Origin of the sequence: Massilioclostridium coli (assembly GCF_900095865.1) — a bacterium.
GTDB classification, from domain to species: domain Bacteria; phylum Bacillota; class Clostridia; order Oscillospirales; family Ruminococcaceae; genus Massilioclostridium; species Massilioclostridium facile.
Window position 1 is genome coordinate 230,685 of sequence record NZ_FMIZ01000005.1, and the last position, 115,343, is coordinate 346,027.

Consider the following 115,343-nt stretch of genomic DNA (forward strand, 5'->3'; position numbering starts at 1 on the left):
TGGAATACCGTAAACTCACCAAGCTGAATTCCACCTATGTGGCTGGTTTGTTGAAGGTAACAGGAGCGGACCACCGGGTCCACTCGGTGTTCAAACAGACTGAAACCAGGACAGGCAGAATCAGTTCTACCGAACCAAACATGCAGAATATTCCAATCCGCACCGAACTGGGACGGGAAATGAGGCGTTTTTTTACAGCCAAAGAAGGCTATGTGTTGTTGGATGCGGACTACTCTCAGATTGAATTGCGCGTGCTTGCCCATATTGCCAATGACCAGAAGATGATTGAAGGATTCCTCCACAATGCGGATATCCATACTATGACAGCGGCCCAGGTATTCCACTTGCCACCTGAAATGGTAACATCAGAAATGCGCCGCCGTGCTAAAGCAATTAACTTTGGCATTGTTTATGGGATTGGGGCATTTTCTTTGTCTCAGGATATCCATGTTTCAGTGGCAGAAGCCAGAGAGTATATCAACAGTTATTTAAATACCTATCCAGGGGTAAAACAATATATGGAACAGATTGTGGAGCAATCCGCAAAAACAGGGAACGTAACTACTATGTTTGGACGTGTCCGGGAGTTGCCAGAGATTCAATCTTCTAATAAAAATATCCGCGCTTTTGGGGAACGTGTCGCATTGAATACACCAATTCAGGGCACGGCCGCTGATATTATTAAAATTGCAATGGTACGTGTTTATGAGAGCTTAAAACAGGAAAAACTAGACGCCCGGCTGATTTTACAGGTACACGATGAGTTGTTGATTGAATCCAGTATTCAGGATGCTCCACGGGCGAAAGAAATCTTAAAACAGCAGATGGAACAGGCAGTATCCCTTTCCGTACCAATGAAAGTGGATGTAGCGGAGGGAAAAACCTGGTATGATGCGAAAGATTAAACAGAAGGAGAACCAAGAATGAAAGAATTGATTGTAGTATGTACAGGAAATACCTGCCGGAGCCCAATGGGGGCTGCTATTTTACAACGCCATATTGAGGATTTGGGAAAACAGGAGGAATACCGTGCAGAAAGTGGAGGGCTGAGCGCCGAAAAAGGGGAACCAGCAGCACAAAATGCCATCCTTGCTATGAAGGAAATTGGAATTGATATTTCCGAGCATCAAGCACAAAATGTCAAGGCGCAACAATTGGAGGATGCGGAAAAAATTTATGTAATGACCACAAGCCATCGGGATTTTTTAATTAATGCTTTACCAAATATAGAAGATAAAATCAAAGTAATTGGTGTTTCTGATCCATTCGGACAGGATATAGACGCTTACCGATATTGCCGCGATTATATGATTTCTTATTTTGATGGAGAACAGCTATGATTGTGCCAATGGAGCAGCGGCATGTTCAGCAGGTGCACCAGATTGAGGTGGAATGTTTTTCTGATCCATGGAGCTTAAAAGCATTTGAGGAAGAATTGAAAAATCCTCAGGCAATTACTTTGGTGGCAGAATCTTCTGATAAAGCAGTCATGGGGTTTGTCAATGTCCGCTATTTGTTTGGAGAATGTTTCATCAACAATGTAGCAGTATCTGCCCCATATCGGAACCAGGGGATAGCTAGCCAGCTATTACAAGGGCTGGAACAGGAAATTATTTCCCAGGAAGGGGAATTGATTACACTGGAAGTGCGGAAATCCAATCTTCCGGCAATTCGCTGTTACCAAAAACATGGCTATCAGCTTGTTGGGGAACGAAAAAATTTTTATGAAAATCCCCAAGAAAATGCACTGCTAATGACAAAATTTCTGACAGCACCAAAGGAACGGAGGACAATATGAGAATTTTAGCAATTGAAAGTTCGTGCGATGAAACAGCGGCAGCTGTTGTGGAGGATGGAAAAAAGGTAATTTCCTCTGTAGTATCCACCCAAATAGAAGAACATCGTTTGTATGGCGGGGTTGTTCCAGAAATCGCTTCTAGAAGGCATTGTGAAAACATCTGCGCAGTAGTAGAGCAGACACTGGAACAGGCGGATATGACGATTCACCAGGTAGATGGAATTGCAGTTACCTATGCACCTGGGTTAATTGGTGCTTTGTTAGTAGGTGTAAACTACGCAAAGGGGTTGGCTTTGGCTGCAAACAAGCCGTTAATCCCAACCCATCATCTTCGCTCCCATATTGCGGCCAATTACTTAGCCCATCCCGATTTAAAGCCACCTTTTTTGTGTTTGGTGGTATCCGGTGGGCATACCCATTTGATTGAAGTCAAAGATTATACGGATTTTCATATTATTGGTAGAACAAGGGATGATGCGGCAGGAGAAGCTTATGACAAAGCAGCCCGTTCTTTAGGATTCCCTTATCCTGGGGGAGTCTTTATGGATAAGGCAGCGCAACAGGGAAATCCATCTACCTATCATTTGCCAAAGCCAAAAGTGGAAGGTTCTCCTTATGATTTCAGCTTTTCCGGTTTGAAAACAGCGGTGATCAATACCATCCACAATGCTAACCAAAAAGGGGAAACCATCCAAAAAAATGATATGGCAGCGGCATTCCAGCAAACCGTTTGTGATATTTTAGCGGATAAAACGATGAAAGCTGCTAAAGAATTTGGTTATACCGATATTGTAATAGCGGGGGGCGTATCCGCAAATTCCGGTATCCGGGCGAGATTTGAACAGGAGTGCAGGCAGAGGGGCTATCGGCTGTTTATCCCACCATTGTCCTTATGTGGGGATAACGCTGCCATGGTAGGGGCTCAGGCTTACCACGAATACCAGGCGGGGCATCTTGCGGGGATGGATTTAAACGCTATTGCTTCCTTAGCAATTGATATCTCCTATGGGGAAATGAAATCGTCCAGGTAAATCCAGAACTATTTTAGAAAGAAAACGATAAAAAAGTTTGATGGATTTATCTCAACGTTTTCCAGAAAATCACAACAATTGATAATTAAAAATATCCTTTCTGTTCAATGAAAGCTTCTGTCATTGAACAAAAAGGATATTTTTATTATAGCTTTACAAAGGGTAATATGTTACTTCAATTTACATACGAATTCCTTTTTAAGTAATTTGGCTTAAAATAAAAAAACTATCGGCTGTTGAAATGAATAGTATCATTTTATTTATGTATATTAACAGCGTAATACAATAAAGAAATAAAAGCGTGTAGCGTTATGAGAAAGTACAGATTTATGATCGTTTTCTAGCAGATCGTTTATTGTGAATAGATCAACAAATTATGTATATGCAAGTATACCACTTGAAAAGTAGAATTGCTGTTAAAGGGATAATAGTTATAGATCTTACTTATCCATACGAATCGTGTTTCCATAAGGACCAATATCTTTAAAAATCCTTTTTTGTTTATTGTGATATCTCTGTATTTAGATATAGAAAATTATCTAAAATAGACCATAAAGAAAGAGCTGTAACGTTTGTACAGCTCTTTTTATGTATCATATTTGATTATTTAATAATATTAATTTTTCCGATTAAAGGAATTCGGAATACCTGGCCTTTGGCAGCTTTTACAATACCGATAATAATACATACCAATACTAAGATACTAACTGCCCAACTCAAAAGTCCGATAATGGTGATGAAAATAGGAAGGATGCGGTATAGGCTATAATCCCATGTATTATAAAGAACGCTGCTTAGAATACCAGTAATAATACCTAAAATAAGGTTAATTCCACCGCCAAAGATCAAGAGCAATAAGCCCTGGTTTGATGTTTGGCGTCCCAATTGGTTCCCTTTTTCGGCAACTAGTGGCAACCAGAATAAAATTGGAATGTAAGCCAGAGCACTTACTACATTGCTTTGTTTTGCTGGTTGGGGCTGGCCATAACCATATGGTGGAACCTGTTGATATCCTTGCTGATAGCCCTGTTGAGGAGGAACCTGCTGTTGTCCTTGCTGGTAACCTTGTTGAGGAGGAACCTGCTGATATCCTTGCTGGTAACCCTGTTGGGGAGGAACCTGCTGATATCCTTGCTGATAGCCTTGTTGAGGAGGAATCTGCTGGTATCCTTGCTGGTTAGGGATTGGTTGTTCTGATTGAGGAATATTTTCTTGTGGGATTTCCTGTTGTACATTTGCTTGAACTTGCTGTTGTTCAGGAATCTGTGACGGAATTTGTTCTTGATATCCCTGTTCTTGGGAAGCCGGCTGTGGTATTTCCGCTGCTTTTACCGCAGTACCACAGATAGGACAATATAATGCAGTATCAGAAATTTCATTTTTACAGTTATTACATACCATGACAATAACCACCTTTCTTATGTGATAAATCAAAAAAATGATACTAAATTAAGTATATATGATAATTTTTATTTTGTCTACAATATTTTTGAAAAATCACTATAAAAGAAACAATAATTACACAAATAAATTGTATTGATTTATCCATTATGAAAAATTTTTTACATAAAAAAGGACTATTAAAATAGTTTATTCTATTTTTATGGATGTAAAAATAAAATTATTCCGGTTTTTCTTCCAATGCTAATTCCACTTCACCCAAGTGTTTTAATTCAAAGCCGTTTTGCTTAAATTCTTCATAATCAAAAGCTTCCAACTCATCATAAGCAAGTTTATGGAAATCATAAAAATTATGCCACCATTCATATCCGTCTCCTAAATTGTGGCTCAGAAATGCTTCTGCAATTTCAATACCCATTTGTGGAGCAACATAAAACGCACCCATTGCAAGAACGTTGCAGTTATTGCCGGTAATGCAACGCAGAGCAGCAGGGACACTTTCCACTACTGCCGCGTGGACATGAGGGCATTTGCTTGCCGCAATATGGATTCCCATTCCAGTTCCGCAGAAAAGTAAAGCCCGCTCAAATTCGCCTTCAGAGATTTTAGCGCCTACTTTTAGACCGATGCGATGGAACATTTCTGGGCTTTCTTCATCAGCGGATTGTACGCCAATATCGGTAACTGTCCATCCTTTTTTCTTTAAATGTTCTACAACCGCTTCTTTTAATGGAAAACCAGCAAAATCAGCTCCTACTAATATTTGTTTATCTTTGATTGTTTTCATAAAAATTTCCCTTTCTTTATCTAAAATTAATATATGATTTAGTGTTTAATTGCAATATAGCATAAATAAAATACAGTGTCAATGCAATGAAAAGGTTTTCATGATTTATAACAGATTCTTTTTTTCATTTAAGGCAGTTTGACGAAATTTTGTTATTGATATATCATTAAATTATATTTTAATGGATAGCATAGTTTATTACTTCAAAAAAGTTTTTTCTAGTTTATTTGAATAAGAGTTATATTTTGAAGTATTTTCCTACAAAGTGAAAAAACAGGTTGCGAATTCGCAACCTGTTTTTTTATTCTCTGTATCTTTTATCCAGAAAAATTATTTATTGTTTAATGCAGCCTGTGCAGCAGCCAGTCTAGCGATTGGCACACGGAATGGAGAACAGGATACATAGTTCAGGCCAACTTTATGGCAGAACTCGATTGTAGATGGGTCACCACCGTGTTCACCACAGATACCCAGTTTAATGTCTGGACGGGTAGCTCTACCCAGTTCAGCAGCCATTTTAACCAGTTTGCCTACGCCAACCTGATCCAATTTAGCGAATGGATCGGATTCGTAGATTTTCTTGTCGTAGTATGCGCCCAAGAATTTACCAGCGTCGTCACGGCTGAAGCCGAATGTCATCTGGGTTAAGTCGTTAGTACCGAAGCTGAAGAATTCTGCTTCTTTTGCGATTTCGTCAGCTGTCAGAGCAGCACGAGGAATTTCGATCATAGTACCAACTTTGTAGGTCAGTTCTGCGCCAGCAGCAGCGATTACTTCATCAGCTGTTTTAGTAACTACGGATTTAACGTAAGCCAATTCTTTTACTTCGCCTACCAGTGGGATCATGATTTCAGGAACAATGTTCCAGTCAGCATGTCTTGCGTTTACAGCCAAAGCAGCTTGAATAACAGCTTTTGTCTGCATAGCAGCGATTTCTGGGTAAGTTACAGCCAGACGGCATCCACGGTGACCCATCATTGGGTTAAATTCGTGTAAGCCAGAGATAACAGCTTTGATATCAGCAACTGTTTTACCCATTTCTTTTGCCAGTTCAGCAATATCGTCTTCTTCAGTTGGAACGAATTCGTGCAGTGGTGGGTCCAGGAAACGGATAGTTACTGGGCAGCCTTCCATTGCTTCGTACAGTGCTTCAAAGTCACCCTGTTGCATTGGCAGCAATTTAGCCAGAGCAGCTTCTCTTTGTTCCACTGTATCGGAAACGATCATTTCTCTCATTGCTTTGATTCTGTCGGAATCGAAGAACATGTGCTCTGTACGGCACAAACCAATACCTTCAGCACCAAAGGAACGAGCTTGTTTTGCGTCACGAGGAGTATCAGCGTTTGTTCTGATGTTCAGGGTTCTGAATTCATCAGCCCATTTCATGATTCTATCGAAGTTACCAGAGATGGAAGCTTCTACAGTTGGGATTGCTTCGCCGTAGATATTACCGGTAGAACCATCCAAGGAGATGTAGTCACCTTCGTGGAATGTTTTGCCACCCAGAGTGAATACTTTTTCTGCTTCGTTGATTTTGATATCGCCACAACCGGATACACAGCATCTACCCATACCACGAGCAACTACAGCAGCGTGGGAGGTCATACCGCCACGAACAGTCAGGATACCCTGAGCGTAGTTCATACCTTCGATATCTTCTGGGGATGTTTCCAGACGAACCAGGATAACTTTTTCGCCTTTTTGTGTGGTCCATTCTGTAGCATCGTCAGCTGTAAATACAACTTTACCGCAAGCAGCACCAGGAGAAGCTGGCAGAGCGCTACCAACAGGAGTAGCAGCTTTTAAAGCTTTGGTATCAAATGTTGGGTGCAGCAGAGCATCCAGAGATCTTGGTTCGATCATAGCTACTGCTTCTTCAGGAGTTCTCATGCCTTCGTCAACCAGGTCGCAAGCAATCTGCAGTGCAGCAGCTGGAGTACGTTTACCATTTCTGGTTTGCAGCATGAAGAGTTTGCCTTCTTCAATGGTGAATTCCATATCCTGCATATCTCTGTAGTGTTTTTCCAGAGTATCTACGATGTTGCAGAACTGTTCATATACAGCAGGGTTGGTTTCTTTCAGGTGAGAAATTGGTTGAGGAGTACGAACACCAGCAACAACGTCCTCACCTTGTGCGTTCATCAGGTATTCACCATACAGGCCTTTTTCACCAGTGGATGGGTTACGGGAGAACGCAACACCAGTACCGGAAGTATCGCCCATGTTACCAAATACCATCATCTGAACGTTAACAGCAGTACCCCAGTCGGAAGGGATATCGTTCATTCTTCTGTAGTAGATAGCACGAGGGTTGTCCCAAGAACGGAATACAGCTTTTACTGCGCCCATCAGCTGTTCAGCTGGGTCTGTTGGGAAATCAACACCCAATTTTGCTTTGTATTCTGCTTTAAATTGGTTTGCCAATTCTTTCAGGTCGTCAGCGTCTAATTCGGTATCCAGAGTAACGCCTTTTTTCTCTTTCATTTCGTCGATTAATTCTTCGAAATATTTTTTACCAACTTCCATTACAACGTCGGAGTACATTTGGATGAAACGACGGTAGGAGTCGTAAGCAAAACGAGGGTTGCCGGTTTTTTTCGCAAAACCTTCTACCACTTCGTCATTTAAGCCCAAGTTCAGGATAGTATCCATCATACCAGGCATGGAAGCTCTCGCACCGGAACGAACAGAAACCAACAGTGGGTTTTCTGGGTCGCCGAATTTTTTACCGGAGATTTCTTCCATTTTTTTCATGTGGTCAAAGATCTGTGCTTTGATATCATCATTGATTTCCTGGCCATCTTTGTAGTATTGGGTACAAGCTTCTGTAGTTACTGTGAAGCCTTGAGGAACTGGCATGCCCAGATTTGTCATTTCAGCCAGGTTTGCGCCTTTACCGCCCAGCAGTTCACGCATGTTTCCGTTACCTTCAGAGAAAAGGTATACAAATTTGTAGCTCACTGAGATCTACCTCCATAAAATAATAAGATAAAAGTCTTGGCACCCGCCTGCCGCTGTTTGGCAGTAGTTCCATCCGCACAGGGCGATTGGGTACGGGCTTTATGAATAACCGAATTTTATGCAAGGAAAAAACGCCAACAAGATCCTCCTTGTCCGCATTTTCCTTAGAATCATCCGATTATACTACACTAATAATTAAAAATAATTAGTGTTGACTGCCTTTATTATACCAGATAGGTAGACGAATTGCTACCATAATAAAGAAAAATTTTTTCATTTTATTTAATTTTAACCGAGGTGACAAACTTCAGTTTCCACTTATTGAAATATTTATATAAAATGATTAATTTTAAGTGGAAAAATAGCGTTTTTTGCATGAATCAAAGTGAAAAATACAGAAATTTTGGTATTTTGTCATGGAACTGTATTGTTGTGTTTTTGTAAAACTATGTTATAATAAAATTGAGATAAATTCGGTTAAAAAAACTTACCATTACAACACAAGGCAGATGAAATAAAAAACTGCCTCTGCGTTTATATTGATTGAAAAAACAAAATAGAATATGGAGTGATTCTTTTTGGAACAAAACAGCGCGATTATTTTAGCGGCTGGCGCTGGAAAACGGATGAAATCCAGCAAACCAAAAGTCCTGTGTGAAGTACTGCTAAAACCCATGTTGGGATGGGTTTTAACTTCCTGTGAGCAGGCAGGGATCCCACATGTTTGTGTCGTTACCGGACATGGAAGGGAACAGGTAGAAGCGTATTTGGATGGCAAATATGAGACAGCTGTTCAACAGGAACAGAAAGGCACAGGTCATGCTGTGCTATGTGCGGAAACGTTTTTGAAACAGCACCTGGATGGTGATGTTGTTGTATTGTGTGGGGACGCCCCGTTTATGGATGGACAAACCATCCAGCGGGCACATGAGTACCATCAACAGCAGGGGAACGCGGTTACAGTGATTTCCGCAAATTTGGAACAGCCCTTTGGCTATGGACGTATTATCCGGGACAATGGACAAGTGACTGGAATTGTAGAGCAAAAAGATGCAACTGAGGAACAAAAACAGATCACGGAAGTCAATTCAGGTACATACTGGTTTAAGGCGGCAGACCTGTTACAGGTTTTAACAGAGATCAAACCAAATAACGCCCAAGGGGAATATTATTTGACCGATGCGGTGGAATTATTATTACAGCAAGGGAAAAAAGCTGGTGCCTATCAGGCAGAGGATGCTAATGTTATTTTAGGGGCGAATGACCGCAAAACGCTCTATCGTTTGAACACGATTGCCAGGGAAAAGATTTTAGAACAGCATATGGAAAATGGTGTGGAATTTGTTTGTACGGATGGAGTTGTCATTGGACCTGACGTTGTCATTGGGATGGAAACCCAGATCCTACCGGGAACCATTTTAAAAGGGAAAACTACCATCGGCACACAATGTGTGATTGGTCCAAACAGCCTTGTAAAAGATACCACTGTTGGTGACCGTTGTGTATTAAATGCTACCCAGGCTTATGATAGTATCATCCATGAAGATGTTACCATTGGTCCATTTGTGCAGATCCGTCCAAACTGTGAAATCCATCACAAAGCCCATATTGGCGATTTTGTGGAAGTGAAAAACTCCACGATTGGCGCGGGAACCGCTGTTGCCCATTTAACCTATGTTGGGGATAGCGATGTAGGAAGCAATGTCAATTTTGGTTGTGGTGTAGTAACAGTAAATTACGATGGCGTGAACAAGCACCGCACCACGATTGAAGACGATGCGTTTATTGGATGTAATACCAACTTAGTAGCTCCGGTAAGAGTGGGAAAAGGCGCTTATACAGCCGCAGGGTCAACGATTACCAAAGATGTACCGGATGGTGCTTTGGGGATTGAACGCGCTCAGCAGACAATCAAAGAAGGTTTTGCAACACGTAAACTAAAAGGCCGTAAGAAAAAAGCATAGCTTACGGGGATAGTATTGTTTTTATTTACAATTATTTGGAACAAACCCTTGATAACAAGGGGAAAATAATAAACAGGGAACCAAAGGAGAATGTTTCTATGAGTTTACATGGTAAGGATATTAAAATTTTTGCTGGAAATGGCAGCAAGCATGTGGCAGCCCACATTGCCAAAGAACTTGGCCTTCCAGTAGGGGACGCAGAAGTTTCTACCTTTAGCGATGGAGAGATTTCTGTATCAATCAAAGAATCCGTTAGGGGTTCTGACTGTTTCGTGGTACAGTCTACCTGCCAGCCAGTTAACACCCATATTATGGAGCTGTTGATTATGATTGACGCGTTAAAACGCGCTTCTGCAGGTAGAATTACAGCAGTAATTCCGTATTTTGGGTATGCTCGCCAAGATAGAAAAGCAAAGGCACGTGATCCAATTTCCGCTAAACTAGTAGCTGATTTGATTTCCACTGCCGGTGCTGACCGTATTTTAACAATGGATTTACATGCTCCTCAAATTCAAGGTTTCTTTGATATTCCTGTGGATCACCTGTTGGGCGTTCCAATTTTAGCGCCTTATTTTGAAAAAAGATTTGAGTCCTGTAAAGATGATTTGATGGTGGTTTCTCCAGATTTAGGTTCTGTTACCCGTGCTCGCAACTTTGCAGCCCGTGTGGACGCTCCTCTTGCTATTGTGGATAAACGCCGTCAGAGAGCAAATGTATGTGAAGTAATGAACATCATTGGTAATGTACAGGGAAAAAAGGTTGTTATTGTTGACGATATGATTGATACTGCTGGTACTTTGTGCAATGCAGCCAAAGCAATTATTGATGTTGGTGGTGCTACTGAAGTATATGCTTGCGCTACCCATGGCGTTTTGTCCGGTCCAGCGATTGAACGCTTGGAAAACAGTGTTATTAAAGAGTTAGTTATCTTGGATACCATTGAACAGCCAAAAGAAAAAATGATGGACAAATTAACTATTTTGCCAGTGGCTCCTGTTTTTGCGGAAGCTATTGAAAGAATTTATGAGGATAAACCAGTATCCCCATTGTTTGGTTAATTTGAATACGAGATATCGAAATATTTGTATAGAGGGTGGTTGTAACAACTACCCTCTTTGCTGTCATTTTTCTAAACTACCGTTTCAGGAGGACAAATTATGGCAAATATTTTTGAATTGTTTGATAAAATAAAAACGGGAGGGTCTCATTCCTCCGGTGCGGTGGAATACCTAATTGTAGGATTGGGAAACCCGGGAGAACGTTATGCCCACACAAGGCATAATGTAGGATTTATGGCGGTTGATACGATCGCCAAGCAGTTTGGAGTGGAAATCAAACGCTCCAAATTTAAGGGACTTACTACTACTTGTACGATTTCTGGAAAACAGTGCCTGCTGTTAAAGCCTACTACTTTTATGAATTTGAGTGGGGAATCGGTGGAGGCAGCTGCCAGCTATTACAATATCCCTATGGAACATGTGCTGGTATTATTTGATGATATTTCACTGGAACCTTCCCGTTTGCGTATCCGTAGGAAAGGTAGCCATGGTGGACACAATGGGATCCGCAATATTATTGATATGACTGGGGAAGAAGATTTTCCTAGAATCAAAATTGGAGTGGGGAAAAAACCAAATCCCAACTATGATTTGGCAGATTGGGTATTAAGCAGTTTTACATCCAAAGAGATGGAAGAAATTTCCGAGGCAATCCAAAAATCGGTAAAAGCAACCGAGCTGATTGTAGCCGGAGAAATTGATAAAGCGATGAATTTATATAATAGTTGAGAATAGAATAAAAGTAAGAAAAATTTCTGGTAATGATAAAGCAGAAGGTGGGAATGAATATGGGCGTTTTTCAAAATTTGATTCAAACAGTACCACAATTTAATCAGATACAACAGCATATTATACGAAAAACACTGCCTATTTTGGTGGTAGGGCTTTCTTCTGTACATAAAGCAAATTTGATCCAGGCTATTGCACAGCAGGAATCCCCCATATTGGTATTGACTGATGATGACCAGTCCGCCCGTAGGCTCAGTGAAGATTTTAACCAAATGTGTGGGCAGGAATGTTCTGCTGTATATCCTTATCGAGATTTTATTTTGCGTCCCATTGAGACAGTATCACGGGAATATGAATACCTCCGCTTAAATGTATTATCTCGCTTAGCAAAAGGAGAATTAAAGGCAGTATTTGCAGGTATCAATGCCGCTATGCAGTATACCATTCCAAAAGATCGGTTGCTGCAAGCAACAGTATCCTTCCATCCAGGGGATCAAATTTCCTTAGATGCTGTTGTACACAAGCTGATTGCAGCTGGATATACCAGGCGCCCTCAGGTAGATGGTACTGCCCAATTTTCTGTCCGTGGCGGTATTGTAGATTTTTTTCCTACGGGAAATTTAGAGCCTGTCCGCATTGAGTTCTGGGGGGATGAAATTGACACGATCAGTAATTTTGACCTGGACAGCCAAAGAAGGACAGAAAACTTGCAACAGGTAGAGATTACACCAGCTACTGAAATACTGTTTGAAACGGAACAGGAATTTGAGGAAAGACTTAAGCAGCTTATCGATGGTTTGGAAGAGTCTCCACAAATGGAGAAGGTACGTCTGCATCTATCGGAAGAACTAAAGCGGCTGGAAGGTAATTTGGATTTGAATGATAAAGACAAATATTTGCCGTTGGCTTACCAAAAACCAGGAACCTTGTTGGATTATTTTTCTAAACAATTAATTTTTGTCAGTGAGTGGTCAGATATCAAAGAATCAGCCCGGGCATTTGAAATTCAAATGCAGGAAGATTTTAAAATATTATTGGAAGATGGGATGATTTGTAATGGTATCCATCAGTTCCATCGTCCATTTGCTTCTGTTTCCCAGTGGATTACGGAAGGAAATAGTGTCTTTTTAGATACTTTTGCCCATTCTCATCACGATTTACAGCTCAAACAACTGGTTTCTATCAATGCAATGCAAAATTCCGGATGGAGTGGAGAGATTAAACTGCTTTGTGATGACTTGGCAGAATACAAACTGCAAAAATACACCGTAGTTGTCATGGCTGGAACACAAAAATTTGCGGATGTTTTAGCGCATGATTTAGAAAAAGAGGGATATCTTGCGGTTCCTGCCACAGTGGATACCCAATTAGAGGATGGCGGTTTCTATGTTATGGCGGGAAGTTTGTCTGCCGGGTTTGAATACCCTGATGGTCGGGTTGCCCTAGTTACTCATGCCAAAACGCAACCTTTGAGTACCAGGAAAAAGGTGAAAAAACGCAAAGGGGAAGAAATTAAAAGCTTATCCGATATCAGCATAGGAGACTACGTCGTTCATGCGTCCCATGGGATAGGAGTATTTGATGGAATTACCAATTTAAATTTACAGGGGATTTCCAAAGATTATATCAAGATTAAATATGCGGGAAGCGATGCTTTATATGTACCGGTAACCCAGTTGGATATGGTTTCTAAATACATTGGTCCCCGTGACAATGGAAGAGTACGGCTAAATAAATTGAATAATGACGAGTGGCATAAAACCAGAAGTCGTGTAAAAAAAGCTGTGGCAGAGATGGCGGATGAACTAATACGCCTATATGCAGAACGGGCAAAAACCAAAGGCTACGCTTTCTCTAAGGACAATGAATGGCAGAGGGAGTTTGAAGAACATTTCGAATATGAAGAAACCGAAGATCAGCTGCAATGTATTGCGGAAATCAAAGAAGATATGGAAAGTGAACGTCCTATGGATCGTCTGCTTTGTGGAGATGTGGGGTTTGGAAAAACAGAAGTGGCATTGCGGGCAGCGTTTAAATGCATTTTAGACGGAAAACAATGTGCTATTTTGTGCCCAACTACCATTTTAGCCTGGCAGCACTACCAAACTGCCTTAGCGAGAGTTGGAAATTTTCCGGTCAATATTGAATTGCTCTCCCGTTTCCGTTCCCCAAAACAGCAAAAGGAAATCATCAAAAAATTAAAAAGTGGCGAAATTGATTTTGTAATTGGAACCCACCGCTTAGTACAACAAGATATTGAATTTAAAGACCTGGGTTTGGCAATTATTGATGAAGAACAGCGGTTTGGAGTAGCGCACAAAGAACGATTTAAAGAGATGTTCCGTGGAGTAGATGTATTGACCCTATCCGCCACCCCGATACCCCGTACTTTAAATATGGCGATGTCCGGTATTCGGGATATGTCGGTGATTGAACAACCACCACAAGACCGTCACCCAATTCAAACCTATGTAATGGAGCACGACAATGGAGTGCTAGTGGATGCGATTAAACGGGAACTGAGAAGGGATGGACAGGTTTATTATATTCACAACCGGGTAGAATCCATCCAAAGTTGTGCGGCTCAATTGCAGCAATATTTGCCAGACGCAAGGATTGGCGTTGCCCATGGAAAGATGAACGAGCTACAGCTCTCAAAAATTTGGAAGCAGTTGATGGATCATGAGCTGGATATTCTTGTTTGTACTACATTGATTGAAACTGGAGTGGACGTCCCCAACTGTAATACCTTGATTATTGAAGATGCTGACCATTTAGGGCTTTCCCAGCTTTACCAGTTGCGAGGAAGGGTGGGACGTTCCAAACGCCGTGCCTTTGCTTATTTTACCTTCCGCCGTGGAAAAGTGTTGACAGAAGTGGCGAACAAACGGCTTTCTGCTATACGGGAGTTTACCAAGTTTGGTTCCGGGTTCCGGATTGCATTACGGGATTTAGAAATCCGTGGGGCAGGGAGTATCCTTGGAGAACGTCAGCATGGGCATATGGAAGCAGTAGGATATGACCTCTATTTGAAAATGCTTTCGGATGCTGTTAGCGAAAAACAAGGGGTCGCTCCTCCCGCAAGGGTAGAAGAATGTCTGATTGATGTTCCAATTGCTGCCCATATTCCAGAGCAATATATTGAGAACCTTTCCCAGAGGCTAGATGTTTACCGTAAGATTGCAGCGGTAGGGACTCAGGAAGAAAGTATGGAGTTAATGGATGAATTAATTGACCGTTTTGGGGAACCTCCAAAATCGGTACAAGGATTGTTGGATATTGCTATTTTGCGTGCGTCAGCTGCTAGGTTGGGATTTGTAGAAATCAGTCAGAGCAATACCAATATGCTATTTTATCCAAAGCAATTGAATATGGAGGTCGCCTCCTATTTGGTTGGAAAGCTAAAAGGCAGAGTTTTGGTAAACGCCGGGAAACGTCCATATCTCTCGGTCCGTATGAATGGAAAAAAGCCATTGGAAGTGATTCAGGAAGTATTGGAGATTTCAAATTTTTCAGAAAACACTTTGTAAACGTCTGATAAAATACTGGACTTTTTTGTCTATATATTGTATAATATCCTATAGTTTGTCTGTGATGAATCAAACTTCTGTTTGATGAAGTAATAAATATGGGGAAAAACGGGCAATACAATACGAAAATTCCATATTGGAGGAAAAATAAAATGTCTTTAGTAAAGAAATTTGCAGCTTTTGCCGTAGCTGCTGTGTTAGCTGTATCCGCAACAGGGTGTAACGGCAGCCCTGAATGGGTGATGAAAACCGATAATTATTCTTTGGGGTCTGGGTCCTATCTTGATATTGTAATGACTTCCATTACAAACGCTACCAACCAGATAGATATGAAATCCACAGAAGATTTGTTTGATCAAAAAATAGGGGATCAGTCTATAAGTGATTGGGTTCTTGATGATGTTGAAAAACAGGCTAAAATTTATATGGCGGTAAATCAGAAATTTGAAGAAGAGGGCTTGGAATTATCTGAGGAAGAGTTGTCAACTTTGGACGCTCAAATCGCCTCTTACTATCCACAGTACCAAACTTATTATGCGTATGATTTAAAAGGGATCAGTGAGGATTCTTTCCGCGAAGTGATGTTGCTGGCATCCAAACAAAGTAAACTGTTCCAGAACATTTATGGGGAAGGCGGTACACAGGAAGTTTCCAATGAGGAAATGAAACAATATTATTCTGAGCACGCTGCAAAATATAAAGCAATCCCATTGCAAAAAGACAGCGGCGATGATGAGACCGCTGAAAAGAATAACCAGGATCTGATGGAAAAAGCAGAGGGATATCTGGAACGCATCAACAATGGTGAAAGTATTGACGATGTGTATGCGGAACACCAAACTAGCATGAATAACCAAAATACAACTTTGGCTTTCTCCTATATGTATGATACTGATGAGGTATTAACAGAATTACGGGATGCTGTATTTGGTGCGGAAATCGGCGGTCCTGCTATATTGTTGGATTTGGAATCGAGTATCTATATCATTCAACGTTCCGACCATATGGCGGATGAAGCGGAAGTAACTTCTGCAAATACCTCCACCATCAACCGTATGAAATTACCAGAGTTTGAAGAAGAAATGCTGAAATATGCAGATGAAAACTGCGATATTCAAGTAAATAACAGCATGATTAAAAAATATACACCTAAAAAAGTATATAACAAAGGTATGGAAGCATAATTCCATAAGAATGTAATAAAAAGGCTTATACTACAGCAAGTGGTATAAGCCTTTTTGTTTGCTTTGATTAAAATAAAATCTGGTTTTATCGAAATAAAAATAGTTTTTTTAACGATGTCATATCAGAAATAAAATGTTGTTATTTTTATAACGGGATTGCACATCATGCCTTCTAATAAATTATAGAAAGAGAAAAACACAACAATTACATATTAGCGATTTGCTCCTTAAAAATGTAGTATCTATCGTAATTTTATTTTATGCGATTGTAATAGTTTATTTAAACAAAATTTTAAAAATAAACTTTTTGGTTTGCATGTAGAGTACAATAATGGTGAAAAAGAAAAAAGAATTTTTAGAAATAAAAGTATTTATTGGACAAGATACATAATATAAAGTTTTTTAAAACGAATAAAAATAGGCGAAAAGTAAATAAATTTAAATAGAGGAAAAATTTGGTTAAAATGCCAATAGGATTGCTTTTCCATTTATAACATGTTAAAATAAATGTAGGATTTTGTTTTATTTATGTGTACGTTGATAGAACATACTGGAATCAATAAAGTTATGATCTTCGGGAAAATAAAACATAAATTCTCTGAAAATGACACAGCATATTAATTTTGATTCCAGCTATTGAAACCAGCATATAAAAACATCTTTTCATCAGATTTAATATACTTAATCGTTCTTAATAAAGAATATCAAAAAATCCACAAAAAACAGATTTTTAACCCTATTTTCTGTAGAACGATTAAGTATGCTTTAATTTGGTGGATAAAACAAAACAAGCCAATGCTTACTGAGCAAAATCATTCGTTTAAACGGTTTAAAGAAAAGGAAAAACAATCAAGTTGGAGGAAAACTATGGAGAATCAAACAACTATTTTACATCGCATCCTAGATAACATCGAACAAGTGATTGTAGGGAAACGGGAATCCGTAGAGATGGTTTTAATGGCATTATTATGCGATAGCCATGTTTTAATTGAGGATATTCCTGGTGTAGGTAAAACCAGCCTTGCTCGGGCTTTAGCAAAGTCAATCGATTGTAGTTTCCATCGTATCCAGTTTACACCTGATATTTTACCATCTGATATTACAGGTTTTTCTATTTATAACCAGCAGTCTGGTCAATTCGAATACCGAGATGGAGCGGTAATGAGCAATATTGTGTTAGCGGATGAAATTAACCGTACATCGCCAAAAACCCAGTCCAGTTTATTGGAAGTAATGGCGGAACGCCAGGTTACTGTAGATGGGACAACGAGGGAATTACCTCAGCCTTTTATGGTAATTGCTACACAGAACCCCATCGAATATTTGGGGACATTCCCTTTGCCAGAAGCGCAATTGGATCGGTTTTTTATTAGAATTAAATTGGGGTATCCTTCTTTGGTACAAGAATGTGAGATGTTGGCAAATTTTTATGAAAAAAATCCATTAGATGACCTAACCCCTGTTGTAACAGCAGAACAACTGATAAAAATTCAGGAAGAGGTAAAACAGGTTCATATCAATGATAATATGATTGGATATATTGTTCATTTAGTGAGTCAGACCAGAAGGCAGGAAGATGTTTTGTTGGGTGCAAGCCCAAGAAGTTCTATTGCGTTAATGAGAGCCTCCCAAGCATGGGCGTACTATAATAACAGGGATTATGTGATACCGGATGATGTACAAAAAATGGCCCCTTATGTGTTATGCCATCGTATCCGGTTAAAACAGGAAGCCAAAAGTAGAAAAATCAGTGTAGAAATGATTTTGCAGGAATTAATCAAAAAGACAGCAGTACCAAGGAGTTAATATGTTAAAAAATCGGATTGCATATGGTATTTTATTATGTTTTACCATTGGGTTAGCTGTTTGTATTCCTGGTAAGGCAACGGTTTCTTTTGTTGTTTTGCTGTTGGCATTATTGCTGTTTTCTTTTTTGCAAGGTTATTTTACATTTCGTCGGCTAGAAATACAGCAATCCTTATCACAGGATTCCTTGCAAAAAAGGCAGCGTATTACTTATCAAATTACAATATTTTGTAAAAATAGTTTTTGCCCCTTGTTAAAATTAGATTTTTCCTCTGACACAAAAGTATTGGGGGATTTACAAGAAAGCTATTGCAGCGCAAAACATAAACAGCAATTGAACTACCTTTTAACTGGAAAATACCGCGGTAGATATCAGGTTGGATTAGAATCCATTACATTTTATGACTTCCTCGGCATCTTTTTTTGGAAAAAACAGATCGGGGAGCTGTTGACCTGTAAGGTGTTTCCAAAATTGACTTCTCTACAAGAGTTACAAATTCCTGTTGGAACTTCTACCAGCCATAAGTTGGATTTATTTACCCAAGTTGACTATACTTCCATTGCGGAATTAAAACAGTACCAGCCACAGGATCATATGAAGGATATCCACTGGAAAGCATCCGCAAAACGGAACGAATTGCTGGTAAAACATTATGAGCATTTTAATCAGGAAAAAACAACGGTATTGTTTGATCTTACCCCTATGGAATATATAGAGGATACCCGTTTGGAATTGGAAGATCGGATGGTTTCGGTGGGGCTCTCGCTATTACATTATTTAAGTAAAGATACGAGTGTACCAGTGCAATTAGTATATGCTGATGATCAGATCCGTTCCTGTGGAGAAGAACGTTCTGTAGTAGATTTATTGGAATTAGCGGCGTTTCTTCCTTTCATATCTCAAATCGAAATTGTACCACTCTTAAAAACCATGCAGCAGCGGGAAAATAATGGAACTGTTTTAATTGTCACCAATGCTTTAGACGAACCCTTAGTGGATTATATTTTTGAACAGCAGGTAGAGGAAAAAACATTTGGTGTTTTTTATTGTTCTGTTTATAGCGACCCAAATTATGAATCCAAAGAAAAATGGAAGGAATTATTGGTTCAACGTGCCATCCCTTGTTTTGAAATCAAACATGGGCGGGGAATTCGCTCCCAATTAGAACAGGTAACAGAATACGGGAGGGAATCCATACAATGACAAAAATAAAATTGCAGGATCAACTTTTTTATCTTATCCTCAGCACAATTTATTGTTGGTCAGTTGGATGCGCAGTATCCAGCTTTGCGTTATTGCCGGCATCTTCTCTTCAGCTATTCGAAATTAGTTTTGTGGTTAGTTTCATAGGACTTGCTTCATTGTGGAACCTTTATACCAAGCTGATTGGTGGCGGTATTGTAATTATTTTGCTGCTTTTCTTTCCAATTGGAAAGCTGGTAATAAGTTGTTTTTCTGGACTAATATTTGGACAGGCATTACAAAATGATCAAATGTGGATGTTAACATTTGTTATTATGATTGTTTTGTCGCTATTTACAATCCTTAGTTTAAAACATAAACTAAACTTTTATCTTCTTACGATTTTGGGCATTGTGTTATACCTGATAGCGGTTACTCAGGGGAATATCAATACTGTTGCTTTATTTGGCTTTTTATTTGTGATAACCGTTTTATTAATCAGCAACAATTTTGTAAAAAAACATGGTTCTAAGGATGGATTTGGGTCTTACGTTTTGCATGGTGCTCCTGTTGCGGTTATAGCGGTGATATGCACTGTATTGATTGTTACCCCATTTTCGGATTTATTGGGAAATGCCCGAGGATTGTTTGAGTATGAAAGTATCCGTGATTGGATTGACCAAGAAATTTTGGGGGGATTTTCCGAACAAATCCCATTTGAGGAACAAGAGGAAAATTTGTTGGGCAGCTTTCCTAGTGAGGAGCAGCCGCTATTAAAAGTAGCAACAGAACAAGAATATATGGATCTATATGGCGGTATTTCAGATGTGTATACTGGACATAGCTGGCAAAAATCGAACATACAGCAAGGTGAGTTTGAAAAAGATGATCAAACAGTGGATATCGCTTCGTTAAAAAGTATCCAGGCTTCGGATTTTAATACGGATAGCATCCATGCTGACACGATCAAAATTCAATATTTATTGGAAAGTGACCGGCTTTTTGTTCCCAGACTATCTGGAACTTTTGATCAGGTTGGACGTCGGGATATTTACGAAAATCAGATGGGCGAGTTTTTACTCAGTTCTCCATTAAAGCGCAATGATACGATGGCGGTAACCTATTACCAGGAGCATTTACAGGAGATGTATGGAAGGAGGAATCTTTCTTCCGCATTGGACCGCTATCAGATCGAGCAAATTACGGTAAATCAGGTGTTTAATCATCAGGACTTAACTCATTATGACAGTTGGAACCAAGAAAACCTAAATGGTTATGAAGCGTCTATCCAGCAACAATATACCCAACTATCCTCCAGTGTAACAAAGCGTACTATGGATTTAGCAAAACAGATTACTAGTGGTATTAAACAAGATTCGGAAAAAGCAGAGGCAATTTGTGATTATTTGATTGAACATTATACTTATACATTGCACCCCAGCGACCCCGAAGAAGGGCAGGATTTTGTGGACCATTTTTTATTTGAGGAAAAGCAGGGTTACAGCAACTCTTTTGCTTCTGCAATGGTGATCTTATCCCGTAGTGTTGGTTTACCCGCTCGATATGTAACTGGGTATCATATGCCAGTGGCATCTTCGGAAGAAGAACATATTATTCGGTTGCGCAACTATCATTCTTGGGCAGAAGTCTACCTGCCTGGATATGGTTGGTGTAAATTTGAGGCAACGCCTCCTTACGCTTATCAGGAAGCGATTGCATCCGAAAAACCAAATATTACAATAACATCGGATGGTGGGGAAGAGATGGAATCCCATTTGGCTGATTTAGGTTTAAGCATTGCCCAAACTCAGCCAGTGGAATCGGAAAAATCAACAATTCCAATCTGGCAAGATGGTGTTGCTCCGTCTGACACACCGGCTGGAAATCAGGATCAGCAACAACAGCAATCTACTACGCAGAATCAAAATAATACAAGTGCATTGGTACCATTGCCAATTTGGATTTTTATTGGTATGATAATATTGATTGTACTGTTATTGCTGGTTCGTTACCGAATACGGATTTCCAAAGAGCAAAAGGCTGTTCAAGGTACACCAGAACAACTGGCGCAATTTAGTTTTACCTGTTTGGTTCGTTTAGGAAAATATATTGGTGTGGAAATACAGCAAGACGAAACACCAGTTTCCTTTACCAGGCGTTTGGCTGCCAAATACCCTACATTAGCAAAGGAGCTATGCCAGGCAGGGCAGTTGTATTCCCAATGTATTTACAGTAAAACAAAGACAACTGAAGAAGATGCTAGAAAGTTGTATAACAGCTATCATCTTTTCGAAACCAGGATTCGTTTGGAACAAAAACGGTTTGGATTCTTTTGGAATAAATATATCGCTCATCGTATTTAACAGGTTCAAACAATAACATATAAAAAGGCACAGGAAACAGCTATGCTTCCTGTGCCTTCATTTATTGATACAAGATGATTAATCAGCCAAATACGCCTTTACCATAGATTGCAGCAGTTCATCCCTGTCGATTTTTCGAATAAGGCTGCGGGCGTTATTATATGTGGTGATGTAAGTTGGGTCTTCAGATAAAATATAGCCTACAATTTGATTGGCAGGGTTATATCCTTTTTCTTTTAACGCATCGTATACGGTGGTTAAAATCTGTTTCATTTCCAACTCTTTATCATCATGTACAGAAAAAGTTACTGTTTTATCAAGCATATTGTACACCCTCCTATCAAATCTTTTCATGCTTCTTATTATACTTCATTTGAATGGAATACACAAGTTTTTTTGTAAAAAAGTTTCCAAAAATTTTTAAAAAGAGGGTTTCCTTTGTTTAAACTGATAAATCGACTAATTTCCCGTCTGCAATTTTTAAAGTGCGTTGCGCTTGGTTGGCAATTGTTGGGTCATGTGTAATCAATAAAATGGTTTTTCCTTCGTTGTGAAGGATTTGTAAAATTTCCATAATATCATTACCAGATTTACTATCCAGGTTACCAGTGGGCTCATCCGCCAATATAATAGGTGGGGAAGAAGCGATTGCCCTTGCGATAGCAACCCGTTGCTGCTGTCCTCCAGATAATTGATTTGGTCGGTGGTGCATACGGGTGTTCAGACCCACCTGATGTAGTGCAGAAGCAGCTAACAATTTGCGACGGTGTTTTGGTATATTTTGATATTTTAAGGGGAGCTCTACATTTTCTAAGGCGGTGAGGTTAGGAATCAGGTAAAAGCTTTGGAACACAAAACCTATTTTTTCATTGCGGATTTTACTTAACCTATTTTGAGTAAAGCAGGCGACATCTTCCCCATCTAGGAAGTATTTACCCGAATTTAAGGTGTCCAAACAACCTAGTATATTCATTAATGTGGATTTTCCCGAACCAGAACATCCAATAATGGATACAAATTCACCTTTCTGGATGCCAAAAGAGATATGGTCCATAGCGCAGATCGTTTCTTCACCCATTGGATATATTTTGGTAGCTTCCTGTAATTCAATTAGCATAGCGTCCTCCTTGCATTCATATTTTATAGTATGCAAAAATCAAAGCAAAAATATGTATCCATCTAAGCCAATTTTTATAGCTCATAATTTAGAAAAAATTCATATTAATAACATAGTTGTTTTTAAAAATTCATGATCTATTTACGCAATGATTACAGCTTACTTACAAACTGTTACAATAGGCGATTTTACTGGACTTTTTGAAAAAAATACTGGACTTTTCCTGGCCATTTTGATATACTTGATAAGGTTATAAAATATTTATAATTACGACAAAAATAAAAGGATAATAATACCATTGAATTTTCATTTTGATATAGAAAACAGCGCTTAATATCATTAGATTATAGAGTGGACATAATGGCGAGAATCAAACATAAATTTCGTTAAAATAGACAAAAAAATTTTGGAATAAACCAACTGGAAATAAAAATAGTGTTTCTGAGCAAACTAAAATTATAGAATAAAGATTTGGATTGGTGTAATTGGAACGATACACTCAGGAACAGATCAAGGCGGAGGCGTATAAGCTTGGAAAAATTTGTGATAAACGGTGGAAAACCCTTAACTGGAGAAGTAGAAATTAGCGGAGCAAAAAATGCGGCTGTTGCAATTATCCCTGCAACACTGTTGGCGGAAGGCCCATGTATTCTGGAAAACCTTCCTAATATTAGTGATGTTACCATTGGCTTTAATATTTTACGCGCAATGGGAGCCAAAATTCGTACCATCAACAACAATACATTTGAAATTGATACTACCTATGTGACAGAGCCGGTGGTTCCATATGAAATGGCAAAATATATGCGTGCTTCCTATTATTTTTTGGGAGCATTGCTTGCACGATTTAACCGTGCTAGTGTTGCCATGCCTGGAGGCTGTAATTTTGGTGTGCGCCCGATTGATCAGCACTTAAAAGGATTTAATGCGCTAGGAGCGGATTATACCATTGATCATGGTATGATTGACGTAAAAGCGGAGCAAGGGCTTTTGGGAACCCAAATTTATTTTGACGTGGTTTCTGTTGGAGCTACGATTAATGTCTTATTGGCTGCTGTAAAAGCAAAAGGGTTGACCATCATTGAGAACGCCGCCAAAGAACCACATATTGTGGATTTAGCAAATTTTTTAAACTCTATGGGTGCCGATATTATGGGCGCAGGTACTGATGTTATCAAAGTGCGTGGAGTGGAAAAGTTAAATAGCACTACCTATGGCATTATTCCTGACCAGATTGAGGCTGGAACCTATATGGTGATGGCTGCCGCAACCAAAGGGAATGTTTTAATTAAAAACGTAATTCCAAAACATTTGGAATCCATTACTTCCAAACTAGTTAAAATGGGAGTTACTGTTGAGGAATATGATGACAGTATCCGTGTGATTTCTCATGGGAATTTACAGCGTACCAGTGTAAAAACCCAACCACATCCAGGTTTTCCAACCGATATGCAGCCGCAAATTACTACTTTGCTGGCAATGGCAGAGGGTACTAGTATTGTAACCGAAGGTGTATGGGATAATCGTTTCCAATATGTGGATGAATTACGCCGTATGGGTGCGAATATTTCAGTAGATGGAAAAGTAGCTGTGATTGAAGGCTGCGGGGCATTGCACGCAGCTCCTGTAAAAGCAACCGACCTACGCGCCGGTGCTGCTATGGTAATTGCGGCGCTTTCTGCAGAAGGAACAACTGAGATTGAAAATATTCATCACATTGAACGGGGATATGGTGATATCGTCGAAAAATTGCAGCATTTAGGTGCTGATATCAAAAAGGTCATTATTCCAGATGGTGCGGAATTGAAGCAAGCACTGTAATTAATATGATACAACAAGTAACAATAACAGGCCGGTTGATTCCCGACCTGTTGTTTTTTCGGAAGTACAGCAGGGGGCAGCGATGAAATTTTATTCTCTTTGTAGTTCCAGCAAAGGAAATTGTACCTATTTAGGGGATGGAAACCACGGTATTTTAATTGACGCTGGTTTTGGTATTCGTAATTATACCAACTCCATGCGGTTGGCCGGGTTAAATCCGGATGGTATACAAGCTATTTTTATTACCCATGAACACAGTGACCATATCAGCGGTTTGCGGAAACTGACGGAAAAATATCAGGTACCTGTTTATGGCTCTAAAGGTACGCTGATCGAATTATTAAAAAAAGAAGTGGTTTCCCCCACAACAAAGCTATATGAAATCAACCACAGAGCAGTCCAGATTGGTGATTGGGAGATTCGGGCGTACCATACTTCCCATGATAGCGCGGAAAGCTTAGGGTATACGGTGTCCAACCAGCAAAAAAAGGTTGCTTTATGTACTGACCTAGGATATGTATCAGAAGAGGTACAACAACAATTACAGGGCAGTGATTTTGTGTTGCTGGAATCCAATTATGATGTACATATGCTGTTTACCGGCGGTTACCCACCCTTTTTAAAAGAACGAATTTTTTCAAAAAAGGGGCACCTTTCCAATGAGGATTGTGCAGAACAATTAAAATGGCTGATTCAACAAGGGACAAGCCGGTTTTTATTAGGGCATTTGAGCAAGGAAAATAATCTTCCTCAAATTGCATTAGAGCATTCCGTTTCCTATTTACAGCAAAACCAGATGATGATTGAACAGGATTATCAGTTGGAAGTGGCGCCAGAACGAAATCCTGGCAAGGTGATTGAAGTATGATGAACGTACAGATTTTATGTGTTGGGAAATTAAAAGAGCAGTATTTGAGGGATGCTTGCGCGGAATACAGCAAACGGTTGGGGGCGTTTTGTAAATTATCGATTGTGGAAATCAATGAATGCAAAATAAGTAATAATCCCAATCAGGCAGAGATTGAGCGGGTTATTGAAACAGAAGGTGTTTCTATTTTAAATAAAATCCCAGCCCAGAGTTATGTAATCCCTATGTGCATTGAAGGGAAACAGATGAGTTCGGAGCAGCTGTCTCAAAAATTTGAGCAGGTTGCGTTAAATGGGATTAGTTCGATTACATTTATTATTGGCGGATCCTATGGGCTTTCTAATGAGATAAAACAACGGGCTGATTATCGCCTTTCTATGTCTTGTATGACTTTTCCGCATCAGCTGGCACGTGTGATGTTGCTGGAACAAATATATCGTGCGTTTTCGATTTCTGCAAATACAAAATATCATAAATAATAACAGTACCCAGTTGTAAAACTTTTTACAACTGGGTTTTTCTATGAACAATACACAAATAATAATTTATAATAGATTTATTTTTCTGGAAGGATAATAGCATATTTTTAAAGAGATGGAATATTTCGTTTTACTCATTTTATTATCATAAATACAAAAAATGAATGTGCTATACAGCGAAAAATTTTATTCGCAATCCTCTTGTTTTTTTGTAGTAAAAGGTATATACTGATTTTAGACACCCCCTAGGGGGGTAGAGGAGGGTGCAAATGAAACAACAAGCTACAATACAAATTACAGGAATGACCTGTGCCAATTGTTCTTCGTTTATCGAAAAACGTTTAAATAAAACAGAAGGAATTCTGTCTGCTACTGTGAATTTAGCCACGGAAAAGGCAACAATAGAGTTTGATACTGATAGGATCTCGTTACAGCAGATTCATGAATTCATCAGTAAAATCGGTTATGGTACTATACAGCCCCAGTCTCATAAAGTCACTTTGATGATTACTGGAATGACTTGCGCAAATTGTTCTGCTTTTGTGGAACGAACATTAAATAAAATGCCGGAAGTCATACAGGCGAATGTGAATCTAGCTACAGAAAAAGCCGCCGTCACTTTTGAGGATAGCATTACTACAGATGATTTGATTGCGGCAGTGGAAAAAGCGGGATATGGTGCGTCTGTTTGGGAAGAAACCAAAATAGACCAGCAGCAGGATAACAAACAAAAAGAGTTAAAACATGCCAGAAACCAATTGATCCTTTCGATCATTTTAACAGCGCCATTGATTTTGGGGATGGTGTTGAATGCTGTTGGGATTGCCAATTCGTTCACCGCTTTTTTGCATAACGAGTGGACCCAGTTAATTTTGGCAACACCAGTGCAATTCTATATAGGTGCCCGTTTTTATAAAAGCGCGTTCAAAGCGTTGCGCAGTGGAACCGCTAACATGGACGTATTAGTTGCGTTAGGGACATCTTCCGCCTACATCTTGAGTATTGTCAATGGATTTTTCTTAAATGCTGGCCAGCATGTGGCACACGGCCATATGAAACCAATTTATTTTGAATCCTCTGCCACTATTATTACATTGATTTTATTGGGGAAATTCTTGGAGGCCAACGCAAAGGGAAAAACTTCCGAAGCTATCAAAAAATTAATGGGGCTACAGGCAAAAACAGCCCGTATTTTAAAAGATGGTCAGGAAGTGGAAATCTCTATTGAACGGGTAAAAGTAGGGGACCATATTGTCATCCGTCCAGGAGAAAAGATTCCTGTGGATGGTAAGATATTAGAAGGTAGTTCTTCCATTGATGAGTCCATGTTGACAGGGGAAAGTTTACCAGTAGAAAAACATACTGGAGATTCTGTGATCGGTGCTACCGTGAACCATGCGGGCAGTTTTGTAATGGAAGCAGAGAAAATCGGAAAAGACACCGCATTATCCCAAATTATCCGTTTGGTAGAAGATGCCCAGGGACATAAAGCGCCAATCCAAAAGATTGCGGACAAAGTGGCTGGCGTCTTTGTTCCCGCCATTATTGGAATTGCTATCCTCACGTTTAATCTTTGGAGTATTATCACAGGGGATATCCAAAAAGCGATTATCAACGCTGTATCCGTCCTTGTAATAGCTTGCCCGTGTGCGCTGGGGCTGGCAACACCTACTGCTATTATGGTGGGGACAGGAAAAGGGGCAGAAAATGGTATCTTAATCAAAGGTGGGGAACACCTACAAACTGCTGGAACCATCAATGCGATTGTACTGGATAAAACAGGCACTATTACAGAAGGAAAGCCTGATGTAACTGATATCCATCCATTTGATATGGAACAGCAGGAATTATTGCGCATTACCGCTGCGGCAGAACGAAATTCCGAGCATCCACTGGGGCAGGCGATTTATCAATACGGTATGCAAAACCTTCCAAACATTCCAAAACCGGAACAATTCCAATCCATTACAGGCCAAGGAATTTCTGCGGAAATTGAGGGCCATACTGTACTGGTTGGAAACCGTAGATTAATGGAACAGCATCAGATTGATTTCTCTATGGCAGAACAACCGGTGGACCAATATGAACAACAGGGTAAGACAGCGATGTTTACTGCAATGGATGGTAAGTTGATTGGTGTTGTTGCGGTTGCGGATACGGTAAAACCAAGTTCCGCACAGGCGATCCAACAGCTTAAGGACATGGGATTGGAAATCTATATGATTACGGGGGACAATCAAAAAACCGCTAACGCCATTGCGCAACAAGTGGGGATTACCAATGTGTTAGCTGAGGTTTTACCGGAACATAAGGCTTCCCAGGTGGAACAGATTCAAAAATCTGGTAAGATTGTGGCTATGGTTGGGGATGGCATTAACGATGCTCCAGCTTTAGTAACAGCCGATTTGGGGATTGCCATCGGTACGGGAACAGACATAGCGATTGAGGCGTCGGATATCACCTTAATCCGTGGGGATTTGAATTCTATCCCACAAGCAATCCGTTTGTCTAGAAAAACAATGCGCAAAATCCGCCAAAATCTATTCTGGGCGTTTATCTATAATTCCATTGGGGTCCCATTTGCAGCATTCGGCTTTTTAAGTCCAATTATCGCAGGGGCTGCTATGGCATTCAGTTCCGTATCGGTTGTTTTAAATTCCCTCAGTTTAAAGCGTTATCACCCAGAAAAACATTCATAGAATTACTGATAATGTGCCAACAGGTAATTTATGTACACTGATGATAGAAAACCACAACAATATGGCTATGCCTTTAAGCCTTATTGCTGTGGTTATTATTTAGATGGTGGAGGTTTACTTTTATTTGTAAAATCATAATAGAAGTTTCATTATCTATAGCGAGCCTCAATAGTAGCTGTGAAAGTAAATGATGATTTACTGCTCCAATAAGGAGATAGATCTTTTTTCAGTGCTATGTTATAATTATCATAAGAATAAATGAAACATTTTTGGAGGATCTTATGACGGAAAAAGAAAAAATGTTGACAGGGCAAGTATATGATTGCAGTGATTCTGAATTATTAACTCAATGGCACAAAGCCAAGAATTTAATAAGGGATTACAATCAAACAGATTCTGAGAACTTACAAGAAAAAGAATGTATTCTAAATGAATTGTTGGGAGGAAGGGGAAAAAATTTATGGATTACCCCACCTTTTTATGTTGATTATGGAAACAATATTTATCTTGGAAACAACTGTGAAATAAATATGAACTGTACCTTTTTAGATGATAATAAGATTACGATTGGAGATAATGCCTTAATCGCACCCAATGTCCAAATATATACTGCTTTTCATCCAACAAATGCAGCTGATAGATTTGGCGAACTCAACGAGGATAATTCGTTCCAATTTTGCAAAACTCAAACTGCTCCAGTAACCATCGGCGATAATGTATGGATTGGTGGAGGGGCAATTATTTTGCCAGGTGTTACAATAGGAGACAATGTAGTAATTGGAGCAGGAAGCGTTGTGACTAAAGATATTCCAAGTAATACAATAGCCTATGGAAACCCTTGTAGAATCATAAGAAAAAACAGATAATTCTTGATTTGGACAAAAGATGAACTGTTTATAGAACTTCATATTAATTTTATTTTCTAATTGAAATCTTAGGGCGGTAAGTAGTAAATCATAAGAACAAGCGTTATTCCATTTATCTTTTCTGTATTAAATTTAAGAGAATCACTCTTATTATTGATAGAATCTTATGTTATGAAAAAATAGCAGGCACAAAAATGCCTGCTATTTTGCTTTACAATAACAATATTCATTACAAATTAGTTTGCTAGTTCAATTTGGTGGAATAAAGTATTTGATAAAGTCCGTTTCATGATTTTAATATTAGACAAAAATTAGGATTTATCACCCGGTTTAAAGATCAATGCAATTAAAAAGGCAAACAGGATGGCGGCGGTTACCCCTGTTGCACAAGCAGTGAATCCGCCACACAGTGCACCCATCAACCCACTTTTCGCGACAGCTTCCTGAACGCCGGTGGATAAAAGGTATCCAAACCCTGTTAAAGGGACCAATGCCCCCGCACCAGCGAATTGGACAATTGGTTCATAAATCCCCAGAGCTCCTAATATAACGCCGGTAACTACAAAGGTAACTAAAATTCGAGCAGGGGTAAGTTTCGTGTAATCAATTAAAATTTGCCCAATAACACAAATTCCACCGCCTACCAAAAACGCTTTTATACAATCCAATAACATCTATTCTCTCTCCTTTCCTTTATGGCTGGAAAGATGGACAAGGTGGGCAATTCCTGGAATGCTTTCCCCTTGTTGGTTGGTAACGGTGGACATCAGAGCTCCCGTTGCAACAAATAGAATATCTTGCAATCTGCCCAGCTGCAATTCTTTTAAAAAATGGGAACACAATACAGCGGCACTGCATCCACAGCCGGAGCCCCCTGCATGAACATCCTGGGTCTTTTGGTCGTATAGTAAAAGGCCACAATCCTTGTGCCGTTGTGAGATATCAATCTTGTCCAACTGTAAGAGTTGTACTAACAGGGTAGAACCCACCTGACCTAAATCACCTGTTACGATCAGGTCGTATTGTTCTGGGGTTGTTTTCGTATCCTCCAAATAGCGTTTAATGGTATCCGCTGCTGCTGGTGCCATCGCAGCCCCCATATTGTTAATATCAGTGACCTCCAAGTCAACAATGGTTCCTATGCAGACATGTTTGACGTAAGGTGGTTTATCTGATTTCCCCACTATTACAGCACCGGAAGCTGTGGCAGTCCATTGTGCTGTTGGAGGACGTTGCCCACCATATTCCAGTGGATAACGGAACTGGCGTTCCGCTGAACAAAAATGAGAAGAGGTAACAGCCAAAGCGTGATCGACAAGGTTAGTATCCACCGAAAGGCTTGCCAATGCCAAACTTTCCGCCATGGTAGAACAAGCTCCATACAATCCTACAAAGGGAATTTTTAAATCCCGTATTCCGTAGTTGGAACCCACACATTGGTTCAACAAATCCCCAGCGAAAACAAGCTGTATTTGGTCTGGGATCAATCCACTTTTTTGGATTGCGAGAGTAGCAGCTTCTTTTTGCATTTTACTTTCGGCTTTTTCAAATGTTTTTTCCCCGAACAAGCCGTCTTGAAATATCATGTCAAATTTATTTCCAAAAGGGCCTTCGCCTTCTTTTTTACCTGCAACTGCGGCAAATCCAGCTATGCTTGGGAGATGGTCCAGTTGAAAGGTACTTCTTCCAATCCTCATAAATGTTCCCCCTTAAAATAATTGAATGATATATAGAATTACGCCATAAATTGCGGAGGCAACTGTTCCATATACAATTACAGGCCCAGCAATGACAAACATTTTTGCGCCTAATCCTAATACATAACCTTCTGCTTTGAATTCCAATGCTGGGGAAACAATTGCGTTGGCAAATCCGGTGATTGGAACAATGGTGCCAGCGCCTGCAACTTTGGCGATATTGTCAAACACCTTTAGCCCTGTTAGGATTGCGGTAATGCCAATAAAGGTAACCGAAACACAAGCAGCGGCTTCGGGTTTTCCCAATCCTGCAGCGATATACAGCTGGCGGAGTGCTTCCCCAATCCCACAAATTAAGCCGCCAATGAAAAACGCCATTGGAATATTTTTGGCGGAAGGTGATTTGGGGGAGGATTGTTCTACCATTTGGCTGTACTCAGTAGGAGTTAATTTCATGTAAGACCATCCCTTTCCATACGATTGTTTCAAATTTTAGTTCCAAATTATTTTTATTATTAGCAAATCCTTCCGTTTTATACAGGACGAGACTTTTCGAATATTTTTTGACAGTTGAAAATTGATTTCTTGCAAGTAATGAAAAATGGTTTATAAAATAATGTTATATCTTTGTGTAATATACAGAATTTTCTTTTTTGGGTTGAAAAAAACAGATGGGAACCTTGAGAAATTGCAGTGATTTACTTGCATTGTAGTGAGCGGTTTGTTATAATAAAAACTGTTGTGGATTTATATCCATGGTTCGTAAATAAGAGTTAATATTAATTTTGAAGTTAAAGTGAGGTATGGACTTATGCCTGCAAAAATTGTAGTCGGCGTTCAATGGGGCGACGAAGGTAAAGGTAAAATCATTGACATTTTGGCTTCCCGCGCAGATGTTGTTGTGCGCTCACAGGGCGGTAACAACGCTGGTCATACAGTGGAAAGCAACGGAGAGACCTATAAGTTGCATCTGGTACCATCCGGCATCTTATACCCCAACACCACCTGTCTGATTGGTTGTGGCGTAGTAATCGACCCACAAGATATTTTAAGGGAGATTGACGGTTTAATTCAACGGGGGATTGATTGCAACAACTTAAAAATCGACCCACGTGCCCACGTGATTATGCCATGGCACCGTAAATTGGACGGATTAAGTGAGGCTGCCTTGGGCGGCAAGCAGATTGGTACTACAGGCCGTGGGATTGGTCCATGCTATATGGATAAAGCGGAACGCAGTGGGATTCGTATGTACGACCTGGTACATGAATCTATTTTCCGTGAAAAAGCTGCTGCTGTTGGTGCGTTAAAAAATAAAATTATCACCCAGATTTATGGTGGAGAGGCATTGGACGTTGATGCTATTATTGAAGAATATGTAGGATATGCGAAACGTCTGGCTCCATATTTAGCGGATGTATCTGTGTTGACTTATGAAGCTGTAAAACAGGACAAAGAAATTCTGTTTGAAGGGGCTCAAGGAACCTTGTTGGACTTGGATGTTGGAACCTATCCATATGTTACTTCTTCCCATCCATTGTCTGCTGGATGCTGTATTGGCTCCGGTGTTGGCCCAACGGTAATTGATGAAGTAATTGGGGTTGCAAAAGCATATACCACTCGTGTAGGGGCTGGCCCATTCCCAACCGAGTTATTCGATGAAATGGGCGATATGATCCGTAACCGTGGCAACGAGTTCGGCACAACCACTGGACGTCCAAGAAGAACTGGATGGTTTGATGCAGTGATCCTCCGTCATGCGGTACGTGCCAATGGGTTAACCGCTTTGGCAATCAATAAATTTGATACTTTAAGTGGGATTGAAACCTTAAAAGTATGTGTTGCTTATAAAAAACCGGATGGCACTATTTTTACAGAATACCCATGTGATATTCAAGAATTAGAAGATTGCACACCGGTTTATGAGGAAGTACCTGGTTTTTCCGGAGACCTTTCCAAGTGTAAAACATATGATGAACTACCACAGGAATGTAAGGATTATATTGCTTATCTGGAAAAAGTGTGTGGATGCCCAATTAAAATGGTTGGTGTAGGCCCTTCCAGAGACCAGAACTTAGAGAGATAACCATTTGAAGGAACGGTCGTTTCCCAATCTAATTGGGAAACGGCTTTTTTGTTTGTTTTTGAAAACCTCAAATTTTATCAGAGATTTGAAAAAATCTTGATAAAGTTTTTAAGAAAAAGCGGTTTTTACGGAACAAAACCAATGTAAGTATATGGTCTATTTCAAAGCTAGTTTATTGTTTTTTTGGAATAATAAGTGTATAAAGTCTGAAAGTCATTTATTAATCTATTGTGAAATAAATGGATAGCTTAACTTGAACAAGATAAAACTTATTAGGAGTAGGCAAAATACTTTTGCGGTAATTTTTACAAAGCGTTTTCAAAATTATCGTTTTTATTATTGGCAATACTGTTGAATAATATGGTATTTTTAAAAATTATGTATAGGAGCGGTTCTGTTTCAATCTATTTATAACTTTTTGTTTTTTAGTTAATTTTATTACTATAAGTAGAAAAATACATCAAAAATTATAGTATCGTTGATCTTATTACGAAAAGCAGATTTGTTCTGTTTTTGGATACTAGGATTCAATAAGAAGTTTGATGTATCTGTCGTCGTTTCAAAGAGCAAAGAATATTTGAATTGGATTATTTTTTGATATCCTCTTGCATTCCAGTGAAAAATATAGTTTAATGGATAGAGAAGACGACATTTGGGGGAAATAAAATGAGTACGTTAAATATTGTGTTGGTGGAACCACAGATTCCACAAAATACAGGGAATATTGCCCGTACCTGCGCAGCTACTGGCGCACGGCTCCATCTGGTAAAACCATTGGGCTTTGCAATTGATGACAAAAAGCTCAAACGAGCTGGATTGGACTATTGGCAATACCTTGACATTACCTATTATGAAAACCTGGCGGAATTTTTAGAGAAAAATGCGGATGGAAATTTCTTTTTCTTTACAACAAAGGGCCAGCATATTTATTCGGATGCGGAATATCCGGATAACTCCTATTTGATTTTTGGTCGGGAGGATGCGGGGCTTCCAGAGGATTTACTCTACCATCATCCAGAAGATTGTGTTCGGATGCCGATGCTAGGAATGATCCGCAGTTTAAATTTATCCAATACCGTTGCAATCGCTACCTATGAAGTATTGCGCCAATGGGGATTTCCAAAATTAAAGACCACTGGCGAGCTGACAAAATACACCTGGAATTAATTTTTATGGAGGTAAACTATGGCTAAAATTAAAATTATGACGGATTCCGCTTGTGATATTCCAAAAGAGAAAGAGCACGAACTAAATATCCGTATATTGAATTTTCCCATTACTATTGAGGAAAAAGGATACCGGGAACGGGAAGATTTTGAAACCCAAGAGTTTTATGAAGTTCTAGAAAGTTGTACGAAAATCCCTACCCATGCGCAGATTACACCAATTGAATTTGAAGAAGCTTACCAAAAATACTATGACGAAGGTTATACAGATCTAATTTATATTTCCATCAATAGTAATGGTTCTGCTACGTATCAGAATTCGATTATGGCAAAAAATACTTTTTTTGAGGAACATCCAGAGGCAAAAGATTCTTTTCAAATTCATATTGTGGATTCTACTACCTATTCCATGGTGTATGGATATGCGGTTATAGAAGCAGCAGAAAAAGCGAAAAAAGGTGCTCCAGTAAACGAGATTATTGCGTTTGTAGAAGACTGGGTTCATTCTGCCCATGTTTATTTTGCCACCTATGATTTGAAATTTGCGAAAAAATCTGGACGTGTTAGTGCTGTAGCAGCCTTTGTTGGGGAGTTAATGGGGCTAAAACCAATTTTAACGTTTGACCATGGCAAATCCAAAGTATTGGGTAAAGTACGTGGGGAAAAAGCAGTAATTCCAGATTTAATCAAACGTGCTAAAGCAGAGATGACCCCAAACACTCCATATTATATTTTGTCCGGGGATAAGCCGGAAAAGACAGAAGAACTGGTGAAAGAATGTAAAAAAGCACTGGGTGGGGAGCCGCAAGGCGTTTACCCAATTGGGGCTGTTATCTCGATTAATGCTGGGCCTCAGGTAGTAGCGGTTGTTGTAAAGGGCAGCCAAAATTCCAACTAAAATACTGTTTTTTTCGGAATTATAGTGAAACTGGATAACCTAATGGGAAAAAGGCGGAAATTTCCCGGAAACCACTTGAAAAAACTGCCTTAATTGGATATAATATAAATTAGTTTGTTATTCTGTTAACATTCTTCCTAAACGGAAGAACAAATATTTTTGATTTTCTAAGATTGAAAGGATGGCTAATATGACTTCTTTAAACAAAAAGACTGTTGATGACATCAATGTCGCAGGTAAAAGAGTTCTTGTTCGCTGCGACTTTAACGTACCACTGAAAGATGGTGTGATCACTGACGAAAATAGAATCGTTGCTGCTCTGCCAACTATTAAAAAATTAATTGCAGATGGCGGTAAAGTAATCCTTTGCTCCCATATGGGCAAACCAAAAGGCGAACCAAAACCAGAATTATCCCTGGCTCCTGTAGCAAAAAGATTGTCAGAACACTTGGGCAAAGAAGTAGTATTTGCTGCTGATGATAATGTTGTAGGTGAAAACGCAAAAGCTGCTGTTGCTGCTATGAAAGACGGCGACGTAGTATTGCTGCAAAACACTAGATATCGCAAAGAAGAAACCAAAAATGGTGAAGAGTTCAGCAAAGAACTGGCTAGCTTGGCAGATGTATTTGTAAACGACGCTTTTGGTACCGCACACAGAGCACATTGTTCCACTGTTGGCGTAACTGATTATGTAAAAGAAACCGCTGTTGGTTATCTGATTGGGAAAGAACTGCAGTACCTGGGCAATGCTGTCAATGATCCAGCAAGACCATTCGTTACCATTTTGGGTGGCGCAAAAGTTGCAGATAAATTGAATGTTATTGAAAATCTGTTGAACAAAGCAGATACTTTGATTATCGGCGGCGGTATGGCATATACTTTCCTGGCTGCAAAAGGCTATGGTACAGGTACTTCCCTGTTGGATGAAGAAAAAATCGACTACTGTAAAAATATGCTGGCAAAAGCAGAAGAAAAAGGTGTTCAAATTTTACTGCCAATCGACTGCACCATTGCTGATGAATTCCCAAATCCAATTGATGCTGAAATTCCAGTAGAAGTTGTTGCAGCGGATGCAATTCCTGCTGATAAAATGAGCCTGGATATCGGTCCAAAAACAGCGGAACTGTTTGCAGAAGCTGTAAAATCTGCAAAAACAGTTGTTTGGAACGGACCAATGGGCGTATTTGAAAACCCAATCCTGGCAAAAGGTACGATCGCGGTTGCAAAAGCAATGGCTGAAACCGATGCGGTAACAGTAATCGGTGGTGGTGACTCCGCAGCAGCAGTAAACACCCTGGGCTTTGGTGATAAAATGACCCATATCTCCACTGGTGGCGGTGCTTCCCTGGAATTCCTGGAAGGAAAAGAACTGCCAGGTATCGCAGCAATCCAAGATAAATAATTAATTGCTGCTTTTACGATACAGTAAATACAACGGCGGAGGCGAGACCCTTTCGCCTTACGCCGTTTTTAACCTATAGGAATAAAATTTTTTGACTGAATTTATGGAGGTTCTATCATGAACAAAACATTACGTCAAGCAATTATTGCTGGCAACTGGAAAATGAACAAAAATCGTGCAGAAGCAAAAGAATTAATTGAAGCAATGAAACCATTGGTTGCAGATGCTAACTGTGGCGTTGTAATCTGTGTTCCTTTCACCAACCTGGAAACCGCAATGGAACTGACCAAAGGTACCAACATCAAAGTTGGCGCTGAAAACGTTCACTTTGAAAAATCCGGCGCTTTTACTGGTGAAATTTCCGCTGATATGCTGACCGAAATGGGCGTTGAATACGTTGTAATCGGTCACAGCGAAAGAAGACAATATTTTGGTGAAACAGACCATACTGTAAACCTGAGAACAAAAGCTGCTGTTGAAGCTGGCCTGAAACCAATCGTTTGCGTTGGTGAAATGCTGGAAGACAGAGAAAACGGCATTACAGCTGAACTGGTTGCTATGCAGGTAAAACTGGCTCTAAAAGACATCACAAAAGAACAACTGAAAAACATTGTAATCGCTTACGAACCAGTATGGGCAATCGGTACAGGAAAAACTGCTACTGCTGACCAGGCTGCTGAAGTTTGTGGCTTAATCCGTGAAACAGTTGCTAGCATCTACGATAAAGAAGCTGCTGATGCTATGACTATCCAATACGGTGGTTCTATGAATCCAAAAAATGCTGCTGAGCTGTTGGGCAAAGAAGACATTGATGGCGGTTTGATTGGTGGCGCTTCCCTGAAAGCTCCAGATTTTGCTGCTATCGTAGAAGCTGCTACAAAAGGTTAATTCTATCGTATAGTTGACAATGAAAGAGACCGCTTATCATCTTTACATGATAAGCGGTTTTCACTCTCAAACACAATTGGAATAACACAGATGAAAGGAAGTAATGAGTTATGGCAAAAAAACCTTTAGCCTTGATTATTATGGACGGTTTTGGTGATAACCCATCCGATTACGGCAATGCGATTAAATCTGCAAAAAAACCAAATTTAGACCATTATTTAAACGAGTGCCCTCGTGTTGATATTGGTGCATCCGGTATGCTCGTTGGCCTGCCAGATGGTCAGATGGGGAACTCTGAAGTTGGCCACACCAACATTGGCGCTGGACGGATTGTATACCAGGAATTAACCAGAATTACAAAATCCATTCAGGATGGAGAGTTCTTCCAGAACGAGGCTTTAAACAAAGCAATTGAAAATTGTAAAGAAAATAATTCCTCCCTGCATTTGATGGGCTTGTTGTCCGATGGTGGCGTCCACAGCCACAACACCCATCTGTATGGTTTACTGGAACTGGCAAAAAAAGCTGGTTTGGAACAAGTATATGTTCATTGCTTTATGGATGGACGTGACGTTCCACCTTCTTCTGGGATTGATTATGTAGCTGAACTACAAAACAAACTGGACGAAATCGGAGTTGGCAAAATTGCTACAGTAATGGGTAGATATTATGCCATGGACCGTGATAACCGTTGGGACCGTGTGGAAAAAGCCTATGCTGCAATGGTTTACGGAGAAGGAGAAAAAGCAGAATCCGGAACACAGGCAATGGAAAACTCCTATGCGGCTGATACTACGGATGAATTTGTTCTGCCAACGGTATGTGCTGAAAATGCAACAGTAAAGGAACACGACAGTATTGTATTCTTTAACTTCCGCCCTGACCGTGCCCGTGAAATCACTAGAACTTTTGTAGATCCAGATTTCAGCGGTTTTGAACGCAAAAAGGGAATGGTTCCAGTACACTTTGTTTGCTTTACTCAATATGATGCAACTATGCCAAATGTAGATGTTGCATTTAAGCCACAGTCTTTGGTAAATACCTTTGGGGAATATATCAGTAAAAAGGGCTTGACCCAGCTGAGAATTGCGGAAACCGAAAAATACGCCCATGTAACTTTCTTCTTTAACGGTGGCGTTGAGAAAGAATTTGAAAACGAAGACAGGGCATTGATTAAGTCCCCAGCAGTTGCAACTTATGATATGAAACCAGAAATGAGTGCCTATGAGGTAACAGATGAAGTGGTAAAACGCATTGAATCTGACAAATATGATGTTATCATTTTAAACTATGCGAACTGTGATATGGTAGGGCACACTGGTGTATTTGACGCTGCAAAAGCAGCTGTAGAAGCAGTGGACACCTGTGTTGGCAGAACCGTTTCTGCTATCTTGGAAAAAGGCGGCGTTGCTTTGATCACTGCTGACCATGGAAATGCTGACAAAATGTATGAAGAAGATGGCTCTCCATTTACTGCTCACACCACATTCCCAGTTCCATTTGCGGTAGTAGGCATGGATTGTGAACTGCGTGAAGGCGGTAAACTGGCAGATATTGCCCCAACTATGCTGGAAATCCTTGGTTTGTCTCAACCAGCTGAAATGGATGGGCAAAGCTTAATTAAACATTAATTGCGAACAAGTCGTTGTGACAATCATCCCCCTCTTAGATCTAAGAGGGGGCATTTTTTATGGAGTCTTTCGATGTGGAAAAAACTTCTAGTTTTATTGGAAAGAAAGAGTAGCGCAACAATGGTGGGCTTTATGCGAGACGAAAAGTGGAAGGTAATGCCAAAAATAGCTAATGAATTAGAAGCGTTTATGGGTAAGCAGTGCGTTTGATGCTAATATAATTTTTTAGTACCTTATATAGGGGTTAACCTAGTAATAGACTATTTTAGAGGCGGTAAAAGCCACCAGCTGAATTGGGCAGTTGACTTGATTTTTACGATAGACAGGATCAATATTAAAATAGTACTAATTATTCGAAATAATCAGTAAAATAAAGAATAAATATTGGGATTTAGTGATTAAAAACTTTCGTTTTTAATATGGATTTATTTTACAAAAGGGTTACAAACAAAAAATATGGTTGAAATTTACCTAAAAAAAAGATATGATATATAATGTGTCGAAATAAATTTTTTATTTTAACTTCTAAATTTTGTATTATTTATACAATATAATTCTAAATTAAGAGGTGCCTGTTTATGAACTTTAGCATTGAATCAATCAAAAAGCATAAGGTTCCTGTTATAATAACAGGAATTGTGATTGTTTTATTGATTGTGGGGATTATCATAGGTGTTGTATTATACAAACAACATTTGGATAAAATTTTACCTACAAATGCCAGTCTACATGGAATTTCTTTAAGTAAATTAAACCATGAGGAACTGGAAGATGTATTACAAAACGAGATTAATCCAAAATTAGAGGAACAGAAAATACAGCTTACTTTTCAAGATAAGACAGCTGAGATTTCATTAAAAGATTGTGGTTTTTCCTATCAAGCAGACCAGGTATTTGCTGAGGCAAAAGAATACGATTTTAAAGAAAACCCAGATGGTTTTACTCCAGATATCCATTATAATGATGAAACCTTAACCCAGCTTATTACAGAATTTAAAGATAGTTCCGCTGTAGCAGTAACTCCTTATTCCTATGAACGAAAAGGAAACCAATTAGTGGTTCGTGCAGGTGCAGCAGGTTCTTCTATTGAGGTGGAGAAAGAAAAAGAAAAAATTATAACCCAAGTGAAACAGTTTGTATTTGATCCCGTTGTTGCAGAAGGCATAGCTGTTACAGATGATACTATTGCAATTAATTTAGACCAAATCCATCAAGAAGTCTGTAAAGAAGCAAAAGATGCTACTAGCAATGTAAACAGCTCTGGTAAAATGATTTATAACCAGGAGGAAGAAGGAGTATCTTTCAATCTAGATACTGCAAAACAGATTGTAACGGACCCTTCTTCTGGGGAGTACACAATTGATTTAACTATTACTGCGCCAAAGGTAACGGTAGAACAGTTAAAACAGCAGCATGATAATGCAGCATGTCCAGATTTATTACAAAGCTATACTACTAATTTTACGGCAACAGATAAAAATCGAAACTTTAATATTGCCAAAGCGGCAGCCACTTTAAATGGGGCAGTAGTAGCTCCTGGAGAAGTATTTTCTTTTAACGGCAGGGTTGGATATACGGATAAAGCTCATGGCTATAAACCAGCTGGAGTATATACACCAAATGGTTTAGAGGATGGCTATGGTGGTGGCGTTTGCCAAGTATCTACAACAACTTATGTAGCGGCAGTACTGGCTAATATGGATATTACCCGCCGAAGCAATCACAGCTATACAGTAGGATATGTTCCTTTGGGGTGGGATGCTGCTGTCAGCGATGGTGGACAGGATTTCTGTTTTAAAAATACCCGTGACCAATCCATCAAAATTGTAGCAACTACTACCAATACATCAATTACCGTTTCTATTTATGGGACAAAATCGGATAAAGATAATTATAAAGTAGAGATGACCAAAAACGGAAAGATTACAAGCACTACCCCATTTGGTACAAAGTACAAAGACAGGGCGGATATGCCATCTACCTATCAAAAAACCATTAGTAACGGAAAAAATGGCTGTACGGTAGAAGTAACCAAAACGGTTACCTATAATGGGGCTGTTGTTTCTACCTCTGTCATTAAAAGTACTTATAAACCAATGGATAAAGTAATAGAACGTGGAACAGGGGCAACGGAACCCGCACAAACAACTCCTACTCCAACCCCATCAGCACCACCAGCAGAATCTACTCCACCACCAGAAACCTCATCGACCCCACAAGATGTGCAGTAAAAATGAAAGGAGAATCAGTTATGCAACCAAATTCATGGAATCAGCCGCCATATCCTCCACAGGGGCAAAATAATAATTATCCATATGGGTTTCAACCAAATGGCATGCCTCCACAAATTCCACCAGTAAAACCAGCCCCTTCTCCAGAATTTTTAGAGAAAAAAGCGTTGCAAAGCTTTACTATGGGGATTTTATCCTCTTTAGGGCTGTTCTTTCCCATTTTAGCGTTTGTGTTTGGCGCGATTGGGATTTATTCTTCTGTATATGGGATGAAATCCAACCGTAAATTGATGGCACAGATTAGTTTGGTCATTTGTATTGTATTTATAGTGCTGGCTTTTTGCTCAATTATTGTAAATGTCATGTCGTTATTCCAGGATACAGGTTCGGTGTCTTGGCCGGATGGTTCTCTATAATAGACGTATACGAAAATACCCGATTGGGCTTAACAGCTCAATCGGGTATTTTATCATTGATTAGGGAAACCAGCGGCCATACCGGTGGAGGTGCTCCGTAAAAAAGCTTTCGCTTCAAGTATCGAGCGAAGCGAGCTACTAACAAGCAATCTAGCAAGTTCATACAAGCTCGGAAAGAAGCATAAGTGCCTGTTTACGGGTGGCGGAGCAGTGAAAGAATGTTCAGTGCGTCTTTAGATGCCCGCCAGTAAAATGCCCTTCTAGGGCTTAATCAAGCCTTCGGCTTAGACGGAGGTCATGACTTTCAGCAAGATAAAGCAAAGAAGTGGAGAGAGCTATTAGCTGAAACATGACAGGTATAAACAGGTAAAAATAAAATTTACAATAAGTTTTACTGACAATGCAGGAACTGATGACTCTGTGAGAGATTATCCAGTAGAATGGAAAGTTCTATTTATATGAAAGGTAGATCATAAAATCCCCACATAGGAAAATACCATGTGGGGTAGACTAAACTTTTGATAAGAGGTTATAAAGCGATTTTCATACTGATATCAAATGCTCTCACAGAATGGGTTAAAGCACCTAAAGAGATGATATCCACCCCTGTTTGGGCAACTTCAGCAATGTTTTCCAGAGTAATATTACCGGATGCCTCTAATTTTGCCCTGCCAGCGGTGATTTCAACCGCTTTCGCCATATCAGCAGGGGACATGTTATCCAACATAATGACATCTGCTCCACAGTTCAAGGCTTCTTCCAATTCTTCAAAATTACGGGTTTCCACCTCGATTTTTACCATATGGCCAATTTTTTCGCGCAATGCTTTTACTGCGTTTGTCATAGAGCCATAGGCATCAATATGATTATCTTTTAACATAGCCCCATCGGAAAGATTAAAACGATGGTTTAACCCTCCTCCTACGGTTACAGCGTATTTTTGTAGAGCACGCAGCCCGGGCAGAGTTTTACGAGTGTCTGCGATGGTACAGTTGGTACCTTTGGTAAGCTGAACGCATTTATTAGTCATTGTAGCAATACCGGACATGTGTTGGATCAGATTTAAAGAAGTACGTTCCCCTTTTAAAAGGGTTTTTGTTTTTCCGGTTAAGGTAAGGATGATATCGCCTTTTTCTACAGCATCCCCATCTTTTTTAAAGATTTCGTATTGAATGGAATCATCCAGTAATTGATAAACCCGGACAGCAATATCTACACCAGCCACAACGCCGGTATCCTTCGCAACATATTTGGCGGTTGTTACAGCATCATCACTGATTAGATAATCGGTTGTAACATCTACATAGTTGATGTCCTCTGTAATTGCCCGCTTGATAATATCGTCAATATAAAATTGTGGTAAAGACATAGATTAATCCTCCTACATAATTTCTTTTAAAATAATATAAGCACAGGTAGCTAGAGATTTTGCCTCAATATAATCCGGTGTTACCTTAAACTGCCCGTGTTCCAACATAAATTTAATATCATTGATGCGAATGAAGCCTTCCTCTGCTAACTTTCGATTTGGCAGGACAAAATGCGCCTTTTGCATGATAGAACGGATTTCAGTACGGGTCCCTTTTGGAATATCCGCTGTATAAACATCTGGCTGGAATGGATACGGCTGTATTTTGTCCTGTGTTTGTTTCGAGAGCTGGTTGATATGGAGTGCGGAACGCCGGCCAAATACAATCCCTTCCAATAAGGAGTTGCTTGCCAAACGGTTTCTGCCATGAACCCCTGTGTGGGAACACTCTCCAACAGCAAACAATCCAGGAATGGTGGATTCTGAATTTAAATCCACCTGAATCCCTCCCATCAGATAATGTTGGCAAGGATAGATCGGGACAGGCTCCCTGGTTAAGTCATATTCCGATTGTAGTAAATTGTGGTAGATCATTGGAAAGCGGGTTTTAATGAATTCTGGATCCTTATGGGAAACATCCAGATAAAAATGCTTGCTTCCCGTTGCTTTCTGCTCTTGCATAATAGCCTGGGATACTACATCACGGGGTGCTAATTCCAAACGTTCATCATATTTGTGCATAAAACGTTCCATATGGCAGTTCCGCAAGTAAGCTCCATTTCCTCGGACAGCCTCGCTAATTAAAAAACATTCCCGTTGTTGGGCGTTGTAAAAAGCGGTTGGATGGAATTGAATATAACTTAAATGCTGGATTTTTGCTCCCAACTGGTATGCCATAGCAATACCATCCCCAGTAGCAATCGCGGAATTTGTGGTATACTGATAGATACGCCCAATTCCCCCAGTTGCCAACACACAGTATGGAGCAGATACAAAGTGGTGTTGCTCATGCTGTAAAATATCCAAACTAAAGCCGCCAGGAACTTTTTTTAGGTTGCACATCTGAGCATATTCCATAACGGTCACATTTTTGCGGCGTTTTACGGCAATAATTAATTTATCCACAATTTCTTTGCCTGTGGAATCTTTATAATGCAGGATACGGTGTTTACTGTGTCCACCCTCTAGGGTTAAATCAATTTTTCCATCCGATGTGCGGTCAAAATCGACTCCCAAATCGAGGAGTTCATCCGCTACCATTTTACTCTCTTTGGAAAGAATTGTAACAGCCTCTAAGTTGTTTTCATATCGGCCGGCGATCATCGTATCCTTAATATGTTCTTCACAGCTATCGTGTTCGGTATCATATACCGCTACCATTCCGCCTTGTGCTAAAGAGGAGTTACACAGGGTCATTTCCCGTTTGCATAACAACAATACATTAAGGTCTTTGTTTAGGTGGAGTGCGGTACTTAACCCAGCTACGCCACTACCTACAATAATTACGTCATATAGTTTCACAAAAGTCACCTGAACTTTTTGTTCTAATTTCTCTATCTTCAAGCGAAAATAGAGATTACAATTTTCATTACAAGGCGTGTTTACCAAGCAAATTAGCCGGGAACAAATAGACTAATGGTAATTCCATAAAATAATTTGTTCCTGTTTACAAATCAATTATATCATATTGCAATAGAAAATGCTATAATAGATTCTACAGCCTGAAATTGAAATCGGAGGGATGTTATGTACGATAATACAACCGAAATTACGAAAGCGTTATTGATTGGTGTTGACACTGGAATATTTGATATAGAGCAATCCTTGTTGGAATTAGAGGAACTGGCTAAGACTGCTGAGGCAGAAGTAGTGGGTATTTTTACGCAGCGCAGGGAAAGCTATGATAGCGCAACTTGTATTGGAGCGGGAAGGTTGGAAGAAATAGCAGAATTTTGTAAAGAAAACCAAGTAGACCTGATTATATTTGACGATGAGTTGACTGCTACGCAAATCAGGAATATTGAAAATGCAACAAACGTCCGGGTAATTGACCGCACAACATTAATTTTGGATATCTTCGCCCAACGTGCCAGGTCAAAAGAAGGACAGCTACAGGTAGAATTGGCGCAACAGCGGTATCGTTTGCCCCGTTTAGCGGGTATGGGGATTGCGTTGTCCCGTTTGGGGGCTGGGATTGGAACCCGTGGCCCTGGGGAAACCAAATTGGAAAGTGATAAACGCCATATCAGACGAAGGATCGCTTTTTTGGAAAAAGAGCTGGAACAGTTGGAAAAACGCCGTGCCATGATGCGCAGCCGCCGGAAAAAAGACAATGTTACTACGGTTGCCATTGTAGGATATACCAATGTTGGAAAATCTACTTTGTTGAACGCGCTGACGAATGCTGGTGTTTTAGCGGAAAATAAACTCTTTGCTACTCTTGACCCTACAGCGAGGGCACTGGAATTACCCGATGGAAAAACTGTGTTACTGGTGGATACTGTTGGGTTGATACGGCGTTTGCCCCACCATCTAATCGAAGCCTTTCAATCCACTTTGGAAGAAGCGGCAAATGCGGATTTAATCCTACATGTATGTGATGTTTCCAGTGATGAAGCTGCGGAACAGATTCAGGTTACCCAACAGCTTTTAGATGAACTGGGATGCAGTAATATTCCGGTTTTAACTGTGTTGAACAAATGTGATAAAATTGCCCATCAGCCTTATTTTGCGGAAAAAGATTGCGTGATGATCAGCGCGAAAACCGGCTTTGGGTTTGACCATCTGCTAAATCGGATTGCCCAGAGTTTGGAAGAGACATCTCACCGGATGAAATTATTAATTCCTTATTCTGACACTAGTTTTATCGCCAAAATCCGAGCTACTGGCAAAGTGTTTTCAGAGGAATATAATGAACAGGGAACGTTGGTTGACGCTTTGGTAGACCGAAGCCTTTATGAAGCCGCAAAAAGTTATTTACTGGAGGAGACAGAATGAAAAAAGTTGACATCTATACGGATGGAGCATGTAGTGGAAATCCTGGTGCTGGCGGATGGGGAGCCATTTTACGGTATGGCGCTCATGAAAAGGAACTGTCTGGTGGAGAGGCACAAACTACGAATAACCGGATGGAACTGACCGCTGTTATTCAAGCATTGTCTTTGTTAAAGGAACCTTGCCAGGTGGTAGTACACAGTGATTCCAAATATATTATTGATGCGATCCAGCAGGGCTGGGCGATAAAATGGAAGGCAAACGGATGGATGAGAAATAAAAAAGAAAAAGCATTAAATCCGGATTTATGGCAACAATTATTACAGTTATTGGAGATTCACCAGGTGGAATTTCATTGGATAAAAGGGCACGCTGGACATCCAGAAAATGAACGTTGCGACCGGATGGCTGTAGCAGAATCTCAGAGATATCGGCAATAAATTGTGTAAAACTACTGAAAAGAAAGCTCTGAATTTAGGCTAACTGTTATAAATAGAAGAATTTTCAAACACTCTTGAAATTCATACTAAAATGGTATACAATAAAAATACACCAATAATATACAGATTGATTTTATGTATTTTTTCGATAAAAATTTCCTGAGATAGAAAGGAATATGAAAAATGAACCGTTTTGTTTATGTAGATAATTCTGCTACTACCCAGGTTTCTGATTCGGTTTTTCAAGCCATGTTGCCTTGGCTGAAGGATAACTATGGAAATCCAAGCAGTATCTATTCCATTGCCCACGAAGCAAAATTTGCGATTGATAAAGCAAGGGAACAGGTAGCCAACGCTTTGGGTGCTGATCCAATGGAAATTTATTTTACTTCCTGTGGTTCAGAATCTGACAACTGGGCGATTAAGTCCGCTGCCAGATTGGGCGCGGCAAAAGGGAAAAAACACATTATTACCACTAATTTCGAGCACCATGCGGTGCTGCATACCTGCCAGACATTAGAAAAGCAGGGATTTGAAGTAACCTACTTGCCGGTAAATGAGGAAGGATTGGTTTCAGCGCAACAGGTGGCGGATGCGATTCGGGAAGATACCATTTTAGTTACCATCATGTATGCGAACAATGAAATTGGCACCATCCAGCCAATTGCGGAAATCGGAAAGGTGTGCCACGAAAAAGGTGTTTGGTTCCACACAGATGCCGTGCAGGCAGTGGGAAACGTAGCGATTGATGTAAAAGAACAAAAGATAGATATGCTTTCATTGTCTGGACACAAGATCCATGCTCCGAAAGGGGTTGGCGCCCTGTATGTAAGGAAGGGGATTGCCTTACCAAACTATTTAGATGGTGGCGGTCAGGAACGTGGAAAGCGTGCTGGTACAGAAAACGTCGCTTTTATTGTAGCGTTGGGACAGGCGATTACCGATGCCGTAAAGGATATTCCAGCGAAACAAAAATATGTTTCTAACTTACGAGACCAGTTGGCAAAAGGGATTGTAGAAGCAATCCCAAAAGTACGCATTAATGGTTCAATGGAACACCGGCTATGTGGTAATTTAAATGTTTCCTTTGAAGGCATTGAAGGGGAATCCATTTTATTAATGTTAGATTTTAACGGGATTTGCGCTTCTTCTGGTTCCGCATGTACTTCCGGTTCTTTGGACCCATCCCATGTGCTTTTGGCAATTGGGTTGCCTCATGAGATCGCACATGGTTCTTTACGGTTGTCCTTAGCGGAAACCAATACCCAGGAAGATGTAGATTATATTTTGGAAAAATTGCCGCAGATTATCCAGCGGTTACGGGATATGTCCCCAGTATGGAATGGTTGATAAAGGAGGAATTTAGCTATGGCTATGGAATATTCAGCAAAAGTAATGGATCACTTTACAAACCCACGTAACGTTGGCGAAATTGAGGACGCGAACGGTATTGGAGAAGTGGGAAACGCTAAATGTGGCGATATTATGAAAATGTATTTGAAAGTAAAAGATAATATCATTGAGGACGTTAAATTTAAAACATTTGGCTGTGGCTCCGCAATTGCCACTTCCTCAATTGCCACAGAGATGATTAAAGGCAAACCGATCTCAGAAGCGCTGAAATTGACCAACCAAGCTGTTGTGGAAGCATTGGATGGGCTGCCAGCAGTAAAAATCCACTGCTCTGTTTTAGCGGAACAGGCAATTAAAGCAGCTATTGCAGATTATTACAAACGTCAGGGAATTGATCCAAAACCTATTGTTGGGGATATCCCAGAAGATTGTGAAGCTTGCCATGCTCACTAATAAAATAAAAACAAAAGGATGTTGCTTATTTTGCAACATCCTTTTTTACGATATTACTTTCTCAAGGCAAACTATCCGGTTATAATGGATATCTTTGCTATAAGGGTTCCATGAGAAAAATGAACTTTAGAAAGGCATAACCAATCGAAAAAGCGACGGTATAGTCCATCTAGGAAATTATTTCATCAATCTATAAGCTGGATTATATGTTGTAGTGTGATTGATACCATATTTCTTGAAGAGCTAAGCTAGTGTTTTTCCTTTTTAAAGGCTCTATAACCAATTCATAGTATTTTACATAAAACTTTTTCTTATAAGTATCAGGTGACCCTATTCATAGCAAATTTTTCATGGAAACATAGTTGAGCTATGGTTTAAGTGAAATGTTATATACTAGCTAGAACTTGCGTACATTAAGTATTTTGTTTGATTGGCTAAGGCCAAAAACAGCACTGGAAATGTGAATAGTTCCAGTGCTATTTTTTATGTTCATCAGATGGAATGATTCTAAAATAAATTTAGTATAAAAACATCTATCGCCTTAGTCGTTTGGCTTTTGATAAAATTTTCCAGAAATTTGGTCGGTGCGGATGACGTTGATAAAGGCTTGAGGGTCAATTTTATGGATTTGTTTCGTGATTTCTTTTACCTGGTCACTGGAGATAACGGAATATAACATAGTTCGTTCTTCTCCGTTATACAATCCAACACCATGGAATAAGGTAGCACCATGGTGAGTAATTTCCTTAATTTCTTGATAAATTTCCTCTGTTTTATGGGAAATAATAAATAGCGTTGTTCTTTTATAGCGAAAGTTTAAAATACGCACCACTTGGGTAGAAGCAAATTGGAAGATAATCGAATATAGTGCAGCGTTCCAACCAAATAAAAGGCCTGCAATAATTAACATTGCCGCATTCCCCAGAAAGATATAATTCCAGGCATCAATATTTAATCGTTCGGATAAAGCTACAGCGATAAAATCACTTCCTCCACTGGTAGCACGTCCCATCAAACATAAACCAATGGCGAATCCATTAATTAACCCACCAAAGATACAGATTAAAAGGATATCGTTTGTAATATAAATAGTCGGTATGCAGTCGGTCAAAATACTGGTTAACACAATCATAACACAAGAATAAACAGTAAATTTTTTGCCAATTGCTTTAAAACTGATGATTGCTGGAATTGCGTTCAATAAAAAGTTAATAACAGAGAATGGTAAGGAAATATGAAAAAATGACTTTCCAATCCGTTGAATCAATAATGTTAGCCCATTAAAACCTCCTGGAAATAAACCACCAGCATCTACAAAGCTTTTGATATTGATTGCCATAATTACAGAAGCAAATACAATTAAAATAATCCGCTTTATTTCATCCAAAAAATCTATTTTATATTTTTTTGTATGCATAAACATCCTCCTTTTCTGCCTTTCCATTTATCTATAGTATACCATAAACCCTTACAGAAGACGATAGAAAACTAGCTCTTCCTAAATAGATTTTTAGATTGTCATAGTTTTGAAAGATTTATGAAAGGAAATTGACGGTTCATATTAACACATTAAAGCAGAAAATCCAGTATACTAAAATTAGCTAAAAAAGGAGGAAATAATATGGAAAAAACAAATCATCCAAAAATCATTTTAATTGCAGCCTCTATTTTTTGTACGCTTGCTTTTATAGTGCTAACTTCTGTTTCGATTTATTCTGATACAAATAAAAACCTTTTAGTAGGAGAGATCGTCTCTCAAGCTAATATATATCAAGGGGAATTGGTTTTGTTACGAGATTTTGGGGATTCAGGCAAAAATAATTTTCGAAACCAACAAGTAATCCAACAAATCAATGATATTTTATAAAGAGCCAATACGCCATTTAACAGATAAAAAATAATGCTTGGTTAAAAATTGAAATAAAACAATTTGTGGATATGGTTTATTTCATATGATATATTTTGCGTGTTAATCTAGGTTGGTATTTCTATTAAGAAAAACTGGTATATACTACAACATAATATTAATTCAAATGGAATAAGATTGAGAGGAAGGGAAAACAATGGCAAAAATTTGGAAAGTAGGGATTATAGCTTTCATAGCAGTAATCATTTTATGGGGTTCTGGTGTCATTCCAAGGGGGATTGCACAAATCGCAGCACAGCAATATGTCTCTAATTTATACAAAGGATTAACATATGATTCTTTGGATTATTCAAAAGAGAAAGGGCAGTATGAGGTTACCTTTAAAAAGGACAGTGCAGGTTATACTTTTTATTTGGAGGATGGGCTATTTCCAACTAAAGTGACATACGATCCTTTTCAGGGGACAATATAAAATGGTTGGTTCTATAGTAATCCAATTGTTGGGAATATAGAATGAGAACACGTCTATTCGGAGAATGATTTACATATCATTGTTAAAAGCAAAAGGAATGGTTTTAGAGAACCATTCCTTTTTTGTATGAAAATTTTATATGGGATGTTTAGGCATATTTTTTACAGGTAGTTTCTTATACTATATTGAAACGGGGTGAAAAACCATGCAAAAACAAACAGAAAAGCGGCAGGATTTTTTAATTAATGCTTTTTATTATTTGGTGGTTGGCGGAATTGTTTTTATTCTATTCCGATATTTGTTGCCCTATTTAATGCCATTTATCATTGGATTTTCCATTGCTTTTTTACTCAAACCGGTTTCCCATTGGATAGCGGACCATTCCATGTTAAGCCGTAGGGTTGCTGGAGTAGTGGTTCTAATTATCGTTTATGGGATAATCAGTGTTTTATTGTGGTTGCTTGGAGCAAAGCTATTTCATTCGTTGCAGGAATTTTTTGCCCACAGCACAGAATATTTTGAAGAATACATTCTTCCTTTGTTAAAGAGGTTTGGAATTGTTACAGTAGATGCCGTAGCTACTATTTCAACCGACCTTGCATCGGGGACAGAGAGCTTAGTACAAGGGGTTATTTCTAGTATCCAAGCCGGAATCAACGAATTATCTGGCAAAGCAATCTCTAGTTTGGCGGATATTGGAAGCAAAATACCTGAATTTGGATTTAGCTTTGGCTTTTGTTTGATGTCCTCCTTTTTTATTTTAATGGATTATCATAAAGTAACATCTTTTTTTGTCAAACAAGTTCCGCAACGCTGGCGTCCCGTCTTATTTGAAATGAAAAGGCATTGTTCTGAAACATTAGGTTGCTATTTTCGGGCTTACTTGATTTTAATGCTGGTTACTTTTATAGAATTATCCATTGGATTTTGGGTGATTGGTGTACACAACCCTATTATTGTAGCAGGATTAGTTGCTTTATTGGATGCCCTGCCATTGATAGGAACAGGAGGGATTTTGATTCCTTGGATTTTAATAGAGTTTATAAAGGGAGATTACTTTCTTGTCATTGGATTAACGATTGTATATGCGATTGTAACATTAGTAAGAAATTTAATGGAGCCTAAAGTGTTGGGAAAACAGTTAGGAATAAACCCATTACTGACTTTAGTGGCAATTTATATTGGATGCAAAACAATGGGCGTTATTGGGATGATTGTATTTCCTATGTTATTGCGAGTAATCATCAATTTACATCAATCTGGAAGCTTACATTTTTGGAACGATTAAAAACTTTGTTAAAACAATATAAAATACAAGCAAATATTTCATGCTTATTGATGTTATATCCAAAAAAATAATTGTTTTTCTGGTGATTTAGCCATATTGACTTTATTACTGATTCATTATACAATTAATTACAGAAAATGCAGCGATGCTATTTTTTAAATGATTGATGATGGCAAAAAAGACGAAGGCAAAATTGTCTTCGCCTTTTTTGTGCCTGTATTAGGTAGGTGACGTTTTCGTGAACAAAATAAAATTGAAAAAAGATTGTATTCTAAAACGGCTGTTAATGGTGGCTATGAGCGTATTTTTTATGAGCCTTGGCATCACCTTATTGCAGCAATCCAACTTTGGGAACGACCCTTACAGTTGTTTAGGGTTTGGGGTAAGTGGAACGACAGGGATTCCATTTGGTATTATTTTTATGTCAATGGAGTTTGTGTTTTTGATTTTTGTGCTATTTACTGACCGAAGCAAAATTGGTATTGGTACATTAGCAAACATGTTTTTAGTGGGAAACTTAGCGGATGTGATCCGTATTTTATATGAGATGGTATTTCCAACCCCAAGTTTACTGTGGATTCGTATTATTTTTATGATAATTGGGATTATCGTACTTTCCTTTGGGGCATCTTTATATTTTACCGCTGATTTAGGGGTCGCTCCCTACGATGCTGTTGCGCCAATTTTAGGAAACCGTACACCACTGGCCTTCCGTTGGTGGCGGGTGATTACAGATGTGCTTTGTGTCATCGGAGGATTCCTATTAGGTAGCGTAGTAGGGGTTGGGACTGTTATTACAGCGTTCTTTATGGGGCCATTGGTTCATTGGTTCAATGTTCATCTATCCGAGCCATTTCTACAACGTTCGCAGAAAAAGACGTTGTAGCTAAAATTTAAGATGATATCCTTCTTTTTTTCTTGTGAAACGTGCATTGAGTAACTGTGGAAAAGAATGTTATAATAATTTACGTTTTCGGAAATGATTCCGATAATAAATAGATTGTTTTTTGCAAGAGGAAGAGAATTTATGATCAACAGTGTAATATTTGATATTGATGGAACAATTACAGACACCGAGTATCCAGCAATGGAAGCATTGCGTATCACATTGGAGCAGAAAGCAGGGTTACATTATACCCATGAACAGCTAAAAAAATATTTTGGGATTCCTTCTGCGGATACTTTAGTAGCGTTGAATGTACCCGACCCAGATGGCTCTATTGTGAAGAGCTGGAGTAGCTTGTTTTGCGAAATGGCGAAGGAACACACAAAAATATTTGATGAAATTGTTCCTGTATTGGATATTTTAAAAGCCAATAAAATTACATTAGGAGTCGTTACATCCAAAAACAAGATAGAATTTAACGAGAGTTTTGTCCCATTAGGGCTATGCAATTATTTTAAAGCATGTGTAGATTCTGAGATGACAGAGAAGCATAAGCCGTTTGCCGACCCGTTAAATAAATTTTTTGAATTGACAGGAGCGTTTAAACAGAACGCGCTGTACATTGGAGATAGTATTTTTGATTACCAGACAGCCCGTGCAGCTGGGGTGACATTTGCTTTGGCTGGCTGGGGATGTTGTAATCCAGAAGGTATTTTTCCGGATTACTATTTCCATCGTCCCACGGATTTGTTAAATTTATTATGATCTTAAAAGATAGATTGGATTTTTCTAGTATAGACAGGCTTCACAATAAAAATAAAAAATAGGTTTGTATTTTTTTGTATTCTACTATGGACTTTTCCTGTCAAATCAGGTATAATAAGCAATAGTAACAATCACCTTTAAGTTGGTTCAGAGAGGCTGACAAGGCGGTATTTATACATTGCTTTTACTCCCAGTTTTGTAGGGATACTATAGGCAAGCTATAACCGTAATGCAACCAAACTGCCAACTTGGCGGTTTGGTTTTTTTTATGGAAAAGTGGCAGTTTGATAGATTTGCCGTATTCGGAGGATAGGATATGACCGAAAAAACCATTATTTTGGATGATAAATCCATGGCAAGGGCGATTGCAAGAATGGCCTACCAGATTATTGAGCGCAATAAAGGGGTAGAGAACCTTACTATTGTAGGAATTTTTTCCCGTGGTGTGGAAATTGCCCAGCGAATTGCGGAGCGGATCTGGGAAGTAGAACAAAAAAAAATACCAGTTGGTTTTTTGGATATTACACCGCACAGGGATGATATCCAGCCGGATAGCAGTTACCAAGACCGTACAGATATCCCGTTTGGTTATACTGGCAAAACCGTAGTTTTGGTAGATGATGTAATGTACACTGGCAGAAGTGTTCGGGCGGCGATTGACGCATTGATGGAACATGGAAGGCCACAAAGTGTTCAACTGGCAGTGTTGATTGACCGTGGGCATCGGGAATTGCCTTTCCGTCCAGATTATATTGGTAAAAATGTTCCGACCTCAAAAAATGAGCAGATTAAAGTGTCTGTGGTAGAACGGGATGGAATTGATAAAGTAGCAATTGTAGGCTAGGAGGGCTTCATGAGTATTTTACTCAAAAATGGAAATGTAGTGGGAAGCCAAATGGTATCCCAACAAAATATTTTAGTAGAAAATGGAGTAATCGCCTATTTAGGGAAAGATACCCCTGAGGCAGATAAAGTAATAGATTTGAATGGGTTAACTGTACTGCCGGGATTGATTGATATGCATGTACATTTACGTGACCCTGGTTTTACCCATAAGGAAGATATTCACACAGGCTGTTTGGCTGCGGCGGCAGGAGGGGTTACTTCTGTTGCGTGTATGCCAAATACCAACCCGGTTACCGATAGTGTAGAAGTACTGGAGTATATTTTAGATAAGGCAAAAGACGCTCCAGCACGGGTATATCCAGTAGCTAGCATTACCGAAGGATTAAAAGGAGACCAGCTTACCGATATGAAACGGTTGATACAGGCTGGTGCGGTTGCTTTTTCTGATGATGGTAGGCCGGTGGAAAACGCGGCATTTTTACAGCAGGCTATGATGGAAGCGGAACGCCTTGGAGTGAAAGTCATCTCCCATTGTGAGGATTTGAATATTATCAATGGAGGCATTATCAATAAAGGCGTTGTGTCAGAGAAATTAGGGTTGCCAGGGATGGATCGGACCTCTGAGGACAGCATTACAGCAAGGGAAATCGCTATTGCTGCCGCAACAGATACTTCTATCCACATTGCCCATGTTAGTACGGAAGGCTCTGTTGCGCTAATTCGGGATGCGAAACGCCGTGGTGTCAAAGTGACAGCGGAAACTTGTCCTCATTATTTTATTTTGACGGAGAGCAAATTATTAAAAAAAGATGCGGACTACCGTATGAATCCACCTTTGAGGGAAGAACGGGACCGTCTAGCTGTGTTAGAAGGGGTGTTGGATGGTACTTTGGATTGTATCGTAACAGACCATGCCCCTCATACAGCAGAAGAAAAAGCGGATTTTGTCAAGGCTCCAAACGGTGTTGTAGGACTGGAAACCTCATTGGCAGCAAGCTTAACCGCTTTGTACCATACTGGTATGTTGAGTCTTGTGGAGTTGGCAAATAAAATGTCCAGGACGCCGGCCAAAATCTTAGGGATTCCAGGTGGAAAAATAGCGGTTGGAAAACCAGCGGATCTGGCTATTGTGGATTTGGATGAGGAGTGGACGGTATATCCAGAATTACTCCATTCCAAATCAAAGAATACTGTATTTAAAGGTAGAAGTTTCCGTGGTAGGGTAAAAATGACCATGTGCCGTGGAGAAATCGTGTATGATATTTTATAAAGAAAGTGAGAATGTAAGCTATGTCTATGGATCGCCTGATTGAACGAATTATTGAGTTGAAAAACCCAACAGTAGCGGGATTGGACCCAAAACTGGATTATATTCCAGATTTCATTAAAGAATATGTGGTAGCGGAATACGGCAACACCATGCAGGCTGCTGCAAAAGCATTGTTCCATTTTAATAAAGGGCTGATTAAAGCGTTGTGCGATGTTGTTCCTGCGATCAAACCACAGTGTGCTTACTATGAAATGTACGGGTTTTATGGTATGGAAGCATTGCACGACACCATTGCCTATGCTAAGGAAAACGGTATGTATGTCATCACGGATGGAAAACGGAATGACATTGGAACCACCATGCAAGCATATGCCACTGCACATTTAGGAGAAACCCAACTGTTTGATGGTAAAAAAGCTGCGGCATTTGATGGTGATGCGTTGACAGTGAATGGATACCTAGGCAGCGATGGAATCAAACCACTATTGGATATTTGTAAAACCTATGATAAAGGAATTTTTGCTTTGGTGAAAACCTCCAATCCATCTTCTGGGGAATTGCAGGACAGATTACTGGATGGCAAACCTGTTTATGAAGTGATGGGCGAAATGTGTGAGCAATGGGGAGAAGAACAGCGCGGAAAATATGGCTACAGCTCAGTAGGCGCAGTAGTAGGCGCTACTTATCCGGAACAACTGACCACATTGCGTGAAAAATTGCCGCACACCTTTTTCCTAGTACCTGGTTATGGAGCCCAGGGTGGCGGAGCAAAAGATGTTGCCGGCGCATTTAAAGATGGTATTGGCGCGGTAGTAAACAGCTCCCGTGGTATTATGTGTGCTTATCAGAAAATGGGAATGGACGGCAGGGATTATGCCCAGGCTGCCCGTTTGGAAGCAATCCGTATGCGGGATGACATTAACAGTGTATTATAAATAATTATTTTTGGGATAGAACAGGATTGATTTAGGAGGTAACTATGTTAGAACATACCAAAAAAGCGTATTTGTTGCTGAGCGATGGTACCTTGTTTGAGGGATACAGCTTTGGGGCAACAGGCACAACTATTGGTGAGGTTGTGTTTACTACAGGTATGACCGGCTATGGGGAAACTTTAACCGACCCAAGCTATTATGGCCAGATTGTAACGCAGACCTTTCCTCTGATTGGAAACTACGGCGTCAACCAGATGGACCACGAAAGTGACCGCATTTACCTAAAAGGATATATTGTACGGGAGTGGTGTGACCAGCCATCCAATTTCCGCTGTGAAGGGGATATCAATACTTTTCTACAGCAACAGGGTGTAATTGGAATTTACGGCATTGATACCCGTAGCTTAACTAGAAAGATCCGCGAATTTGGTGTTATGAACGGCATGGTAACCACCGAGCCAATTACAGATAAAGAAGCAGCGTTAAAGCAAATCCGTGAATTTGAAATCACTGATGCGGTAAAATCTGTTTCCGGCAAACAGATTGTTGATTTTGTAGACAATATTTCGGACAAAATGACAGCGGTATTGCCTTCCACCAAACCAAATACCAATAACAATTTCCATATTGTATTGTTTGATTTTGGATATAAATATAATATTGCAAGATGCCTGGCAAGAAGGAATTGTAAAGTTACCGTTGTTCCATACAATACTACTGCGGAACAGGTGAAGGAATTGAACCCGGATGGCATTATGCTCTCTAATGGACCAGGTAACCCAGCAGAAAATGTGGAAGTAATTGAGACTATCCGAGAGTTAGTAAAAATGCAGATTCCGATATTCGGTATTTGTCTGGGGCATCAGTTAATGGCACTGGCAAATGGCGCAAGAACTGAAAAATTAAAGTACGGCCATCGTGGTTCCAACCAGCCAGTAATTGATTTGAATATTGACCAGACATTGGTAACCAGCCAAAACCATGGTTATGCCGTTGTAGGGGACAGCATTCCGGAAGGTGTTGGCAGAGTGAGCCATGTAAACGCAAATGATGGAACCTGTGAAGGGGTTGAATATTTTAACGCTCCAGCCTTTACAGTACAGTTCCACCCAGAGGCAAGAGGGGGTCCACTGGATACTGATTATTTGTTTGACCGTTTTATGAAATTGATCGAAGACCACAAAAGGAATCAATAATCAACCGAAAAACGAGTAGGACAAGCGGGCTACCGCAGTAAGATGAATTAGGAGGTTCACTCATGCCGTTAAGACAGGATATTAAAAAAGTACTTGTAATCGGTTCTGGTCCAATTATCATTGGGCAGGCCGCTGAATTTGACTATGCAGGCGCACAGGCGTGTACTGCTTTAAAAGAAGAAGGCTTGGAAGTTGTATTGATCAACTCTAACCCTGCTACGATTATGACGGATAAGGCAATGGCAGACCATATTTATATCGAGCCATTGACATTGGAATCCGTAAAACGGATCATTGAAATTGAAAAACCGGACAGCCTTTTGTCCACTTTAGGCGGACAGACTGGCTTGACCCTTTCCATGCAGTTGGCAAAGGATGGATTTTTGGATAAGCACAATGTAAAACTGTTGGGCGCAAACCCGGAAACCATTGATAAAGCGGAGGACCGCCAGGAATTTAAGGATACTATGGAGAAAATCGGACAGCCTTGTATCCCTTCCAAAGTAGTGGAAAACCTGGAGGATGCAAAGGCATTTGCCCATGAAATTGGCCTACCAGTAATTATCCGTCCAGCATTTACTTTGGGCGGTACAGGGGGCGGTATTGCGGAAACATTTGAGGAATTTGAAGAAATCGCCACAAACGGACTTCGCCTTTCCCCAATTACCCAAATCCTGGTGGAAAAATGCATCAGCGGTTGGAAAGAAATTGAATTTGAAGTAATCCGTGACTCCAAATCCAATGTAATCACCGTCTGCTCCATGGAAAATGTGGACCCAGTTGGGGTACATACTGGGGACAGTATTGTCGTTGCCCCTGCGTTGACTTTGAGTGACCGTGAATACCAGATGCTTCGTACTGCGGCATTGGATATCATCAATGAATTGAAAGTAGAAGGCGGCTGTAACTGCCAGTTTGCTCTGCACCCAGAAAGCTTTGACTATGCGGTAATTGAGGTAAACCCACGTGTGTCCCGTTCTTCCGCATTGGCTTCTAAAGCAACCGGTTATCCAATCGCAAAAGTGGCAACCAAAATTGCCATTGGGTATACATTAGATGAAATCGTGAACCAGGTTACCGGTTCCACCTATGCTTGCTTTGAACCAGCATTGGATTATGTGGTAGTAAAATTCCCAAAATGGCCATTTGATAAATTTGTTTATGCAAAAAGAAAACTGGGTACCCAGATGAAAGCTACTGGGGAAGTCATGAGTATTGGCACCACATTTGAGCAGGCAATGATGAAATCCGTCCGTGGGATTGAATTGGGACTGGATACATTGGATCTGCCAGAGTATCAGGATAAGACAGACGCAGAAATCGAAGAGTTATTATCCCAAGTAGATGACCGCCGTATTTTTGTGGTTTACCAGGCAGTAAAACGGGGAATTCCATTTGAACGGATTCATGAGATTACAATGTTTGACGAATGGTTCCTGGCAAAATTGAAAAATATCGCGCAAATTGAGGAAATGCTGGAACATCAGGAATTAACTGATGAACTCTACGCCCGTGCGAAAGATTTCGGCTTCCTGGACAGCACCATTGAACGTCTATCCGGACAGAAAATCCAAAATAAAAAGACTGCTGTTTATAAAATGGTTGATACCTGTGCCGCTGAATTTAAGGCGCAAACACCGTATTTCTATTCCACCTATGATGAGGAAAATGAAGCAGAACAGTTTATTGAACGCACCAATACTGGTAAGAAGAAAGTAATTGTATTTGGCTCCGGTCCAATTCGCATTGGGCAGGGTATCGAGTTTGACTACTGTTCGGTACACTGTGTATGGACGCTGAAAGAATTGGGTTATGAGGCAATTATCTGCAACAATAACCCAGAAACTGTTTCCACTGACTATAACACAGGTGACCGCCTGTACTTCGACCCAGTTTATATTGAGGATGTAGCCAATATTATTGCCACCGAAAAACCTTATGGTGTTGTAGTACAATTTGGTGGGCAAACAGCCATTAAACTGACCAAAAAATTACAGGAAATGGGTGTGCCAATTTTGGGGACTTCTGCCGACAGCATTGACGCTGCGGAAGATAGGGAACGTTTTGATGAAGTATTGGAGAAATGTGGAATCCCACGTCCAGCTGGTGAAACGGTATTTACAACGGAAGAAGCGTTGGCTTCTGCTGACCGTTTGGGCTATCCTGTGCTGCTCCGTCCTTCCTATGTATTGGGTGGACAAAATATGATCATTGCCCATTCTGACAAGGATATTATCGAATACATGGCGATTATTACTTCCCATGAAATTGAAAACCCTGTTTTAGTAGATAAATACATGATGGGCGTTGAAGTGGAAGTTGACGCTATCTGTGATGGAGAGGATTTCCTGATTCCAGGTATTATGGAACATATTGAACGTGCTGGAGTTCACTCTGGGGACTCGATTTCTGTCTATCCCGCACAGAACTTGTCTAAATCCATTCAGGAAACCATTATTGATTACACCCGTAAACTGGCTCTGGAATTAAAGGTATATGGTTTGTTAAATATCCAATATGTGGTATATAACGGTCAGGTATATGTCATTGAGGTAAACCCACGTTCTTCCAGAACGGTTCCATATATCAGTAAAGTAACCAATGTTCCAATGGTGGATTTGGCAACCAAAATTATGTTTGGCGCTAAATTAAAAGATTTGGGTTATGGTACAGGATTATATCCAGTAGGGGATTACGTAGCTGTAAAAGTTCCAGTATTCAGTTTTGAGAAACTGCACAATGTGGATATTCAGTTGGGGCCTGAAATGAAATCCACCGGTGAAGTTTTGGGGATTGCGAAAACCTTTGAAGACGCCCTGTTAAAAGGTCTGATTGCCGCTGGCTATGAAATGGGCGACAGACAGGACAAAAAAGGTGTGTTTATCACAGTACGTGACAGCGACAAACAGGAAGTTGTGGATGTAGCGGAAAAATTCGCGGATATGGGATACACCCTTTACGCTACCGCTGGAACTGCTAGCAGATTGAACAACAATATGATTCCAACAAATGTGGTGAAAAAGATCCATGAGGATCCAGAACACAATACCATGAAATTGATTGAAAGCGGTAAAATTGATTATGTGATTTCCACCTCCGCAAAAGGTAGGATTCCAGCACGGGATAGTGTAAAAATCCGCCGTAAAACAGTGGAATTATCCATCCCATGTTTGACTTCCTTGGATACCGCCAATGCGCTGGCTGACTGTCTGGCTACTCACCGCACCATCCAAGATGTGGAAATGGTTGATATCACAAAAATTTAGCCTTGTTACGTAAGGCGAAAACCAGATTGCACCATGTGGAATTTTCGCATGGTGCAATCGTACTATCTGAATAGGAGGCCGTATGAAAACAGGAAAATATTTGGTTTTAAAAAAAGAAAACCTGGCGAAAAATACCTATAGCCTGTGGATTAAGTGCCCAGAAGTAGCACAGGAAGCACAGGCAGGCCAGTTTGTACATGTAAAAGTGGAAGGCTTTAGTCTACGCCGCCCAATCTCTATCTGTGAAGTGACAGAAAAGGCAATCCGCATTGTATTTGATGTTCGTGGAGAAGGTACAGAAGCAATGACGAGGATAAACCAAGGGGATATGATTGACTTATTGGCTCCTTTGGGCCATGGGTTTACCTTGTTGGAACCAGAGAAACCAATTGTTGTATTAGGGGGAGGAATCGGCGTTCCACCAATGTTGGAAGTGGCAAAACACTATGGAACACAAGCCAAAGCGATTATTGGATTCCAAACTGCCTCCAAAGTGATTTTAAAGGAAGATTTCACCCAATATGGCGCTGATGTGACTGTGTGTACTGATGACGGGACAATGGGCGTTCATGGTTTTGTAACCCAGGCATTGGAAGAACATCTAAAACAGAGTACCCCTGCAATGATTTATGCTTGTGGACCCAAACCCATGTTAAAGGGGATTGTGGAGATGGCAAAACAGCACAACATTCCATGCGAGGTTTCTTTGGAAGAACGGATGGCATGCGGTGTAGGAGCCTGTCTGGTATGCCAGTGTAAACTAGTGAAAAATGGGGAAGAGTTCAGTGCTCATGTTTGTAAAGATGGCCCTGTGTTCCCAGCAGAGGAGGTGCAGTTCTAATGGCAGATTTATCCGTAAAAATTGCAGGAGTTCCATTTAAAAATCCTCTAATTACAGCTTCTGGAGCATTTGGTTATGGGAAGGAATATGAGCAATTATATCCTTTAAGTATATTAGGAGGAATTTCTACCAAAGGGACTACTTTGGAACCCCGTTTTGGAAATCCAGCCCCTAGGGTTGCGGAAACACCGGCTGGGATGTTGAACTCGGTTGGGTTAGAAAATCCAGGATTAGACCACTTTATTCAGGAAGGATTGCCTTACCTGTTGCAAAAAGATGTGACCATTGTTGCAAATATTGCGGGAAGCACGATTGAAGATTGTGTGGAAGTTTGCTCCCGTTTGGACGAAACAGATGTCCATATGATTGAACTGAATATTTCCTGCCCAAATGTAAAACACGGCGGCGCGGCGTTTGGAACTTCCTGCACTAGTGCGGCTGAGATTACAAAAGCCGTGCGGAAAGCGACCAAAAAACCGTTGATGGTTAAACTCTCCCCAAATGTAACCGATATTACCGAGATTGCAAAAGCAGTAGAGTCTGAAGGGGCGGATGCTGTATCTTTAATCAATACTTTGTTAGGGATGAGAATTGACATCAACAGCAGGCGTCCAATTCTAAAGCAGAATGTGGGCGGTATGTCTGGCCCAGCGGTTTTCCCAATTGCAGTGCGGATGGTTTGGCAAGTTGCCAATGCGGTAAATATCCCAGTCGTAGGGATGGGTGGTATTTCCCGTTGGCAGGATGCTGTGGAAATGATGATGGCTGGAGCGGCTGCGTTCCAGATCGGTGCGGCGTTATTCAGTAATCCGATGGCACCAATAGAAATTTTGGAAGGTCTAAACCAGTATTTAGAGGATAACGGTATTCAGACAGTGCAGGAAATTGTAGGCAGTGTACAGCCCTGGTAACTATTGTAAAATGGGTATTAGCAGTTGATTGAACGGTTTGACCGGGTTTTTATGATTGTAAACAGAAAAGCTGACAGTAAATAGAATTGTTTTTCTCATAAAAGGTTACAAAATTAAATATTTTAAAAATAAATTGCAGAATTTAATTGAGGAAAAACCTTTGTTCTGCACAATGATATAAAACATAAATTAGGAGATATGGTATGAAAATTATGGCGGTAGATTTGGGAGAAGCACGGACGGGGTTAGCGGTATGCGACCGTACCGAATTTTTGGCTTCTCCAATTGGTGTAATTCATGAAAAGAATTTTCATATGCTGGTACAAAAGGTTGCTGTTGCCGCCAAAGAATATGGCGTGCAGATGGTGATTATTGGTTTGCCAAAAAATATGGATGGTAGTTGTGGAAGCCGTGCGGAAAAATGCCAGGAATTTGCAGAAAAATTAGGGGAAGTTATCCCACTGCCGATTAAAATGTGGGATGAACGGCAGACAACCATGCTGGCAGAAAAATACTTGAATGAAAATGATATCCGTGGACAAAAGCGGAAAGATATGATTGATGAGGTAGCAGCTACTATTATACTGGAAAGCTATTTGGATTATCGGAAAAACCATCCAGAGGAAAAAGAGTCCATATAATCCTTGCATGAAAACAACAAATAAAAAAGCATCGGAGAAAAAATCTCCGATGCTTTTTTATTTGATTTAATAGGGAAGAAACCAGATAGTATGTTGTCTGGTTCCATACATGATAAAGCGTTATTCAGTGTCCTAGAATAAGCTAGTATCAGTCCTCTATGTAAGTCATCATTTCAGTAAATGATAGGATCTATTTGAGTTTTTCGATATCTTTTATATAAATAGAAACTTCCCCACATTTCGGGCAGATCGCAACTTTTGGTTTTCCCATTCTGCCACCAAATAATTTCTTTTCATCGGAAGATAGGACAATCCCATATCCAGCGCCCTCCACTTTTATTGCACAATTTTCTTTCATTTCACTACCACATCGAATACAATTTCTCATTTCCATACCTCCAAAATTTTCAACTATTTTATTATAATCAATAAAATGGCATAGTATCAATTTAGAAGAGATTTATTAGAACAAAGTGCGATTTGTATTTTAAGATGCAAATCTTGGCTAAAAGGCACGTCTGATTATAATGCTGCCATATAAATTTCTTTTACCTGTTCTGCATTTAATGGCATATAAGCGTGTTCCAGAGCGGAAGCTGCTTTTTGCGCCATAATATCCAGTTTTTCTGTTCCAATTCCAACTTCAGTTAAGGTAGATGGCAATCCCATCTCTTTGAAATAAGCAGCAGTTTGGTCGATTGCTTTATTTGCAATTTCATAGTCATCTAAATCGGAGGAAATCCCCCATACATTAATGCCATATTCCCTGAATTTTTTAACTGTATTGTCGTTTAATACATAACGCATCCAGTGTGGAGTTAAAATCGCAAGCCCTACGCCATGGGTAATATCATAATAAGCGCTAAGTTCATGTTCCATTGGATGGACTGTCCATTCCACTACTTTTCCAAGTTTTAGGAAATCGTTAATTGCCCAACTGCTCGCCCACATCAAATTTGCTCGGGCTTCATAATCATCTGGATGTTTGACAGCATAAGCTCCATAATGGATACAAGTCTTTAGCAGTCCTTCTGCCATACGATCCTGCATATAACCTTGGACATTGGAAAAATATGCTTCAAAGATATGGGACATAATATCCGCTGTACCAGCCGCTGTTTGATATGCGCTTACCGTTTCTGTATAGCTTGGATCCAAAATAGAAGCCATTGGTCGCATCAAAGGATGTCCTGTACCCAATTTATCGTTAGCATCCATATCAGAAATAACAGCGAAGGTATCCATTTCTGAACCCGTTGCGGAGAGAGTCAAGATGGTGACAATTGGCAGTACTTTTGTAACACAGCTGGCATCCTGTACAATATCCCATGGATCGCCGTCATAGCATGCCCCAGCAGCTACCACCTTCGCACAGTCAATCGTAGAGCCACCACCAATTGGCAATACAACTTCAATCCCTTTTTGCTTGCAGATTTGTACCCCTTTCCGTACTGTGGTAATTCTTGGATTGGGTTCCACACCAGAAAGCTCTTCATAAGTGAACCCGTTTTCTTTTAGAATATCAGTAACACGGTCGTAAATCCCATTTTTTTTGATACTGCCGCTACCATAGACAAGCAGAACTTTATTACCGTATGGTTTTAAAGCATCCGCTAAATGTTCTATTTGACCTTTCCCAAAATAAATTTTAGTAGGAATATGATAAATAAATTGTTCCATAATTGTTTCCTCCTTATCATAAATGATTCTATGTTTCAGTGTAGCACAATTAAAATCAAAACACAATAATGATATTTACTAAAAAATTCTATTTTTGTTCTGTAATATTCCAGTATGTCAAATAGGAGGCATTCAGGGTATTTGCCCATATTATTTTTGTTTTCTTAAAAGTAAACTTTATCCATATGTATATTTGTAATTTGAGTGTTTTTATGATTGATATAAGAAAAATTGATATCTAGAAATAATTAGAAACTTACAGGCGAAATCTTGAAAACAGTTGCCGTTTTAGGTTGTTTTTGGTATACTTGAAATAAGTAAAAATTACTCATATTATGCTTAAATATAGAATATGAAAGAGAAATTTGTTTGGAGGTAGCCTATGGCAGTACATCATAAAAAAGGAAAAGGAATAGCACGGCCGATACAACTGATTTTATTTTTTGTATTTGTAGCGGCGATTATTGGTTTTTTAGCTTGGATGGCGGTAAACGAGCAAGGAGATGTAAACCAATTTGAAACATCTTCTATTGCTTCTTCTGAAATAGAGTCTTCCCAAGAAACATCCTCTGAGCCTGAGGAGCCAAAAACAACTCAGGTCAGCCTAGTGGCGGTTGGAGATAACCTGATGCACGATACGGTAATTGACGGAGGGTTACAGCCGGATGGGACTTATAATTACGATTCCTATTTCCAGAACATCAAGCCGGATATTGAGCAAGCTGATGTGGCAATCATCAACCAAGAAACTATTTTAGGCGGTGCCTCTTTAGGGTATTCTGGTTATCCTTGTTTTAACTCTCCGCAAGAAATGGGAGATACTTTAGTCCGCACGGGTTTTGATGTAGTACAGCAGGCAAGCAACCATTCGATGGATAAAGGCTATCAGGGAATCCAAAACGCAATTGATTACTGGAAAACTAGCCATCCTGAGATTATGACATTGGGGTTGAACGAAACACCGGAAGAACAAAATGAAATTTCTGTTATGGAGAAAAACGGAATTAAAATGGCATTCTTAAACTATACCTATGGATTAAACGGTATCCCTTTACCGGAAGATAAGCCTTATTTAGTTGATATGCTGGATAAAGAAAAAATGGCGCAGGATATCGCCAAGGCAAAAACCATGGCAGATGTAGTGATTGTGCTTCCTCATTGGGGTACAGAATATGTATACGAGCCGGATAGTATGCAACAGGAGTACACTACGTTTTTTGCAGAGCAAGGAGTAGATATAGTCATTGGGACCCATCCTCATGTAGTGGAACCGGTGGAATGGGTTACTCGCCCAGATGGAAAACAGATGTTGGTTTATTACTCCTTAGGAAATTTAATTTCCTGTCAGGACAGGACTCCACGAATGCTGGGTGGCATGGCAAGGATTACAATACAAAAAACAGGGGAGGAAATCAGCATTACCAATGCAGGCATCACCCCATTGGTAACCCATTATGAAAGTCGCTCTAACTGGAATTTTGGCGTCTATAAATTAAATGAATACACGCAAGAATTGGCTTCCAGACATGGAATGCGTCGGCATGATAGCAGCTTTTCCTTAGAAGAATTAAATTCGTTAGCACAACAAGTATTAGGTGACTTTATTCAGTATCCAACATTAAATTGATAATGATGAATTAGAAAAAGGGCCTTTTTCGATAGAAAGGATTGGAATAGCATGAAAATAAAAGAGTTATATCAGGAAAACCAGCCTCAAATTTCTTTTGAGGTATTTCCACCTAAAAAAGAGAGTGACGCGGAAACCATTATGGCATCATTGGATCAGATGACAGCATTAAAACCAGCTTTTATTAGCGTTACCTATGGGGCAGGAGGAAGCGGAAACAGTGGTAAGACAACTGAAATTGCTTCTGCTATTAAAAATAAATTTGGCGTGGAATCATTAGCCCATTTAACCGCAATCACAGCGAAAAAAGAAACTATTGCTGCGACATTACAGGACCTAAAAGCACATCAGATTGATAATATTATGGCATTGCGTGGGGATATCCCAGTTGATTTTACAGGAGATCCTAATGGAGATTTTTTGTATGCGAAAGATCTGATTGCCTATATTAAAGAGCAAGGGGACTTTTGTGTTGGGGCTGCCTGTTATCCAGAAGGTCATATTGACTGTGCTGATTTACAGGCTAATTATGACCATCTGTTGCAAAAACAGCAGGCTGGTGCGGATTTTTTTGTATCCCAGCTGTTTTTTGACAACCAGCAGTTCTACCGTTTCTATGAGGAAGCTAGAAAACATGGCGTTACAGCACCGTTGATTGCGGGGATTATGCCGATTTTAGGGAAATCCCAGGTTCAGAGGATGATTTTCACCTGTGGAGTAAGTTTGCCTTCTCGTATCATCCGCATTTTACATCAATATGAAAATGACCCTGAGAGTCTAAGGCAAGCGGGAATCGAATATGCCTGTGAGCAGATTGAGGATCTATACCGTCATGGAATCCATCAAATCCATGTGTATTCCATGAATAAACCACATATCGCGCAAGCCGCGAAAACAAAATTTGACCAATTGACCAAATAGGAGAGAATACATTGGAGTTTTTACCAATTGATAAACAGGAAGTGCTGCGTTATCTGGGATATCAAGGGCAGAAAATCGATGTCGGACTAGATGAAATGATTAATTCTTGTATTCAGCAATGCCAGGTATTTTCAATTCCTAGATATTGCTATCAGATTTTTGACTGCCATCCGGAAGACGACTGCATTGTGTTAGACCATACCAGCTTGCGTTTAAAAGGCAATTCTATTTATGAACATTTAAAAGATGCCAAGCGGGTAGCTGTAATGGCTGCCACTTTGGGGGCTGCGTTTGAAAAACAAATCCAAGTAGCAGAAAAAATGTCTATGACAAAGGCTTTGGTGTTGGATTCTTGTGGAACAGAATATATAGAGAAAGTTTGTGATACCATAGAGGAGGAGATCAAGCAGGTTGCCGCGAGGGAAGGATACACAACGAATTTCCGTTTTAGCCCTGGCTATGGTGATTTGCCATTGGAGCAGCAGCCAGAAATTATCCGTTTATTGGATACTTCCCGAAAAATTGGATTAACTTGTACACCAACCTTGATTATGTTGCCCAGAAAATCAGTAACAGCCTTGATTGGCTTTTTGCCTCAGGGGCAGCAGCAGGAAAAAGCAAAACCATGTGATATTTGCCAATTCCGTGAAACTTGTAAATTGCGAAAAGAGGGACGAACCTGTGGACGTTAAACAATATATTTCTGAACACATTTTGGTTTTTGATGGAGCAATGGGAACCATGCTCCAGAAAAAAGGATTGAAAACAGGGGATCTACCAGAATGCTTTAATATCACCCACCCTGAAATTGTTTCTGAAATCCACCGAGAATATGTTCAAGCTGGCTCAGACATGATTACCACTAATACTTTCCAGGCAAACCGTTTTAAATTGGAGCACTGCGAATATTCTGTGGAACAGCTTATTACTGCTGGTGTTAAACTGGCAAAACAATCCGGCTCTAAATTTGTGGCGTTGGATATCGGCCCTTTGGGGCAATTGATGGAGCCAATGGGAACGTTGAAATTTGAGGAAGCTTATGAAGCTTTCCGGGAACAGATGGTAGCAGGGGAACAGGCTGGAGCGGACTGTATCTTATTGGAAACCATGTCCGATTTGTATGAAGTAAAAGCCGCAATCCTGGCTGCGAAGGAACATACAAAACTACCTGTTTTTTGTACCTTAACCTATCAGGAGGATGGCAGAACATTTGTGGGAGCTGACCCAGTAACAGGTACTATTACACTGCAAAGTTTAGGGGTAGACGCTTTGGGAGTAAACTGTTCCCTGGGGCCAAAAGAACTCACTCCAGTGGTAGAACAGATATTAACTTACGCTACGATTCCAGTGATGGTACAGGCAAATGCAGGTCTGCCACAAATCCGTGAAGGGCAGACAGTATATGATGTTACACCAGAGGAATTTGTTAGCTATGTTCGTCCGATGGTGGAGCAAGGCGTACGCATTATTGGCGGATGTTGTGGAACAACCCCTGATTTTATTCGGGGACTTCGGGAGGTAGCAGATCAGCTTCCAGTAGTCTCCAACCATCCAAAAAGAGTGACAGCAGTTACTTCTGGTACAACCAGTGTCATTTTGGATGATGGTGTGACAGTAATTGGAGAAAGGATTAATCCAACTGGGAAAAAGAAATTGAAAGAAGCACTCCGTTCCCATCATATGGACTATATTATTGGGGAAGCGATTGATCAGACACAAAGTGGGGCTGATGTATTAGATATCAACGTGGGACTTCCAGAGATTGATGAAGCTGCCATGATTGCAGAGGTCATCCGGGAAGTGCAGAGCGTCAGCAACCTGCCGATTCAGGTGGACAGTTCTGATATCGCAGCAATTGAAAGTGGAGTGCGTGCTTGCAATGGTCGTCCGATTATTAACTCGGTCAACGGCAAGGCGGAAAATATGGCGCAAGTATTCCCAATTGTAAAAAAATATGGTGCGGTTGTAGTGGGATTGACATTGGATGAATCTGGGATTCCACAACATGCGGAGGACCGTTTTGCCATTGCCAAAAAAATTGTAGATACTGCAGCAACTTATGGGATTCCAAAAGAAGATATTTTGATTGACTGTTTGACGTTAACAGCCTCTGCCCAGCAGGATGCTGTATTGGATACATTGCATGCGATTCAACTGGTAAAACAACGGCTTGGCGTGAAAACCGTGCTGGGTGTGAGCAATGTTTCGTTTGGCTTGCCAAACCGCCCACTGCTAAACAGCATTTTTTTATCCGCCGCATTTGGTGCCGGTTTGGACGCTCCAATTTTAAATCCAATGAGTGTGGATATGATGAAAGCAGTGGATACCTTCCGCGTTATCAACTGTCAAGATAGGGATGCTACCTATTATATTGAAAAATACGCCAATGCGGACCAGACAACAACTGCTGTAGCAGGCGATTTGGATTTAAAAGATATGATTATCCAGGGGAGAAAAGAGGAAGCCGCCATAAAAGTACAAGAGATGTTGCAAACCATCCCTCCATTGGATTTAATTGACCAGTATTTTATCCCTGCTCTAGATGTTGTAGGGGACCGGTATGAAAAAGGCAAGATTTTTTTGCCACAGTTGATGCAGTCCGCTGAGGCAGTAAAAGCTTCTTTTGAAGTGCTAAAAGCAAATTTCTCAGAAGGAGAAAAAACCGCATCCAAAGGAAAGATTATTGTGGCAACCGTGTTAGGGGATATCCATGATATTGGCAAGAATATTGCCAAAATGCTGTTGGAAAACTACGGTTATGATGTCATTGACTTGGGCAAGGACGTGCCAATTGAAAAAGTAGTGCAGACAGCAAAAGAGCAAAAGATTCAATTAGTTGGATTAAGTGCACTGATGACAACTACGGTAAAAAATATGAAAGATACGATTACCGCTATCCGGGATGCTGGATTAAACTGCAAGGTAATGGTAGGCGGCGCAGTATTAAATGAGGAGTACGCTGATTTTGTGGGCGCAGATTATTATGTAAAAGATGGACGGGAAGGTGTTCAGATAGCACAAAGACTGTTCAACGAATAAGGAGGGGGCAGCTGTGAGGCGCAGCGGTGTATTAATGCACATCAGCAGTTTACCTTCCCCATATGGCATTGGGACTTTGGGGAAGGCTGCTTATGATTTTGTCGATTTTTTATGGGAAGCAAAGCAAAAATATTGGCAGGTGCTTCCGGTTAATCCAACGGGGTATGGGGATTCCCCTTACCAGAGTTTTTCTGTTTTTGCGGGAAACCCCTATTTTATTGATTTGGAACTCTTGCAGCAAGAAGGGTTATTGTTGGAAGAAGAAATCCAACAATGTGATTTTGGTGGAAGTGAACATTATGTGGATTACGAAAAGATGTACACTTCCCGTTACCATTTGTTAAAGTTGGCATTTTCTCGTTCCCATTTAAAAGAGAACCTGGAGTATCAGCAATTTTTAGAGGAAAACCAATTTTGGTTAGATGATTATGCCTGCTATATGGCAATCAAGGAACGGTTTGAAAACCAATGTTGGCTTTCCTGGGATGAAGGGGTTGCGACTAGGTTTCCGATGGCAATGAAAATATATCAACAGGTCTGTAGTAAGCAAATCCGGTTTCAGAAATTTATGCAGTTTTATTTTTATCGCCAATGGAAAGCGCTGAAACAATACGCGAATGAAAAAGGAATTTTGCTAATTGGGGATATGCCTATTTATGTTGCGTTGGATAGTTCGGATGTTTGGGCAAATCCAGAATTATTCCAACTGGACCAGAAAACAAAACGTCCTATACAAGTAGCGGGATGTCCTCCAGATGGATTTAGCCCCACTGGACAACTATGGGGGAATCCTCTGTATCATTGGGATGCAATGAAACAAAATGGATACCAATGGTGGATTCAACGGACAGCAATGGCTAGCAAGTTATTTGATGTCATACGGATTGACCATTTCCGTGGATTTGATGAATATTACGCTATCCCTTACGGGGATAAAACGGCGGAAAATGGACATTGGGAACAGGGACCGGGCTATGAGCTGTTCCAGGAGATAGAAAAAGCTTTGGGAAAACAGCATATTATAGCGGAAAACCTGGGCTTTTTGACGCCAAGTGTGTTTGGATTGTTAGAGAAATGTGGATTCCCAGGGATGAAAGTTCTGGAATTTGCGTTTAATCCATGGGAAGATAATATGTATCTTCCTCATAACTGTGGGAAAGATTCTGTTGTTTATACAGGAACCCATGATAATGATACTGTCCGTGGCTGGGCAGATTGTATGCCGCAAAATCAGGTAGAATATGCCATGGACTATTTGAATGTAACCCAAAAAGATCAGTTGCCTTGGGCTTTTATCCGTGCTGCATGGGGAACAGCCTCCCAGTTGGCCATTGCACCAATGCAGGATATTCTGGAACTAAATAACGATGCAAAGATGAATACCCCTTCTACCTTAGGCTGGAACTGGAAATGGCGTATGGATCGCCATGCAATCACACCAGAATTAGCCCATCGATTGAGAAGAATAACGGAAATCTATCAACGTGCAGCATATTAATAGCATCAGTGGATTTTCATAAAGCAATAAAAAATAGGTAGGCTTTTTTGCCTACCTATTTTTTATGGAGTTAATACAAATCATTTTAAGAAGGATAAATGTATAGAATTTTTTATATGTTATAGTTAAAGGTTATACGATAAATTAGTGATAAACCCTTAAAAAAACAAGTAACTTAGTAGTTGTTTCGATAGTTAATTGGTAACCTCTCTAAATAGAAGAATTTTCTGGGTTTTCCGGTGATAAGGGTTGGATAAACATTACCAAAAAAGCAGACAACAAAAGGGCACAACAGATTAGAACAGATTTTTCCGCAAAAAAATGGGAACACCAAGCCCCTATTCCTGCTCCTAGAATAAAAAATAAGATGATGCCATAATACTGTAGACTTTTATTCCGTTCCTGCTTGTCTTTTGTAATATGATATTGAAAGAGTTTTTCAGTGGCGCTGCGTAAATTCCCGGTACACATTGTAGTGGCATATGCATTCCCATTTACTTTGCGGAAACTTTGTACTTGTAGAGAACAAATAAAAGAAATTGCCACATTTGCGATTACATCGAATGTCCCCCTAGGAATAAAAGCAACTATAAGTAATATAATAAATTCTGCACCAACAGTAATCTGCCTCCAATGGATATTAGTATGTTGCCGAAAGGTTCTTCGGATTAATTCAGATACCAGTATTCCAGCTGCAAAGGCAACAATAGGGATGAAATAATACAATACCTGGATAAACTTTCCTTCCGCTAAATTAACTCCCAACAGCACAATATTTCCTGTTTGCGCATTGGCAAACACGTGCCCACGTAATAAATAGCTATAGGCATCTAAAAAACCACCTGTAACAGCCAATAACGCTCCAATCAAAAATGTTTCGGACATCTGCTTATCCTTTTTGAATGGCATGAAGCATCACTCTTTTCTTTTGGTATAATATGAATTATAAAAAATAAAATATGTCATTCATTATTTATTATACCAGATTAATAAGGAGAAAGAAAGGAATAAAATGAAATAAAGCTCTATAAAACTTGCAATTTTAAAGTTGTGGTTATCGTAATAGAGCATAAGCTATCGTATTATAAGGAAGATTTAAATAGGAAGAAAGATACTTTATCAATTTAATCGTTTATAGAACAAAGGATTAATTTTAACAGAAAGGTTCACTAGACAAGTGTTTTGTATGAAAAAAGCCCATACAGAAATTCTGTATGGGCTAAAATAATTTTTTATTTAATGATACGGATACGGATAACACCGTCAATTTCGTTTAATTTTTGTTCTACTACATTACCATTTCCATCAACGTCCAACATGGTATAAGCATATTCCCCACGGGAAGTGTTCACCATATTTTCAATATTTAAACCATTATCGGAGACCATAGTGGTTATCTGGGAGATAATGCTCTTTATATTTTTATGGATGACACAGATCCTTGTATCACCTGTGCGATCCATATGAGCTGCTGGCATGTTAACAGAATTTTTGATATTTCCATTTTCTAAGAAATCCATCAGTTCTTCCGCAGCCATACTTGCACAGTTATCTTCGGATTCTGGAGTAGATGCACCTAAATGAGGTAACAGGATGACATTTTCTTTTCCTAATAAATCATTATTGGCAAAGTCAGCTACATAGCAGCCAATTTTATTGGCATCCAAAGCTTGTGCCACATCAGCGGTATTTACCAGTTCACCACGGGCAAGGTTGATAATGCGAACACCGTTTTTCATCATTGCAATGCTTTCGGAGTTAATCATCCCTTTTGTGTCCGGTGTTGCAGGAACATGAATGGTAATATAATCACAGTTTTCGTAGATTTCTTTTAAGGAATTAGAATGGTTTACTGCTTGGGATAAATTCCAGGCGTTATCAACTGAAACATATGGGTCATATCCATATACTTTCATACCTAATTCAACAGCAGCATTGCACACCAGAACACCGATAGCACCTAAACCAATAACCCCTAATTTTTTGCCTTTGATTTCTGGGCCAGCAAACTGGGATTTTCCTTTTTCGCATTGTTTGGTGATTTCAGCATCAGTTCCTTCTAAGTCTTTTACCCATTCAATTGCGGATACAATCCGGCGGGAAGACATCAGCAATGCTAAAATAACTAGTTCTTTTACAGCATTTGCGTTTGCACCAGGGGTGTTGAATACAACGATGCCCTGTTCTGCGCATTTATCTAGTGGAATATTATTGACGCCAGCTCCAGCTCTTGCAATACATTTTAAGGATTTTTCAAATTCGTATTCATGCATGGAAGCAGAACGGACCATAATAGCATCAGGATTGGTGATTTCATCCCCATAGTTGTACCCTGTAGCAGGGAACTTTTCTAATCCAACTGGGGAAATCTTATTTAAAGTTTTAATATTATACATAAATAATCCTCCAATGGTAAAACCAAAGATTAGGCGTTTTCTTCTTCAAATTTTTTCATAAATGCTACCAACGCTTTTACTCCTTCTACAGGCATTGCGTTGTAAATAGAAGCCCGCATACCGCCTACAGTACGGTGCCCTTTTAAGTTGACAAAACCAGCAGCTTTACTTTCTGCTACAAATTTTTTATCCAGTTCTTCATCCCCAGTAACAAATGGAACATTCATCAAAGAACGGGAACCTGGCTCTACAGTACCTTTAAATAATTTAGAGTGATCTAGGAAATCATATAAAATAGCTGCTTTTTCCTCGTTGATTTTTTTCATATTTTCCAGGCCGCCAATTTCTTCTTTTAACCATTGGCAAACAAGACCACACATATAGATGGAATAGGTTGGTGGTGTATTATACATGGAACCATTGTCCGCATGGATTTTATACTGGAACATGGTAGGAGTGCCTTCTTGTGGTTCCCCAATTAAATCTTCTCGGATAATCACAACGGTTAAACCTGCTGGACCCATGTTTTTCTGTGCTCCTGCATATAACACGCCAAATTTGGATACATCCAAAGGCTCGGATAAAGCCATAGAGCTGATGTCCGCTACCAGTGGAACGTTTCCTGTTTCAGGTAGTTTTGGCCACTTTGTACCATAAATAGTGTTGTTTAATGTAATATGTACGTAATCAGCTTCTGGATCAAATTTCATTGCATCTACATCCGGGATATAGCTAAATGTTTTATCAGCAGAAGAAGCAACCTCATTTACAGTACCATAACGTTTTGCTTCTGCCATTGCTTTTTTAGACCATTGTCCTGTTGTCACATAATCTGCTTTATGGTTTTTGGTCATCAAGTTCAATGGAATCATAGCAAATTGAGAAGATGCCCCACCCTGTAAGAATAATACTTTATAGTTATCAGGAATATTCATCAATTCACGAAGCAAAGACTCACAAGATCGAATAATTGCCTCATATTCTTTAGAACGGTGTGACATTTCCATAACGGATTGCCCGGTAGCTCCATATTCCAGCATCTCATTAGAAGCTTTTTTCAGCACCCATTCCGGCATCATAGACGGTCCTGCGCTAAAATTGTAGACTCTGCTCATTGTAATTCCTCCAAATAAATTTTAATGTAATAATGATAAGGAAATCCACTCGATTGTTAGGTTCCCTGAATAATGGTGATCTAACGAATAAGGTTAGATTACATATTAAATCTATTATAGACCTAAATAGTATAGTACGTCAATGGGTATGTTAAATATCTAACATAATTTTTGAAACACAGTTTAAACCTACCAATTATCAACAGTTTTTATTAGTTAATTTAACCAAAGATTTTTGTTTCTTTATTATATGCAAAAAACTAAAATTCCTTTGTATAAAAATTATCCCAATGTTCCATAATACTAATGTTCCACTTTAAAACAATTTTGTTTTGAGGGGGTGTTTTGTGAATTTAAAATAATGGAGGAATTATTGCATGAAAAAGTTAAGGTTCGGAAAATCAAAATTTTCCGGAAAAGGATTTTATATAGCATTGGCAATTAGTTTAGTTGCAGTAGGTACTGCTACTACTGTAGCAATTTCAAAAACAATTGGGGATTTATCTGGTGATTCCCTCAATCTTCCTTCTACAAGCAGTGTCAGTGAGTGGGGATATTCTGATGTCACAAAAGATGTAGATAATACCAAAAGCGATATTCCAAAGGTAAGTTCTGCTGCTCCTTCTTCTGCGCCGGCTTCTTCTCAAGAACCTGTGTCTTCCGCTGCTACCCAAGCAAAACAGGCAAAGTCAAATACCTATGCGATGCCTGTTACTGGAGAAATTACCAAGGAATATTCCAATGGAGAATTAGTAAAATCCGAAACTATGGGGGATTGGCGAACTCATGATGGAATTGACATCAAAGGGGATGCCAATACACCAGTGAAAGCCTGTTGCGATGGTACGGTTAAAGAAATCAAAAATGACCCTATGTGGGGAACTTGTATTACATTAGAGCATGCGGATGGATATACTAGTTATTATTATGGGTTATCTGAAACTGCCCAGGTAAAACAAGACCAAACAGTTGCGGTTGGAGATGTAATTGGTACCATTGGAACCACTAACCAGTTGGAAATAGCAGAACCTTCCCATCTCCATTTTGGCATGAAAAAAGATGGAAAATGGATTGACCCTACTAGTGTAATCAAGTAGTTGATTATAAAAAATAATATTTTTTCAAAAAGCTTTTCTTGTGGCAACTGTACGCCGTGATGAAGGAAAGCTTTTTCATTTTATCTCTCTATATTTTTATTATGTCTTAAAAAATAAAATTTTAATGCTATTATTGCATGGAGGATAAATTGTAATTGAAATAGAATAATTGTTTCCATTATATCAGATCTATAGGTTAGAATTTATTTTTTTATTGTATTGCACCGAAAGTGCATATAAGCAAGATAAAATAGTTCCAGTTAAAGCAATCTCTAGGCTGGAATAAAAATCAACTCTTATTTTTTATAAATTAATATGGTAAAAAACACTTGCAAATCAATTTCAATTGTGGTATACTAATTGAGCAACTTATGGGGGCGTAGCGCAGCTGGGAGCGTGTCTGAATGGCATTCAGAAGGTCGTGGGTTCGATCCCCATCGTCTCCACCAATCACACATTGACAGTGTGGAGATGTGTGATTTTAAATGGGAGCATAGCTCAGCTGGGAGAGCATCTGCCTTACAAGCAGAGGGTCATAGGTTCGAGCCCTATTGTTCCCACCAATCAAAAGTGGAATTACCAATCAGTAGTTCCACTTTTTTATTATGTTAAATATTAATATTTGAAAAAACATCTGGTAGATACCTTCCAGATGTTTTTTTCTTTTTAACATAATGGTAAAATTAAATTTTTGAAATTGTTATTTCGATTTTACTAGGATTTAAGATACAATTAGTTTAAATATGATAGAAGATACCGCTTCATTACTTTACAATAGGATTGCGATACAATCGTATGTAGTAAAATTAACAGGAGGTAGTTATGAAGGTAAAAGAAGTAGTGAAGAAGTTTAGCGTGGTTGTTATGTCAGCCGCTATTCTGGTATCTTCTCTTAATATCGGTTTAATAGCTAGTGCTACCAGCGAAAAAATCGGTATGGGGGATATTAACTTTTCCTGGAGTAGAGAAATCTATAACGATGTTTCTCTCTCTCATATTATGAGTGAAAATGAAAGTGGCATACAGAAAGCATATACCACAGAATTTAATCCAACAACCTGTGAAGTAAAACCAGTATTAAATTATGGTGATTATGTTATGGGCGGAGATATTATGTCCGATATGATTTCACAGGTAGAACAAAACGGTGATAAAGTAGTATTTGCTATTAACGGGGATGCTTACGATACTTCCAATGGTGTATCCAATGGTTTGATGATTAAAAATGGGCTGTTGATTTCTACTTCAAATGGAAGCGAAGCAGTTGGATTTAAACAAGATGGTACTGTTATTTATGGTTCTACTAATTTAAATATCAAAGCAACAGCAGGTGATACTACCATCCCAATTGCCCATGTCAATAAGGAAAGAAAACTGGATACCAGTAATGTATACTTATTGACAGAACAGTTTGATAAGGCTACACGTTCTACACAGCCAGGAGTTGAGGTTGTTTTAAATGTAACAACCGATGGCTATCAAGGGGTCCAAATTGGTAAATCCATTACAGCCACGGTAGAGAGCGTAAACCAGGTAGCTGCTAACCCGGATAAAAATAATACACCGATTGGGAAAGGGCAAATAGTTCTTTCCGTCCATTCTGACAGCAGTCAATATGCCACACTAAGTGGATTGTCAAAAGGGCAAGAGCTTACCATTGATGTGCAAAATAATAATGCTGATGTAGACTGGAGTCAGGCACAACAGGCATTAGGGATTTTTCATGTGCTGATGAAAGATGGCGTGGTAAACGAAAGTGCTCTGTCTGATACAGCAGTTCACCCGCGTACCGTATTTGGCACAAAAGCGGATGGTACTGTTGTTGTATTCCAATGTGATGGACGCCAGCCAGGTTTTGCAGATGGTATGACATTTACTGAGATTGTAGATTATATGAAAAGTCTAGATTGCGTCAACATCTTTAACTTTGATGGAGGCGGAAGTTCTACAATTGCTGTTACACTGCCAGGGGATGAAGAGGCTACGATTTTGAATCGCCCTTCTGACGGCAATGAACGTGCAAATTGCAATGCTTTATTATTTGTTGCAACTTCTGAAGCTATAGAAGGCAATCCAGTACAAAAACTGCATGTTTATCCAGATACAACAGAAGGCTATGGCACAAAAACTTTATTGCTGGAAAACGGTAAATTAGGGTTCCGTGTAGGAGCAACCGACAATAATTATCATTATACAACAGTAGACCCGGAAAACCTTGTTTATACAACAGAAGGGGATATTGGAACAATTGAACAAGATGGTGTTTTAACAGCGGCATCCGGTACCCATGAAGGTAAAGTAATTGTAAGTACAAAAGATGGTTCCGCAAAAGGAGAAATCGAGGTTAGCACAGTAGATAGCATTACAAAATTAACTGCTGACCGTTCCATTTTATCCGTTGCCCCTTCTGGAACAACACAGCTTTCTTTCACAGCGGAATACAATGGTATTCCTGTGGAACTGACCAGTGAGGCGTTGAGCTTTGAATTATCCGATCCTTCCTTAGGTTCTATCCAACCAGATGGTACTTTTACTGCTGCTGATACCCAGGGAACAGGGGAACTGCGTGTTTCTTATAAAGACTATTCTTTGGTCATTCCTGTAGAGATCGGTAAATTACCAGTATTACTAAATGATTTTGAACAGCCATTAGAAGAAACAGGCTGGATGTGGAGATATACGAACCCACAAAATGGCGGTAGTGGGAAAATGTCCATCAACTATGATGAACGCTTTGTTCGTACTGGGGATGGCTCTCTGAGAATTGACTATGACTTTGCAACAAAACCTGTAACAGGGACTATTGCCATTGAGGCTGGTCCAAAAGATACCTTTTATTTGGAAGGCCAACCAAAAGCAATTGGATGTTGGGTATATGGCGATGGCAATGGCGCATGGCTGCGTATCCAGTTGGCACCTGCTGCCTATGTAGGCGATACCTATGTAGACTGGGTTGGCTGGAAGTACATTGAAACAGAGATTCCATCTACTGCTTCTTTCCCTTATCAATTAGTTTATGGCGTACGTTTACTGTGTACTCCAACTACACCAGTTCAAAATAAAAAAGGCACTATTTATGTAGATGGCTTACGTGCTGTTTACGATTTTAAAAATGACGATACCAAAGCGCCAGAGCTAGTTCCTGATACAGAAGTGACACCAGCTGATGGCGCTACAAACGTAGGGCATCAACCAGATATTTCTATGACAGTATATGATCCAGCTGCGGAAGGGGAACCATATACTGGCATTAATACAGAACGTACAAAACTTTGGATTAATGGCAAGGTAATGGACAATGTGTTACATGAAGTCCAGCCAGATGGTTCTGTAAAAATAAATTATATTCCATCCGCCTTGACATCGCTTCGTTCTGGACTAAATAAAATCAAATACCGTGTAGAAGACAATGCAGGAAATAAATTTTTTAAGGAATGGTCTTTTACCGTAGAAGGATATAATGTAAACCTGGAGGAAATCAAGCCGGAAGGAGAAAAAGCCTCTGCGGGAAGTACGTTTGATTATATTATCAACGCAAACGATTATAAAAACTTTGAACAGTTTGACCTTGACTTAAGCTATAATCCTGAATATGTAACCCTGGTTTCTGCTACTCCAGATAGCCGTGTGACAGTACAGAACCAGGAGATTGATGAAGAAACCGGCTCTATCAAATATACCTTAACCGGAATGAAGGATTTAGCAAAAGATGAAAATAATCCTTTGGTAAAGCTTCGTTTCCAGGTACAACAAAATGCTGGCGGTTTAACTGGAATAACAGTAAACAAAGCTGTAGTACGTGAAACTGGAGAAGTAGAAGGGACAGACTTAGTTTTGGAAGGGTATGACAAAGAAATTGCGTTTAAATATACCCTTAGCTGGAACGGTTCCACAGTAGGTGGACAAACTACACTGACAGTAAAAGACAGCGAAGGTAATCCAGTACCGAATATTGGATTCCAGGTAACCAAAGATGGGCAGGAAGTTGCTTTGGAAGGCGTTACAAACGAAAACGGTCAGTTGGAAACCAGTTTATTTGGCAGTTATCCAGCAGGGAGCAATTTTGAAGTTTGGGTAAAAGACCAAGATGGCGCTTTGAGTAACCGTGTTGAAATCCCGGTATTTGAAAGCTTGGGCAGCCCAGATCCTTCTAAAATTGTGGTAACAACAGGGGAAGACCCATCTACAAGTGTTGGAATCAGCTGGGAAACCAGTTTGGATATTCTCCAAGGCAATATTGTAATTGGCAAACAAAGTGATTTATCCGATGGCAGAACAATCGCAGCAACCAATAAAACAATCTTAACGACTTTAAATTCTTACGACCGTAACTATCAGGCATGGGATGTGTCTGTAAACGATTTGGAACCCGATACCACTTATTACTATAAAGTAGGACAAGGGGAACATTACAGCGAAGTGAAAAGTTTCACCACAACTCCAGCGGCAGGAAACGATGTAACAATTGGGTTCTATGGAGATATCCAAGGTGCATATAACCGTTTCCCAGATGCAATTGAATCTCTAAAGAGCCTCTATCCAGATATTGATATGAGCTTGATTGCTGGGGATGTATCTGATAATGGACACATTTATACAGATTGGTCCTCGATTGACAGTAACTTTGGAAGTTATCTTTCCAGTGGCATTTGGGCGGCAACAATCGGAAATCACGATTCTTACTTTGACGCTCAAACCTTTACCTCATTCTTTAATGGGCCATCTAACGGAACCTACTCCACCCCTAGAAACTACTGGTTTACAGTGGGCGATATGGTAATCTACAATTTGGACACCGAAGCGGTATATAGTTATGACCCTGACTTTTCCGGTCAAATTGCTAAAATGAAAGAAGTATTCAACAATTCCGATAAAACATACAAAGTTGTATTGATGCACCGTTCTTCCTATCCGTTAAATTACGATGAAGCGGATGTACGTGAACTCCATACTACATTTGATGAATTAGGGGTTGACCTGGTTCTTTCCGGACACGATCATATTTATAGCAGAACAGAAATGTACAATGGAGAGAAAGTAACGGATGGTCAGCAAGGCACAATGTATATTGTAGGTGGCTGCTCCTCTGGTTCTAAATTCTATGATGCAGATAGCAATGGAAGGCCTTGGCAAGATGTTGTATATGATGAGAACAACCCTGTATTTTCTGTGTTAAAACAGCGGGACGGAAAACTTTATTTTGAAGCATATGCTATGGAAAACGGCGAAACCAAAATGATTGACAGTGTTGAAATTCAAAGCCATAGTTTAAAACAGGTAGATAAAACAACTTTAAATTCTGTAATTGACTATGCAGAAGACGCAGCCGATAGCCCTGAATTTGATAATGTAATTGCAGATGTTCAAAAAAGCTTTACCTTAGCTTTGGAAAACGCAAAAGCAGTGGCAGCAGATGATACTGCGGTACAAACAGAAGTGGATGCAGCATGGCAGGCATTGTTGACCGAAATCCATAAACTAGGCTTTGTCAAGGGGGATATTACTTCTTTAGAAACTTTGGTAAAACTGGCAGAAACTTATGATATGAATGATTTTGTAGAAGCTGGCCAAAAAGAATTCCAAGACGCATTGAATGCAGCACAGGCGATTATTGCGGACAAAGACAATGCAATGGCTGGTGAAATTGAAACAGCAGAAACCAATCTATTGAATGCAATGTTGAACCTGAGATACAAAGCGGATAAATCCATCTTGGAAAAAGTAATTTCGGAAGCGAATGAAGTTGATGCTAGCACATACACAGCGGAAAGTTATGCAGTATTGACAGCAGCAGTAGCGGAAGCAAATGCAGTCATGAAAAATGAAAATGCAACCCAGAAAGAAGTAGATACGGCAGTGCAATCGGTACAAACAGCATTGGATGGTCTGGTAGCAGTAGATGGAACAGCTTCAGAAGAAACAATATCATCCACTGATGACGTAGCAATTCAAACCGGACAGAAATCTACAACAACAAAATCAAAAGCAGCAAAAACAGGGGATGTTACCCCAATTGCAGGAGCCGCAGCATTGGTAGTAGCGGGCGTAGCAGTACTGTTATTGCAAAAAAAGAAATAATATAAGATAAATACCATAAAAGTTTTTCTCTAATAAAAAATAAAACCGGGGAGCCAATTTGGTTTCCCGGTTTTATTATCCTATATTTTTGAATTTTAGAGAAAGGTAAGATTAACCCATAAGGAATTAGTGTTTCGTTGAGGAAACAGCACTTTTTTTGGAACGGAAACAGTCTTTTAACCATAAAAGGTCTTTTTTCTTAACACAACCCAATGCGAACAATAGAACAATATAAATTACAATTGTAATACAACATCCTGCGCCAATCATTAACCAACCTTGGAATCCGTAGCCGGAAAGTAACTGGCAACCCAGACGTACCAACAATCCAGTAGCAGCGGCAGCAATAGCAGGCTTTACCATCCAATTTTTATAATCTGGCTTTACTCCTGTTACTTTTAATAACCTTCTCAAATTTAATATAGAAGTAAATAGATTACTTCCGATCATAATCCATAGGAATGCTTGAATCCCTCCCAATGGAACAAACAGCCAAATAAGCCCAATTCTCAGAACGGCGTCAATAATATTGTACTGCATTGGCTTCATCTGTTCTCCAATCGCATTTAAGATGCCCACAGTTACCATTTCCAAATACATCAATGGACAGATAAAACAAAGCATTTGCAGCATTTGCCCTACTTGCTGTTCTCCATAAAGGAGAACTCCAATTTCATTGGGGAAAATCATAAATAATGCCACAATGACAACACTCATTAACAAAGTTAATTGTAGCACTTTACGCACAGCACGGCTGACGGTTTGGCATTTTCCTCCCGCATTAGCTCCAGCTACTTCAGGAATCAGTGTGGTAACTAAAGCAGATAATAATGAGGTTGGAAAGGCAAGTAACGGTAATACCATCCCTTTTAAAATTCCATATAATCCAATTGCCTGACTGCTATCTCCACCAGAAAATACTTTTAATCCTGCGATAATCATCAAGTTTTCAGCCAAACGTAGTAAAGAATGAAAAGTAGAACTAAACTGGATGGGTAAAGAAATTTGCAGGATTGTTTTCATGGCAACACGACGTTTATAAACCTGCTTTTTCTCTTTGGTTTTACCTGCAAAATACATACATACGGCATATACACAAGAAGAAATTTCACCAACAGTCATCCCTAAGACAGCCGCTGCACAGGCATATTCATCTCCATAAGGGAGCCATAATTGGATGACTACCATTATAAATGCCATTTTTACAATTTGTTCGATAACCTGTGCAGAGGAAGGCATAAAAGACTTCCGCAATGCGTAATAATATCCTTTGATACAGGCTGCAACTGCCATAAATGGAATACTTGGCGCAAGATATTTGAGGGAAAGTACAGTACGAGGGTCTTTTAATATGTAATTGCCTAAGGGTTCGGCACACCAGAATAACAGAAAGGCAACGCCTAAGCTAACCAGTAAAGAATAAGTAACCGACATACGAAGCACAGTTTTTTTGCTTCCATAGCGGTTGACCTCCAATTGTTCCGCGACCATGCGGGAAACAGCGATACTGATTCCGGAGGTAGCGAAGGTAACCACTAGCATATATAGAGAAAGGACCAGTTGGTAAAGCCCCATTCCTTCGGCTCCTAATTGATTGGAAATATAAATGCGGAAGACAAACCCTAAAATTCGTGTTAAAATAGAGGCGGCTAATACAATGATTGCCCCTTGTACAACAGTTTTTTTACTCATCTAGCACCGCTTCCCATTCTAAATTGAATCATTTTTACAATAAATACTCAGTGAATTATATGGGAAACCATAAAAAAACATACCATAAGTTTTGTATTATGGTATGTTTTTTATTATAGTAGCAATATTTTTATTTCAAAATGAAAATGGGATACTGCTATTGCGGAATTTCTTCTTTTGGGTAAAGCAGCTTTTTATAAGTGATGGCAAATAAAACCAGTGTGGTACATGCAGCAATAATATCCGCAATGGGTTCTGCAAAAATGATTCCGTTTACTCCAAAGAATACTGGTAGAATGAATGCAAATGGAACTAACAAAATTACTTTTCTAAGCAATGCGATAAATACAGAAGTTTTAGCTTGTCCTAGGGCCAAAAAAACCCCCTGACATCCTTGCTGTGCCCCGAAAATCCAGACGCCTGCTAGATAGATTGGCATCAATTTTTGGGTTAAATGTAATAGCTCTGGTTCTTGCGTAAACATTTGAGCAAAAAGCTGTGGAAAAAGAATTGCTATGGTACAGGTAACAGTGGCAAAACAAAATGTACTAATTACCATCAACTTAGAGGCCTTTCGTACACGTTTGTATTGTTTTGCACCATAGTTATAACTGATAACTGGTTGAGCTCCCTGAGTAATCCCATTGAGTGGAATTACAATCAACTGCATAATACTGAGCATAATTGTCATAGAACCAACATAAAGGTCGTTCCCATAATGTTGAAGACCTGCATTAAACACTAAACTGATCAAACTTTCGGTGCTTTGCATGATAAACGGGGATATTCCTAATCCAGCGATTGCTTTTAGTATGGTTTTATCTGGTTTCATCAAACAAAACCGGATTTTTAACTGGCTTTTCGAACTGGTTAAAAAAGCAATTACCCAAATTGCACTAAGAGCTTGGGAAATGATAGTTGCCAAAGCTGCACCCTGTACTCCCATTTGGAATATAAATATAAAAATTGGATCTAAAACAATATTCGTAACTGCACCAATCAATACCGATAACATTGCAGTTTTCGCAAAGCCTTGGGCACTGATAAAGGAATTTAGTCCTAATGCCATTTGGACAAAGACGGTTCCTAATACATATATAGTAATATATTGGTTCGCATAAGGGTAACTGGCATTACTGGCTCCAAACAGATATAGCAAAGGCTGTTTGAACATGAGAAATATTACTGTTAATACTATCGAAAAAAATAACAGAATAGTAAACCCATTGGAGAGGATTTTTTCTGCCGCTTTATGGTTTTGTTGTCCTAATTTAATCGAAGCTAATGGGGCTCCACCCATTCCAACAAAGTAGCTAAATGCAGCAATTAGTAGAACAATAGGGAAAGTAACACCTACCCCTGTTAAAGCGATATCCCCTATTTCTGGGATATGTCCAATATAAATGCGGTCTACAATATTATATAGTACATTGATTAGCTGTGCGATAACAGCGGGAATTGCTAGGGATACCATTAATTTTCCAACTGGAGCTTTTCCCAACCGTTCTTCTTTTTGCAAAATAATATCCTCCTCATTATTTTTCTATCTTTTATGTACTTCATTAGTATACTAAATAACATAGTACACGTCAAACCAAAGAAAAATTGTATAAAGTTTTGCCTTGTTTTTTAGTGGATTTAAGAATTGACATCTTCCTGGAAAATTGTTACACTTAAAATTGTTTAATCCATACAAATATTTTTTTCATTAAAAAATATTTATATGACAAACAATGGTGTAAAGAAAAAATGAGGTGAAGAGAAAAAATGAAAAAAAGAGGCATTAGTTTGCTGTTGGCAATTGCCATGGTACTAACTGTGATATGTAGTACTTTTGTGCAAAGTTTTGCAAATAATGTTGCAACAGCTGACGGCACATTAAAAATCGAAGATGGCAAATTGGTAGTTTCCAATATTCAACAGGAAACTTTTTACCATACCGATCAGGTGTTTAGTGGCGACTATACTGTAGAAATGCGCGCTAGAGTAAACAACCAAGCGGTTGGACTGTTGCTTGGGCAAGGTGGTAACAATGCGGCAATGTGGAGTTTGGCTACAGTAAATCCACTTGGCGTATGGGTCCATCCAATGAACAACTGGGCTGGCGTTGTAAAAGTGCCATTTGACCAGGTTCAAAACGGAAGATGGGTTACATTAAAAGTGGCAATCCAAGGCACAACTGCGACCACCTATTTAAATGACCAACAAGTACATCAATACACTGTACCAGAAGGTTCTACAGATGGTCCTATTGGTCTGCGTTTTTCCACTACAGAATCTGCTGACCTTGATTATTTAAAGGTATATCAAGATGGAAAAACGATTTGGGAAGATGGTTTTAATAAAATTGACTCAAATAAATGGGACTTCCCTGCTCCACAATCCGGCACAACTGGAGATGGACGAGTATGGATTGATAATGGGCAGCTGGTTGTTCCAGGTGGCGGAGATGTTACTTATACATCCAAACAGAACTTCAGCGGGGATTATACCATTGAAATGAAAGCGACTGTGCATAACCAGGCTGCTGGTTTGTGTTTTGGGTCTGGAAGCCCAAATCCATCACTTTGGATTTTAGCTTTGGTGGACCCATATGGTTTGTGGGCACATCAACCTGGAAACTGGACAGTAATTGATAAGGTTGCGTCTGACCAGGTGAAAACAGATACTCCTGTTACTATGAAAATTGATATCAAAGGCACTACGGTTACTACTTATCTGAACGACCAAAAAGTACATGAGTGCCAGATGGACCAAGCTACAACTTCCGGCCCATTAAAACTGCGTTTTGCCGCAACAGAATCCGCTGATATCGATTACGTTCGTGTAACCCAGAACGGACAGATTACATGGCAAGATGAATTTGAATTTATTGATACAACAAAATGGGACTTTGTCCCTCCAGCAGACGATGTTGTCAGCGATGTTCCAGAATCCTATATGGAACCAATATGGGAGGGTACTACTGCTTATGAAGAAAGCGTTTGGCCCATTGCGGAACAGGATGGAACAGTAAAAGATATTCCATTATTGTATCATGCAGATAAAATTTTAACTGTCCAGAATTTAGCTCGGACAGTCACCTACCAAGAAGGAAAAGACTATACTCTTGTGGATGGGAAACTGCATATTCCAGAAGGTTCTAGTATTCCAGTTACTTCCTATGATACTTATCATCCTTCCACTGGTGCATTTCCAGATGGGAATGGTGGATATGTTTATTGGGAGGAAGGCACAGGGATTGTAACAAGGCAGATTTATGTTACGTATCAACATTCTGATACATGGCAAGGGGACAAACCTGCTGATAAATCGAACTTGCTTCCAAAAACCATTCAACGTTTGGAAAATAGGGAAGACTTAAACATTGTATTCTATGGGGATAGTATTACCGAAGGATATAATACCTCCAGTTTTGTCAATACAGCCCCATATATGCCAAAATGGTCTACTTTAGTGACCGAATCTTTGAAAAAGGCTTATCCATTATCTAATATTACAGAAGTGAACACCGGTTTATCTGGTCAGGAAACCCCTTGGGGTGTTCAGAATATTACCGAACGTGTTACCAATTATGACCCTGACTTGGTAGTTCTTGCATTCGGTATGAATGATGCTGGACAACATCGTTCTCCACAAGAATATGTGGCAAACCTTCAGGCAATGATTGACGCAATCCACGCAAAAAATCCAGATTGTGAAATTGTTCTTGTTTCCACTACATTGCCAAATCCAAATGCACCAGGATTCCAAGGTGAGCACGAAGCATATGAACAGCCAATGTTGGCTATGGAACAAGAAGGTGTTGTTGTCGCAAATATGACAGCAATGCACAAAGCGTTAATTGAGAAAAAATCTTTTGAAAATATGACTGGGAATAACGTAAACCATCCAAATGATTATTTGGCACGTGTTTACGCACAGGTGATTTATCAAACCGCGTTTGGGGAACATCACGATGATATTGGTGATTTAAATGATGTATCCTATGTAGAGGGCAGTAATGACCCTTATCAAACATTGGATATTGAATTGCCAGAAAATATGTCTGGCCCAGTGCCAGTATTGGTATTTATCCATGGTGGAGCATGGGTAATTGGTGATAAAACAGATGAAGAACTTGGTGGTATACTAGATGCCGCTTTGGCAGAAGGATACGCTACAGTACGTGTGAACTACCGTTTAGCACAAAATGCACAATGGCCAGCACAGATCTATGACTGTAAAGCCGCTATCCGTTTTATCCGTGCAAATGCGGAAACCTACAATTTAAATCCAGATCAGATTGCTGTTATGGGATGTTCTGCTGGCGGACATTTGGTTCAAATGATGGGTGTTACCAATGGAAATCCAGAATTTGAAGATCTCTCCATGGGTAACGCGGATGTTTCTAGTGATGTTCAGGCAGTTGTTTCCATGTATGGTATTTCTGATGTAAGTACATGGCATCAGTCTGAAGAACAATTAGGAAATATTATTGGTAATGGAAAAGACCCAATTTCTATGTTAATTGGAGATAACTATACAACAGAGCAGGCTTTGGCAGTTAGTCCAATTACTTATGTATCTTCCAATACAGCTCCTATGTTTATTGGGCATGGTAAAAATGATACGTTAGTAGATGTAGAACAATCCTTTAATTTAGCAGAGAAAGTAAAAGAAAACATTGACCCAAAATTGGTAGATACTTATTTCCCTGAAAATGCAGCTCATGCTCAACACGATGCATGGAATAATGCAGAAACAATAAAAGTAACCTTGAATTTCCTGCAAAAACGTTTCTTCCCAGAACAAAACCTTGATTCTGACGAAAATACCCGTCCAGGATATTGGAATGTAGATTTGGCAGGATACCAAAATAAATATCTTGGTTTACAATATGCGGACCAATCCCCAACACAAAAATTACACCTTGTTCTTCCTGATGAAGGAGAAGGTCCATTCCCAGTAGTGGTATTTGTACATGGTGGTGGATTTGCAGGTGGTAACTCTACTGGAAGTTCGGTATTGTATACGGCGGAAGGCGCATTACAGGCATTGGATCGTGGATATGCGGTTGCGATGGTAGACTACCGTTATAGTCCAGAAGGTTATTTCCCAGAACCAATTTATGATGTGAAAGCAGCAATCCGCTATTTAAGAGCAAATGCAGAAAATTATCATTTGGATTCCGCAAACTTTGCAATTTGGGGTGAATCCGCTGGTGGATGTATTGTTGACTTTGTTGGTACCACCAACGGTAACCCAGCTTATGAAGATTTATCTATGGGAAATGCGGAATATTCTAGTGAAGTACAAGCAGTTGTTTCTTGGTATGCAATTACTGATTTAGCAACTGATCGAAATGCTCAGTACCGTGCAGCGTGGTTAGGTTCCAACGCTGGTAATATGGATGTTATTAAAGATTCCAGTCCAATTAACCATGTAACAAAAGATGCCCCAGCATTTTATTTGCAGCATGGTATGGCAGATAATGAAGTGGACTATCAGGATAGTGTAAGACTGTATGAATCTCTGGTAGAAGCAACTGGAAATTCAAATATAACATTAGAACTATTCCCTGGTATTACCCATGCAGTGAAAAAATTCTTGCAGCCAAACAATGTATCTAAGATTGTGGATTGGTTGGATGAAGTACTGATATTCTCCGGTGATACCCAAGTAGATAAAACAGCACTGGAAACCCTCTACAACCAGGTAAAAGATACTGATTTGAACCAGTATGTAGATGGAGAAGCAAAAGATACCTTTGTAGCAGAACTGGAAAAAGCGAAAAACCTGATTGCGAATGAAGAAGCAACCCAGGAACAAGTTAACGAAGCAGTAACAGCACTGCAGAATGCTTATGACGCACTGGAAAAGAAACCAGTAGAACCAGTGGAAACCAATAAAGATATCCTAAACAAAGTAATCGTATACGCAGAAGAACAAAAAACATCTGATGACTTTAACAATGTTATCGCAGATGTACAGGAATCCTTCAACGCAGCATTGGATGCAGCAAAAGAAATTGCGGCAGATCCAGCAGCAAGTCAGGATGCAGTAGATGCAGCATGGAAAGCATTAATGACCGAAATTCATAAACTAGGCTTTGTCAAAGGAGATATTACTTCCTTAGAAGCTCTGGTATCCTTGGCAGAAGGCTATGACATGAATGACTATGTAGAAGCAGGTCAGGCAGAATTCTTAGAAGCATTGAAAACAGCGCAAGATTTATTAGCGGATAAAGACAATGCAATGCAGGTAGAAATCGAAACAGCAGAAAGCAATCTGTTGAATGCAATGCTGAACCTGAGATACAAAGCAGATAAATCCATCCTGGAAAAAGTAATTGCGGAAGCCAACGGCAAAGATGCGAACGCATATACAGCGGAAAGCTACGCAGTACTGGAAGCAGCAGTAGCAGAAGCAAACGCAGTGATGGCAAATGAAAACGCAACCCAGGAAGAAGTAGACGCAGCAGTAACAGGTGTACAAGAAGCAATGAAAGGTCTAGTAGCAGTAGAAAAACCATCTACCGAAACACCAGATGACAACAAAGCGGATGGTACACAAACAGGACAAGAATCTACCATAACAAAAGCAAACGCAGCGAAAACAGGCGACGTTGCTCCAATTGCTGGCGTTATTATTCTTGCATTAGCAGGTACTGCAGCCATCCTTAGCCACAGAAAAAAATAAATTGTAATGATTGAATTTAATAGCAAAAGCCTCCTATGAGAACCATAGGAGGCTTTCTATATCTGAAAAATTTTATATTTATGCTGGAAACAAGTGTATTACTTAATTTAGATATTAAAAAAATCAGTAAATAGTGTTTAATTTAAGGGACAATCTCAACAGGTTTGTAAAGGGAATATTTTATATTCGATATATTTTAGCGTCTTATGATAAAAAATATATAACTTGAAATTATATGCTTTATAGTATATTAAATAGTGTTATTAAGCAGATAAAAACCTCTTTAGAAGGATGAAATACCAGCTAAACAATGTTATGTAATAAATAATAGTACAAAATTTGAATGAAAATTAGACGTGGTAAAGTAAAATAATATTTTATTTATAAAAAATGTTCATGTTTCATTGAAAGAATCGTACGAATGCTATTTGATAGATTAATATGTAACATGAAATGATACTCTAAGCGTTTGTTTGATAGAATAAAAAATTAACCAATTGTAGTAACGAGATTTTCTATTTGCTTTAAAGCCCAACAAAGATATTTTTTAGGATGGATACACATTTGGTTATCAGGAATATTAATTACTTGATTGGAGCCGTACTGAACTCCAGTTAATTGTTGATTTGGAGATTGAAGCCATTTTTTAAACTCTGAAATAGGAAGTTTTACGATACTATCTACTTCTTCTCCTGGATAGAAAATAGGGTTTTGAATTGGATAAACAAATACATGGGCAATTTCACGATCAAAAAATTCTGCTATTTGAATTTCTTCTTTTACATGCCCAAGGTACTTTAGATAAGTAGGGTTTAAAATCAAACCGATTTCTTCCATCACTTCCCGGCACACAGCTTGTACCCTTGTTTCACCAGCGTCAATATGCCCGGTAGAAGTCAAGTCGTATAATCCTGGAAAATCCGCTTTATTTTTGGAACGCTGCTGTAAATAAATTTGTATTTCAGACTGGTAAGGGTCGATTACCCAACAATGAATTACCTGGTGGAGAGCCCCTGTTTTATGTGCCATTTCACGGCTCATTGTTTGGATAGGATGCAGCTGGTCATCCACAATGGTTAGCATTTCTTTCATGATACATCTCCTTGTAAAAAGGCCACTATTTTTATTATTGTTTGATGAATTCCATATGGAAAAGATTAATCTTGTAGTTCAATCAAAAGTTGCTTTTAATTATAACATATTAAAACGGAAAAATCTATAAAAGGGGGATGAAGTGATGGAAAGGAAAAGGGCAATAGAAAACAGCGGAATTCCAATAGAATCCCGCTGTTATTATAAACTTATTTGGAATTAAAAATCAACGTCTTCGCCATAGTAGATTGCTGTAAACAGTTTCTCCATTTCTTCCTGAGTAGGAATTCTTGGATTAGAACCTGTACAAGCATCACCAATTGCATTCTTCGCAATTTCAGGCAGTTTTTCTTTAAATTCAGCTTCATTAATGCCAAATTCTTTTAAGGTTTTAGGAATGCTCATCCGTTTGTTGAAGTCATCAATTTTGTGGCAGAGAGCTTCAACAGTATCCAAACCAATAGAATTTGCAATTGTCTGGTATCTTTGAGCAGCAACAGGATTTTTGCTGTTGTACTTGATGACATATGGCAAATAAATTGCGTTTGCACAGCCATGAGGAATATGTCCTGTGCTGAATGCGGCACCTGTTTTATGTGCCATGGAGTGAACAATACCCAACAGAGCATTGGAGAATGCCATACCAGCCAAACACTGTGCATAGTGCATTTGTTCTCTGGAAACAGTACATCCTTCATAAGAGGTTGGAAGATATTCCATAACCATTTGGATTGCTTTGATTGCCAGAGGATCTGTGAATGGTGAATTTAAAGTGGAAACATATGCTTCAATTGCATGGGTCAATGCGTCCATACCAGTATGGGCAACCAGTTTAGGTGGCATTGTTTCAGCCAAATCAGGGTCAACGATTGCAACATCTGGTGTAATATTAAAGTCAGCCAAAGGATATTTAATGCCTTTTTCATAATCAGTAATTACAGAGAAAGCAGTAACTTCAGTAGCTGTACCGGAAGTAGACGGAATTGCCAAGAATTTTGCTTTTGTTCTTAAAGTTGGGAAAGCAAATGGAGTAATCAGGTCTTCAAATTTAGTATCTGGGTATTCATAGAAAGCCCACATAGCTTTTGCTGCGTCGATTGGGGAACCGCCACCGATTGCAACAATCCAGTCTGGTTCAAAATCGCGCATTGCAGCAGCGCCTTTCATAACAGTTTCAACGGAGGGATCTGGCTCAACGCCTTCAAACAACTGCGTTTCAATACCAGCTTCGTTTAAGTTTGCAACAACTTTATCCAAAAAACCAAAGCGTTTCATGGAGCCGCCGCCTACAACAATAATTGCTTTTTTGCCTTTTAAATTTTTCAATTCATCTAAGGTACCTTTACCGAAATAAATATCTCTTGGCAATGTAAATCTAGCCATGGGAATCATCCTCCTGTCGATTGTTCTAAAAACAATTAATATGTACAGTTGAATATTTATTTTTTCTGTACTACTCATATTTTAAACCTTTTGCACAAATAATGCAAGAGGTAAACGGATAAAAAAACAATATTGTTATAACTTTAACAATATATTTACAAAAATTTTGACAGTTTCACAACAGAAAAAGCAACCAGTACAATTTTACTAGTTGCTTTTTATACAGTATAACAATAAGCTTGATGATTTAATTAAAAAATAATGTAATAAACAGCAAACTTAAACCAAAACAAATGGCTTAAAAGAAAATACTTAAATTTAATAAATAAGATTTATCGGATAAATACAGCTTGAATATAGGTACAAGTATAATCTTAAATGAGTACAACTATTTTGGAGACCTATTAGCATATTCATTTTAAACCAAAATAGAAAATTATTTTTGGTATGCGTGACAGATTTCCGCTACATACATGGTATGGTAGCCTTCCTTTTGATACCATTTTTGGATGGAGTCATCCAATGCACAGCTTTCCAGTAGGTCTTGCTGGTACATTTTTCTACAAACAAGAGTGAGTTCCGCTTGTTCAAATGTAGTGGTACCATCCACAAATACAGGGGTTAAGCCAGTTTCTTTGGCTTTATCGAACTCTTTTCCGGAGTGACTGCCACAAAACCTTAAAGCGTCCTTCCAATTTTCTGGATAAAAACTTAGTGTAAAATAATCATTTTGTTCTACAAAAGCTTTCGTATAACGTTCTGGACGGATAAACACAAACGCTACATTTTTTCCCCACAGGACACCAACACCACCCCAACTGGCAGTCATGGTATTATATCCGTTTTGATCCCCAGCGGTTACCAGCATCCATTGTGTGCCGATTTTTTGAAAAGGAGAAAAGGCTAATTGTGAAATATCAAATTCTTTCATAAAAACAGCTCCTTATTGATTTCATCCATAATAGAAAACAATGATTTTTCTTTTATTATAGCACAGTGGTCAAATATGGAATATAATTTTAAGCAAATTGCATAAACATGCAATTGATTTGCTATATTATGCATAAATATTGATGAATATGCAAAAAAATGAATATTTTTTCGAATTTGGGGTTGTTTTTTTCAGATTACTGTATTATAATAAGGACAACATCAATTCAAATGAAAAGGAGTTTTACAAATGGCTGACATTAAAAAAGTAATTTTAGCATATTCTGGTGGCTTGGACACCTCTATTATTATCCCTTGGTTAAAAGAAAACTATAACAACTGCGAAGTAGTTGCGGTATCCGCTGACGTTGGACAGGAATCCGAACTGGAAGGACTGGAAGAAAAAGCGATTAAAACCGGGGCATCCAAATTGTATATTGAAGATTTAAAAGAAGAATTTGTGAATGACTATGTATTCCCAACCATTAAAGCTGGTGCGGTATATGAGAATAAATATTTATTGGGTACTTCCTTTGCACGTCCTATTATTGGGAAACGTTTGGTTGAAATCGCAAAGGCGGAAGGTGCTGACGCAATCTGCCATGGTTGTACCGGAAAAGGAAATGACCAGGTTCGGTTTGAACTGGCAATCAAAGCATTTGCGCCAACCATGCCAATTATCGCGCCTTGGCGGACATGGGATCTGAAATCTCGTGACGATGAGATTGAATATGCAGAAGCTCATAACATTCCATTAAAAATTACCCGTGAAACCAACTACTCCAAAGACAAAAACTTATGGCATCTTTCCCATGAAGGTTTGGATTTGGAAGACCCAGCAAATGAACCGATGTATAACAAAGAAGGATTTCTGGAAATGGGCGTTTCCCCTGAACAGGCTCCTGACAAACCAACCTATGTAACGATCCATTTTGAAAAAGGTATCCCAACCGCTGTAGACGGCGTTGAAATGGATGGTGTTACCTTGATTCAAACACTGAATAAAATCGGCGGGGAAAATGGCGTTGGTCTAGCTGATATTGTGGAAAATCGTCTGGTTGGCATGAAATCCCGTGGCGTATATGAAACCCCAGGTGGAACCATCTTGTACCATGCCCATGAAGTATTGGAAACCATTTGCCTGGATAAAGAAACACAACATTATAAACAGCAGGTTGCTCTGAAATTTGCTGATATCGTATACAACGGCCAGTGGTACACACCTTTGCGGGAGGCTTTATCCGCATTTGTGGATTCTACTCAGGAAACCTGTACTGGTGATGTGAAGTTGAAACTTTACAAAGGAAATATTATCAATGCAGGCGTTACCTCTCCATACACTTTATATAGTGAAGAATTTGCTTCCTTTGGGGAAGATGATGTATACAACCAAGCAGATTCCGCTGGATTTATCAACCTGTTTGGTTTGCCAATCAAAGTAAAAGCTATGCTGGATGAGGGTCGTGTAAAATAAAAATGTTCGGTGGAATAAGAACGAAAATGCCGTAATGCCCTTGCATTATGGCATTTCTATTATTGGTATAAGATAGGAGAATGATTTATGGCAAAAATGTGGGCTGGCCGGTTCAAAAAAGAAGTGGATGAAAAAGTAAACGATTTTAACTCCTCGATTTCTTTTGATGCCAGGATGTACCGCCAAGATATTACAGGTAGTATTGCCCATGCAACCATGCTGGGGAAAACAGGAATTATCGAGTTATCCGAATCCCAGGCGCTGGTAGAAGGGTTAAAAGGTATTTTAGAAGATATTGAACAGGGAAAATTGGAGTTTGATCCTACCGCGGAAGATATCCATATGTTTGTGGAAGCGGAACTAACAAAACGGTTAGGGGATACTGGAAAGCGGTTGCATACCTCCCGTAGTAGGAACGACCAGGTTGCTTTGGATTTTAAAATGTACCTGAAGGATGAAATCATCGAAATCCGTGGGATGGTAGCAGAACTGGTGGAAACTTTATACACCTTGGCAGAGCAGCATTTGGACACCATTATGCCAGGGTATACCCATTTACAGCGGGCACAACCGGTTACTTTTGCCCATCATTTAATGGCGTATGTTCAGATGTTCCTGCGGGATATTGGCCGGTTAAATGACTGTTACAAACGGATGGACACCATGCCTTTGGGCAGCTGTGCCCTAGCAGCAACAACCTACCCCATTGATCGGGACATGGTAACCGAATTGTTAGGGTTTCAATCTCCAACTGAAAACAGTTTAGATGGGGTTTCCGACCGTGATTACTGTATCGAATTAACCAGCGACATCAGCTTGCTTATGACCCATCTTTCTCGTTTTTCAGAGGAAATTATTTTGTGGTGTTCCTGGGAGTTTAAGTTTATCGAATTGGATGATGCCTACGCAACCGGTTCCAGCATTATGCCACAAAAGAAAAATCCAGATATTACGGAATTAATCCGTGGAAAAACAGGGAGGGTTAACGGAGATTTGACCACCTTGCTGACCATGATGAAGGGGCTTCCACTGGCATATAATAAAGATATGCAAGAGGATAAGGAAGCTACTTTTGATGCTATCGATACTGTAAAACTTTGTATTTCTACCTTTATCCCAATGATTCGAACGATGAAAGTGTTAAAAGAAAATATGCGCCACGCTGCGGCAAAGGGTTTCATCAATGCTACAGATTGTGCGGATTACCTTGTGAAAAAAGGGTTGCCTTTCCGCGACGCATATAAAATTACAGGGGAATTGGTGGCAATCTGTATTGACCAGAACAAGACTTTGGAAACACTGGAATTATCCACGTATCAATCTGTTTGTGAAACTTTTGAACAGGATGTATATCAGGCAATTGACTTGTTAACCTGCGTGAATGGGCGCAACACAAAAGGAGGCCCATCCTCTAAAAGTGTATCCGTCCAAATTGCCAACGCAAAACAAACATTAAAAACGTTAATGGAGGGGAAATAACCATGAAACATTTATTAAAATTACTGGATTTGACCAAAGAAGAAATTATTGAACTGCTGGATTTAGCGGATAAATTGAAATATGAAAGTAAAAACGGGATTGAACATCCTATTTTAAAAGGAAAAACATTAGGTATGATTTTCCAAAAATCCTCTACTAGAACTCGTGTTTCCTTTGAAACTGGAATGTACCAATTGGGTGGCTACCCATTGTTTTTATCTTCCAACGATTTGCAAATTGGTCGTGGGGAACCCGTTCAAGATACTGCTCGTGTTCTTTCCCGCTATATTGATGGGATTATGATCCGCACTTTTGAACAAAAAGAGGTAGAAGACTTAGCAGAATATGGTAGTATTCCAATCATCAATGGACTGACCGATTTTTGTCATCCATGCCAGGTGTTGGCGGATTTACAGACAATCCGGGAATATAAAACTGGGTTTGACGGCTTGAAGATGTGCTATATTGGCGATGGAAATAACATGGCCAACTCTTTAATCGTAGGTGGTCTAAAAGTGGGGATGAAAGTATCTGTTGCTTGCCCAGAGGGGTATGAACCAGCAAAAGAAGTGTTGGATTTCGCAAAACAATATGATTGCTTTGAACTGACCACCGATCCAAAACAGGCTGCAAAAGATGCGGATATCTTATTTACAGATGTATGGGCTTCTATGGGACAGGAGGAAGAATCCGTAAAACGCCGTACTGTATTCCAGGGAGTTTATCAAATCAACGATGAAATTATGGCAGTGGCAAAACCGGACGCAATGGTGCAGCATTGTTTGCCAGCCCACCGTGGAGAAGAAATTACAGAAGCTGTGTTGGAAGCACATGCGAATGAAATTTTTGATGAAGCGGAAAATCGCCTACATGCCCAAAAAGCAGTTTTGGTAAAATTGATGGCAGATTAATCAGATTTGTTTGATATCGAATAGGGGATTTTCAGAATCCCCTATTTTTTATTATAACTTTGCCGAAAATGGCCCTGTGATTCTAAAATAGGGTTACGCTAGAGAAAAATAGAGTAAATTCTATCCTGTTTTATCAGAGAAAAACCAATTCAATACTTTTTGGAATTGTATTTGTCAATGATGAAATAATGGTTATGGCTATACCCAGTAAGAAGTGATTCAAAGTAATTTCACTTTTTTAATTTCTACCAAATAATCGGATATTGCATTGATAGAATTGAAAAAATTGTTTGTTTTTACAATAAACTCTTTTAACATAAAAATATAAAATGATTTTTTTAATTACTATTTTACAATAAATAAAGGGATATGACAGAGTAAATATATGAAATGTTTATAAATGTAAATATTTGATGACAGAGTTTTATAAAATTGGATTTTGCTTTATGTTGACGTATACTAAATTTATCCTATTTTTGATGCGAGGAGAGAATCACTCCATGTCACACAACAATCAGAAGAAAATTGCGGTAATCAATGATTTTTCCGGATTTGGGCGATGTTCTATTGCGGTGGCGTTGCCGATTATTTCTGCTATGAAAATTCAGTGCTGTCCTATCCCCACAGCGATTTTTTCCAACCACACAGGTTTTCAAAGTTTTTACTACAAAGACTATACCCAATCCATGAAGCCGTATATTGCAGAATGGAAAAAACTTGGATTGCAGTTTGAAGGGATTGATACTGGATTTTTGGGATCGGAAGAACAAATTGAAATTGTAATTGATTTTTTTCAACAATTCAAATCCAGCCATACGATTGGAATTGTAGACCCTGTTATGGGGGACAATGGTAAGCTGTATCCGACTTACAGTCCAAAGCTGGCATCAAAAATGCACCGGTTAGTAGAATACGCCGATATTTTAACACCAAATCTAACCGAAGCATGTATTTTAACAGGAAAAGGTTATCGGGAAAATTATAGTATGCCTGAATTAGAGAAAATGTGTCATCTATTATCTCAGCAAGGGCCAAAAAAGATTGTGATTTCTGGCATTCAAGATGGAGAGTATATTGGAAATTTTGTGTATGAACAAGGCAAGGAAAGCAAAATAATCCGCTCCCTAAAAATTGGTGCTACCCGTTCTGGAACGGGGGATGTTTTTTCTTCTATTATTGCAGGTGCCGCTGTCAATGGAATAGATTTTTACCAATCTGTTCAGTTGGCAACTGATTTTATCTCAAAATCAGTTTTAAAAACAACTGAAATGGGGATTCCGGATACAGATGGGATCTGTTTTGAAGAATTTTTAACAGACTTAATAGTTTAGGGGGAGTTCTTATGCAACAGAACACAACAAAAGTAAAATACCTGGTATTATCAGCGATGTTCGCCGCATTAATTTTTGTTTTAACCGCTTATCTACACATTCCCAGCCATACCGGATACACCCATGTTGGTGATGCGTTTATTTATATGGCAGCTAGCTTATTACCTACCCCTTATGCGATAGGCGCCAGTGTAGTTGGTGCAGCGATGGCAGATGCTTTGTCTGGCTATGTTATTTGGGTAGTACCTACTATTATTATTAAGGCGCTTACAGTATTTTGTTTTACCAATAAGGCAAAAACGATATTGTGTAAACGGAACTTATTTGGCTTAATACCTGCGTTTGCTCTTTGCGTAGGGGGATATTATCTGGCTGAAGTAATTATCGTGCAAAACTGGATTTCGCCTTTGGCGGGAATTACCGGTTATTTCGTTCAAATTGGGTTCAGCGGTGGATTATATCTGGTTTTAGGGTTTGCTTTGGATCGAATGGGGTTTAAACAGCGCAATCGTATTTTTAGTCAAAACAACGCATAGGAGGAAATAATATGACAATTTTATATCCAGCGAAAGATGGGCTATATGTGAATTTAACCAACCGATGCCCATGTTCCTGTACTTTTTGTTTAAGACAGAACCAGGATGGGGTATATGGCTCGGATTCCTTGTGGTTGGAACATGAGCCCAGTTTTGAAGAAATTTTAGAAGAGCTGAAAAAACAGAATCTTACCCAATATAACGAACTGGTATTTTGCGGATATGGGGAACCTACTGAGCGTTTGGATGTTTTGTTACAGGTTGCTGCCTACTGTAAGAGAGCATGTCCTTCTTTGCTCATCCGTATCAATACCAATGGGCTGGCGGATTTAATATGGAAGAAGCCTACTGCGCAACAATTAAAAGGATTGATTGACACTGTTTCGATCAGTTTAAATGCACCAGATGCGGAAGAATATTACCGATTGACCAGGAGCAAATTTGGTTTCAAATCTTTTGACGCGATGTTACAATATGCAAAAGATTGCACCAAGTATGTACCAAATGTGGTTATGACGGTTGTAGACCAGGTGACGACCCTGGAAGAACAGCAAAAGAGCAAAGAAATTTGTGATAGCATTGGTGTTACTTTACGGGTTCGTCCTTATGAAGAATAATTTTAAATAAAATATGAACATTTAGCGATTGTGTAAATTTTGTTTATTTAGGGTATACTATGGTTGCATCCTGCCGGAATAGATGTTATACTAGCAATAGATTCTATATTTCGTTTTATGATATTGTATATCCATTAAAAGGGAGTAGTTGAAATACATCATCAACAACCTCGATTACGCTAGTGTAATCTGGTGGTGTATACCAAACCAGTTGGTAACAAGACTTTTAATGTAATTCCGATGAAAGGGATTACATTAAAAGTCTTTTTTGTTACTTTACAATGGAATAGTGGAATCAAAAAGGAAATACAAAAGGAGTGGATTGCCAATGGCAGCATATTTTAACCAGTCTGCGGAATCCGTATTAAAGGCATTGGATACCCAAATGGAGGGGCTGCAGGATTCCCAAGTAACAGAACGCCGGCAAAAATATGGCGATAATACATTGACAGAGACCAAACGAAAATCGCCAATTGTGGTTTTTTTAGAGCAATTTAAAGATTTATTGGTTGGTATCCTGATTGTAGCCGCAATTATTTCAATGTTTTCAGGAGAAATAGAAAGTACCATTGTTATTTTTGCGGTGATTATCCTGAACGCGATTTTAGGCACTGTACAGCATTTTAAAGCGGAAAAGTCCTTAGCTAGTTTAAAATCTCTTTCTTCTCCTACAGCCAAAGTACTGCGGAATGGTGTGAAAATTGAAATCCCTTCTGCTGAAGTAGTACCAGGGGATATCGTATTTTTAGAAGCTGGCGATATGGTTGTGGCAGATGGCAGGATTTTGGAGAACTATTCCCTACAGGTGAATGAAAGCTCTTTAACGGGAGAATCGGAGAATGTAACCAAAATAGCGGAAAAGATCAACCAAGATAAATTGCCTTTGGGGGACCAGAAGAATATGGTATTTTCTGGGTCGTTTATTACCTATGGCAGAGCAGTTATGGTAGTTACATCTACAGGAATGAATACCGAAATTGGTAAGATTGCTACCTTAATGAACCAGACACAACAAAAAGCAACCCCATTACAAGTGAGTTTGGATGAATTTAGCAAAAAATTAGCTCTTGTAATCATTGCTATCTGTATTGTGGTATTTGGGCTAGGATTATATCGTAGTATGCCTTTCCTGGATGCTTTGATGTTTGCGGTTGCCTTAGCTGTAGCGGCAATTCCAGAGGCTTTGAGCAGTATTGTTACCATTGTATTGGCAATGGGAACACAGAAGATGGTAAAAGAAAACGCCATTATCAAACAATTAAAAGCAGTAGAAAGTTTGGGTTCTGTATCCATTATCTGTTCGGATAAAACAGGGACATTAACCCAAAATAAAATGACCGTACAGCAAATTTATACAGACCATCAATTATTTGATTGCAAAAAGTTAGATCGTTCCAATCCAGTCCATCAACTATTATTGGACACAGCTGTATTGGCAAATGACGCTACTATTATTGATGGAAACCCCATTGGAGACCCCACTGAATTTGCTTTGATTGATTTAGCGCATCATTTTGAAGTAGAGGAAGTCTCTTATAGAGAACAGTACCCTCGATTATCGGAAATTCCATTTGATTCTGATCGGAAACTGATGAGTACTGTCCATATGCTAAATGGAAAACGCATGATGCTCACAAAGGGTGCATTGGACGTGCTAATGGAACGGGTCACCCAAATTTACACGGCAAAGGGTGTCTGTCCAATTACGCCAGAAGATAAACAGAAAATTTTGGATGCCAACCAACACTTATCTGAAAATGGGCTGCGTGTTCTTGCTTTCGCCTGCAAAGAACTGAATACAGAAAATAATATTACATTAGAAGATGAGCAGGGATATACCTTTGTAGGATTAATTTCGATGATAGACCCTCCAAGGGAAGAATCCAAGCAGGCGGTAGCCGATGCCCGCCGTGCTGGCATTAAACCAATTATGATTACTGGCGACCATAAAGTAACTGCTTCCGCTATTGCCAAACAAATCGGCATTATGCAGGAAGGGGATATGGCGTTAACTGGATTGGAATTGGATGCGTTTACCGACCAGCAGTTGGATGAAGTGTTGGAAAAAGTTTCTGTTTACGCAAGAGTATCTCCGGAGCATAAAATCCGTATTGTAGACGCATGGCAAAGAAAAGGCAAAATTGTTTCTATGACTGGAGATGGAGTAAACGATGCACCAGCTCTGAAAAAGGCGGATATCGGAATTGCAATGGGTATTACTGGTACTGAAGTATCCAAAGATGCCGCTTCGATGATTTTAACGGATGATAACTTTGCAACCATTGTAAAAGCGGTTGCCAATGGTAGAAATGTATACCGCAATATTAAAAACGCAATTAAATTCCTGTTAGGTGGCAATATGGCAGGAATTTTAGTGGTACTGTATACTTCTATTGCAGCGTTGCCAGTTCCATTTGTTCCTGTACATTTGTTGTTTATCAACTTGCTGACGGATAGCCTTCCTGCAATTGCAATTGGTATGGAACCAGCCAGTAAGGATGTTTTAAAAGACCCTCCACGTGATCCAAAAGAAGGTATTTTAACAGGGGACTTTTTAATGCGGATCTGTGTAGAAGGTTGTATTATTGGAATTTTCACTTTAATTGCTTTCTACATTGGATTGCAGACTTCCGCTGCTGTTGCAAGTACCATGGCTTTTTGTACTTTATCTTTGGCACGATTGTTCCATGGGTTCAACTGTAGAAGCAAACACTCTATTGGAAAAGTAGGGCTGTTTAGCAATATTTACAGTGTACTTGCTTTTGTAGTGGGTGTGTTGCTATTAAGCGCAGTGATGTATATCCCATTCTTGCATGGTTTATTCTCAGTTGCTCCATTAAGTGGTGCTAATATTGGTTTTATTTATTTGCTGGCATTTTGTCCAACCTTTATTATCCAGCTTTACAAGAGTATCCGGGAAGCTGTTTTCAATAGAAAAAACAGATAATTTGCAGTGAAATAAAAAGTTCACATTTTTATAACACACCATGCGATTTTGAATCCTACAATAATAATTGTAAAAAGAAAGAAAAACAAACATCTACTAACAGAAGGTGATTCCAATGGGAAAAATAATAAACGTTCGTTGACCTGTTAATCCAAACCGAACGCATGTAAATTGAATCGGATTAAATAATTAATACTTTTTAATCGGAGGTAATTTATATGTTTGCCATGAGACCTTATAACAATCGTAGACACAATCTGTCCTCTTATAATCCATTCCGCGAGATGGAAGAGCTAGAAAGAAATTTCTTTGACAGGCCATTTGATTTCTTTGATGACCATATGTTGTCAGAGTTTAAAACAGATATCATAGACCATGGTAATGAATATGTTTTGGAAGCGGATCTTCCAGGATTTAACAAAGATGACATTAGCTTGGATATTGATGGTGATGTATTGACTATTAAAGCGGAACGTCACTCTGAACATGAAGAAAAGGATAAGAAAAATAATTACGTTCGCTGTGAACGTTCTTATGGATCTTATTCCAGACAGTTTGATGTGTCAGAGGTAGATACAGACCATATTAAAGCGAAATATGATAATGGTGTTTTGAAACTAACTCTTCCAAAAAAGAAAGAAGAAGTAAAAACATCAAAGCGATTACAGATTGAATAGTAGGAGCCTGATAGGAAATTTTCCTATCAGGCTTTTTACATGGTATCTTTTAGATATGGAAAAAAGAGTAGTGCAACAATTATAATGGAGAGCTTTATCCAAGCCGAAAAGTGAAAGAATGATTAAATAGCGAATAAAATAGTACTTTTTTTGACTCGTTTACAGGTGGCAGCGTGCAATAATAGAAATCAGCATCTCTTATAGTAGGATTGTGCAAGAGATGCTCTTGACTATCTGATTAAGTGTGAAAAGCTTTTTCAATTTTATTTAAGTTAGATAAGATTTTAGCAAGTTTCCAGAAGGATAGCCTAAATAAACATTTTTATTATTGACCTATTTTGATGGATTGTAATTGAAAAAGAATATTATGTTGAAATTATAACACTACAAAAATCATTTTATCGAAAAGGATACAACAGTTATTTATGGAATAAGAGCATAAAGATTTTATTGTTTCTAGTAATGTTTTTGTGAGTCGTATTTTTTTAAGCGGTTTTTATATTTGGCAGTATTCCTTACAGATTTATATCCATTTAGTAAGGTAGTGCGATGTAATATTTTTGTTGTCCCATTTTCCGTGTTTATAAAACAATCTACGGGATTGGTTTTATAGTGATCCTATTATCATAAAATAAAAAATATCCTTTCTGGTGTATCAGTGCATTGCATTACAATATCATACAGAAAGGATATTTTTATTCAGATATTAATTAATTTGATTTTGTGGACTGCCATTTAAAAAGGCTGTTAGGTTATCCACAGCGATTTGTAATAATCGAGAACGTGTTTCATAACCCGCCCAAGCAATATGAGGAGTAATATGGCAGTTTTTTGCTGTTAGTAATGGATTGGTTGCAAGAATTGGTTCTTGGGAAACCACATCTATTCCAGCACCTGCAATTTTACCGCTATTTAGCGCATCTGCCAAGGCTTGTTCCTCAACAATTGGCCCTCGTGCCGTATTGATTAATAGGGCGGTTGGCTTCATTTTAGAAAGCCGTTCCCTGTTGATGAGATGTTCTGTTTGTTCCGTTAATGGACAGTGGATGCTAACAATATCACTTTGTTGTAACAGATTATCTAAATTGATAAAATGGATTCCCTGTTGTTCTAATTCTGGTTTTGGTGTTCTGGTATATGCCAATACCTTCATCCCAAATGCAGTTGCAATTGCTGCCATTTGCTGTCCAATGCAACCACAACCAATAATTCCTAATGTTTTTCCAAGCAGTTCGAAGGTTGGAAAATAGTAAGAAAAATCTTTGCAGTTTTGCCAATCTCCTTGATGGACGGATTGGCTGTGCTCATCGATTTTATTGTAAAAGGAAAGGATATGGGCAAATGCGTTTTGAGCGACAGCAGCGGTGGAATATTCGGGTACATTACAGATGGTAATCCCTTTTTGGGCTGCGTAGTGGATATCTTCAATGACATTATAGCCTGTTGCGAATACGCCAATGTATGTTAAGTTGGGACAAGCATCCAGTACCTGGTTGGAAATCAGTGATTTGTTGGTAAATGCGATTTCCGCAGTTCCAATTCGTTCTGCTACCAATTCTGGTGGGGTACGGTCATAACAATCCACTTCACCAAACTGTTGGAAAACATCCAGGCTCAAATCGTTAGAAGCAAGGGCAGCGGTATCCAATAAAACTAGTTTCATTATAATGTGTCCTTAAGAGAGTTTTTCAATGCCAATTTGGATTCTACGCAGGGTTTCTTCTTTGCCTAATAGGTCGCAAATTTCAATTCCACCGCCAGGAGTAAACTGTTTTCCAGAAACAGCCACACGTACTGGCCATAAAATATAACCGTTTTTTACACCTAATTTGCCAATCAGTTCAAATAAAGTGTTATGGATGCTGTCCATGTTCCACTCATTTAACCCTTCTAATACTGGCAAAGTTTCTTTTAACGCAACCAAAGCGGTTTCCGCATTGGTTTTCATTTTTTTATGGGTGTACATTGCAATATCATAATCTGGAAGTTTATCGATAAAATCCACTTGTTCTGGAATATCGGTGAATAGTTCACAACGGGGATGAAGCATTTCTGCCAATAGGCGTAAATCAACATCTTCTTTTTTACAGGTTTGACGGATATATGGGGTTGCCATTTCCTCAAATTCATCCAAAGACATCCGACGAATATATTCTGCGTTAATTGCCTTTAATTTTTGAGTGTCAAAAATAGCAGGGGATTTGGAAATACCGGAAACATCAAATTCTTGGATTAATTCTGGCAGGGTAAAGATTTCTTCTTCCCCTTTTGGAGCCCATCCCAACAAAGCAATGTAGTTTACAACTGCTTCGGTTAAATATCCTTTTTTGATTAAGTCCTCAAAAGAGGCGTCGCCGTTCCGTTTGGATAATTTTTCGGTTGCGTTTTTCATAACAGGGGAACAGTGGATATAAACTGGAGGTTCCCATCCAAACGCCTCATATAATAAATTGTATTTTGGAGTAGAAGACAGGTATTCGTTCCCACGGATGACATGGGTAATCCCCATTAGGTGGTCATCTACTACGTTGGCGAAATTGTAAGTTGGCATACCATCCGCTTTGATTAAAATCTGGTCATCTAAAACGGAATTATCCACAGTAATATCGCCGAACACCTCATCATGGAAGGTAGTTGTCCCTTCTGTTGGACATTTCTGGCGGATTACATATGGAATGCCCGCATCCAATTTTTCCTGGATTTCTTCTTTGCTCAAATGTTTGCAATGCCCGTCATATTTTGGGGCGATACCGGAAGCCTGCTGGATTTTACGCAGCTCTTCCAAACGGTCTTTATCACAGAAGCAGTAATAGGCATGTCCGCTTTCTACTAGCTGTTCCGCATACCCTTTAAACATACCCATACGTTCGCTCTGAATATAGGGGCCATAATCCCCTCCAATATCCGGACCTTCATCCCAGATTAATCCAGCTTTGCGCAGGGTATCGTAAATAATATCTACAGCACCTTCTACATAACGTTCACGGTCTGTGTCTTCAATACGCAAAATAAAATCGCCATCGTATTTTTTTGCCAGCAAATATGCGTACAATGCAGTTCTTAGGTTACCTACATGCATATAGCCAGTTGGAGATGGCGCAAAACGGGTTCTCACTTTAGCCATTTTTTTCACCTGTTCTTTCAAAAATTTATGGATTTACAGATAGCAAGCCACCTTATTATAATCAAAGTTTGTAAGTGGCCATAACAATACAATCCTATCATATATATACTACCGTTGAACAAGAAAAAAGTCAAGTGAAAATAGGAGATCGTCCCATTCCTGAAATGTTTGAAATAAAATAAAGTTTTTGGGTATGGTTTCGCTTATTTGGAACAAGATAATTTTAGAAATATTAGTGTGAAAATGGGAATTGAAAAAATAATAGTGTTTTAATATACAAATTGTAGAGAAATGACTGGTAAATATTACAGAAAAATAGAATTGTAAATTGTGCAATTTTATATTTTGACAGATTTTTTAGAAACAGCCGATAATCCGGTAATTCTATTGACATCAAAAATAGAAAACGGTATAATAAGGAATGATAAAATGTAATAGATATGCGCTTTTTATGTTGTTTTTCGGTTAAAAAACGGCAGCAGAAAGCAAACGATATTTGGAGCGATAGAATGGATTTGTCGATTATTTTAATCAATTACAATAAAAAAGAATTGACCGAACAAACGATACAATCTGTTTTTTCCACAGTAAAACATATTGAATACGAAATTATCGTGATAGATAATTCCAGTTGCAAAGAACAGCAATATACAAGGGAACATCCGTTGATTAAAACCTATTTAAATGTACAAAATAAAGGGTTTGGCAATGCCTGTAACTTAGGTGCTAGTTATTCCAATGGGGATTATCTTTTATTTTTAAATAACGATACCATTTTACATGAGGGCACACTGGATACGACTGTAGCGTATTGTAAACAGCACCCAGAGATTGGCGCCTTGGGCGTTCGTACATTGTTGGCGGATGGTACATTGGATCATGGCTGTAAACGAGGATTTCCTACGCCAATGAGTTCTCTCTACTATTTTTCCGGTATGGACAGACGCCATCCGGAATCTAAGAAATATGGCGCTTACCGACAGACCTTTGTGAAAGAGGATACGATTACACAAGTGGATAGTGTTTCTGGCTCCTATTTGTTGATGCCAAAACAGGTATTTGAACAAATAGATGGATTTGATGACGATTATTTTATGTATGGCGAAGATTTGGACCTGTGCTACCGTGTCAAACAGAATGGGTATCAAGTAGTATATTATGGGCAGGCGAGTATGACCCACCTAAAAGGGCAGAGCGGTTTGAATACAAATCCTGCAATTGTAAACCACTTTTACCAGGCGATGGTCCTGTTTTATAACAAGCATTACCGAAAAAAGTATAATTGTTTGACCAATGGGATTGTTTTAACAGGGATCCGCTTGAAAAAAGCATTGGCCTTACGCCAAATGAAAAAGAGGAAGCAAACCGATGGTTGATATTTTGTTGGCTGTTTATAATGGTGCTGCTTATCTTTCCGAACAGTTGGACTCCATTATAAAACAAACATTTACCAATTGGCGTTTGATCATTTTGGACGATTGTTCCACCGACCAAACCCCTGAAATTGTGGAGCGCTATCAGCAGCGTTATCCAAATAAAATTGAATATTACGTAAACGAAACCAATTCAGGAAACGCCAAGTATACGTTTTTTAACCTGCTTGCCCATTCTACAGCGGATTATGTTATGACATGTGACCATGATGATGTATGGTTACCCGCAAAAGTGGAATGGACTATGTATAAAATGAAAGAATTGGAAGGTCGCTATGGGGCGACGACCCCGATTTTAGTGCATACAGATTTAAAAATTGTGGATGAACGTTTGTATGAATATTCTTCTTCCATGTTTGAATCTCAGCAGATGGATTATGAGAGGACACAGCTCCATTATTTACTGGCACAAAATATTGTAACAGGCTGTACTATGATGGTAAATCGTTACCTGTTGGATTTATGTCCGAAATTTCCAGATGATGCGATTATGCACGACTGGTGGCTGGCGTTGGTGGCTTCTGCGTTTGGCAAAATTGGATTTGTAGATCGTGCCACCATTTTATACCGCCAACACAGCGGGAACCAGGTAGGGGCAAAAAATGTAAAGGATATCAAATACCTACTGCACCGTTTCAAAAGCAATGGGGATAACAAGCAAATGGTACAGGATACCTATCAACAGGCTGCTGCTTTTTGGTATTGTTATAGCCATTGCCTTACCCCAAAACAAAAACGGATTGTACAAGCATATGCTACCTTGCCAAAGTATTGGAAAGGGAAGCGGATATTTTTGTTATTCCGTTACCGGCTGTGGAAATATGGAGTGATCCGAAAATTGGGACAGATATTTTATGTATAAAGAACATTCATTGTTATTCAGCTATCAATATTGATGAGGAGGATTTTTTTATGGCTACAAAAGGGATTGTATTGGCAGGAGGAGCTGGAACACGGCTGTATCCTTCCACGATTGCTTGTTCTAAGCAGATTTTAACCGTTTATGACAAACCTATGATTTATTATCCAATTTCTACTTTAATGCTGGCTGGTATCCAGGATATTTTGATTATTTCCACTCCACGTGATACCGAAGTATTTAAAGAATTACTGGGGGATGGAAGCCAATTCGGTGTTCGTTTTTCCTATGTAGTACAAACCGCTCCAAGGGGATTAGCAGAAGCCTTCATTTTAGGAGAAGAATTTATTGGGGATGATAATGTTTGCTTGGTATTAGGGGATAATATCTTCTATGGCTACCGTTTTACAGAGCGCTTACAGGCTGCTGTAAACCGTAAAGATGGCGCTACTATTTTTGGCTACCATGTAAGCAATCCAAAAGCATTTGGTGTTGTAGATTTTGATGAAGACGGAAATGTACTTTCTATTGAGGAAAAACCGGAACATCCAAAATCCAACTATGCGGTTCCAGGATTGTATTTCTATGATAACAAGGTTGTGGAAATCGCGAAAAATGTAAAACCTTCTGCTCGCGGTGAATTGGAAATCACTTCTGTGAACAACGCTTATCTGGAAGCTGGAAAATTAAAAGTAGAATTATTTGGCCGTGGCATGGCTTGGCTGGATACTGGTACCCACCGTGCGATGCTGGCAGCTGCTAACTTTATTGAAGCGGTACAGACCCGCCAGGGATTGTATGTATCCTGTTTAGAAGAAATTGCTTACCGCAATAAATTTATTACCAAAGAACAGCTGTTACAACAAGCTGACCGTATGAAAACCACAGAATATGGCCAGTATTTATATCAAGTAGCAGAAACAGTTGTTGTGAAATAAGAGGAAGCGAATATGAATATTGTCATTACAGGCTGTCATGGACAGTTAGGTACTGAATTACAAAAAGTTTTAAAAACAGGAATATCCGAATTGGGTCCTATTTCAGAAGTATACAAAAATGCGACTGTAGTAGCCGTTGATATTGAAGATTTGGATATTGGAGACTTTGATGCTGTATCCGCCTTTATGGAACAGCATAAACCAGATGTTGTTTTTAACTGTGCGGCAATGACCAATGTAGATGGCTGTGAAACTAACCAAGAAGTTGCGATGAAAGCAAATGCCATTGGTCCAAGGAATCTGGCTGTTATGTGTAAAAAGCTGGATGCAAAACTGGTGCATGTATCAACTGACTATGTGTTTGCCGGAGATGGAAACCGCCCTTATGTGGAATGGGATATTACCAATCCGCAAAGCGTTTATGGTGCTTCCAAAAACCTGGGAGAACAATATGTACGGGAGTTTTGTGATAAATACTTTATTGCTAGAACATCCTGGTTATATGGTTATGTAGGCAAAAACTTTATCAAAACAATGCTGCGCCTTGGAAGAACCAATGGAGCGGTAACTGTAGTAGATGATCAGCGTGGAAACCCAACCAATGCGGCTGACCTGGCCTATCATCTGTTGCAATTAGCTGTTACCAATGAATATGGTGTTTATCATTGTACCTGTAATGGTGAATGCAGTTGGTATGAGTTTGCTTGTAAAATCATGGAAGTATTCCATGTAGACGCAAAAGTAAGCCCTTGCACATCAGAAGAATTCCCAAGTCCAACAAAACGCCCAGCGTATTCCTCTTTGGATAATATGATGTTGCGTTGTACTATTGGTGACCATATGCGTTCTTGGGAAGAAGCCCTGGAAAGTTACGCAAAAAACTATAAGGAAGAAGGATAATAAAACATGAAAACTTATTTAGTAACCGGCGGCGCTGGATTTATCGGCTCTAACTTTGTCATTTATATGCTGAACAAATATGATGATGTCAAAATCATCAATGTAGATAAACTGACCTATGCAGGTAACTTGGAAAACTTAAAAGATGTGGAAAACAATCCACGCCATGTATTTGTACAGGCTGACATCTGTGATGAAGCTGCAATTTCTAAAATTTTTGAGGAAAACGAAATTGACTATGTGGTAAACTTCGCGGCAGAAAGCCACGTAGACCGCAGCATCACAAACCCAGAAATCTTTGTGGAAAGCAATGTTATGGGTACCGTAAACATGCTGAAATGCGCCAAAAAGGCATGGCAGATTGGCGATGACCAATACAAAGAAGGCGTGAAATATTTACAGGTTTCTACCGATGAAGTATACGGCTCTTTGGGCGAAACAGGTTATTTTATGGAAACCACTCCACTGGATCCTCACAGCCCATATTCTTCCAGTAAAGCTTCCGCTGATTTGTTTGTAAAAGCTTATCATGATACTTACAAATTCCCAGTGAATATTACTAGATGTTCCAATAACTACGGCCCATATCAGTTCCCTGAAAAACTGATCCCATTGATGATCAACAATGTATTGCAGCATAAACAACTGCCAGTATATGGAGATGGCATGCAGGTGCGCGACTGGTTGTTTGTAGAAGACCACTGCAAAGCAATTGATATGGTAATCCGCGATGGTAAAATTGGCGAAGTTTACAATGTAGGCGGCCACAACGAACGTCCTAATATTGTCATTGTAAAAACCATTATCGATTATATTCAGAAAAATATTGACAGCGAAGTTGGCGAGCACCTCATCAAGTATGTAGAGGACAGAAAAGGCCACGACAGACGTTATGGAATCGCTCCAGATAAAATTAAAGAGGATTTGGGTTGGTATCCAGAAACCACCTTTGAAGTTGGTATCGTAAAAACAATCCAATGGTACTTGGACAACAAAGAATGGATGGATAATGTAACCAGTGGTCAATACCAACAGTACTACGAAAAAATGTACGCAAATAAATAATGACCAAAGGGGCAGTTAATCATCACTGCCCCTATATGGATTTATGAGGAGAATACAAAATGGGTAAATTTAAATTTATTGAAACCGGAATTGATGACTTATTTATTATTGAATCCCAACGTTTTGGGGATGCCCGCGGCTATTTTATGGAAACCTACAACGAAAAAGACTTCCATGACGCTGGCTTAACCATGCGTTTTGTACAGGCAAATGAATCCCGTTCCTGTAAGGGCGTATTGCGTGGGATGCACTTCCAAAAGAACTTCCCACAGGGAAAATTGGTTCGCTGCACAAAAGGGGAAGTTTATGATGTTGCAGTTGACTTAAGAAAAGATTCCAAAACTTATGGAAAATGGTATGGTGTAAACCTTTCCGAGGAAAACAAACGCCAATTTTATGTTCCAGAAGGTTTTGCCCATGGGTTTTATGTATTGAGCGATGTGGCTGAATTTGTATACCAAGTAACAAATTTATATCATCCGGAAGATGAAGGCGCTCTGTTCTGGAATGACCCAGAAGTAGGAATTAAATGGCCTTTGATTGATGGGGTAGAAGTATTACTGAGTGAAAAAGATAAGAAAAACCCATTGTTAAAAGACATCCAGTAGTTGGAAAGGAGTATCGGTTTGAGAGGATACTTAGCTGATTTTAAACGTTATACCCCATTGCTGATGGATTTAACAGGCCGTGATATCAAGGTGAAATACCGCCGTTCCGTTCTAGGGCTGGCGTGGAGTATTTTAAATCCATTGTTAACCATGATTGTATTGACACAGGTATTCGGCTATTTGTTAAAAATTCAAGTGCCGGATTTCCCTGTATTTTATATTGTAGGGTCATCTTTGTTCAACTTTTTTTCAGAAGCGACCAGTGCTTCTATGTCTTCCATTATAGGAGCATCTTCTCTGATCAAAAAAGTATATATTCCAAAGTATATTTTCCCGCTGGAAAAATGTCTATTTAGTTTGGTAAACCTATTATTCTCCTTGATTGCGGTTGTCATTGTTATGTTCTTCCAGGGTATGGTGCCAACCTGGCGGGTAATCTTATTCTTTGTTCCAATTTTATATACCTTGGTGTTCGCAATTGGAATGAGCTTTATTTTAAGTGCTTTAACCGTATTTTTCCGGGATATTCTCCACCTGTATGGGGTTATTATTACCTTGTGGACCTATTTGACACCAATCATTTATCCAGTTTCGTTGTTAAAAAGCGCAAGTGAAGTGGGCGGCATTGCCGGGAATACACTGTGGACTGTTGTAAACTTAAACCCAATGTACCACTACGTCGAATACTTCCGTGCGGTCGTTATGAATAACGCGGATTATGGGTTTATTCCTGGATTACGTGAGAATTTAATTTGTGCAGGCAGCGCATTGTTTGTATTGGTTGTTGGCGCGTTAGTATTCAAAAAAGCGCAGGATCGTTTTATCCTGCATATTTAACCGAAAAGGAGCTGGCAGTTTTGTCAAATAACGCAGTAGAAATTCGAGATGTAGAAATGCATTTTAACATGAGCAGCGAACGGTTGGAAAGCTTAAAAGAATACTTTATCAAATTAGTAAAACGTGAGCTGCATTTTAAAGATTTTATTGCATTAAATGGTGTAACAGTAGATATCCCAAAAGGGGATGTGTTTGGAATTGTGGGTTTAAATGGTTCCGGTAAAAGTACCTTGTTAAAGATTATTTCTGGTATTTTAAAACCAACAAAAGGGTCTGTATCCATCCATGGCAGTATTGCACCATTGATTGAGTTAGGCGCTGGTTTTGATATGGAATTAACCGCGCGGGAAAATATATTCTTAAACGGTTCTGTATTAGGGTATTCCAAAAAATTTATGAAAGAACATTTCGACGAAATTGTTGATTTCTCTGAAATGCATGATTTTTTGGATGCTCCTATGAAAAACTATTCTTCCGGTATGGTGGCAAGGGTGGCATTTGCCATTGCTACTATGACAAAACCAGATATTTTAATTGTGGACGAGATTTTGGCAGTAGGGGATTTCCATTTCCAAGAAAAATGTG

General features: G+C 39.3%; 89 protein-coding genes and 2 tRNA genes (2 of these 91 cut by a window edge). 68 read left to right on the plus strand and 23 right to left on the minus strand.

Features of this window, described 5'->3' with window-relative positions; genetic code table 11:
* The 4 genes in view from polA to tsaD are tightly spaced (at most 18 nt apart) and all read left to right on the plus strand, a layout consistent with a single transcriptional unit that may run on beyond the window.
* Window positions 1-905 carry the final stretch of a DNA polymerase I gene (gene polA, locus BQ2683_RS01610; RefSeq protein WP_069986982.1) on the plus strand. The gene continues 1,651 nt to the left of window position 1, outside the view, so the window shows 905 of its 2,556 coding nt (coding positions 1,652-2,556); its start codon lies off the left edge, out of view; its stop codon occupies window positions 903-905.
* An 18-nt stretch (window positions 906-923) separates the two neighbouring features.
* A complete protein-coding gene (locus BQ2683_RS01615; RefSeq protein ID WP_069986983.1) occupies window positions 924-1,340 on the plus strand; it encodes an arsenate reductase/protein-tyrosine-phosphatase family protein in 417 nt (138 codons plus the stop codon).
* Window positions 1,337-1,798 carry a ribosomal protein S18-alanine N-acetyltransferase gene (gene rimI / locus BQ2683_RS01620; protein ID WP_069986984.1) on the plus strand — a complete coding sequence of 154 codons (462 nt, stop codon included), beginning with the start codon at window positions 1,337-1,339 and terminating at the stop codon, window positions 1,796-1,798. The genes BQ2683_RS01615 and rimI overlap by 4 nt, the downstream gene beginning before the upstream one ends.
* The gene (gene tsaD, locus BQ2683_RS01625) at window positions 1,795-2,829 is read left to right on the plus strand and encodes a tRNA (adenosine(37)-N6)-threonylcarbamoyltransferase complex transferase subunit TsaD (RefSeq protein ID WP_069986985.1); all 1,035 of its coding nucleotides are present in this window, start codon (window positions 1,795-1,797) and stop codon (window positions 2,827-2,829) included. The genes rimI and tsaD overlap by 4 nt, the downstream gene beginning before the upstream one ends.
* Window positions 2,830-3,432: 603 nt before the next feature.
* On the opposite strand, the gene BQ2683_RS01630 is transcribed toward tsaD, so the two are convergent.
* The 3 genes from BQ2683_RS01630 to ppdK form a co-directional block, all read right to left on the minus strand.
* Window positions 3,433-4,230: a magnetosome magnetite crystal formation protein family gene (locus tag BQ2683_RS01630; RefSeq protein ID WP_069986987.1), complete on the minus strand. Its 798-nt coding sequence runs from the start codon at window positions 4,228-4,230 to the stop codon at window positions 3,433-3,435.
* 220 nt (window positions 4,231-4,450) lie between these two features.
* Window positions 4,451-5,017: an RpiB/LacA/LacB family sugar-phosphate isomerase gene (locus BQ2683_RS01635; RefSeq protein ID WP_069986988.1), complete on the minus strand. Its 567-nt coding sequence runs from the start codon at window positions 5,015-5,017 to the stop codon at window positions 4,451-4,453.
* 330 nt (window positions 5,018-5,347) lie between these two features.
* Window positions 5,348-7,978 carry a pyruvate, phosphate dikinase gene (ppdK, locus tag BQ2683_RS01640; protein WP_069986991.1) on the minus strand — a complete coding sequence of 877 codons (2,631 nt, stop codon included), beginning with the start codon at window positions 7,976-7,978 and terminating at the stop codon, window positions 5,348-5,350.
* 578 nt (window positions 7,979-8,556) lie between these two features.
* Between ppdK and glmU the strand changes: the two genes are divergently transcribed.
* From glmU to BQ2683_RS01680, 8 genes are all read left to right on the plus strand, one after another.
* On the plus strand, window positions 8,557-9,942 hold the full coding sequence (glmU, locus tag BQ2683_RS01645) for a bifunctional UDP-N-acetylglucosamine diphosphorylase/glucosamine-1-phosphate N-acetyltransferase GlmU (protein ID WP_076939104.1): 1,386 nt from the start codon (window positions 8,557-8,559) through the stop codon (window positions 9,940-9,942).
* A 98-nt stretch (window positions 9,943-10,040) separates the two neighbouring features.
* Complete coding sequence (locus tag BQ2683_RS01650) at window positions 10,041-11,000, plus strand: ribose-phosphate diphosphokinase (RefSeq protein ID WP_069986992.1); 960 nt, start codon at window positions 10,041-10,043, stop codon at window positions 10,998-11,000.
* A gap of 99 nt (window positions 11,001-11,099) precedes the next feature.
* The gene (gene pth / locus BQ2683_RS01655) at window positions 11,100-11,729 is read left to right on the plus strand and encodes an aminoacyl-tRNA hydrolase (RefSeq protein ID WP_069986993.1); all 630 of its coding nucleotides are present in this window, start codon (window positions 11,100-11,102) and stop codon (window positions 11,727-11,729) included.
* 59 nt (window positions 11,730-11,788) lie between these two features.
* On the plus strand, window positions 11,789-15,259 hold the full coding sequence (gene mfd / locus BQ2683_RS01660; protein ID WP_069986994.1) for a transcription-repair coupling factor: 3,471 nt from the start codon (window positions 11,789-11,791) through the stop codon (window positions 15,257-15,259).
* Between the two features lie 152 nt (window positions 15,260-15,411).
* Window positions 15,412-16,443: a hypothetical protein gene (locus BQ2683_RS01665; protein ID WP_069986995.1), complete on the plus strand. Its 1,032-nt coding sequence runs from the start codon at window positions 15,412-15,414 to the stop codon at window positions 16,441-16,443.
* Between the two features lie 867 nt (window positions 16,444-17,310).
* Window positions 17,311-18,249, plus strand: a complete 939-nt coding sequence (locus tag BQ2683_RS01670; RefSeq protein ID WP_069986996.1) for an AAA family ATPase — start codon at window positions 17,311-17,313, stop codon at window positions 18,247-18,249.
* A gap of 1 nt (window position 18,250) precedes the next feature.
* A complete protein-coding gene (locus tag BQ2683_RS01675) occupies window positions 18,251-19,453 on the plus strand; it encodes a DUF58 domain-containing protein (protein ID WP_069986999.1) in 1,203 nt (400 codons plus the stop codon).
* The gene (locus tag BQ2683_RS01680) at window positions 19,450-21,795 is read left to right on the plus strand and encodes a transglutaminase domain-containing protein (RefSeq protein WP_069987000.1); all 2,346 of its coding nucleotides are present in this window, start codon (window positions 19,450-19,452) and stop codon (window positions 21,793-21,795) included. The genes BQ2683_RS01675 and BQ2683_RS01680 overlap by 4 nt, the downstream gene beginning before the upstream one ends.
* A gap of 78 nt (window positions 21,796-21,873) precedes the next feature.
* Here the strand turns inward: BQ2683_RS01680 and BQ2683_RS01685 are convergent, their stop codons facing one another.
* Window positions 21,874-22,119, minus strand: a complete 246-nt coding sequence (locus BQ2683_RS01685; protein WP_069987001.1) for an IreB family regulatory phosphoprotein — start codon at window positions 22,117-22,119, stop codon at window positions 21,874-21,876.
* 118 nt (window positions 22,120-22,237) lie between these two features.
* Window positions 22,238-22,912 (minus strand): ABC transporter ATP-binding protein, encoded by a 675-nt coding sequence (locus BQ2683_RS01690; RefSeq protein WP_069987002.1) that lies wholly within the window; start codon window positions 22,910-22,912, stop codon window positions 22,238-22,240.
* A 531-nt stretch (window positions 22,913-23,443) separates the two neighbouring features.
* Here BQ2683_RS01690 and BQ2683_RS01695 point away from each other — a divergent pair.
* The 5 genes from BQ2683_RS01695 to BQ2683_RS01715 all read left to right on the plus strand — a co-directional run bounded on the left by BQ2683_RS01695 (window position 23,444) and on the right by BQ2683_RS01715 (window position 29,645).
* Window positions 23,444-24,733 carry a UDP-N-acetylglucosamine 1-carboxyvinyltransferase gene (locus BQ2683_RS01695; protein ID WP_069987005.1) on the plus strand — a complete coding sequence of 430 codons (1,290 nt, stop codon included), beginning with the start codon at window positions 23,444-23,446 and terminating at the stop codon, window positions 24,731-24,733.
* A gap of 82 nt (window positions 24,734-24,815) precedes the next feature.
* A complete protein-coding gene (locus tag BQ2683_RS01700; RefSeq protein ID WP_069987007.1) occupies window positions 24,816-25,601 on the plus strand; it encodes an MBL fold metallo-hydrolase in 786 nt (261 codons plus the stop codon).
* Window positions 25,598-26,080: a 23S rRNA (pseudouridine(1915)-N(3))-methyltransferase RlmH gene (gene rlmH / locus BQ2683_RS01705; RefSeq protein ID WP_069987009.1), complete on the plus strand. Its 483-nt coding sequence runs from the start codon at window positions 25,598-25,600 to the stop codon at window positions 26,078-26,080. Before BQ2683_RS01700 ends, rlmH begins: the two co-directional genes overlap by 4 nt.
* A 269-nt stretch (window positions 26,081-26,349) precedes the next feature.
* A complete protein-coding gene (locus BQ2683_RS01710; protein ID WP_076939105.1) occupies window positions 26,350-28,779 on the plus strand; it encodes a heavy metal translocating P-type ATPase in 2,430 nt (809 codons plus the stop codon).
* Window positions 28,780-29,060: 281 nt separating this feature from the next.
* Complete coding sequence (locus tag BQ2683_RS01715) at window positions 29,061-29,645, plus strand: sugar O-acetyltransferase (RefSeq protein WP_069987011.1); 585 nt, start codon at window positions 29,061-29,063, stop codon at window positions 29,643-29,645.
* Window positions 29,646-29,956: 311 nt separating this feature from the next.
* On the opposite strand, the gene spoVAE is transcribed toward BQ2683_RS01715, so the two are convergent.
* The 3 genes from spoVAE to spoVAC are packed head-to-tail and all read right to left on the minus strand — an operon-like array spanning window position 29,957 to window position 31,798.
* Window positions 29,957-30,313, minus strand: a complete 357-nt coding sequence (gene spoVAE / locus BQ2683_RS01720) for a stage V sporulation protein AE (RefSeq protein WP_083256335.1) — start codon at window positions 30,311-30,313, stop codon at window positions 29,957-29,959.
* 6 nt (window positions 30,314-30,319) lie between these two features.
* A complete protein-coding gene (gene spoVAD / locus BQ2683_RS01725) occupies window positions 30,320-31,342 on the minus strand; it encodes a stage V sporulation protein AD (protein ID WP_069987015.1) in 1,023 nt (340 codons plus the stop codon).
* 12 nt (window positions 31,343-31,354) lie between these two features.
* A complete protein-coding gene (gene spoVAC / locus BQ2683_RS01730; protein ID WP_069987017.1) occupies window positions 31,355-31,798 on the minus strand; it encodes a stage V sporulation protein AC in 444 nt (147 codons plus the stop codon).
* A 355-nt stretch (window positions 31,799-32,153) separates the two neighbouring features.
* Between spoVAC and BQ2683_RS01735 the strand changes: the two genes are divergently transcribed.
* The 8 genes from BQ2683_RS01735 to BQ2683_RS01770 all read left to right on the plus strand — a co-directional run bounded on the left by BQ2683_RS01735 (window position 32,154) and on the right by BQ2683_RS01770 (window position 42,060).
* Complete coding sequence (locus tag BQ2683_RS01735; protein WP_069987019.1) at window positions 32,154-33,428, plus strand: adenylosuccinate synthase; 1,275 nt, start codon at window positions 32,154-32,156, stop codon at window positions 33,426-33,428.
* Window positions 33,429-34,094: 666 nt separating this feature from the next.
* Entirely contained in the window at window positions 34,095-34,595 is a 501-nt protein-coding gene (gene trmL, locus BQ2683_RS01740; protein WP_069987021.1) for a tRNA (uridine(34)/cytosine(34)/5-carboxymethylaminomethyluridine(34)-2'-O)-methyltransferase TrmL, read from the plus strand.
* Between the two features lie 18 nt (window positions 34,596-34,613).
* Window positions 34,614-35,492 carry a DegV family protein gene (locus BQ2683_RS01745; protein ID WP_069987023.1) on the plus strand — a complete coding sequence of 293 codons (879 nt, stop codon included), beginning with the start codon at window positions 34,614-34,616 and terminating at the stop codon, window positions 35,490-35,492.
* A gap of 190 nt (window positions 35,493-35,682) precedes the next feature.
* Window positions 35,683-36,894, plus strand: a complete 1,212-nt coding sequence (locus BQ2683_RS01750; RefSeq protein WP_069987025.1) for a phosphoglycerate kinase — start codon at window positions 35,683-35,685, stop codon at window positions 36,892-36,894.
* 117 nt (window positions 36,895-37,011) lie between these two features.
* Window positions 37,012-37,782 carry a triose-phosphate isomerase gene (gene tpiA / locus BQ2683_RS01755; protein ID WP_069987027.1) on the plus strand — a complete coding sequence of 257 codons (771 nt, stop codon included), beginning with the start codon at window positions 37,012-37,014 and terminating at the stop codon, window positions 37,780-37,782.
* Between the two features lie 110 nt (window positions 37,783-37,892).
* Window positions 37,893-39,413, plus strand: a complete 1,521-nt coding sequence (gpmI, locus tag BQ2683_RS01760) for a 2,3-bisphosphoglycerate-independent phosphoglycerate mutase (RefSeq protein ID WP_069987028.1) — start codon at window positions 37,893-37,895, stop codon at window positions 39,411-39,413.
* A gap of 578 nt (window positions 39,414-39,991) precedes the next feature.
* A complete protein-coding gene (locus BQ2683_RS01765; RefSeq protein WP_069987030.1) occupies window positions 39,992-41,644 on the plus strand; it encodes a VanW family protein in 1,653 nt (550 codons plus the stop codon).
* 20 nt (window positions 41,645-41,664) lie between these two features.
* On the plus strand, window positions 41,665-42,060 hold the full coding sequence (locus tag BQ2683_RS01770) for a hypothetical protein (RefSeq protein ID WP_069987032.1): 396 nt from the start codon (window positions 41,665-41,667) through the stop codon (window positions 42,058-42,060).
* Between the two features lie 529 nt (window positions 42,061-42,589).
* Here BQ2683_RS01770 and nadC read toward each other — a convergent pair.
* Window positions 42,590-43,429, minus strand: coding sequence for a carboxylating nicotinate-nucleotide diphosphorylase (gene nadC / locus BQ2683_RS01775; RefSeq protein ID WP_069987034.1), 840 nt, complete (start codon window positions 43,427-43,429; stop codon window positions 42,590-42,592).
* Window positions 43,430-43,441: 12 nt separating this feature from the next.
* Window positions 43,442-44,890 (minus strand): L-aspartate oxidase, encoded by a 1,449-nt coding sequence (locus BQ2683_RS01780; protein ID WP_069987036.1) that lies wholly within the window; start codon window positions 44,888-44,890, stop codon window positions 43,442-43,444.
* Window positions 44,891-45,115: 225 nt separating this feature from the next.
* On the opposite strand from BQ2683_RS01780, the gene hflX reads away from it, so the two are divergent.
* The 4 genes from hflX to nifU all read left to right on the plus strand — a co-directional run bounded on the left by hflX (window position 45,116) and on the right by nifU (window position 48,609).
* On the plus strand, window positions 45,116-46,366 hold the full coding sequence (hflX, locus tag BQ2683_RS01785; protein WP_069987038.1) for a GTPase HflX: 1,251 nt from the start codon (window positions 45,116-45,118) through the stop codon (window positions 46,364-46,366).
* Complete coding sequence (gene rnhA / locus BQ2683_RS01790; RefSeq protein ID WP_069987040.1) at window positions 46,363-46,803, plus strand: ribonuclease HI; 441 nt, start codon at window positions 46,363-46,365, stop codon at window positions 46,801-46,803. The genes hflX and rnhA overlap by 4 nt, the downstream gene beginning before the upstream one ends.
* Window positions 46,804-46,986: 183 nt before the next feature.
* A complete protein-coding gene (gene nifS, locus BQ2683_RS01795) occupies window positions 46,987-48,153 on the plus strand; it encodes a cysteine desulfurase NifS (RefSeq protein WP_069987041.1) in 1,167 nt (388 codons plus the stop codon).
* Window positions 48,154-48,177: 24 nt separating this feature from the next.
* Window positions 48,178-48,609, plus strand: a complete 432-nt coding sequence (gene nifU / locus BQ2683_RS01800; RefSeq protein WP_069987144.1) for a Fe-S cluster assembly scaffold protein NifU — start codon at window positions 48,178-48,180, stop codon at window positions 48,607-48,609.
* A 541-nt stretch (window positions 48,610-49,150) separates the two neighbouring features.
* Here nifU and BQ2683_RS01805 read toward each other — a convergent pair.
* Entirely contained in the window at window positions 49,151-50,026 is an 876-nt protein-coding gene (locus tag BQ2683_RS01805) for a YitT family protein (RefSeq protein ID WP_069987043.1), read from the minus strand.
* Window positions 50,027-50,230: 204 nt separating this feature from the next.
* Here BQ2683_RS01805 and BQ2683_RS01810 point away from each other — a divergent pair, with 204 nt between their 5' ends.
* The 13 genes from BQ2683_RS01810 to ruvX all read left to right on the plus strand — a co-directional run bounded on the left by BQ2683_RS01810 (window position 50,231) and on the right by ruvX (window position 63,793).
* Complete coding sequence (locus BQ2683_RS01810) at window positions 50,231-50,476, plus strand: hypothetical protein (protein ID WP_069987045.1); 246 nt, start codon at window positions 50,231-50,233, stop codon at window positions 50,474-50,476.
* A 196-nt stretch (window positions 50,477-50,672) separates the two neighbouring features.
* A complete protein-coding gene (locus tag BQ2683_RS01815) occupies window positions 50,673-50,948 on the plus strand; it encodes a hypothetical protein (protein ID WP_069987047.1) in 276 nt (91 codons plus the stop codon).
* 205 nt (window positions 50,949-51,153) lie between these two features.
* Window positions 51,154-52,236, plus strand: a complete 1,083-nt coding sequence (gene ytvI, locus BQ2683_RS01820) for a sporulation integral membrane protein YtvI (protein ID WP_069987049.1) — start codon at window positions 51,154-51,156, stop codon at window positions 52,234-52,236.
* Window positions 52,237-52,474: 238 nt separating this feature from the next.
* Window positions 52,475-53,122, plus strand: coding sequence for a YczE/YyaS/YitT family protein (locus BQ2683_RS01825; RefSeq protein ID WP_083256323.1), 648 nt, complete (start codon window positions 52,475-52,477; stop codon window positions 53,120-53,122).
* 141 nt (window positions 53,123-53,263) lie between these two features.
* Window positions 53,264-53,887, plus strand: coding sequence for an HAD family hydrolase (locus BQ2683_RS01830; RefSeq protein WP_069987052.1), 624 nt, complete (start codon window positions 53,264-53,266; stop codon window positions 53,885-53,887).
* Between the two features lie 316 nt (window positions 53,888-54,203).
* Window positions 54,204-54,731: a bifunctional pyr operon transcriptional regulator/uracil phosphoribosyltransferase PyrR gene (gene pyrR / locus BQ2683_RS01835; RefSeq protein WP_069987054.1), complete on the plus strand. Its 528-nt coding sequence runs from the start codon at window positions 54,204-54,206 to the stop codon at window positions 54,729-54,731.
* Between the two features lie 9 nt (window positions 54,732-54,740).
* Window positions 54,741-56,003 (plus strand): dihydroorotase, encoded by a 1,263-nt coding sequence (locus BQ2683_RS01840; protein WP_069987056.1) that lies wholly within the window; start codon window positions 54,741-54,743, stop codon window positions 56,001-56,003.
* A 20-nt stretch (window positions 56,004-56,023) separates the two neighbouring features.
* Entirely contained in the window at window positions 56,024-56,938 is a 915-nt protein-coding gene (gene pyrF, locus BQ2683_RS01845; protein ID WP_069987058.1) for an orotidine-5'-phosphate decarboxylase, read from the plus strand.
* A gap of 44 nt (window positions 56,939-56,982) precedes the next feature.
* Complete coding sequence (gene carA, locus BQ2683_RS01850) at window positions 56,983-58,134, plus strand: glutamine-hydrolyzing carbamoyl-phosphate synthase small subunit (RefSeq protein WP_069987060.1); 1,152 nt, start codon at window positions 56,983-56,985, stop codon at window positions 58,132-58,134.
* Window positions 58,135-58,196: 62 nt separating this feature from the next.
* The gene (gene carB / locus BQ2683_RS01855) at window positions 58,197-61,400 is read left to right on the plus strand and encodes a carbamoyl-phosphate synthase large subunit (protein ID WP_069987062.1); all 3,204 of its coding nucleotides are present in this window, start codon (window positions 58,197-58,199) and stop codon (window positions 61,398-61,400) included.
* Window positions 61,401-61,482: 82 nt separating this feature from the next.
* Window positions 61,483-62,241 (plus strand): dihydroorotate dehydrogenase electron transfer subunit, encoded by a 759-nt coding sequence (locus tag BQ2683_RS01860; RefSeq protein ID WP_069987064.1) that lies wholly within the window; start codon window positions 61,483-61,485, stop codon window positions 62,239-62,241.
* On the plus strand, window positions 62,241-63,152 hold the full coding sequence (locus tag BQ2683_RS01865) for a dihydroorotate dehydrogenase (protein WP_069987066.1): 912 nt from the start codon (window positions 62,241-62,243) through the stop codon (window positions 63,150-63,152). Before BQ2683_RS01860 ends, BQ2683_RS01865 begins: the two co-directional genes overlap by 1 nt.
* A gap of 203 nt (window positions 63,153-63,355) precedes the next feature.
* Window positions 63,356-63,793 carry a Holliday junction resolvase RuvX gene (gene ruvX, locus BQ2683_RS01870; RefSeq protein ID WP_069987068.1) on the plus strand — a complete coding sequence of 146 codons (438 nt, stop codon included), beginning with the start codon at window positions 63,356-63,358 and terminating at the stop codon, window positions 63,791-63,793.
* 190 nt (window positions 63,794-63,983) lie between these two features.
* On the opposite strand, the gene BQ2683_RS01875 is transcribed toward ruvX, so the two are convergent.
* The gene (locus tag BQ2683_RS01875; protein WP_069987069.1) at window positions 63,984-64,181 is read right to left on the minus strand and encodes a nucleic acid-binding protein; all 198 of its coding nucleotides are present in this window, start codon (window positions 64,179-64,181) and stop codon (window positions 63,984-63,986) included.
* 134 nt (window positions 64,182-64,315) lie between these two features.
* Window positions 64,316-65,473 carry an iron-containing alcohol dehydrogenase gene (locus BQ2683_RS01880; protein WP_069987070.1) on the minus strand — a complete coding sequence of 386 codons (1,158 nt, stop codon included), beginning with the start codon at window positions 65,471-65,473 and terminating at the stop codon, window positions 64,316-64,318.
* A gap of 382 nt (window positions 65,474-65,855) precedes the next feature.
* Between BQ2683_RS01880 and BQ2683_RS01885 the strand changes: the two genes are divergently transcribed.
* The 5 genes from BQ2683_RS01885 to malQ are packed head-to-tail and all read left to right on the plus strand — an operon-like array spanning window position 65,856 to window position 72,558.
* Complete coding sequence (locus tag BQ2683_RS01885) at window positions 65,856-67,100, plus strand: CapA family protein (protein WP_083256325.1); 1,245 nt, start codon at window positions 65,856-65,858, stop codon at window positions 67,098-67,100.
* Between the two features lie 51 nt (window positions 67,101-67,151).
* On the plus strand, window positions 67,152-68,021 hold the full coding sequence (gene metF, locus BQ2683_RS01890; RefSeq protein WP_069987071.1) for a methylenetetrahydrofolate reductase [NAD(P)H]: 870 nt from the start codon (window positions 67,152-67,154) through the stop codon (window positions 68,019-68,021).
* 11 nt (window positions 68,022-68,032) lie between these two features.
* Complete coding sequence (locus tag BQ2683_RS01895) at window positions 68,033-68,713, plus strand: vitamin B12 dependent-methionine synthase activation domain-containing protein (RefSeq protein WP_083256326.1); 681 nt, start codon at window positions 68,033-68,035, stop codon at window positions 68,711-68,713.
* Entirely contained in the window at window positions 68,703-71,060 is a 2,358-nt protein-coding gene (locus BQ2683_RS01900) for a homocysteine S-methyltransferase family protein (RefSeq protein WP_069987073.1), read from the plus strand. The genes BQ2683_RS01895 and BQ2683_RS01900 overlap by 11 nt, the downstream gene beginning before the upstream one ends.
* A 13-nt stretch (window positions 71,061-71,073) precedes the next feature.
* Window positions 71,074-72,558, plus strand: coding sequence for a 4-alpha-glucanotransferase (gene malQ / locus BQ2683_RS01905; protein WP_069987074.1), 1,485 nt, complete (start codon window positions 71,074-71,076; stop codon window positions 72,556-72,558).
* A gap of 210 nt (window positions 72,559-72,768) precedes the next feature.
* Here malQ and BQ2683_RS01910 read toward each other — a convergent pair whose 3' ends face one another.
* The 3 genes from BQ2683_RS01910 to serC form a co-directional block, all read right to left on the minus strand.
* Complete coding sequence (locus BQ2683_RS01910; RefSeq protein ID WP_069987075.1) at window positions 72,769-73,467, minus strand: YoaK family protein; 699 nt, start codon at window positions 73,465-73,467, stop codon at window positions 72,769-72,771.
* A 323-nt stretch (window positions 73,468-73,790) separates the two neighbouring features.
* Window positions 73,791-74,954, minus strand: a complete 1,164-nt coding sequence (locus tag BQ2683_RS01915; protein ID WP_069987076.1) for a 3-phosphoglycerate dehydrogenase family protein — start codon at window positions 74,952-74,954, stop codon at window positions 73,791-73,793.
* A gap of 29 nt (window positions 74,955-74,983) precedes the next feature.
* Complete coding sequence (gene serC, locus BQ2683_RS01920; RefSeq protein WP_069987077.1) at window positions 74,984-76,069, minus strand: 3-phosphoserine/phosphohydroxythreonine transaminase; 1,086 nt, start codon at window positions 76,067-76,069, stop codon at window positions 74,984-74,986.
* 377 nt (window positions 76,070-76,446) lie between these two features.
* On the opposite strand from serC, the gene BQ2683_RS01925 reads away from it, so the two are divergent.
* The 4 genes from BQ2683_RS01925 to BQ2683_RS01940 all read left to right on the plus strand — a co-directional run bounded on the left by BQ2683_RS01925 (window position 76,447) and on the right by BQ2683_RS01940 (window position 83,244).
* Window positions 76,447-77,166 carry a M23 family metallopeptidase gene (locus BQ2683_RS01925; RefSeq protein ID WP_069987078.1) on the plus strand — a complete coding sequence of 240 codons (720 nt, stop codon included), beginning with the start codon at window positions 76,447-76,449 and terminating at the stop codon, window positions 77,164-77,166.
* Window positions 77,167-77,539: 373 nt separating this feature from the next.
* A tRNA-Ala gene (locus BQ2683_RS01930) sits at window positions 77,540-77,615 on the plus strand.
* Between the two features lie 38 nt (window positions 77,616-77,653).
* Window positions 77,654-77,729 (plus strand) — tRNA-Val (locus tag BQ2683_RS01935).
* 259 nt (window positions 77,730-77,988) lie between these two features.
* Window positions 77,989-83,244, plus strand: coding sequence for a phosphodiester glycosidase family protein (locus BQ2683_RS01940; RefSeq protein WP_069987079.1), 5,256 nt, complete (start codon window positions 77,989-77,991; stop codon window positions 83,242-83,244).
* A 126-nt stretch (window positions 83,245-83,370) separates the two neighbouring features.
* Here BQ2683_RS01940 and BQ2683_RS01945 read toward each other — a convergent pair whose 3' ends face one another.
* Both BQ2683_RS01945 and BQ2683_RS01950 read right to left on the minus strand, forming a co-directional pair.
* Window positions 83,371-84,936, minus strand: coding sequence for a putative polysaccharide biosynthesis protein (locus BQ2683_RS01945; RefSeq protein WP_069987080.1), 1,566 nt, complete (start codon window positions 84,934-84,936; stop codon window positions 83,371-83,373).
* A gap of 157 nt (window positions 84,937-85,093) precedes the next feature.
* Window positions 85,094-86,458, minus strand: a complete 1,365-nt coding sequence (locus BQ2683_RS01950; RefSeq protein ID WP_333724054.1) for an MATE family efflux transporter — start codon at window positions 86,456-86,458, stop codon at window positions 85,094-85,096.
* Between the two features lie 245 nt (window positions 86,459-86,703).
* On the opposite strand from BQ2683_RS01950, the gene BQ2683_RS01955 reads away from it, so the two are divergent.
* Window positions 86,704-91,617, plus strand: a complete 4,914-nt coding sequence (locus BQ2683_RS01955) for an alpha/beta hydrolase fold domain-containing protein (protein ID WP_069987082.1) — start codon at window positions 86,704-86,706, stop codon at window positions 91,615-91,617.
* Between the two features lie 489 nt (window positions 91,618-92,106).
* On the opposite strand, the gene BQ2683_RS01960 is transcribed toward BQ2683_RS01955, so the two are convergent.
* The 3 genes from BQ2683_RS01960 to BQ2683_RS01970 form a co-directional block, all read right to left on the minus strand.
* Entirely contained in the window at window positions 92,107-92,709 is a 603-nt protein-coding gene (locus tag BQ2683_RS01960; RefSeq protein WP_069987083.1) for an NUDIX hydrolase, read from the minus strand.
* Between the two features lie 219 nt (window positions 92,710-92,928).
* A complete protein-coding gene (locus tag BQ2683_RS01965; RefSeq protein ID WP_069987084.1) occupies window positions 92,929-94,092 on the minus strand; it encodes an iron-containing alcohol dehydrogenase in 1,164 nt (387 codons plus the stop codon).
* Window positions 94,093-94,528: 436 nt separating this feature from the next.
* A complete protein-coding gene (locus BQ2683_RS01970) occupies window positions 94,529-95,023 on the minus strand; it encodes a flavin reductase (protein WP_069987085.1) in 495 nt (164 codons plus the stop codon).
* A gap of 249 nt (window positions 95,024-95,272) precedes the next feature.
* Between BQ2683_RS01970 and BQ2683_RS01975 the strand changes: the two genes are divergently transcribed.
* The 8 genes from BQ2683_RS01975 to BQ2683_RS02010 all read left to right on the plus strand — a co-directional run bounded on the left by BQ2683_RS01975 (window position 95,273) and on the right by BQ2683_RS02010 (window position 104,994).
* Complete coding sequence (locus tag BQ2683_RS01975) at window positions 95,273-96,496, plus strand: argininosuccinate synthase (protein ID WP_069987086.1); 1,224 nt, start codon at window positions 95,273-95,275, stop codon at window positions 96,494-96,496.
* An 87-nt stretch (window positions 96,497-96,583) separates the two neighbouring features.
* Window positions 96,584-97,975: an argininosuccinate lyase gene (gene argH / locus BQ2683_RS01980; protein WP_069987087.1), complete on the plus strand. Its 1,392-nt coding sequence runs from the start codon at window positions 96,584-96,586 to the stop codon at window positions 97,973-97,975.
* Between the two features lie 2 nt (window positions 97,976-97,977).
* A complete protein-coding gene (gene argF, locus BQ2683_RS01985; protein ID WP_069987088.1) occupies window positions 97,978-98,886 on the plus strand; it encodes an ornithine carbamoyltransferase in 909 nt (302 codons plus the stop codon).
* A 500-nt stretch (window positions 98,887-99,386) separates the two neighbouring features.
* The gene (locus BQ2683_RS01990) at window positions 99,387-100,217 is read left to right on the plus strand and encodes a pyridoxamine kinase (RefSeq protein WP_069987089.1); all 831 of its coding nucleotides are present in this window, start codon (window positions 99,387-99,389) and stop codon (window positions 100,215-100,217) included.
* 11 nt (window positions 100,218-100,228) lie between these two features.
* Window positions 100,229-100,753: a TIGR04002 family protein gene (locus BQ2683_RS01995; RefSeq protein WP_069987090.1), complete on the plus strand. Its 525-nt coding sequence runs from the start codon at window positions 100,229-100,231 to the stop codon at window positions 100,751-100,753.
* Window positions 100,754-100,764: 11 nt separating this feature from the next.
* Window positions 100,765-101,370: a TIGR04100 family radical SAM protein gene (locus BQ2683_RS02000; RefSeq protein ID WP_069987091.1), complete on the plus strand. Its 606-nt coding sequence runs from the start codon at window positions 100,765-100,767 to the stop codon at window positions 101,368-101,370.
* Between the two features lie 328 nt (window positions 101,371-101,698).
* Window positions 101,699-104,317: a cation-translocating P-type ATPase gene (locus tag BQ2683_RS02005; protein WP_069987092.1), complete on the plus strand. Its 2,619-nt coding sequence runs from the start codon at window positions 101,699-101,701 to the stop codon at window positions 104,315-104,317.
* A gap of 218 nt (window positions 104,318-104,535) precedes the next feature.
* A complete protein-coding gene (locus BQ2683_RS02010; protein ID WP_069987093.1) occupies window positions 104,536-104,994 on the plus strand; it encodes an Hsp20/alpha crystallin family protein in 459 nt (152 codons plus the stop codon).
* Window positions 104,995-105,700: 706 nt separating this feature from the next.
* Here BQ2683_RS02010 and BQ2683_RS02015 read toward each other — a convergent pair.
* Both BQ2683_RS02015 and gltX read right to left on the minus strand, forming a co-directional pair.
* Complete coding sequence (locus BQ2683_RS02015; protein ID WP_069987094.1) at window positions 105,701-106,657, minus strand: D-2-hydroxyacid dehydrogenase; 957 nt, start codon at window positions 106,655-106,657, stop codon at window positions 105,701-105,703.
* Between the two features lie 12 nt (window positions 106,658-106,669).
* The gene (gene gltX / locus BQ2683_RS02020) at window positions 106,670-108,118 is read right to left on the minus strand and encodes a glutamate--tRNA ligase (protein WP_069987147.1); all 1,449 of its coding nucleotides are present in this window, start codon (window positions 108,116-108,118) and stop codon (window positions 106,670-106,672) included.
* A gap of 509 nt (window positions 108,119-108,627) precedes the next feature.
* Between gltX and BQ2683_RS02025 the strand changes: the two genes are divergently transcribed.
* The 8 genes in view from BQ2683_RS02025 to BQ2683_RS02060 are tightly spaced (at most 59 nt apart) and all read left to right on the plus strand, a layout consistent with a single transcriptional unit that may run on beyond the window.
* On the plus strand, window positions 108,628-109,494 hold the full coding sequence (locus BQ2683_RS02025) for a glycosyltransferase family 2 protein (RefSeq protein WP_069987095.1): 867 nt from the start codon (window positions 108,628-108,630) through the stop codon (window positions 109,492-109,494).
* Entirely contained in the window at window positions 109,487-110,413 is a 927-nt protein-coding gene (locus tag BQ2683_RS02030; protein ID WP_069987096.1) for a glycosyltransferase family 2 protein, read from the plus strand. The genes BQ2683_RS02025 and BQ2683_RS02030 overlap by 8 nt, the downstream gene beginning before the upstream one ends.
* A gap of 50 nt (window positions 110,414-110,463) precedes the next feature.
* Window positions 110,464-111,348 (plus strand): glucose-1-phosphate thymidylyltransferase RfbA, encoded by an 885-nt coding sequence (gene rfbA, locus BQ2683_RS02035; RefSeq protein WP_069987097.1) that lies wholly within the window; start codon window positions 110,464-110,466, stop codon window positions 111,346-111,348.
* A 12-nt stretch (window positions 111,349-111,360) separates the two neighbouring features.
* Window positions 111,361-112,248, plus strand: a complete 888-nt coding sequence (gene rfbD / locus BQ2683_RS02040) for a dTDP-4-dehydrorhamnose reductase (protein WP_069987098.1) — start codon at window positions 111,361-111,363, stop codon at window positions 112,246-112,248.
* Between the two features lie 6 nt (window positions 112,249-112,254).
* The gene (gene rfbB, locus BQ2683_RS02045; protein ID WP_069987099.1) at window positions 112,255-113,313 is read left to right on the plus strand and encodes a dTDP-glucose 4,6-dehydratase; all 1,059 of its coding nucleotides are present in this window, start codon (window positions 112,255-112,257) and stop codon (window positions 113,311-113,313) included.
* Window positions 113,314-113,372: 59 nt separating this feature from the next.
* Window positions 113,373-113,921 carry a dTDP-4-dehydrorhamnose 3,5-epimerase gene (gene rfbC / locus BQ2683_RS02050; protein ID WP_069987100.1) on the plus strand — a complete coding sequence of 183 codons (549 nt, stop codon included), beginning with the start codon at window positions 113,373-113,375 and terminating at the stop codon, window positions 113,919-113,921.
* Window positions 113,922-113,939: 18 nt separating this feature from the next.
* A complete protein-coding gene (locus tag BQ2683_RS02055; protein WP_186997050.1) occupies window positions 113,940-114,758 on the plus strand; it encodes an ABC transporter permease in 819 nt (272 codons plus the stop codon).
* A gap of 56 nt (window positions 114,759-114,814) precedes the next feature.
* A protein-coding gene (locus tag BQ2683_RS02060; RefSeq protein ID WP_069987149.1) for an ABC transporter ATP-binding protein crosses the window boundary here: on the plus strand, window positions 114,815-115,343 show its 5' portion. 167 nt of this gene lie beyond the right edge of the window; 529 of the gene's 696 nt are visible here — the first part of the coding sequence; it begins with the start codon at window positions 114,815-114,817; its stop codon lies off the right edge, out of view.

What these genes read in the sequence shown, in the direction of transcription:
- BQ2683_RS01615 (WP_069986983.1), top strand. Translation starts at nt 924, where the DNA reads ATGAAAGAATTGATTGTAGTATGTACAGGAAATACCTGCCGGAGCCCA.
- rimI (WP_069986984.1), top strand. Translation starts at nt 1,337, where the DNA reads ATGATTGTGCCAATGGAGCAGCGGCATGTTCAGCAGGTGCACCAGATT.
- tsaD (WP_069986985.1), top strand. Translation starts at nt 1,795, where the DNA reads ATGAGAATTTTAGCAATTGAAAGTTCGTGCGATGAAACAGCGGCAGCT.
- BQ2683_RS01630 (WP_069986987.1), bottom strand. Translation starts at nt 4,230, where the DNA reads ATGGTATGTAATAACTGTAAAAATGAAATTTCTGATACTGCATTATAT.
- BQ2683_RS01635 (WP_069986988.1), bottom strand. Translation starts at nt 5,017, where the DNA reads ATGAAAACAATCAAAGATAAACAAATATTAGTAGGAGCTGATTTTGCT.
- BQ2683_RS01650 (WP_069986992.1), top strand. Translation starts at nt 10,041, where the DNA reads ATGAGTTTACATGGTAAGGATATTAAAATTTTTGCTGGAAATGGCAGC.
- pth (WP_069986993.1), top strand. Translation starts at nt 11,100, where the DNA reads ATGGCAAATATTTTTGAATTGTTTGATAAAATAAAAACGGGAGGGTCT.
- mfd (WP_069986994.1), top strand. Translation starts at nt 11,789, where the DNA reads ATGGGCGTTTTTCAAAATTTGATTCAAACAGTACCACAATTTAATCAG.
- BQ2683_RS01665 (WP_069986995.1), top strand. Translation starts at nt 15,412, where the DNA reads ATGTCTTTAGTAAAGAAATTTGCAGCTTTTGCCGTAGCTGCTGTGTTA.
- BQ2683_RS01670 (WP_069986996.1), top strand. Translation starts at nt 17,311, where the DNA reads ATGGAGAATCAAACAACTATTTTACATCGCATCCTAGATAACATCGAA.
- BQ2683_RS01675 (WP_069986999.1), top strand. Translation starts at nt 18,251, where the DNA reads ATGTTAAAAAATCGGATTGCATATGGTATTTTATTATGTTTTACCATT.
- BQ2683_RS01680 (WP_069987000.1), top strand. Translation starts at nt 19,450, where the DNA reads ATGACAAAAATAAAATTGCAGGATCAACTTTTTTATCTTATCCTCAGC.
- BQ2683_RS01685 (WP_069987001.1), bottom strand. Translation starts at nt 22,119, where the DNA reads ATGCTTGATAAAACAGTAACTTTTTCTGTACATGATGATAAAGAGTTG.
- BQ2683_RS01690 (WP_069987002.1), bottom strand. Translation starts at nt 22,912, where the DNA reads ATGCTAATTGAATTACAGGAAGCTACCAAAATATATCCAATGGGTGAA.
- BQ2683_RS01700 (WP_069987007.1), top strand. Translation starts at nt 24,816, where the DNA reads ATGAAATTTTATTCTCTTTGTAGTTCCAGCAAAGGAAATTGTACCTAT.
- rlmH (WP_069987009.1), top strand. Translation starts at nt 25,598, where the DNA reads ATGATGAACGTACAGATTTTATGTGTTGGGAAATTAAAAGAGCAGTAT.
- BQ2683_RS01710 (WP_076939105.1), top strand. Translation starts at nt 26,350, where the DNA reads ATGAAACAACAAGCTACAATACAAATTACAGGAATGACCTGTGCCAAT.
- BQ2683_RS01715 (WP_069987011.1), top strand. Translation starts at nt 29,061, where the DNA reads ATGACGGAAAAAGAAAAAATGTTGACAGGGCAAGTATATGATTGCAGT.
- spoVAD (WP_069987015.1), bottom strand. Translation starts at nt 31,342, where the DNA reads ATGAGGATTGGAAGAAGTACCTTTCAACTGGACCATCTCCCAAGCATA.
- spoVAC (WP_069987017.1), bottom strand. Translation starts at nt 31,798, where the DNA reads ATGAAATTAACTCCTACTGAGTACAGCCAAATGGTAGAACAATCCTCC.
- BQ2683_RS01735 (WP_069987019.1), top strand. Translation starts at nt 32,154, where the DNA reads ATGCCTGCAAAAATTGTAGTCGGCGTTCAATGGGGCGACGAAGGTAAA.
- trmL (WP_069987021.1), top strand. Translation starts at nt 34,095, where the DNA reads ATGAGTACGTTAAATATTGTGTTGGTGGAACCACAGATTCCACAAAAT.
- BQ2683_RS01745 (WP_069987023.1), top strand. Translation starts at nt 34,614, where the DNA reads ATGGCTAAAATTAAAATTATGACGGATTCCGCTTGTGATATTCCAAAA.
- BQ2683_RS01750 (WP_069987025.1), top strand. Translation starts at nt 35,683, where the DNA reads ATGACTTCTTTAAACAAAAAGACTGTTGATGACATCAATGTCGCAGGT.
- tpiA (WP_069987027.1), top strand. Translation starts at nt 37,012, where the DNA reads ATGAACAAAACATTACGTCAAGCAATTATTGCTGGCAACTGGAAAATG.
- gpmI (WP_069987028.1), top strand. Translation starts at nt 37,893, where the DNA reads ATGGCAAAAAAACCTTTAGCCTTGATTATTATGGACGGTTTTGGTGAT.
- BQ2683_RS01765 (WP_069987030.1), top strand. Translation starts at nt 39,992, where the DNA reads ATGAACTTTAGCATTGAATCAATCAAAAAGCATAAGGTTCCTGTTATA.
- BQ2683_RS01770 (WP_069987032.1), top strand. Translation starts at nt 41,665, where the DNA reads ATGCAACCAAATTCATGGAATCAGCCGCCATATCCTCCACAGGGGCAA.
- nadC (WP_069987034.1), bottom strand. Translation starts at nt 43,429, where the DNA reads ATGTCTTTACCACAATTTTATATTGACGATATTATCAAGCGGGCAATT.
- hflX (WP_069987038.1), top strand. Translation starts at nt 45,116, where the DNA reads ATGTACGATAATACAACCGAAATTACGAAAGCGTTATTGATTGGTGTT.
- rnhA (WP_069987040.1), top strand. Translation starts at nt 46,363, where the DNA reads ATGAAAAAAGTTGACATCTATACGGATGGAGCATGTAGTGGAAATCCT.
- nifS (WP_069987041.1), top strand. Translation starts at nt 46,987, where the DNA reads ATGAACCGTTTTGTTTATGTAGATAATTCTGCTACTACCCAGGTTTCT.
- nifU (WP_069987144.1), top strand. Translation starts at nt 48,178, where the DNA reads ATGGAATATTCAGCAAAAGTAATGGATCACTTTACAAACCCACGTAAC.
- BQ2683_RS01805 (WP_069987043.1), bottom strand. Translation starts at nt 50,026, where the DNA reads ATGCATACAAAAAAATATAAAATAGATTTTTTGGATGAAATAAAGCGG.
- BQ2683_RS01810 (WP_069987045.1), top strand. Translation starts at nt 50,231, where the DNA reads ATGGAAAAAACAAATCATCCAAAAATCATTTTAATTGCAGCCTCTATT.
- BQ2683_RS01815 (WP_069987047.1), top strand. Translation starts at nt 50,673, where the DNA reads ATGGCAAAAATTTGGAAAGTAGGGATTATAGCTTTCATAGCAGTAATC.
- ytvI (WP_069987049.1), top strand. Translation starts at nt 51,154, where the DNA reads ATGCAAAAACAAACAGAAAAGCGGCAGGATTTTTTAATTAATGCTTTT.
- BQ2683_RS01830 (WP_069987052.1), top strand. Translation starts at nt 53,264, where the DNA reads ATGATCAACAGTGTAATATTTGATATTGATGGAACAATTACAGACACC.
- pyrR (WP_069987054.1), top strand. Translation starts at nt 54,204, where the DNA reads ATGACCGAAAAAACCATTATTTTGGATGATAAATCCATGGCAAGGGCG.
- BQ2683_RS01840 (WP_069987056.1), top strand. Translation starts at nt 54,741, where the DNA reads ATGAGTATTTTACTCAAAAATGGAAATGTAGTGGGAAGCCAAATGGTA.
- pyrF (WP_069987058.1), top strand. Translation starts at nt 56,024, where the DNA reads ATGTCTATGGATCGCCTGATTGAACGAATTATTGAGTTGAAAAACCCA.
- carA (WP_069987060.1), top strand. Translation starts at nt 56,983, where the DNA reads ATGTTAGAACATACCAAAAAAGCGTATTTGTTGCTGAGCGATGGTACC.
- carB (WP_069987062.1), top strand. Translation starts at nt 58,197, where the DNA reads ATGCCGTTAAGACAGGATATTAAAAAAGTACTTGTAATCGGTTCTGGT.
- BQ2683_RS01860 (WP_069987064.1), top strand. Translation starts at nt 61,483, where the DNA reads ATGAAAACAGGAAAATATTTGGTTTTAAAAAAAGAAAACCTGGCGAAA.
- BQ2683_RS01865 (WP_069987066.1), top strand. Translation starts at nt 62,241, where the DNA reads ATGGCAGATTTATCCGTAAAAATTGCAGGAGTTCCATTTAAAAATCCT.
- ruvX (WP_069987068.1), top strand. Translation starts at nt 63,356, where the DNA reads ATGAAAATTATGGCGGTAGATTTGGGAGAAGCACGGACGGGGTTAGCG.
- BQ2683_RS01875 (WP_069987069.1), bottom strand. Translation starts at nt 64,181, where the DNA reads ATGAGAAATTGTATTCGATGTGGTAGTGAAATGAAAGAAAATTGTGCA.
- BQ2683_RS01880 (WP_069987070.1), bottom strand. Translation starts at nt 65,473, where the DNA reads ATGGAACAATTTATTTATCATATTCCTACTAAAATTTATTTTGGGAAA.
- BQ2683_RS01885 (WP_083256325.1), top strand. Translation starts at nt 65,856, where the DNA reads ATGGCAGTACATCATAAAAAAGGAAAAGGAATAGCACGGCCGATACAA.
- metF (WP_069987071.1), top strand. Translation starts at nt 67,152, where the DNA reads ATGAAAATAAAAGAGTTATATCAGGAAAACCAGCCTCAAATTTCTTTT.
- BQ2683_RS01910 (WP_069987075.1), bottom strand. Translation starts at nt 73,467, where the DNA reads ATGCCATTCAAAAAGGATAAGCAGATGTCCGAAACATTTTTGATTGGA.
- BQ2683_RS01915 (WP_069987076.1), bottom strand. Translation starts at nt 74,954, where the DNA reads ATGTATAATATTAAAACTTTAAATAAGATTTCCCCAGTTGGATTAGAA.
- serC (WP_069987077.1), bottom strand. Translation starts at nt 76,069, where the DNA reads ATGAGCAGAGTCTACAATTTTAGCGCAGGACCGTCTATGATGCCGGAA.
- BQ2683_RS01925 (WP_069987078.1), top strand. Translation starts at nt 76,447, where the DNA reads ATGAAAAAGTTAAGGTTCGGAAAATCAAAATTTTCCGGAAAAGGATTT.
- BQ2683_RS01940 (WP_069987079.1), top strand. Translation starts at nt 77,989, where the DNA reads ATGAAGGTAAAAGAAGTAGTGAAGAAGTTTAGCGTGGTTGTTATGTCA.
- BQ2683_RS01945 (WP_069987080.1), bottom strand. Translation starts at nt 84,936, where the DNA reads ATGAGTAAAAAAACTGTTGTACAAGGGGCAATCATTGTATTAGCCGCC.
- BQ2683_RS01955 (WP_069987082.1), top strand. Translation starts at nt 86,704, where the DNA reads ATGAAAAAAAGAGGCATTAGTTTGCTGTTGGCAATTGCCATGGTACTA.
- BQ2683_RS01960 (WP_069987083.1), bottom strand. Translation starts at nt 92,709, where the DNA reads ATGAAAGAAATGCTAACCATTGTGGATGACCAGCTGCATCCTATCCAA.
- BQ2683_RS01965 (WP_069987084.1), bottom strand. Translation starts at nt 94,092, where the DNA reads ATGGCTAGATTTACATTGCCAAGAGATATTTATTTCGGTAAAGGTACC.
- BQ2683_RS01970 (WP_069987085.1), bottom strand. Translation starts at nt 95,023, where the DNA reads ATGAAAGAATTTGATATTTCACAATTAGCCTTTTCTCCTTTTCAAAAA.
- BQ2683_RS01975 (WP_069987086.1), top strand. Translation starts at nt 95,273, where the DNA reads ATGGCTGACATTAAAAAAGTAATTTTAGCATATTCTGGTGGCTTGGAC.
- argH (WP_069987087.1), top strand. Translation starts at nt 96,584, where the DNA reads ATGGCAAAAATGTGGGCTGGCCGGTTCAAAAAAGAAGTGGATGAAAAA.
- argF (WP_069987088.1), top strand. Translation starts at nt 97,978, where the DNA reads ATGAAACATTTATTAAAATTACTGGATTTGACCAAAGAAGAAATTATT.
- BQ2683_RS01990 (WP_069987089.1), top strand. Translation starts at nt 99,387, where the DNA reads ATGTCACACAACAATCAGAAGAAAATTGCGGTAATCAATGATTTTTCC.
- BQ2683_RS01995 (WP_069987090.1), top strand. Translation starts at nt 100,229, where the DNA reads ATGCAACAGAACACAACAAAAGTAAAATACCTGGTATTATCAGCGATG.
- BQ2683_RS02000 (WP_069987091.1), top strand. Translation starts at nt 100,765, where the DNA reads ATGACAATTTTATATCCAGCGAAAGATGGGCTATATGTGAATTTAACC.
- BQ2683_RS02005 (WP_069987092.1), top strand. Translation starts at nt 101,699, where the DNA reads ATGGCAGCATATTTTAACCAGTCTGCGGAATCCGTATTAAAGGCATTG.
- BQ2683_RS02010 (WP_069987093.1), top strand. Translation starts at nt 104,536, where the DNA reads ATGTTTGCCATGAGACCTTATAACAATCGTAGACACAATCTGTCCTCT.
- BQ2683_RS02015 (WP_069987094.1), bottom strand. Translation starts at nt 106,657, where the DNA reads ATGAAACTAGTTTTATTGGATACCGCTGCCCTTGCTTCTAACGATTTG.
- gltX (WP_069987147.1), bottom strand. Translation starts at nt 108,118, where the DNA reads ATGGCTAAAGTGAGAACCCGTTTTGCGCCATCTCCAACTGGCTATATG.
- BQ2683_RS02025 (WP_069987095.1), top strand. Translation starts at nt 108,628, where the DNA reads ATGGATTTGTCGATTATTTTAATCAATTACAATAAAAAAGAATTGACC.
- BQ2683_RS02030 (WP_069987096.1), top strand. Translation starts at nt 109,487, where the DNA reads ATGGTTGATATTTTGTTGGCTGTTTATAATGGTGCTGCTTATCTTTCC.
- rfbA (WP_069987097.1), top strand. Translation starts at nt 110,464, where the DNA reads ATGGCTACAAAAGGGATTGTATTGGCAGGAGGAGCTGGAACACGGCTG.
- rfbD (WP_069987098.1), top strand. Translation starts at nt 111,361, where the DNA reads ATGAATATTGTCATTACAGGCTGTCATGGACAGTTAGGTACTGAATTA.
- rfbB (WP_069987099.1), top strand. Translation starts at nt 112,255, where the DNA reads ATGAAAACTTATTTAGTAACCGGCGGCGCTGGATTTATCGGCTCTAAC.
- rfbC (WP_069987100.1), top strand. Translation starts at nt 113,373, where the DNA reads ATGGGTAAATTTAAATTTATTGAAACCGGAATTGATGACTTATTTATT.